This is a genomic window from Janthinobacterium psychrotolerans (assembly GCF_001677885.1).
Classification (GTDB): domain Bacteria; phylum Pseudomonadota; class Gammaproteobacteria; order Burkholderiales; family Burkholderiaceae_D; genus Janthinobacterium; species Janthinobacterium psychrotolerans.
This window is the reverse complement of sequence record NZ_LOCQ01000058.1, coordinates 281184-370559: the sequence shown is the minus strand read 5'-3', so window position 1 is coordinate 370559 and position 89376 is coordinate 281184. Positions and strand designations below refer to the sequence as shown.

Here is an 89376-nt window from a genome sequence, read left to right as displayed (position 1 = left end):
GCATCGAGCGCTTGAGCTGCCTGGCGAAGCGGCGGTAGTTTTCGCAGAACTGCGTGTAGCCGTAGGTCTGGCGATCGGCATAGTCGGCGCGGTGCTCCTCCCACAGCAGCATCAACGTCATGCCCTTACGGCGCAGTTCCTGGTGCAGGCGGCCATAATCGGGCTGCACATAGTCACTCGCCTTTTGGGCGCCGACCAGCAGGCGCCGCTCCAGTGCCGCCTCGTCCATGCTTTGTACAGTGAGCCAGTCCAGGCCAGCTGCCGCAGCCAGGCCGGCGTACTTCGTGACCACACCTTTAGACAGGCCAAGTGCATTGGCAATCTGCTGGTGCGACAATTTGGCGTCAAGTTTGAGTCGTAGTACGTCCTTAATTTTACGCATATTGATCCTCGGTGCGGGCACGCCATCTCCAGTCAAAAGCTGGGAGCCTACCCGTTCGGTTGCAAAATGCGTAACGTCATCACTGCGCTGTACAACACCATTCCGGCATCGTGACCAGCGATTCCGGTATCGTGACCGCTGATTCCGGACAATGCCCGAAATCGGTCACGTTCGCCCGGAATGGGCGGTCACGTTCAAACGGAATGGCTGGTCACGATGCCGGAATCACTGGTCACGTTCGTCCGGAATACCCACCTCGAAGGCCGTATTGGCTGTGCGCTGGCCTACCTGGACGTGCAGACGCCGGGGCTGTGGGACATGCCGTTTTTACTGGTTTGACCGAAAACCGTTAATAAGGAGAGGAGGAACAATGAGCTAGTGACAAGAGGGAAACAACGCTGTATCGAATCATTTGCCTATTTACATCAATAAGGAGCAAACATGGAACAACTGATCAAGCGTAAAAAACTGGGCCTGACCAAATCGAGCCTGCGTGAACTGACCGCCGCCGAAATGACCTATGTCGCCGGCGGCGAAGAAGAAGTAGATACAGGTGACGGCGGTGGCAGCGGCGGCAGTGGCAGCGACGGCGGCGGCGACGGCGGCGGCGACATGGGCGGCGGCGCTGGCATCTTCGAGAGCGCCGTTTGCACCACCAGTTGCAACAGCTGCTTTGGCTGCGGCGCGCCAGCACCGACCAACACCTGCCCAGCGCCGGCAAGTAACACTTGTCCGAACCCGGGTTCCTATACTTGCCCTGGCAGGTAAGCACTGGGTATTGTGAGGCACTAGAAGAGCGGATGGCGCCGTCCGCTTTTTTGGCAACTGTCATCTGCACTTATATCAGTAATGCAAGGATATCTCCATGAAAGACAAGAACCAACTCACGCATCAAGGTTTCTTCCATTTGCGCACCCCGTTGCTGGGCATGGAGGTGATCAAGCGCTGGGCGCAGGCCGACGACCGCACCACTTATGTATTTGCTGCCTTTAAATCGCCGTTGTTGAGGGAGGCGTTGTATCTGGCATCGCGCTCGCTTTACGACCGCTTGGAAGAGTATGAAGCAGCGCCCGCATCCAGTGCTGAACCGATGCGGCCGGCGCTGACGCTGGGAGGCAAGACCTTTCTGGCGCCGGGCCTGAAAAAAGACAGCAGTACCGATAAGCTAGTGACCGCGCTGTCGCGCTATCTGGCCCGCGCATCCTTCCGCTGCACGCCCTACGGCATGTTTTCCACCGTATCGACCGGCCGGGTGGCGGGCGCCACCGACCTTTCAGGCATCGCTAGCGCGCCGGTCGTACGCCATATCCACTACGACTTCGGCTTTGAATCCCGATTGCTAGAGCAAGCCAATGCCGATCCCGTCACGCGCGACAAGGTCAGCTACCGTCCGAACCCGAACCTGAACCGCTACGCGCAAAAATATTATTGCGCCGAAGCAAAAATGACCAATGATCGCAAGACCTATGTGCTGTCGGCGGTCGAGCAAAGCGAAGAGCTGGAGCTGGCATTGTCGGCAGCCGAACAAGGAGTCTCCCTTGGGGAACTTACCGAACTGCTGGCCCGGCGCTTTGATGTCAGCAGAGAGGAAGCGCACGCTTATGCGAGCGAGCTGATCGACAGCCAATTGCTGGTATCGCCGCTTGGTGTGCCGATCAGCGGAGGCCGTCGGTTGCTCAGCCTGCACCAGCAACTGCAACAGTTCGGCCAGCAGGGCCACACGCAAAGCGCAGTAAGTGCTTTGCAGTCGCTGCGTGCGCAGGCAGCGGCCATGCCGCTTGACAGCCTGGTGTCCGGCTACCGGCAAACCCAGCAGACGCTATTCCCCCAAGGCGGGCGGAAAGATGTCCCAAGAGTGCTGTTCCAGGTGGATTGCCAGCGTCGTTTTGTGCCTACACTGTCGGAAGCCCAGGTGGCCGAGCTGACCGCGTCGGCACAGGCCTTGACACGCCTGCTGTCGGAACCATCGGAAGTATTTTCCGACCACAAACGTCTGTTCCAAGAACGCTTTTCCGACCAGGAAGTACCACTCGACCTGGCGCTGCATTCCGAGCACGGCATTCCCTTCCCGACCCAGACCAGGGCAATGTCGCCGCTGCTCGATGGCATCCATATGCCGACTTACGTCAGTGGCAATACCTATCGCAGCAGCATGGTGGACAAACTGCTCATCAACAAACTGGAGCTGTGCCAGCGCGCCGGACTGAACACCATTGATATCACCGAGCAAGATTTGAACGTGGTACGGCGCCACAGTCCGCGCGTGCCGCCGATTCCCGAGGGCCTGTTCATACAAGCCATGCTGTTGCACCAGGATGTCGACAATGCACCGAAATACGTTATCCAGATGCTGGCGGGCCGCTCCGGTGTGGAAATGCTGGGCCGCTTCACTTCCTTCGACGACGAGTTACTGGCGTGCGTGCGTACCATGCTGAAAAAGCAGCAGCAACAGGAACCGCATGGGGTGTACGCGGAAATCATTCACGATGCTCAGATCCGCCTCAACAACATCGTCTCGCGTCCCGCTCTGCGCGACTACGAAATCGTCATTAGCGGCGCCAGCGAAGCGCCCGCCGAGCGCCAGATCCGCCTGTCCGATTTGACGGTGCGGCTGGAAAACGGTCAGTACAAACTGCGCTCACGCCGCCTCAACCAGGATATTCTGCCGCGCATGTCGACTGCGCACTGGTATGGCCGGGGCAATCTGGATGTCTACCAGTTCCTGTGCCAGTTGCAAAACCAGGACCGTCCGGCCTTGGGCCCATTCCGGTGGAGCGACGTGTTTGACGCGCTGCGCCGCACGCCGCGCGTGGTATATGCCAACACCGTGTGGGCCAGCGCCAAGTGGCGTTTCGACGGGCGGGACCGCGAACTGCTGATGGTGGCGGCCGGCGATGAGGAATCCATGCGCGATTGGATCGCCCGGCATGAACTTCCGCGCTTCGTCACACTGGATGCCGGCGATAATTCACTGCCCATCGATTTGTATAATCCGGTGCTGGTGGCCATGCTGCTGGAAGAAATCGGCAAGAGCGCGCGCTGGGAACTGTCCGAGTGCATAGCACTGAATCAGGCCGGTGAAGATGCCATCTTCAACAGTGAGGTGGTGCTCCCGTTCGTGATGGCGCCCGCCACCCCGCACGCTGTCGAACCCGCCCAGATCTCTTCGCTACCGGCGCGCGCGCAGACCCGAAATGCGGTTTACCCACCAGGCAGTGCCTGGACCTACTTCAAGCTGTACTGCGGTCCGCTGGAAGCGGACGATCTGCTGCTGGGTGTGGTTGCACCGGTGCTGGAAGCGGCCGAACGCGAAGGCCTGATCGATCGCTGGTTCTACATTCGCTACGCTGATCCGAAAACCCATCTGCGCGTGCGCTTCCACGCCGCAGTGGCGGCCAACCGCGCGCAGGTGATGCAGCGCATGAGTGCTGCGCTGCAGCCGGCGATCGATAACCAGTCGTGCAACAAAGTGGTGATCGATACCTATGAACAGGAAACGCTGCGCTATGGCGGTAGGCAGGCCGCGCCGCTGGCGGAGCAGCTGTTTGCTCTCGACACGGCATTGGTCACCCGCGCCTTGGCCCAGGCGCAGCGGGAGCTGGCGCCGCATGAGCGTTGGCTGATCGCGCTGCTGGGTATCGAAGCGTGGTTGCAGGCGTTCGCGCTGGAGCCGGCCGAGGCGCTGTCGCTGATGGAGCACATGAGCGTATCGTTCAAGAGCGAGTTCTCGATCAGGGCGCCGCAGAAGATCCAGCTGGGTGCGAAGTACCGCAGCTACCGCAAGCAGATCGAAGCCTATTTCTTCGGCGGCGCGCAGCACCAGTTTGCATCGCTAGCGCAGCAACTGGTGCAGCAGGCGCGCACCAGCGCCGCCCAGCTGCGTGCCTGGTCGGAGCAGGGCGAGTTGACGGCAACGCTGCAGGACATCATCGGCAGCCTGATTCATATGCATTGCAATCGCGTGATCGCCACGGATCAGCGCCGCCATGAAGTGGTGCTGTACGACTTCATGGTGCGCATCCTGGAAAGCCGGCGTTCGCGCCAGCGCAAGCTGGCCAGCGCTGCGTAGAGGGCGGACCATGGAACCGGAAACCCTGTTTCGACCGGAAATCTTCAAGGCCCGCCAAGTCAGCTGGATGGGCGATATCATCATCGCCCGCTCGAATTCGGCCGTGCTACTGACCAGCTTGGCAGCGCTGGTTGGCATCACTATTCTGACATTCCTGTTTTGCGCCGGCTACACCAAGCGTGTCACCGTGTCGGGGCAGTTGTTGCCTGACACGGGGTTGGTCAAGATTTACGCGACCCAGCATGGCGTGGTGCTGGAAAAACGGGTGGCAGAGGGCCAGGCGGTCAAGCGTGGCGATGTGCTGTATGTCCTGTCCAGTGATCGCCAGGACGCCAGTACCCGAGGCGTGCAGGAATCGATCAGTCGCCAGGTTGGCCTGCGCCAGCAATTGTTGCGCGAAGAAGCCAGCAAGACCCGTCAATTGCAAAGCGAGGACCGCAGCGCATTGTCGCGCAAGGTGGCCAGCTTGGCTGACGAAGTGGCTAAGCTCGATAGCCTGATCGGTGGCCAGCGCAGCCGCGTTTCTCTGGCCAACCAGACGGTTACCCGCTACCAAGGGCTGGTGGCGCAGGGCTTCGTGGCGCAGGAACAACTGCAGCAGAAACAGGGAGAGTTGCTGGATCAGCAAACCCGGCTGCAAAGCCTGGAGCGCGACAAGATCAGCACAGTGCGCGAATGGACGACGCAAAATACGGAACTGTCGTCGATCGCGCTGCGCCAGCAAAATGCCTTGCTGCAAATCGAGCGCAACATTGCCAGCACTGAGGAAGAGTACACCGAGAGCGAAGGCAAGCGTTCCATCATGATCGCGGCGCTACAGGATGGCATTGCTTCCGGCGTCAACGTGGATGTGGGCCAGACGGTCGAGGTAAACAAGCCGCTGGTCAGCATAATTCCGGCCGGCGCGAAACTGCAGGCAGTCCTGTATGCCCCCAGCAGCGCCATTGGTTTCGTCAAGCCGGGCGATACGGCATCGATCCGCTATGAAGCCTATCCATATCAGAAATTCGGTCACGCCAAGGGCTTGGTGCAATCGATCTCCAAAGCGGCGATACCAGTGTCTGAAATCGTCGAGTCCGGCAACCTGCCTGGATTGAGTTCGGCAAAGTCCACCGACTCGCTCTACAAAATCACGGTGGCGATCGATGCGCAAACCATCATGGCATACGGCCAGCCGCAGCAGCTCCAGGCTGGCATGGCGTTCGATGCCGACATCTTGCAGCAGACCAGAACCCTGTTTGAATGGGCGATGGAACCTTTGTATAGCCTAACCGGCAAACTTTGAGCGAGCACAGTGCCATGTCTATTCTTGATGGAATTTCGTTCGGCTTCAGACGGCAACTGCCGGCGATTCTGCAGATCGAAGCGGCCGAGTGCGGGCTGGCTTGCGTTGCCATGATCGCCGCGTACCACGGCAACCAGGTTGATCCCCGCGCATTGCGCCAGCGCTTTTCCGTGTCGCTGAAAGGCATCAGCCTGACCAGCCTGGTCCAGATCGCCAAGGAAGTGGGGCTGGCCAGCCGTCCCGTAAAGCTCGACCTGGAAGACTTGCAGCAATTGCGGCTGCCGTGCATTCTCCACTGGAATCTGAACCACTTCGTGGTACTCAAGCGGGTTGACCGCAATGCGGTGGTGATCCACGACCCGGCCCGCGGTGTGCGCAAGCTGTCCTTTGCCGATGTGTCGCGTGCCTTTTCCGGTGTGGCGCTGGAGCTATGGCCAGATGCGGGATTCGAGCAGCAGCAGCAAAAGCCGACCATCCGGCTGCGTGCGCTGATGGGTAATGTCAGCGGCTTGTATGCGGCGTTTGCGCAGATCATTGTGTTGGCGCTGGTGCTGGAAGTGTTTGCCATCGTCAGTCCACTGTTCATGCAGTGGCTGATCGACGATGTCGTGGTCAGTAACAATGGCGATTTGCTGACCACGCTGGTAATTGGCTTCGCGCTGCTGATGCTGCTGCAGCAGGCAGTGGGGGCCGTGCGCACCTGGTGTGTTATCTACATGGGCACGTCGCTGAATATCCAGTGGCGCGCGAATGTATTTTCGCACCTGGTCAACCTGCCGGTGGAATATTTCGAAAAACGCCACATTGGCGACATCGTGTCGCGCTTCGGATCGGTGGACCAGATCCAGCGTACCCTGACCACGTCCTTCATTGAAGCCGTTCTGGACGGCTTGATGACACTGATTACCCTGCTGATGATGTTCCGTTACAGCACCACGCTCGGCATGGTGGCGGTAACTGTGATGTGCTTGTACGCGCTGAGCCGCTGGATGTGGTATTCACCGCTGCGTAACGCCACCAGCGAGCAAATCATCTTTGCAGCCAAACAGCAAAGCCATTTTCTGGAAACGGTGCGCGGGATCAAGACCATCAAGCTGTTCGGCCGGCAGGACATCCGCCGTGCTTCTTGGCTCAGCCTGGTGGTGGACCAGACCAACGCGGACCTGCGTACGCAGAAGCTGCAGATGCTGTACCGCCAGCTCAACGGTCTGCTGTTTGGTGCCGAGAATCTGATCACGATGTGGCTGGGCACGCGCTATGTGCTGGACGGTGCATTCAGTGTCGGCGCGCTGATGGCGTTCAATTCATACAAGGGCCAGTTCGACAGCCGGGTCGGTTCGCTGATCGACAAGTATTTCGAGGTGAAGATGCTGCAGTTACACGGCGAGCGCTTAACCGACATCGTCTGGACCGAACCGGAGCTGACCAAGGACAGCCTGCTGGGCGAACCGGAAGAGGGTGCGCCGCCGCTGGTCGAAGTGCTTGGTCTGACCTATCGCTATGCCGAGCACGAGCCTATGGTGCTAAAGGGCATTAACCTGCGTATCGAACCAGGCGAATCGGTGGCCATCACAGGTCCTTCAGGTTGCGGCAAAACCACCTTGCTAAATTTGTTGCTGGGCGTCTTGGCGCCAACCGAAGGAGAAGTGCTGGTCGATGGCGTCAGCATCACCAACACGGGCGTGGCCGCACTGCGCAATATGGTGGGTACGGTGCTGCAAGACGATGTGCTGTTTGCCGGTTCGATCGCTGACAACATCTGTTTTTTCGATCCCCGTCCCGATCAGAAGTGGATACATCGCTGCGCCGAGATGGCCAGCATCAGCCAAGAGATTGCTGCCATGCCAATGGGCTATAACACCCTGGTCGGCGATATGGGAACGGTGTTGTCGGGCGGACAGAAACAACGTGTGCTGCTAGCACGCGCTCTGTACAAGCGGCCGCGAATCCTGCTACTGGACGAGGCTACCAGCCACTTGGACGTCGGCCGCGAACAGATGGTGAATCAACTAGTGGAATCGCTGAACATTACCCGCATCATCATCGCGCACCGTCAGGAAACCATTGCGACCGCCAAGCGAGTGATCACCATCGGCGATGGCCGCATTGTTCGCGATACCGGTACGCCCAGCATGGCGATGGTGGGCGGTGGCGCGAACCATTCGCAGGAACAGATTCAGATCGCAGCGAGCTGACGCTTGTTTTTTGAAAGCCGAAAACAACGCGAAAGTATGTTATACGAAAGGACGTGTTTGCTGTAGGCGAACAAGTGGGAGCGACGATCCCCCGTGCAGAACTGGCACCGGCCTGGGTGCATCGCGTCCAGAAAATGCACCATAATGGTGCGCCTGCCACGCGGCGGTGCATCATTGTCACTGTCTCCCACCCACTGCCAGTTCAGGCATTGGCACGTATCGTGCTTTGACCATGCTTATTTGCTTGTGCACTGACCATCGCCATGCCCGACTGCACTAACGCCACCCTTTCGACAGTTGCCGAGCCCTCCCACGGGCCGTGGCAGGCGCAGCTGACGCTGGGCTTTGCCCTGCATGGCGACGTCAGCCGCCTGGTCGAACGCCGCCACAGCGGGCCGCTGCGGGTGCAAAAGCCGCTGTATCCGGAAGGCGGCGCGGTTTGCCACGCCATCATCGTGCACCCGCCAGGTGGCGTGGTCGGCGGCGACCAGCTGGCGGTCGACGCCAGCGTCGGCGATGGCGCGCACGCCTTGCTCACTTCTCCCGGCGCGGCCAAGTGGTACCGCGCCAACGGCCATGTCTCGGGCCAGCATATCGTGCTGCGCGCGGGCGCCGGCGCGGCCATCGAATGGCTGCCGCAGGAGAGCATTTTCTTTGACCAGGCTTGCGTGCGCCTGCGCCATGAAGTCGAGCTGGCGCAAGACGCCAGTTACCTCGGCCTCGACATCGTCTGCCTGGGCCGCAGTGCCTCGGGCGAATCGTTCAATACGGGCAGCATCAGCCAGCATACGCAGATCCGCCGCGGCGGCAAGCTGCTGTGGTGGGAGCAGGGCGCGCTAGCCGCCGGCGGGCCCTTGATGCAAGGCGCGCTGGGCATGGCCGGCCACAGCGTATGCGCCACCTTGCTGGCGGTTGGTGCGCAGTTGCCGGCACAAGTGCTGGCGGCCCTGCGCGCACTGGCCGTGCCCGAGGGCGCGCAGTTTGGCGCGACGCAAATGAAATCGGTGCTGGTGGTGCGCCTGCTGTGCGACGACAGCGAGGCGGCGCGCCGCGTGATGCTGGCCGCATGGCAGTTGCTGCGCCCGGCCCTGCTGGGGCGCGCGGCGGCGGTGCCCCGCATCTGGAATACCTGAACCTACAAAGGACAACCATGGATCTGACACCTCGCGAAAAAGACAAGCTGCTCATTTTTACGGCCTCGCTGCTGGCCGAGCGGCGCCTGGCGCGCGGCCTGAAACTCAATTATCCGGAAGCGGTGGCGCTGATCAGCGCGGCCATCATGGAAGGCGCGCGCGACGGCAAGCCGGTGGCGCAACTGATGTCGGACGGCGCGCGTATCCTCACGCGCGACGACGTGATGGACGGCATCGCCGAAATGATCCCCGATATCCAGGTCGAGGCGACGTTCCCCGATGGCAGCAAGCTCGTGACCGTGCACAACCCGATACCGTAAGCCACCCCAGCATTTTTACAGGAGCCGGACATGATCCCAGGCGAATACAGATTGGAAGAAGGCGAAATCAGCATCAACACGGGCCGTACCACGGCCACCGTGGTGGTGGCCAATCGCGGCGACCGGCCGATACAGGTCGGCTCGCATTTTCATTTTTTCGAAGTCAACCCGGCGCTGTCGTTCGAGCGCTGGCGCGCCTATGGCATGCGCCTCAATATCGCCGCCGGCACCGCCGTGCGCTTCGAACCGGGCCAGCAGCGCACGGTGGAACTGGTGGCGCTGGCCGGCGAGCGCAAGGTGTTCGGCTTCAACGGCGAAGTCATGGGCGAATTGAAAGATACTCCACCCGGAAAGGATTGAGATGGCCAGTATTCCCCGCAGCGCCTATGCCGAAATGTACGGTCCGACCAAGGGCGACCGCATCCGCCTGGCCGACACGGAATTGTTCATCGAAGTCGAACACGATTACGCCATCTATGGCGAAGAGGTGAAATTCGGCGGCGGCAAGGTGATCCGCGACGGCATGGGCCAGTCGCAGCGCAATGCGGCCGAGGTGATGGACACCGTGATTACCAACGCCGTCATCGTCGACCACTGGGGCATCGTCAAGGCCGATATCGGCCTGAAAAACGGTTTGATTTTTGGCATCGGCAAGGCGGGCAATCCCGACATCCAGCCTGGCGTGACCCTGGCGATTGGCGGCGCCACCGAGATCATCGCCGGCGAAGGCATGATCGTCACGGCCGGCGGGGTTGACACCCACATCCACTTCATCTGCCCGCAGCAGATCGAGGAAGCGCTGATGAGCGGCGTGACCACCATGCTGGGTGGCGGCACCGGGCCGGCCGTCGGCACCGCCGCCACCACCTGCACGCCGGGGCCGTGGCATTTGCATTCGATGCTGGCGGCGGCCGACGCCTTCCCGATGAACCTGGGCTTCATGGGCAAAGGCAATGTGAGCCTGCCCACGCCTTTGGAAGAACAGGTGCGCGCCGGTGCCATCGGCCTCAAATTGCATGAAGACTGGGGCAGTACCCCGGCCGCCATCGACAACTGCCTGTCCGTGGCCGAGCGCATGGATATCCAGGTGGCGCTGCACAGCGACACCCTCAACGAAGGCGGCTTCCTGGAGCATACCCTGGCCGCTTTCAAGGACCGCACCATCCACACCTTCCATACGGAAGGGGCGGGCGGCGGCCACGCGCCGGACATTATCGCCGCCGTCGGGCAAGCCAACGTGCTGCCGTCGTCGACCAATCCGACCCGCCCGTTTACCGTCAACACGCTCGACGAACACCTCGACATGCTGATGGTGTGCCACCACCTCGATCCGGCGATTGCCGAAGACGTGGCCTTTGCCGAGTCGCGCATCCGCCGCGAGACGATCGCCGCCGAAGATATCCTGCACGACCTGGGCGCCATTTCCATGATGTCGTCCGATTCGCAGGCGATGGGCAGGGTCGGCGAGGTGATCATGCGCACCTGGCAGACGGCGCACAAGATGAAGGTGCAGCGCGGCGCGCTGGCGCCCGATGGCAACCGCAACGACAATTTCCGCGTCAAGCGCTATATCGCCAAGTACACCATCAACCCGGCCATCACGCACGGCATCTCGCATGTGGTGGGCTCGCTCGAGCCGGGCAAGATCGCCGACATCGTGCTGTGGAAGCCGGCCTTTTTCGGCGTCAAGCCGTCGATGATCTTAAAGGGCGGCATGATCGCGGCGGCGCAGATGGGCGACCCGAACGCGTCGATTCCGACGCCGCAGCCGGTGCACTACCGCATGATGTTCGGCGCCTTTGGCGGCGGCCTGAAAAAGTCGTTTACGTTTGTGTCGCAGGCGGCCTACGACCTCGATATCGGCCATCAGCTGAAACTGAACAAATCCGTGATTGCGGTGAAAAACATGCGCGGCCTGCGCAAGCGCGACATGATCCATAACAGCGCCACGCCGCACATGGAAGTCGACCCCGAGACCTACGCCGTGCGCGCCGACGGCCAGCTGCTGGTGTGCGAAGCGGCTGTCAGCCTGCCGATGGCGCAGCGCTATTTTCTATTTTAAGCAGGAGACACATGCTTACCTTGCATACCAAACTGGCGGCGGACGATGGCCGTCCCGTGATCGCCCAACTAGTGCTGCCGTATGACCAGCGCGAAAAATGCCGGCTGCGCGCCACCTTGTCGACCGGCGAGGAAGCGGCAGTCTTTACCGTGCGCGGCACGGTGCTGCGCGACGGCGAACTGATGACGGGGCCGGACGGCCGCGTGGTGCAGATCGTCGCCGCGCGCGAGCCGACCTATCTGGTGCGCTGCGCGGACGCGCATACCTTGCTGCGCTGCGCTTTCCACCTTGGCAATCGCCACACGCAGGCGCAGGTGGGCGACGGCTTCCTGCGCATCCGCAAGGACCCGGTCTTGAAGGAAATGCTCGAAGGCCTGCAGGCGAGCGTGACGGAAGAAAGCGCACCGTTCGAACCGGAGGCGGGCGCCTACGGCGGCGGCCATGGCCACCATGAGCATGGCCAGCATCTGCTCGCGCCGGTGCCGTTGCGCCAGAAGATCCACCGTCCCGGCGACGCCGCCTGATGCAGGCGTCCGCGCTGCTGCACCTGCTGCAGTTCGCCAGCCCGGCCCTGCCGATCGGCGCCTACAGCTATTCACAGGGGCTCGAAGCGGCGCTCGAGAGCGGTGCCGTGCGCGATGCGGCCAGCGCCCGCCACTGGATCGCCGAGCACCTGGCTGGCGTGGTGGCGCGCTGGGAAGCGCCTTTGTGCTGGCGCTTGATGCAAGCCTTCGAACAGCAGGACTTTGACAGCGTGCGGCGCTGGAGCGAGCGTTTTATCGCTTCGCGCGATACGGCGGAGTTTCGCGCCGAGACCATCCAGATGGGCTATTCGCTAACCAAACTCCTGGGCGAACTGGGGGTGGCCGACGGCGCGCTGATGACCATGTTGCAAAGCGAGCCGGAAGTGGCGCTGCCGACCGCGTATGCCTGCGCGGTGGCGGCGCTGCGGATACCGCGCGAGCAAGCCTTGCTGGCGATGCTGTTTGCCTGGGCCGAAAACCAGGTGCTGGTGTGCGTCAAATCGGTGCCGCTGGGGCAGGTGGCGGGGCAGCGTTTGCTGCTGTCGCTGCGGGCCGAACTGGAAGCGGCGGCCGTCACGGCGCAAACCTTGCAAGACGACGAAATGGGCAACTGGACGCCTGGCCTGTCGCTGCTGTCGATGCGGCATGAAGTGCAGTACAGCCGGCTGTACCGATCATGAACACTACCACGAGAGACTTACCATGACATCTGTTACCTCCAATCCGCTGCGCGTCGGCATCGGCGGGCCGGTCGGCTCGGGCAAGACGGCCCTGTGCGAAATGCTGTGCAAGGGCATGCGCGAACGCTACGACATGGCTGTCATCACGAATGACATCTATACCAAGGAGGACATGGAAATTTTGCTGCGCGCCGACGCCTTGCCGGCCGAGCGCCTGATGGGCGTGGAGACGGGCGGCTGCCCGCACACGGCGATCCGCGAGGACGCCTCGATCAACCTGGAAGCGATCGCGCGCATGCAGGCCGATTTTCCCAACCTCGACCTGATCCTGGTCGAATCGGGCGGCGACAACCTGGCCGCCACCTTCAGCCCGGAACTGTCGGACCTGACGATCTATGTGATCGACGTGGCCGGCGGCGAAAAGATTCCGCGCAAGGGCGGCCCCGGCATCACGCGTTCGGACTTGCTCATCATCAACAAGACCGACCTGGCGCCCCATGTGGGCGCGGACCTGGACGTGATGGCGCGCGACGCCAGACAGCAGCGCGGCAGCCGGCCGTTTGTAATGACCAACCTGCGCAGCGGCGACGGCGTGCAGGCCGTGATCGATTTTATCCGCGAGCAAGGTTTGCTCGATCAACAAGGCAAGGAGATGCAATGACTGTCCGTTCCCTGAAGCATATCGCCGTGCTGGCCAGCTTGTCCGTGCTGGCGCTGCCGGCCATGGCCCATCCTGGCCACGCTGAAACGGCCGGCTTCCTGGCCGGCCTGGCCCATCCGTTTACCGGGCTCGACCATCTGCTGGCGATGCTGGGCGTGGGCATCTGGGGCGGCCAGCAGCGGCGCAGCCTGGCGCAGCCGGCCACGTTTCTCGGCATGATGCTGCTCGGTGCGCTGGCCGGCATGGCCGGGCTCGGTATTCCGGGCCTGGAGATGGGCATCGCCGCCACCGTCGCGCTGACCGGCATGGCCATCGCGCTGGCGCTGGCGTTGCCGAACTGGCTGGGCGTGAGCCTGGTGGGGATTTTTGCTGTCGCGCATGGCAATGCGCATGGCCATGAGTTGCCGGCGGCGTCGGCCGCCTTCGGCTTCATGCTGGCCTCCGCCATCCTGCTGATGACGGGGCGCTTTGCCGGCCAGGTGATGGCCGAGCGCGTCGTGCGTGTGTCGGGCGCGGCCATGACGGCGGCTGGCCTGGTGCTGATGGGAATGAACTAACGGTTCAACCCGGACGTTTTTCCGACAGGACCACAGGCGCGGCATTTTCAGGGTGCAGTCCCTGGTGCCCGGCATACACGGCGGCAATCGCCGCCATGTCGGCCTCCTTGTCGCCCGTCAGGTATAAATGGTCGACCACGCCGAGCACCTTGCTCGGGTAGTCGATATACACCAGCACCAGCGGCACCTTGGCCGCCAGCGCCAGGTGATAAAAGCCGCTGCGCCAGTTCGGGCGGTAGCTGCGCGTCGCTTCGGGCGTAATGGCCAGCCAGTACCAGTCGGCGGCCAGCATGCGTTCGGCCTGGCGCTCTATGGTGCCGCTGGTGGTGCTGCGGTCGACCGGCTCGCCACCCAGGTAGCGCATGAGTTTGCCGGTCGGGCCACGGAACAGCGAGTCTTTCGCCAGCCAGCGAAACGGCAGGTCCAGCGCCCATTTGCCGAACAGACCGATCGGGAAATCCCAGTTCGACGTATGCGGATAGACCACCACGATGCCGCGCGGGCCGGGCAGGGGGCGAAAGCGCAGGCGCCAGCCGAACAGGTTCAACACGCGCAAGGCGCTGCGGCGGCGCCAGGTGGGCAAATCGTGCGGCTGTACAAAGTGGTCTTCCATCGCTGTCCTTGTCTGGGTGGTCTGTGTGTTTGCCTGAAATCCTTGCGTGCGCATAGTTTCTTCACAGCAAAAAACCGCGCAGGCATTCTATCCGCACGGGCCGCGCCCGACAAGCAAAGCGGACTGTGCATCTGACTCGGGAGAGGCCGGGTTGCCTTGCTTGCCCCATGCCTGTTGTTTTTTTGTGCATCGATGCGGACGCCGCCGCACCAAATGCGCTGGCCGCTGTCTTACCGGAATGACAGGTAAAACGGAGGCGGAATGTCGACAAAACAACTGCTGTGCATCGATCTGGGAGGCAATGGTTTTTTGCGCGAGGCTGGCGCGCGCGGGCTGGACGCGGCCTGGCACGGCTGGCAGGTGCATCCGGTCAAGACGCTGGCGGCCGCGGCGCGCGCCCTGCGCAGCCAGGCGTTTACGGTGGGCCTGCTGATGTCCTCGCTCGATGGGCTGGACGACATCGACTGTTTCCTGCAGCAGCACTGGGCGACGCACTGGATCGCCGTGTTTCCGCCGCGTATATTGCAGAGCGCCGCCTGCCGCCGCCTGGTGCGCGATCATTGCTACGACTATCACACCTTGCCGCTCGACATGGTGCGCTTGCGCCATACGCTGGGCCACGCCCATGGCTGGGCGGCGCTGCGCGAGCTGGCCGAGCCCGGACCTGACGCGGCGCAAGCGGACATGGGCCTGAAAGGGCAGGGTGCGGCCGTCGAGCGCTTGCGGCGCCAGATTCGCAAGGTGGCCGGCGCCAGCGCGCCGGTGCTGATCTGGGGCGAGTCCGGCAGCGGCAAGGAACTGGCTGCGCAAGCCATCCATGCGCACTCGCCGCGCGCGGCCGGGCCCTTCGTGCCGATCAATTGCGGCGCGATTCCGGCCGGCCTGGCGCAGTCGGAACTGTTCGGCCATGAGCGCGGCGCCTTTACAGGCGCGGCGCGCGACAAGCGCGGCCTGATCGAGTCGGCCGCCGGCGGCACCGTGTTTCTCGACGAGATAGGCGATTTGCCGCTGGCCTTGCAAACCAATCTGCTGCGCTTCTTGCAGGAAAAAACCATCCACCGCGTGGGCGCCGCGCACAGCATCACCGTCGACGCGCGCGTGATTGCCGCCTCACATGTGAATCTGCTGCACGCGGTACAGCAAGGCAACTTCCGTGAAGACCTGTATTACCGCCTCAATGTGCTGGCGCTCGATGTGCCGCCGCTGCGCGAGCGCAAGGAAGACCTGCTGCTGCTGGCCAACCATTTTTTTTCTACCTACCTGACGGAACGCTCGCCGCTGGTGAAGGGCTTCAGCAGCGCCGCCGCGCAGGCCATGCTGGACCACGGCTGGCCGGGCAATGTGCGCGAGCTGATCAACCGGGTGCGGCGCGCCATGGTGATGGCCGAAGGCCGCCTGATCGTGCCGCAGGACCTGGGCCTGGCCGCCGGTGGCCAGGGCGAGGGCGGCCAGCCGGCGCTGGGCGGCATGCGCCTGCGCGCCGACCGCGACGCCGTGCAGGCCAGCCTGCTGCGCTCAGGGCGCAATATCAGCCAGGCCGCGCGCGAGCTGGGCGTGTCGCGCATGACCTTGTACCGGCTGATCAAGAAACTCAATATCAAGTGCTGATGCGATGTCACATCCGGGCGCCAACGTCACATGATTGAGTCAACAGTGGTGAGCCGTGATATGACTGCAAGCCATTGATTTTAAAGTAAATTATCTCAAATTGATACCGCCGCCCGCTTGCCTGCTGTCTCATAGGCGTGACAGTTGCGCTGCGAGCGGGGCGCATAAAGGCCGCGCCGGCCCGCAGTGCGCCGCTATGACCAAAAAATATCATTGCAAATCAAAGGCTTGTCATTAAGTCATGACCTTGGCACCAAGCTTGCATTAGCACCCTGAGCCTGACCGTGATAGTCCGGCGCCGGCATTCTGATCAACTTCTAGACAGGGAACTGCAATGAAAAAAACTCTCCTCGCGGCAGCGATAGCGCTCGCTTTCGGCTTCAACGCCCATGCACAAGAAAAAGGCTCGACCGTTGCCAACGATACCTTTGGCTATAACACGCAGACGGCGAACAGTTCGTCGAGCCAGTCGGGCGCAGGGCCTGCGGCTTACGACAATTCGTCGGCAACGCAAGACAACTCGGCCCAGAACAACAGCACCGGCGAGGCGGCGGCCAACGCCATGGGCGCTTCGGCGGCCAACAATGGCGCGACCAGCAGCGCCAGTTTCATGAACGCCTTCAACACCTCGACCGCTACCGCGTCCAGCACGCTGGACGGCTCCGTGTCGGGCAACACTGTCAGCGCCATTGGCAACTACGCCACCAATAATGGCTCGGTCAATGGCGGCACCGGCAACGGCGGTCTCGGCGCCACCGGACAGGGCGGCACGGCATACGGCACCGGTGGCGCGGGCGGCATGGCGAGGGGTGCCGCAGGGGCCTCGGGCGCCATCGGCGGCACGGCCACCAATGGCAGCGCCAGCGTGGGCGACGCATCGGTAGGCGCCAGCAACGGTGGCGCCGGCGGCGCTGGCGGCTATGCCCGGGGCGCCAGCAGTGGCCCTGCCGGGGCCGGTGGCGCTGGCGGCGCCGGTGGCGCCGGTGCGGCTGGCGGTATGGTCGGTGGCGGCGCGGGCGGCCTGGGCGGTGCGGTCGGCGCTGCCACTGGCGGACGCGGCGGCGATAGCGGTTATGTCTCCGGCGGCAATGGCGGCAATAGCGGCCAGGGCTATGGCGCCAGCGGCGGCAACGGCGGCGCCAGTTCCGGTGCCGCGGGCGGTGGCGGTGGCACGGGCGGCGCCGGTGGCAGTGCCAGCAATGGCGCCACCAATGGCGGCCAGGCCAATGCGAATGGCGGCGGCGGAACCTCGTCCGGCGGCGCCGGCTCCAATGGCGGCACCGCCACGGCCGCTGCCGGCGGCGCCGGCACGGCAGGCGCGGGCGGCACCGATACCGCCGGCGCTGGCGCCGCTGGCGGCGCGGGCACCTCAGGCACGGCGGGTGCCGGTGCGGCATTGACCAGCTCGGGTGGCGCAGGCGCGGCCGCGACCGGCGGCACGGCCGGCGCGGGTGGTGCGGGCGCGGCTGGCACCAGTACCGGTGGCAACGGCGCGGCCGGCGAGGCCGGTGGCGCCGGTGGTGGCACGGGTTCGTCGCAAAACACGGCTGGCGCCGGCGCCGCTGGCGGTACGGCCACTGGCGGCAGCGCCACCAGCGGCTCGGCCACCAATGGCAGTGCGACGGCCGGTGATGGCGGCGCCGGCGGCGCTGGCGGCACCAACACGGCTGGCATGGGCGGCGATGGCGGCACCAATACGGCGGGCGCGGGCACTGGTGGCGCCGGTGCGGGCGGTACCGGTGGCGCCGGCGGCATGGCCAATGTCGATGCGGGCACCTTCGACATGTCCAACACCATGAGCGGTACCGCGCAATCGGCGGCCGGCCTGCTGGTGATCAGCCAGAACAGCGGTATTTCCTCGCTGATCCAGCAAAGCGTGACGGTGCAGGCCAACCTGGCCGTGGGTCAATAAGCCGCCAGCAAGCGCCGTCGCGGCCTGGCTGCGGCGGCGTTTTACGCCTAACCATACAGGGGATCAGCATGCGATTTTTCTTCAATTCAGTCTGTTGTGCCGGCCTGGCCTGCCTGTCGGCCAGTGCGCTGGCCGCGCCCGGCCGCGCCGCCGTGGCCGATGTCGGGGAGCCGGCGGCGGATATCGCCTTTGCACCGGCGGCCTCGCTGGCATTGCTGCCGGTGCTGGTCGTCGAACTGGGCGGAGCCATTGCCCTGGGGGCCGGCACGGACGAGGCGGTGCTGGAAGAGGCGCGCGGCGGCGCCGCCGCCGTCAATAACGAGGCCAACCTGAACGGCTATGTCACGGGAAATTCGGCCACCTATGTCAATACGGGCGCCAACAGCATTGACGGCGGCGCATTTGCGAATGCATCGGGCATTCCGATCGTGATCCAGAACTCCGGCGCGAATGTGCTGATACAGAACGCCACCATCATCAATCTGCAGATGCGCTAGCCATGGCCATCTTTCCATTTTGCCGGTGTCGCTTGCGGTGGCTGGCCGTGCCGGGCCTGCTTGCCTGCGCCACTGCCGGCGGCGCCGATATCGGGCTGCTCGGTGGTGCGCGTTTCGAGGTGCCGTTGGCCAGCATCCGCGAAGCGCGCTTCGCACGTACCTTGCACCAGCAATACGATTTCAGCTGTGGTTCGGCCGCTGTCGCCACCTTGCTGACCCACCATTACGACGACCGTGTCACGGAACGTTTTGTTTTCGAGCAAATGTACCTGCATGGCGATCAGCAGAAGATCCGCCGCGAAGGCTTTTCTTTGCTCGACATCAAACGCTTTCTTGCGGCACGCGGCTTCCTGGCCAATGGATTTCAACTACCGTTGGAGAAGCTGGCTGAAGCACGCTTTCCCGCCATCGTGCTGGTGGCCGAAAAAGGCTACCGGCATTTCGTGGTGGTCAAGGGACTCAGTGCCAGCCGGGTCCTGATCGGTGATCCGGCCGGCGGCACGCGCGCCATGCCGCGCGCCAGTTTCGACGCAATCTGGCAGGGCCGGCTGCTGTTCGTCATCCATGGGCGCGTCGCCGGTCCCGGCCAGGCACTGGCGGCAGCGGCGGTGTTGCGGCCTGCCCGTTTCAACGATGCCGAGGACTGGCGCGTGGCGCCGGCGGCGCCGCTGGAGCAGGCGATCAGCCGCGGTGGCCTCGATCTGCTCACCATGCCCAAGCATGAGGCAGGAAATTTCTAGCGGTGCAGCCAGCACTGGCGTCACCGCATTGGAGGATGTATGCACAAGCACTATCGGATGGCTGTTGCGGCAGCGCTCTGCTGTCTGGCCTTCGGCCCGGCCATGGCGTCGGCCTTGCCCGGTGACGGCTGGCAGGCGGTCGATGACGCGACCCTGGAGCAGGCGCGTGGCGGCTTCGAGATCGCGGGCGGCCTGAACCTGTCGCTCGGCATCGAACGCATGGTGAGCATCAATGGCGAAGTCATGGCCAGCACCTCGTTTACGATCGCCGATGTTGCGCGCCTGGGCGTCGACGAGGCACGGCAGGCGCGCGCGGCCCTGACGGCGATGAGTGTGGTGCAGAACGGCGCCGGCAATTTGTTTGCGCCCGGGGCACTGGACCAGGCCATGGCCGGCACCGTGATCCAGAACAGCCTGAACGACCAGGTCTTGCGCAGCCAGACCGTCATCAACACCAGCGTCAACAGCCTTGAACTGTTGAAGATCGCCAATTTTCAAGAGACCTTGCAAACGGCGCTCGGTACCGTCGCCGGACCACGCTGAGGAATTCACGTCGAAACGCTGCAGCAACCACCCACGCCGGGCTTTCCGTCCGGCTCACCTACAGGAGTAACGATGCGGTATCTTCATTTATTGCGTTTGGGCGCGGCCGGCGCATCTGCCTTGCTGCTGAGCGCCGCGGCGCACGGGCAGGACGCCACAGTCCCTGTCCCCAGCCAGGAGGCGCTGGCGGCACGGCTGGCAGACATGAAAGCGCAACTGGCCGAGCAGCGCCGCCTGCTCGACATGCTGCGCGGCACCTTGCAGGCGCAGCAGCGCCGCATCGATGTCTTGCAAGGAGGTGCGCCCATGAGCAACGACTGGCTGGGCGAACAGCGCGGCCTGGGCTTGCAGGAAGGGCCACTCCAGCAAGCTGCGCCCGACAGTGGCGCGCCAGTGGCGGCACCTGCAGCGGCCAGCGCGCCAACCGTGCCGCCGTCGACACCGGGGCCGGTGGTGGTGGGCCGTCCACCGGGTCGCGACAGCCGTCCGCCGGAGGTCGCGCCGATTTTCGAGCAGCCCGGCGTGCTTACGCCGAGGGGCAAATTCGTGCTCGAACCGTCCGCGCAGTTCGGCTATTCATCGAGCAACCGCGTGGCCCTGGTCGGCTACACCATCATTCCGGCCCTGCTGATCGGCTTGATCGACGTGCGCGAAGTCAAGCGCAATACCTTTACGGCGGCGCTGACCGGCCGCACCGGCATCACCAACCGCTTCGAGGTCGAGGCGCGCATCCCGTATGTCTATCGTTCGGACGCCACCGTCAGCCGAGAGTTGTTCACAGGAACCGCCGTCGAGCGCGTGTTCGACACCAGCGGCAAGCGCCTGGGCGACGTGGAACTGGCGGCGCGCTACCAGCTCAACGACGGCGGCGCCGACAAATCGTATTACGTGGCGGGCCTGCGCTTCAAGTCGCGCACCGGCCGCGATCCGTTCAGCGTGGTGACCGATTGCGTGCGCCGCTGCGTGGGCGAAAACGCCACCGGCACCGGGCTGCCGCTGGACTTGCCGACGGGCTCAGGGTTTTACTCCTTGCAGCCCAGCCTGACCTGGCTGTTCCCGTCCGACCCGGCCGTGTTCTTCGGCAGTATCAGCTATCTGCACAGCTTCAAGCGCCACGATGTGAGCCGGCTGCTGCGCGATGGCCTGCGCGAGCCGCTGGGCACTGTCGAACCGGGAAAGATTTTTGGCGTAAATTTCGGCATTGGCCTGGCGCTCAATGAAAAAGGTTCGCTGAGCCTGGGCTATGACCACAGCACCATCGGCCGCACGCGCCAGAACGGCACGGTCGTGCCCGGCGCCGTGCGCACGCAACTCGGTACCTTGCTGATGGGCTATTCGTACCGTCTGGCCAGGGACCGGACCCTGAATATTTCGGTCGGCGCCGGCCTGACGCGTGATACGCCCGACGTATCGCTGTCGGTCAGGCTGCCGATGACATTTTAAGCATGGGAGGCATGATGCATAGCACATCAAGCAAGGACGATGTCGTTGAAGGCAACAGCCGCAACGATACGGCGACGGCGCAACTGGTGGAGCAGGGCGTGGAATTTCACAAGGTGCTGGGCAGGACGGTTGCCACGGCCTACCTGAAAGAGCACCATGTGCCGACGGAAGTCATTTACCGCATCCTCAGCAGCTCGGCGGCGCGGCGGCAATCGCCGCCGTCGCGTACGCCGCCACGCTGCTGAAACAGTGACGGCGGCGTCTTTACATCGTGGCAGCTATCAGGCCAGGGCCGGATAGTCGGTATAGCCGGTGTTGCCTGGTGCATAGATGGTGGCCGGATTGAGCTCGTTCAGCGCTGCATCGGTGCGCAGGCGGATCGGCAGGTCCGGATTGGCGATGAACCACAGGCCGAAGGCCACCGCGTCGGCCTCGCCCTTGTCCAGCAGCGCCTGGGCGGCCGCCTTGTCCATTTTTTCGTTGGCGATGTACACGCCGCCGAACTGTTCTTTCAGGTAAGGACCGAGGCGGTCGTCACCGAGGGCTTCGCGCGCGCAGATAAAGGCGATGCCGCGCTTGCCCAGTTCGCGCGCCACGTAGCCGAAGGTCTCGCGCGGCGTGGAGTCGCCCACGTCGTGCGAATCGCGGCGTGGCGCCAGGTGCATGCCGACCTTGTCGGCGCCCCACACGTCGATGCAGGCGTCGGTCACTTCCAGCATCAGGCGGGCGCGGTTTTCGATCGATCCGCCATAGTTGTCGCTGCGCTGGTTGGTGCTGTCTTGCAGGAACTGGTCGAGCAGGTAGCCGTTGGCGCCGTGCACTTCCACGCCGTCAAAGCCGGCTTGCTTGGCGTTTTCGGCGCCTTTGCGGTAGGCGGCAACGATGCCGGGGATTTCTTCGGTATCCAGCGCGCGTGGCGTTACGTATTCCTGCACCGGGCGCACCAGGCTGACATGGCCTGCCGGCTTGATGGCGCTCGGCGCCACGGGCAGGTCGCCGTCCAGGAACAGCGGAGCGGAGATGCGGCCCACATGCCACAGTTGCAGCACGATCTTGCCGCCGGCCGCGTGCACGTCATCGGTGATTTTTTTCCAGCCTGCCACCTGCTCATCGGACCAGATGCCCGGCGTGTCGGCGTAGCCCACGCCCTGTGGCGTGACGGCGGTCGCTTCGGAAATGATCAGGCCGGCAGAGGCGCGCTGCACATAGTATTCGGCCATCAGTTCGTTGGGCACGCGGCCTGGGTTGTTGGCGCGCGAACGCGTCAGCGGCGCCATGATGACGCGGTTTTTCAGTTGCAGGCTGCCAATGGTGATGGGATCAAACAAGGTGCTCATATCGTATGCTTTCTGTAGGATCGCCGCAGGGCGGCTGTTATCGTGTGATGGATCGTGCTTACAAACCTTGCTGCATATACGCAAGAAACGCCTGGATGGTCGCTTCATCGCGCTTGAAAAAACTCCATTGTCCGACCTTGGTGGTCGATACCAGGCCGGCCTTGTGCAAGGTGGCCAGGTGCGCCGACACCGTCGATTGCGACAGGCCAAGCTGGCGGTCGATCAGGCCGGCGCAAACACCGAGCTCCAGCGGCAGCGATTGCTCGGCGAAATGCTGTTCCGGCTGCTTCAGCCATTGCAGTATCTGCCGCCGCACGGGGTTGGCCAGCGCCTTGTGGATGGCGTCTATATCCATGGTGTCTATCGGATTGTCCGGATTTCAATATCGCCATATTACGATATAAGTGAAAGTCGTGCTTGCCATCGTCTTGCGCATGCCCGCCCGGCGTCGGCTTAGCCCCGGCGAGCCATGCGCTGCAGCACGGCCGGGCCGGTCAGCACGATGCGTACCAGGTCCACCTGTCGCTGGGCGCCTGCCTTGGCGGTGGCGGTCTTGATCTGCGTGCGTGCCGTATGGATGGAGATCTCCTGGCGCGTGGCATATTCCTGCAGCGAGTAGCCGTTGACCAGCGCCTCCGTCAGGCGTGCTTCGGCCACGGTCATGCCATAGAAGTGGCGCAAGGTATCGAGCAGTGAGGTGGTCAGGTTGTTGCCGTCATTTATGAACACGGCAATCGCGCTGGCCGAGCCAAACGGCGCGTGCCACGATGGCATGGGCGTCACCCGCAGGCGCAACCGTTCACCTGTCAGTCCCTGCAAGGTCAGTACGCCGCCCGGTCCGCCATCTGCCGCGGTGCCGGTCTGTGCGGCCTGGTGCAAGGTGCGGCGCAGCGCACCATTGTCCGCTTCACGCGGACAGTACAGGGGAGCGCCTTCACGCAACTGCAGCAGGCGTGTCGCAGACGCCATCGCCAGCGCCCGTTCGTTGGCATACAGCAGCAATGAGGAAGCGTCGAGCAGCAGCACGCCAAAAGGCAGCATCTCCAGGACCTCGGTGGAGCTTTGCGACAGCACTTCCAGGCGGCGAAGCTTGCGTTGCAGGGCAAACGCCGTTTGCAGGTGCGGCATCAAGGTCCTGGCCAGCGCCAATTCGCCGGCGCTGTAGTTGCCCGCTTTTTCGGCGCGCACCACGGTAATGTTGGTCGAACGCTCGGCGCGCAGTTCGACAATCGCCGCCGCCGTATAGAAGATATTTTGCGGGCGCAGCCAGTCAGTCCAGTATTCGGTCTTTTTCAGGTGGTAGTCAGGAAACAGCATGGAGCCCGTGACAATCGCCCCTTCACGGTGCAGGGCCGGATTTTCCAGCCACACATTGCGCGTGCCGTAATAGCTGGCAAAGCTTGCCATGGCTTGCGGTGTGAAGCCCCAGGTGGCCGCCAGGCCCGAACCGGGCAGATGGATATCGACGGATTGATTGTTGAAGTCATGCGCCCAGATCATGCCTGCATGCGAGCCCATGTGAACGGAAAATGCTGTCAGGAAATCTTGCCAGCCAGTGTAGCGCGTAGCCGCTTCATAGATCAGTGTCGTCAGCGTCTGGCTGGCCTGGTGCAGCGATGGTGTCATGGTATATCCGTTCAGGCAAGCCGCTGGCGTCTTGCCCACGACTGGTTCAGCTTTGTTTCAGCCAGTCTGTTCGACTGGTCTTGCTTCCCCTGTCGTCATTTGTCGCCACCATGGCATGGGCATGGTGGTCTCGGTGCTACGGGGCTAGTGTATCGGACATGTTCTTTTGAGACATCACCCAAATGCGGTATGCGCGTGCCCGATTGCGTCAGGCGAAGTGGAACAGCAGCAGGGCGGCCACGGCCGGTACGGTCTGCAGGTAGAGGATGCTCTTCTTGACGGTGGCCGCGCCCCATATGCCGGCGACCGCGATGCAGGCCAGGCCATAGATGGTAAACGCGTGGGCAATCGCGGTGTCGGGGTGCAGGAAGCCGACGGCCAGCGCGGCGACCAGAAAGCCGTTGTAGCAGCCCTGGTTGGACATGCCGGCGCGCACGATCTCGGCTTTTTCCTTGCTGAGGCCAAACACCTTGCGCCCGCGGCGGTCGAACAGCACGGTTTCGAGCAGCACGATATACACGTGCAGCAGCAGGATCAGGGCGGTAAGGATCTGGGCCAGCATCAACATGATTACTCCGGAGTCTGTATGAAAGAATTGATTATCGGGCAAGTAGCGGCAAAGGGGAATATTTTTACTTGGAACAACACTACCAACTGGGTGCGGCGTTGGGGAATTTCTCGCACCGATGCTATACTTCCGGCACTTTTTTTGCTCCGGTGGGGACGACCCCGCGTGATGATGGGGCTGATGGCGGGGACGACCCCGCCGCCTTCAGGAGTACACTATGTCCTGGTTTATCCTGGTACTGGCCGGCTTGCTGGAAGTGGCCTGGGCCATCGGCTTGAAATACAGCGCCGGCTTTACCCGCTGGCTGCCGTCCGCGCTGACCCTGGCCGCCATGCTGGGCAGCATACTGATGCTGGGCCTGGCCTTGCGCACCTTGCCGCTGGGCACGGCATATGCAGTCTGGACCGGCATCGGCACCGTTGGCACCGCCATCTTCGGCATGATGGTGCTGGGCGAGCCGGCCGGTGCGGCGCGCATCGCCTGCATCGCGCTGATCGTCTGCGGCATCCTCGGCCTGAAACTGCTCAGCTCCCATTAAGCCCTGCCAGAACGCCTGTATCGATCTCCGCCTACGGCTGGTTCTGGTTCAAGCAAAACCTGCTGGTGATCAATCTGTTTTCAACGTCCGTCGGGCATTGAGCCTGCATTAATACCTGGAGATGAATCTCATGGTGCCTGATTTTATCGGCGTGGCCGGCTTGCCGCGCGCCGGCTCCACCCTGGTCTGCCAGTTGCTGGCGCAACATCCCGATCTGTATTGCGAAGGAAGCAGTTCCCCGTTGTGCAACACCTTGCACGGCATGCGGCGCATGGTCAGCGATGACCAGTTTTTCCTGTCGCAGCTGGACCAGTCATTCGCCTCGAGTTACGGTCACCTGGAATCGGCGATGCGCGGCTATTTGCGCGGCTGGTACCAGGACTGCGGCAAGCAGGCCGTGGTTGACAAGAACCGTGGCTGGCTGCAGGCGGTCGAACTGCTGCTCACACTGGCGCCGGAAGCCAGGCTGGTGGTCTGCGTGCGCGAGCTGGGACAGATCTACGGTTCGATCGAGGCGCAGCACCAGCGTACCATCCTGCTCGATTTTATCGACCACCTGGCCGATTTCGACCGCCTGGGCCGCGCCGACATGCTGTTTGCCAAGGACCGCACCATCGGCGCGCCGCTGACGTCCATCCATGCCGTGATCGACCTGCCGCTGGCAGTGCAGCAGCGGCTGTATTTCGTGCGCTTCGAAGACCTGCTCGAGCAGCCGGTGGCGTGCATGTCGCACCTGTATGCCTGGCTGGGGCTGGCACCGTTCGAGATCGATCCCGCCAACCTGGCGGTGGGGGTGCGCGAAAGCGACAGCCATTACCGGATGAAATACACGCACGTGCAGGCGCGCAGCATCGTCAAGCCGAAACGCCATGTCATCCCGCCCCGCATCCAGCAGCAGATCGAACAATCGTATGCCTGGTACTACGAGCTGTATTATCCGAAGCAGGCTCCTGCCTGAGGAGCCTGCAGTGCCTTGCGTGTCGTATCAGAAGCTCGGGCTGACGCGCGCCAGGTAGTACCACTCGGCATTGGCTGCCGCGTTGACATCCGGGAACAGGATGTAGGCATCGAACTCGGCCGTTACCGGCGTACCGTCCGCGCGCACGCCGATCTGTTCGCCTTGCTTGACGGTGTCAAAGCTGGACCAGGTCCTGATGAAGCGGTCGTTGGCGTCGAGCTTGTCGTGCACCACCACCATGTTCAGCGCTTCCATGTCGGCGTCGTCTATCGGCGCCGGCTGCGGCGCGTCGATAAAGCCGAGGAACGCCAAAGTATTGATGATGGCGCGGTAGGCGACATCGGGCGCGCCCGGGTCGGCATGCTGGCCGCATTCCAGGGTCAGCGCATAGCCGCCTGTCGAGCGCATGTATTCGGTGGTGCCCACACCGTAGCGCAACACCAGGCCGACCTGGTCGCTGCCGGCCAGGCGGCGCTGCACGCCGGCGCCATAGGTTTGCAGCCAGCCATCGACAAAGCGGCGCACGCCCAGGCGGCGCGCCAGCGCGCGTTCCTTCTCTTCATGTTGGAACGGCTGCAGCGGCCCGTCGTTGTTGCGCGGACCGACCATCACGAAGGGCTGGCTGTCGGCATTAAATGAATGCAGGTCCAGCAGCACGTCGTGCTGGCCCAGCAGCGGGCACAGCCAATTGGCGATGCGGTCTTCGAAGTCTTGCGGCTTGTCGTTGGGGAACAGGTTGCGGTTCAGGTTGCGGTCGCCGCTGCGCACGCCCTTGGCGTAGGCCAGCGGATTGGTGATCGGCACAAAAGTCACGCTGCCGGCCAGGATGGCCAGCGCTCCGCTGTCGATTTCCGCCATCACGCGCTGTATGCCCTTGGTGCCGCAGGTTTCATTGCCGTGCACGGCGCCGGTCACGATCAGGCGCGGGCCGCTGCCCTGGCCCGTATAGTTGATGGATCTGAAGTGGAGTGCGCTGCTCATGGTCATCCTATGGTGAAAAAACGGGTCGCCATATTCTAGCGGCATTCGCCGCGCAAGCCCGTAAAAATCTGGCCAGGCCGGCACGCTGCGTGGCATGATCGGCGCCATTGTTTCTTTTTATCCCCTCGCTTATGTCACGTTCAGGTTTTGCTCCCCGTTTATATGGTCTCGACACCTTGCGCGCGCTGGCCATCGTGCTGGTCTTTGCCAATCATTACGAGCTGTTCGTCAGCACCGGGGTGTTCGGTTTCTGGGGGCAGGTAGGCTGGACCGGCGTCGACCTGTTTTTTGCCTTGAGCGGCTACCTGATCGGCAACCAGATCTTTTCAGCGCTGCGCAGCAGCCAGGGCTTTTCGCTGCCGCATTTCTATGCGCGACGCTTTCTGCGTACCTTGCCTAACTTCTACTTTGTGCTGGCGCTGTATTATTTGTGGCCGGCCTTCCAGGGCGACTATGCGCTACTGCCTTTGTGGAAATTTCTTACCTTTACGCAGAATATCAACCTGACGCCGGGCACGGCCTTCTCGCATGCCTGGTCGCTGTGCGTGGAAGAGCAATTCTATGTGCTGCTGCCGGCCGTGGCGCTGGTGATCGCCGCCTGCCGCAAATCCCTGCTGTGGGCGTGGATCGCGGTGGCCGCCAGCTTCGCGGCCGGCATGCTGGTGCGTGCCTATATATGGGATGAATATGTGCAAGTGCCGCGCGGTGGCATGGGCTACTACAAATATATCTATTATGCGTCGTGGTGCCGCTTCGACGAGCTGGTGGCGGGCGTGGCGCTGGCGCTATTGAAAAACTATCATCCGGCCACCTGGCGCCGCATCACCTCCTGCGGCAACCGCACGCTGGCGGCCGGCCTGGCGGGTGCGGCCGTGATGCTGACGCTGTTTTTTCATCATCACTATGATTACTGGGTGACCGTGCTCGGCTACCCGGCGCTGGCGGCGAGCTTCAGCCTGCTGCTGCTGGCGGCCATGAGTCCGGGTAGTGCGCTATATCAATGGCGCGTGCCGGGCGCGGCCAGCCTCGCCTTGTGGTCGTATGCGATTTACTTGCTGCACAAGCAGCTGTGCATCTTGCTCAGTCCCATCTTGCAGCGCCAGGGCTATGCGCCGGACAGCTTGCCGGCGGTGGCGGTGATGATCTTGGCCAGCATCGGCGCCGGCTGGCTGCTATATCAACTGGTGGAAACGCCGTTCATGCGCTTGCGTGCGCGCTACGTTGCCAGCAACCACGCTTAAGCAGGCATATCGATCACATCGATGCCGCGCGGCGTGCCGAGCAGCAGTTCCAGGATCGCGTGCACCCTCGGATTGGTCGCTTCGTCGCGCGTTGCATGGATCAGCGCGCGCAGGCCCGGTACCGCTTCCATGATATGCGGGCTGTCGTAGGCGTGAATCAGCAGCAGCACCAGGTCGGTGGCGCCCGCGCCGGGCTGGCGGCGCAGCCGGTCGTGGATCATGTTGAGCAGCGCGCGCTGCATGCGCGGCGTCGGATTGGTAATGTAGGCAAACACGCTCGGCGTGTTGCTGATCGCCGCGCACAGGCGCCGTTCGATCTCGTCGGGCTTGACGTCCGATGCGATATCGAAATAGGCCGCATCCCAGTGCGTGCGCGCGTACGGGTGGCCGGGCGGAAAGGAGTCGGCCGTTTCAAAACCGCAAATGCGGCTCAGGGTTTTGAGCCAGGTTAACAAGGTCGATGATAAGGTGGAGTTCATGCGGCGATTTTAACGGTATTGGCGCGTGATCGGCATGGCGCTGGTCAAAACGGCTGACGCCCGGGAAATGTTAAAGTTTCCTGTAAAACAGCCCTTGTCATTCTCGAAAAGCCTCTCTATAATGCTGGTCTTCGGGGCGGTTAGTTCAGCTGGTTAGAATACTTGGTCGACATCCAAGGGGTCGGGGATTCGAATTCCTCACCGCCCACCAGAATTTGCAGTAAATAGTTTCAAAGACGGTTGCTGATGCAGTAATCGATAAAAAAGTTTTACGGGCGGTTAGTTCAGCTGGTTAGAATACTTGGTCGACATCCAAGGGGTCGGGGATTCGAATTCCTCACCGCCCACCAGAATGCAGTAATCAAGAAAGGGTCAACCGGTTATGACACCGCGAACTACTACCAAGCTTTGGGAGTGACGCTAGTCGATCGGATTTGCTTTGTCTTGAAAAAGTGAAAAACGCGGCTAGTCCGCGTTTTTTTGCGTCTGCGTTTTCCTTTCAGTATTTTTAATCACTTACCGCAGTTTTACCTGGCGCCAGCGCCGACATGGAGATCAATATGCTTACAATCCGACTTCCCGATGGTTCCGCCCGTCAATTTGACGGCCCGGTCACCGTGGCCCAGGTTGCGGCCAATATTGGTACGGGTCTGGCCAAGGCTGCGTTGGCCGGCAAGGTCGACGGCAAGCTGGTCGATACTTCCTTCCTGATCGAGCAGGACGCCGAGCTGGCCATCATCACCGACAAGGATGCCGATGGCCTGGATGTGATCCGCCATTCGACGGCCCACTTGCTGGCGCACGCCGTCAAGGAATTGTTCCCGGACGCGCAAGTCACCATCGGTCCGGTGATCGACAACGGCTTTTACTATGACTTCGCCTACAAGCGTCCGTTCACGCCGGAAGACCTGGTGGCGATCGAAAAGAAAATGGCCGAGCTGGCCAAGAAGGACGAGCGCGTCACGCGCAAGGTCGTCACGCGCGATGAGGCGATCGCCTACTTTGCCAGCATTGGCGAAGCCTACAAGGCCGAACTGATCGCCGCGATTCCCGCCGACCAGGAAGTGTCGCTGTATTCGGAAGGCGCGTTCACCGATCTGTGCCGCGGCCCGCACGTGCCGTCGACGGGCAAGCTGAAAGTGTTCAAGCTGATGAAGCTGGCCGGCGCCTACTGGCGCGGCGACTCGAAAAACGAGATGCTGCAGCGCGTGTACGGCACGGCCTGGGCGAAAAAGGAAGACCAGGAGCTGTATCTGCACAACCTGGAAGAGGCGGAAAAGCGCGATCACCGCAAGCTGGGCAAGCAGCTCGATTTCTTCCACTTCCAGGAAGAAGCGCCGGGCCTGATCTTCTGGCATCCGAAAGGCTGGTCGATCTGGCAGCAGGTCGAGCAATACATGCGCAATGTCTACCAGGTCAACGGCTATCAGGAAGTCAAGGCGCCGCAGATTCTCGACCGTGGCCTGTGGGAGAAAACCGGCCACTGGGACAACTACCGCGAAAACATGTTCATCACCGAGTCGGAAAACCGCTCGTATGCGCTGAAACCGATGAACTGCCCAGGTCATGTGCAGATCTACAACAACAGCATGCGCAGCTACCGCGACCTGCCACTGCGCTACGGCGAGTTCGGCCAGTGCCACCGCAATGAGCCGTCGGGCGCCTTGCATGGCATGATGCGCGTGCGCGGCTTTACCCAGGATGATGGCCATATCTTCTGTACCGAAGAGCAGATCGCCGGCGAAGTGACGGCCTTCCACCAGCAGGCGATGGATGTCTACACGGCGTTCGGCTTTACCAATATCGACGTCAAGCTGGCCTTGCGTCCGGACAGCCGCATCGGCACCGAGGAATCGTGGGACAAGGCGGAAGAATCGCTGCGTTCGGCCCTGCGCGCCTGTGGCGTGGAATGGACCGAGTTGCCGGGCGAGGGTGCGTTTTACGGTCCGAAGATCGAATACCATCTGAAGGACAGTCTGGGTCGCGCATGGCAGGTCGGCACGGTGCAGATCGACCCGTCGATGCCGGGCCGCCTGGGCGCCGAATATGTGGCGATCGACAATACGCGCCAGGTGCCGATCATGCTGCACCGCGCGATCGTCGGCTCGCTGGAACGTTTCATCGGCATCCTGATCGAACACTATGCCGGTGCGATGCCATTGTGGCTGGCGCCGATGCAGGTGTCGGTGCTGAACATCTCCGATGCACAGGCCGATTATGTGCAGGAAGTGGCCACAAAACTACGCAAGGCCGGCATCCGCGTACAGGCTGATTTGCGTAACGAGAAGATTACCTATAAAATACGTGAACATTCCGTACAAAAATTGCCTTACATCCTCGTGGTGGGCGACAAAGAGCGGGATGCCAATACAGTGGCCGTGCGGGCGCGGGGTAATGTCGATCTGGGCGTAATGTCTGTCGATGCCCTGATAGAGCGACTCAAACATGAAGTCGACACCAAGGCCTGACGAGGAAACTCGCTGCACGACCGTCTTATCAGATTTTTAAAGGAAATTACAATAGCTACTGACAAGTCACATCGCATCAATGGCGAAATCACTGCCCCTGAAATGCGTTTAAGCGGGGTCGATAACGAGCCACTCGGTATCGTAAGTTTGGCTGAAGCCTTCCGCCTGGCGGAAGAGGCAAACGTCGACCTGGTGGAAATTGCGCCTACCGCGCAGCCACCGGTGTGCCGTTTGATGGACTACGGCAAATTTAAGTATTCGGAGCAGAAAAAGGCTCACGAAGCGAAATTGAAGCAAAAGATCATCCTCGTGAAGGAAGTCAAATTCCGTCCGGGGACCGATGATGGTGACTACAATATCAAGTTGCGTAATCTCATCAAGTTCCTTGAAGACGGCGACAAGACCAAGATCACCTTGCGTTTTCGTGGCCGCGAGATGGCGCACCAGGATATTGGCTTCCGCATGCTGGAGCGTCTGAAGGCCGATCTGGAGCCGTTCGGCCAGGTTGAGCAGTTTCCGAAGATGGAAGGGCGCCAGATGATCATGGTCCTTTCGCCGAAGAAGAAAAAGTAAGATACAATAGCGTTTTTCTGTGGTTCGATGCCGATGCGCCAGGCTTGGCGCCAGACCCGAACCCAGGCAGTATGTTGAGCGGCCCGGCCAGCGATGTCCGGGCCGCTCAAACTGTAGTGGACTCGCATCCGCTGCACAACATGTGAAAGCAGGCATCTAAGCGCAGCGTCGTGTTGCCACCTGCAATCCTGTTATAAATGGAGCTGTCCGTAAGAGGACAGATTGCTATGCCTAAAATGAAGACCAAAAGCTCCGCGAAAAAACGTTTTCGCGTGCGTCCAGGTGGAACAGTCAAGTCGGGTCACGCGTTCAAACGCCACATCCTGACCAAGAAAACCACCAAAAACAAACGTCAGTTGCGCGGTACCCGTAACATCAACGCATCGGATGTCACGTCCGTCATGCGCATGATGCCGACTGCTTAATCTCACACTCAATTTAAGGAGTTACTATGCCTAGAGTAAAACGTGGGGTTACAGCTCGTGCCCGTCATAAGAAGATTCTTGTTCAAGCTAAAGGCTACCGTGGTCGCCGCAGCCGTGTATACCGTGTTGCCAAGCAAGCAGTCATGCGCGCTGGCCAATACGCTTACCGCGATCGCCGCAACAAGAAGCGCGTTTTCCGCCGCCTGTGGATCGCCCGTATCAACGCCGCTTCCCGTGAGCATGGCGTGACGTACAGCGTATTCATGAACGGTCTGAAAAAAGCAAATATCGAACTGGACCGTAAAGTCCTGGCCGATATGGCTGTGATGGACAAGCCAGCATTCGCTGCGATTGTCAACGCAGTCAAAGCAAAAATCGCTGCGTAAGCACGGTCATTGCACAACGTCATCCGCAGGGTGGCGTTATAAAGAGCGGGGCAGGGGTGAAAACTCTATGCCCCGTTTCCGTTTTTGATTGTTGGGTTCTGAATTACCAAATCCAGGATAGATTTCCAAAACAGGAAAAGCCGCATGAACTCCCTAGAAGAACTCGTCGTCTCGGCCCAGGCTGACTTTATCGCCGCCGCAGACGCTGCCGCACTTGAAAACGCCAAGGCCCGCTACCTGGGCAAGACTGGCCAGATTACCGAAATGATGAAGGGTCTGGGCAAGCTGGACCCGGACGCGCGCAAGGCGCAAGGCGCCCTGATCAATGCTGTGAAGGTGCGGATCGAAGACGCGCTGACGGCGCGCCGTGACGCACTGGCCGATGCGCAGATGCAAGGCCGCCTGAACGCCGAAGCGATCGACGTCACCATGCCAGGCCGTGGCCGCATGCCGGGCGGCATCCATCCCGTGATGCGCAGCTGGGAGCGGGTCGAGGAAATCTTCCGCTCGATCGGTTTCGACGTGGCCGACGGCCCCGAAATCGAAAATGACTGGACCAATTTCACGGCGCTCAACAGCCCGGAAAACCACCCAGCCCGTTCCATGCAGGACACGTTTTATATCGACGGCAACGATACCGACGGCAAGCCGCTGCTGCTGCGCACGCACACCAGCCCGATGCAGGTGCGCTATGCGCGCACGCATACGCCGCCGATCAAGGTCATCGCGCCGGGCCGCACCTACCGCGTCGACAGCGACGCCACCCATTCGCCGATGTTCCACCAGGTCGAAGGCCTGTGGATCGCCGAAGACATCAGCTTTGCCGACTTGAAGGGCGTGTACCTGAATTTCGTCAAGGCCTTCTTCGAGACCGACGACCTGCAAGTGCGTTTCCGTCCCTCGTATTTCCCGTTTACGGAACCGTCGGCCGAGATCGACATCGCTTTCGGTTCGGGCCCCTTGAAAGGCCGCTGGCTGGAAGTGTCGGGCGCCGGCCAGGTGCATCCGAGCGTGGTGAAAAACTTCGGCCTGGACCCTGAAAAATTCATCGGCTTTGCTTTCGGCTCCGGCCTGGAACGCCTGACGATGCTGCGTTATGGCATCAATGACCTGCGCCTGTTCTATGAAGGCGACCTGCGTTTCCTGAAGCAATTCAATTAAGCGTTGTTCCGTATGATTCATGGCGCTTGAGCGCCGCTTGCGCTCGCGCCGTGAGCTTTGACCCTTTGAAGGCTTGATTATGCAATTTTCCGAAAACTGGCTCCGTACCATGGTCGATCCGAAGATGACTTCGGACGAACTGGCCCATCTGTTGACCATGTCCGGTCTGGAAGTCGAGGACGTCGATCCTGTCGCGCCTCCGTTCTCGAACGTGGTGGTGGGCCTGGTCCTGGAGATGGAGAAACATCCGAACGCCGACCGCCTCAATGTGTGCAAGGTCGACGTCGGCACCGGCACCATGCTGACCATCGTCTGCGGCGCGCCCAATGTGCGCCCGGGCCTGCGCGTGGTGTGCGCCAAGGCTGGCGCCGTGCTGCCGCCTGGCACCGACGGCAAGCCGTTTGAAATCAAGATCGGCCAGCTGCGCGGGGTCGAGTCGCAAGGCATGCTGTGCTCGGCACGCGAACTGAAATTGTCCGAAGAAAATGCCGGCCTGATGGAACTGCCGGACGACGCGCCGGTCGGCCAGAATTTCCGCGATTACTACGCCCTCAACGACCTGAAATTCACCATCAAGCTGACGCCGAACAAGGCCGACTGCCTGTCGGTGCTGGGCGTGGCGCGTGAAGTGTCGGCGCTGACGGGCGTGCCCCTGAATGCGCCGCAATTTTCGGCCGTGCCAGTCACCAGCGACGAAGTCTTGCCCGTGAAAATCAGCGCGCCGGATCTGTGCGGCCGTTTCACGGGCCGCGTCATCCGCGGCCTGAACGCCAAAGCCGCCACGCCGGACTGGATGAAGCAGCGCCTCGAGCGCAGCGGCCAGCGTCCGCTGTCGGCCCTGGTCGACATTTCGAATTACGTCATGCTGGAACTGGGCCGTCCGAGCCACGTGTTTGACCTGGCCAAGATCCACGGCAGTCTCGATATTCGCTGGGGCAAGGCTGGCGAATCGGTCAAGCTGTTGAACGGCAACACGGTGGCCGTCGACGACTGGATCGGCGTGATTGCCGACGAGCAGGAAATCGAGTCGCTGGCCGGCATTATGGGCGGCGACGCCAGTTCGGTGTCGGACGATACCGACAGCATCTACCTGGAAGCGGCCTTCTGGTGGCCGAACGCGATTCAAGGCCGCGCGCGGCGCCTGAATTTCTCGACCGATGCGGCGCACCGCTTCGAGCGCGGCGTCGATTTCGCCACCACGGTCGAGCATGTCGAACGCATCACGGCCCTGATCGTGGAAATCTGCGGCACGCCCGCCACCACCGTCGGCCCGGTCGACGACCATGTGGTCAACCTGCCGCAGCGCAGCCCGGTGACCATGCGCACGGCGCGCGCGCAAAAAGTCATCGGCGTGCCCTTGAACGACGACGTCATCGCCGATATCTTCACGCGCCTGGCGCTGCCATTCACGCTGCTCGATGGCGTGTTCTCCGTTACCGCGCCCAGCTATCGTTTCGATATCGAGATCGAGGAAGACCTGATCGAGGAAGTGGCGCGCGTGTACGGCTTTGAAAACATCCCGGCCTTGCCGCCGGTGGCCGCCAACGTGATGCAGATCGCACCGGAAAACACGCGTTCGCTGTTTGCCGTGCGCCATGAACTGGCCGACCTGGGTTTCCAGGAAGTGGTCAACATGAGCTTTGTCGACAGTGCCTGGGAGCGCGATTTCTCGGGCAATACCAATCCGATCAAACTGCAGAACCCGATCGCCAGCCAGATGAGCGTGATGCGCTCGTCCCTGATCGGCAGCCTGATTGCCAATGTGCGCTACAACCTGAACCGCAAGACGGGCCGCGTGCGCATCTTTGAAGTGGGCGCCATCTACCAGCGCGACGACGCGGTTGCCAATGGCCCGCTGTCGGTGGCCGGCTACGCCCAGCCGAAACGCGTGGCGGCGATGGCCTACGGCCCTGTTGCCGACGAGCAGTGGGGCCAGCCGGCGCGCACGGTCGACTTCTTCGACGTGAAAGCCGACCTGGAAGCGCTGTTCGCACCGCAGGTGCTGCGTTTCACCAAGGCGGAACATCCGGCGCTGCATCCTGGCCGTTCGGCCAATGTCGAGCTCGACGGCAAGGTGATCGGCTTTATCGGTGAATTGCACCCGCGCTGGATGCAGAAGTATGATCTGCCGCAAGCGCCGGTGTTGTTCGAAGTTGACGCCGGGGCCCTGACGCAGCGCGTGGTGCCGGTGTACGCGGAAATTTCGAAATTCCCGGGCGCCAGCCGCGACCTCGCGGTGCTGGTCAAGCAGACGGTGGCGGCGCAGGATCTGCTCGATACCTTGCACGCTGCCGCGCAGGCCAGCGCTGCGGCGCGTATCGTGCAAGCCATTGTTTTATTTGACGAATATCGTGGAAAAGGGCTGGAGGCGGATGAAAAAAGCCTTGCTTTCCGGATTAGCTTGCAAGATACTCAAAACACCCTGCAAGACGATGTGGTCGACGGCCTGATGACCGTGCTGATCGAGGCGGCAACGCAGGGCCACGACGCGAAACTGCGTTCGTAACAGCTGTAAACACAGCGGCAAACTCGGGCCGGCGCACTGCGCTGGCCTGTTTGTCGTCCGGATATATTGTCCCATTCGTGCCATGCGGCACGCGGGCGCACAGAAAAGGCAGGGCAGGAAAATTAATAACAGCGACGTTGATTCCGCCGTACTGCAGTCCGCATTGGCCGCCGATTTGCACCGTGCCATGCTGGTTGCCAAAGTGCGCCAGGAAGCGGAAAAAGATCTACCCACCTTGACCAAGGCGGAACTGGCCGAACTGCTGTTCGAACAGGTCGGCCTGAACAAGCGCGAAGCGAAAGACATGGTCGAGACCTTCTTTGACGAGATTCGCAATGCGCTCGAGCGCGGCGAAGCCGTCAAGCTGTCGGGCTTCGGCAATTTTCAGTTGCGCGACAAGCCGCAGCGCCCGGGCCGCAATCCGAAGACCGGCGAAGAAATTCCCATCACGGCACGCCGCGTGGTGACCTTCCATGCCAGCCAGAAGCTGAAAAGCATGGTCGAAGAGACCAGCCCGCTGGCCCGTGCTGCCTGAGTGAGTGGCGATGAACGAGCGCATCAGTAAAACCGAGTTGATCGCCTTGCCGCCGATACCGGCCAAGCGTTATTTCACGATCGGCGAGGTGAGCGAGCTGTGCGGCGTCAAGCCGCACGTGCTGCGTTACTGGGAACAGGAGTTCTCCCAGCTCAAGCCCGTGAAACGGCGCGGCAACCGCCGCTATTACCAGCACCACGAGGTGCTGCTGATACGACGCATCCGTGAACTGCTGTACGAGCAGGGCTTTACCATCAGCGGTGCACGCAACAAGCTCGACATTCGTGGCGGCCTGCATGCGGCGCCCGTAACCGATGGTGAAGTGGACGGTGCGGAACTGGCGGTCGCTGCGCCAGCGCCGCAGGAAGCGCCGCTGGACCGGGACTGGATACGCGGCGAATTATTTGCAATTCTCGCCTTGCTAAAACAAGAATAAACCCAATATGAGTCGGGTTGTTTGATAACGCTGTTTTTTTGACTAAAATGGTGTTGCGCACGCCTTGTAAGGTGCGCTGTCGGCATTTTACATATAATGCTCTAGTTGCGTTTTTGTTAGTGACGCTGAACCGGTACCTGTTGAAGGACCGGTAGTCTTTCCCAAGCCAGGAAAATTTAAGGGGAAACAATGATACGCGTTGCCATTTGTGATGACCACCAAATAGTACGAGCCGGATTCAAGCAGATTTTTTCATCGTCTGACGATTTTAATGTGGTGGCGGAAGCCGGTACCGGGCGCGAAGCGCTCGATATCGCCCGCCGCGAAATATGTGATGTCCTGCTGCTCGATATCGCCATGCCCGACCAGAGTGGCATCGATACCCTGCGCACGATCCGCCAGGGCCAGCCTGAATTGCCGGTGCTGATACTGAGCGGCTATCCGGCCCAGCAATATGCGCTGAACCTGTTCAAGATGGGCGCCAATGGCTATCTGAACAAGGAATGCGAAGCCGATGAACTGATGACGGCGGTGCGCACGGTGTACCAGGGCCGCCGCTATGTCAGCTCGACCGTGGGCGAGTTGCTGGCGCAGTCGTTTGACCGCGACACCAACGCGGCCTTGCATACGGAACTGTCGGACCGCGAGTTCCAGGTCTTCCTGCGCCTGGCGCGCGGCGCCACCGTGTCCGATATCGGCGTGGCGTTGTCCCTGAGCATCAAGACCGTGAGCACCTATCGTACGCGCATCATGGAAAAGATGGGCTTGCAGTCGAATAGCGACCTGACGTATTACGCCATGAAAAACAATCTGCTTGACTGATGCAAGCCGGAAGATTCACGCCGACGTGATCGTTTGGTTTGCCAGTCGGCCAGAGGGCGTGCGGTGCGGCACTTTGTAGCGGGGTTATAATTGGCCGGCGTTGGCGTTCTCTGCCGCGCTGAACCTTGCTAAGGATGCACACCAGGATGTATTTCTCCGTCGAACCGGCGCCGTCTCATCGCCTGCCTCTGTACAAGACTATCCTTTGTGTCACCTGCGCCTTGTTGCTGGTGCTCAATGGCTTCAGCCTGTCCCACAACCTCGATACGCTCAAGAGTACCAACGCCTTGCTGACGCAAAGCGCCAAGGTGGCAGATCGCCTGCAATACCTGAATGTGCTGGTGCTCGATGCGGAAAGCAGCTTGCGCGGCTATTTCATTTCCGATGCCGAAACCTACCTGGGGCCGTCGCGTACCGCCACCGCTGAAATCGACAATGAACTGCGGGGCCTCGAAGCGCTGCTGCAGGGCAGCCCCAGCCAGCTGAAAAACCTGGCCCAGCTGAAAACCCTGATACGCCGCAAGATGACCACGCTGGACGAATCCATCAATGTCTACAAGCAGGGCGGACTGGCCGATATCGTCAATATCGCCAGGGTCAGCGACGAGCGCGCCACCATGGATGAAATCCGCCTGCAGGTGGTGATCATGGTGCGCGAGCAGAATGAAGCGCTGGACGCCGGGAGCACCGCGTTCTATCGCGAATACCGGAAAGCGGTGTTTCTCGGCATCGGCATTAACGGCCTGGCCATCCTGGTGCTGATCATGTTTTATCAGCTGGTGCGGCGCAGTTTCCAGAACCGCGCGGCAGTCGAATTCGCGCTGAAAAACGCCAATGACAACCTGGAGTCGACGGTGGTCAAGCGCACTGAGCAGCTATCCGTCCTGTCGCGTCATTTGATCAGCGTCAATGAAGTGGAGAAAGCGCGGCTGGCGCGCGAGCTGCATGACGAGCTGGGCGCCAACCTGACCTCGATCAGCATGGACCTGGGCGCCGTCACCCAGCAACTGGCGCATAGCCATCCCGAACTGGCCGCGCAACTGCGCCACGCCAAGGCCACCTTGCTTGAAACGGTGGAGCTGAAACGCCGCATCGTCGAAGACCTGCGCCCCAGCCTGCTGGACAACCTGGGCCTGTGCGCCGCCATCGAGAGCTATTGCGAGGACTTTGCGCGCATGAGCTCGGTACGCTGCGATACCGACGTCGCCATCCACATCGACAGCCGCGAAGCGACCTTGACGATCGCCCTGTTCCGCATCGTGCAGGAATCCTTGACCAATATCCTGAAATACGCCAAGGCCGGCATGGTCACGGTCAGCCTGAAACGCAACGAAACCGGGCTGGTGCTGCGCGTGACCGATGACGGCGTCGGCATCACGGAAGACGCCTTGCAAAAACCGATGTCGCATGGCCTGCTGGGCATGCGCGAGCGCGCTCTGCTGCTCGGTGGCAGCCTGACCGTCAAGCCTGGGCCGCAAGGCAAGGGCACCTGCGTCGAGGCGCTGATTCCCTTGCCCCTGACGCCGGAACCGGACGAGCTCGAAGCCTGATTCAAGCGGCGACCTGTACATCCATTCTGAAAAAGAAAATGGCCGGGCATGCAAGCATGTCCGGCCATTTTTGTAAGGGGTCGTGCCGTGATCAGCAGCGCGCGACGTCGCGCAGCAGGCGGTCGTATTCGGTCTTGGCCACCTTGTAGCATTCGCCGGCATAGTCTTCCAGGCCGGCGCGGTCCAGCACCGTGATGTTGCCGCGGCGATAGTGGATCAGGCCTTCATCCTGCAGCTTGCCGGCAGCGGCGGTAATGCTTTCGCGGCGCACGCCCAGCATGATCGAGATCAGCTCCTGGGTCACTTTCAATTCGTTCGATGGCGAGCGGTCCAGACGGTCCAGCAACCAGCGGCACAGCTTTTGTTCGATCGAGCTGTGACGGCCGCCAACGGCGTTCTGCGCCATCTGGGCGAACAGGGCATTGGTGTAGCGCATCAGCAGCTGGGGCAGGGCGCCGCCCTGGTTGAAGGCTTCCCGCAGGCTCTGCGTTTTCAGGCGGTAGCCGTAGCCGGCGCTTTGCACGACCGCCGTGCACATGGCGCGCTCACCGGCGACCAGCGACACGCCGACCACGCCTTCATGGCCGACGACGGCGATCTCGGTGGTGGCACCGTCTTCCATCACGTACAGCAGCGAGACGATGGCGGTGGTCGGGAAGTAGGTGTATTCCAGGCAATTACCGTAGGCGTACAGCTCTTTGCCGAAAGGCAGTTCGACCAGTTCCAGGTGCTCGAACAGCGATTCGAGGGCGGCACGTGGCAGGGCGCCCAGCAGTTCATTCTGTTGCGCGCTGCTCAGGCTGATCCGCGACCCAAGCTTGATCTCGCGTCCGGCCGCAGGCATGGCGTGTGGCAGCATCTGGTTTTTCTGGACCGGGGCGTTCAGTTGAGTGTGGTTCATTTTATTCCTCGCAGGCTTTTTACATCGGAGTGCGTCTGCTACAACGGGGCGGGCTTCTTTTTGCCACCGCGCAGTGCAGATCGCGATGTAGCTACTTTAAGGGCGTATGTAATTGGCGAACATAAGATTAGCAGTCGCCACTTTGTAGTCTCAATTGAGGTCGCTTTGTAGTCCTACTCCTACGGCCGTTCTGTTGACATCCATTCTTGCGCCGTCTCGCATGATTTTGTGATAGCCGGGTGCCATATTGAGCACGTGCAATATTGAAGCGAACCCGGCGGAATCGACGAAGCCGTCGTCGCTGGCCTTGTCCAGAGTGGAACAGTTCACACGAAAGAGCGTTCCTTCTGTAAAATCGAGGGTTTTTTGCGAGGGCCATATCATGGTCACCAATATGGCCAACGAGAACGACAGCATTACCCCCGATTCCACCGACATCCAGGATGGCGCGGACACTTCCGCAGCCACCACCACCGGCAGCAAGGCGCCGGCCGTGATCGCGCGCGAAGTGCAGCGCCGCCGCACCTTCGGCATCATTTCCCACCCCGATGCGGGTAAAACCACCTTGACCGAAAAACTGCTGCTGTTCTCGGGCGCGATCCAGATGGCCGGTACCGTGAAAGCCCGTAAATCGGGCCGCCATGCGACGTCGGACTGGATGGAAATCGAAAAGCAGCGCGGCATCTCCGTGGCGTCTTCCGTGATGCAGTTCGAATTTCGCGACCACGTCGTCAACCTGCTCGACACCCCCGGCCACCAGGACTTTTCGGAAGACACCTATCGCGTGCTGACGGCGGTCGACTCGGCGCTGATGGTGATCGATGCGGCCAAGGGCGTGGAAGCGCAGACGATCAAGCTGCTGGCCGTGTGCCGCATGCGCAATACGCCGATTGTCACCTTCATGAACAAGATGGACCGCGAGACGCGCGATCCGCTGGACCTGCTCGACGAACTCGAATCGGTGCTGAAGATCCAGTGCGCGCCCGTCACCTGGCCGATCGGCATGGGCAAGAACTTCCGCGGTGTGTATCACCTGCTGAACGACGAGATCATGCTGTTCAAGGCCGGCGAGGAAAAAGCCGACGGCGCCTTCGAGATCATCAAGGGCATCGACAATCCGCGCCTGCAGGAGATGTTCCCGCTCGAAATGGACCAGCTGCGCATGGAAGTCGAACTGGTGCATGGCGCCTCGAATCCGTTCAACCTGGAAGAGTTCCTGTCCGGCGTGCAGACACCGGTGTTCTTCGGTTCGGCGATCAACAACTTCGGCGTGCGTGAAATTTTGTCGGCGCTGGTCGACTGGGCGCCGGCGCCGCGCGAGCGCGATGCCACCGTGCGTTCGGTGGCGCCGGCCGAGCAGCCGTTTACCGGTTTCGTCTTCAAGATCCAGGCCAATATGGACCCGGCCCACCGTGACCGCATCGCGTTCCTGCGCGTGTGCTCGGGGCGCTTCGAGCGCGGCATGAAGGTCAAGCACTTGCGCCTGGGGCGCGAGATCAAGGTGTCGAACGTGGTGACCTTCATGGCCTCCTCGCGCGAACAGGTGGAAGAAGCCTACGCGGGCGATATCATCGGCCTGCCCAACCACGGCAACATGCAGATCGGCGACAGCTTTTCGGAAGGCGAACTGCTGACCTTTACCGGCATCCCGTACTTCGCGCCGGACTTCTTCCGCTCGGTGCGCATCCGCAATCCGCTGAAGATCAAGCAGCTGCACAAGGGGCTGCAGCAGCTGGGCGAAGAGGGCGCGGTGCAGGTCTTCAAGCCGGTGCAGGGCGGCGAGCTGGTGCTGGGCGCGGTCGGCGTGCTGCAGTTCGAGGTGGTCGCCAGCCGCCTGCTCAACGAGTATGGCGTCGACGCCGTGTTCGAAGGCACCAGCATCAGCAGCGCGCGCTGGGTCAGCTGCGATGACAAGCGCATCTTGCAGGATTTCGAAAATGCGCTGGGCCACAACGTGGCTTACGACGCGGCCGGCAACATGGCCTACCTGGCCACCTCGGGCGTCAACCTGCGTCTGACCGAAGAGCGCTGGCCGAAGCTGACCTTCCACGCCACGCGCGAGCATTCGGCGAAGTTGGCCTGATGTAGCGGTGGTGTCGGGTTACGCGTTTCACGCTAACCCGACCTACGCCGTCAACAGGCAGGTCGGATTAGGTCGAAGGCCTTAATCCGACACCATTGTTGGCTACACCATCAAACCGCCAGGGCCGTCCTGCTGCTCCAGTCCCTGCGCTCGAGCAGCAGCGCCGTCAGCTGCGCCGCCGTCATCGGGCGGGCAAAATAGAATCCCTGCACGTTGTCGCAGCCGGCGCGGCGCAGGAACTCCACTTGCTGCATCGTCTCCACGCCTTCTGCCACCACTTTCAGCTTCAGGCTGTGCGCCATCGCGATGATGGCCGTGACGATCGCTTCGCCTTCGCCGGGCAGGTCGTGCACGAAGCTGCGGTCGATCTTCAACTGGTCGATCGGCAGGCGTTTCAGGTAGGACATCGACGAATAGCCGGTGCCGAAGTCGTCGATCGACAGGTGGATCCCGGTTTCCTGCAGGCGCCGCATCAGTTCCAGGTTGGCCGGCACGTCGTCCATCATCACACCCTCGGTGATTTCCAGTTCCAGCAGGCCGCGCGGCAACTGTGTTTCGTGCAGGATGGCGCGAATATCGTCCATCAGGCCCGGTTCGCGTACCTGGCTGGCCGACAGATTGACGGCCACGTGTTCGAGTGAATCGAGCAGGCCGGCCTTGCACCAGGTGGCCGCCTGGCGGCAGGCCGTGTGCAGCACCCAGCGCCCCAGCTCGACGATCACGCCGCTTTCCTCGGCCACTGGAATGAATTCGGCCGGGCTCATGGCGCCCATTTCGCGGCAGTTCCAGCGCAGCAGCGCTTCGACGCCGACGATGCGCCCGCTGCGCAAATCGATTTGCGGCTGGTAATGCAGATACAGTTCCCCGTCCTGCAAGGCGCGGCGCAGATTGGCTTCCATACGCAGGCGGCGCTGCGCGCGCAGTTCCATGTCGGCCTTGAACACGGCGTAGCGGTTCTTGCCCTGGTGCTTGGCGTGGTACATGGCCGTGTCGGCGTTGCGCGTCAGGGTCGCCACGTCGCGCGCATCGAAGGGATACAGGCTCACGCCGATGCTGGCGCTGACATGGAGCTGGTGGCCGTCGAGCGCGAACGGTTCGGCCAGCACCGCCAGGATCTTGCGCGCCACGCACACCATCTCGGAGGCGTCGTCGGCCGGTTCGACGATGACCACGAATTCATCCCCGCCGATGCGGCAGATCACATCGGTGGTGCGCAGCACCGACACCAGGCGCCGCGCGACCAGCTTGAGCAAATGGTCGCCGCAATGGTGGCCCAGGGTGTCGTTGACGATCTTGAAATTGTCGAGGTCGAGCAGCAGCAGGCCCACGCTGCTGTCCTGGCGGTCGGCGCGCGCCAGCGCATAGGCCATCGCCTCATTGAATTCATGGCGGTTCGGCAGTTCGGTGACGGAATCGACATGGGCCAGGTAATGCAGATGATTTTCCGCCTGCTGCGCCGCGCGGCGCGTGCGGTGCACCATCAGCACGGCGACGCAGAAGGCAAACAGGCTGACCAGCGCTGTCCAGGCCGCGGACTGTATCAGGCTGCCGTACAGTGGCGCCAGGCCAGCGCGCAGCAGCAGGGCGCCGCCGCCGGGCAGCCGTGCCAGCAAGCTGGCGTGGCCGTCGCGCCAGGCGACATGCATGCCGTAGGCTGATGCGGCCTGAACACTGTCGCTGCCGCTCCTGGCAAAGCGGGCAAAAGGCTGGCCGTAAGGGCTGTAGGCCAGCGCCTGGTCGATGGCCGGTGCCGCCGCCAGCGGCGCCAGCAGCTGTTCGACGCCCAGGCGGTCGCCGCGGCGCATGGCCTCGGCCACCGGGCTGGCCAGCATGGCCGCATGGATCTCCAGAGTGCGCTCGAGCGCGCCGCGCAGCGTATAAAGCTGGAACAGCACCAGCAGTACGCTGGTACACATCAGCAGCGCAGTGGCGGCCAGCAGGTTGAACCTGGCCACACGGTCGCCGCGCATTTTTGCCGATGGCAGCGCCGGGCTTGCCATCATATTGTGCCCCGTACCTTGCCGTTTCATGCGTCGCCCCGTGTCATCCTGCCTTGCCCCGCCATGCTTCTGTTCCATTTGCAAAGAATGCCAAATTTTAATCCTTTATCCGCCGGCCTGTGTTTTTTGTTGCCGAGTCCGATTCTGCGCGCCATATTCAAAATCAACGACAACATAAAATTCCAGATGGAAACGCCACATTCTGCCCCCGTGCGTGATTTTTTATTGTTATTTCGTGGTAACCCATTGATTTGAATAAATTTTAACGGGAATCGACAAACGCTCTGGCCTGGCCGGGAAAGTTCGTCCATAATCGCCCTGATAATGGTGGCCTTTGTTGCCGCATCAAGCCGGCCGCCGCCCTTATATTCATCAGCGAGGATATTTTGGAAAAAAAACCTAACATCATTTTGTCGTCCCGGGACCTGGAACGACTCGAATCATTGTTGTACGCCCTGGGCAATAACCTGTCGCCCGACAAGGCCGCCTTGCTCGACGAGTTGGGCCGAGCGGACGTGCTTGAACCGCAGGAAATTCCACCGACCGTGGTGACCATGAATTCCACCGTGCGCTTTACGGTCGAGAACAAGGAAGAATTTCGCCTGACCCTGGTCTATCCGAAGGACGTCGATGGCCAGGCCGACCGCATCTCCGTGCTGGCACCGGTCGGCAGCGCGCTGCTGGGCCTGTCCGTCGGCGACAGCATGGACTGGCCTATGCCCGGCGGCGTGGTCAAGGTGACCATCGAGGAACTGCTGTACCAGCCCGAGCGGGCCGGCGAATACCACCGCTAAGCGGCTAGCTGTTCTTCTGCATCCGCACCACCAGCCATCCCGCCACCACCGTAAAGGTCAGGATAATGGCGACGATGATGGCAAAGCCGTGCGGATGCTGGGCCAGCGGAATGCCGCCCACGTTCATGCCCAGCATGCCGGCGATGATATTGATCGGCAGGGCCAGCACGGTGACGATGGTCAGCACGTACAGGCTGCGGCCATTCTCTTCATTGACGCGCGCGGCGATTTCTTCCTGCAGCAGCTTGATGCGCTCCTGCAGCGAGGACATGTCGCTGAGCACCACCGAAAATTCCTCGGTCGACTGGCGCAGTTCCAGGCTGTCGAGCTCCTGCACCCATGACGGCGGGCGCTGCAGCAGCCGGAACAGGGCGGCCGGCTCCGGCGCCAGCAGGCGCTGCAGCCGCACCAGCACACGCCGCATGGCGCCCAGGTCTTCGCGCTTGGGCACCAGTCGCCCCGCCAGCAGATGGTCTTCGATATCGTCGACCCTGGCCACGGCGTCGCGCACGATATTGACCAGCACATCGGCCTGGTCGCGCAGCAGGTGCACCAGCAACTCCACCGACGAACGTATCGGTTCGTGATTCTTGATCACCGCCTGGCGCAGCCGTTCGATCGACTGCAGCGGCGCGCGGCGCGCCGTGATCACCAGGTCCTGCGCCACGCTGGCCCACATGGTGGAGATATCGGACGCTTCGAAACTGAAATTGTGCACCACATCGTTGACCACCGCGATCAGGGTGTTTTCCGCCTGTTCGATGCGCGTCGAGCGCGAGCCCTGGTGCAGCGTTTCATAGAATTCGTCGGCCAGGCGCGTGTGCGCGTGCAGCCATTTTTCGCTGGCCGCGTGCGACAGATTGAAATGCAGCCAGGCGAATTCGTTCGGCGGGCGTACCGCGCCCGGCGCCAGCCAGGCCAGCGCCGCGGCCGAGTCCATCGCCAGCGGCTGTGCATGGCGGCCAAACAGGAAGCCCCAGACCAGGCCCGAGGTGTCCGAGCCGTAGGTAAAGCCGGCATTTTCCATCGCCATCGTATATATGTCCCGCGCAGGTAAGTTATCGTCGCGCGATTATGCCGCGGTTACATGACCGGCACATGACAAGGCCACCGCAGGCGGTGGCCTTGTCTGCGCAGTTCAGCCGTCAATCATCAATAGCGGCGCGGATCGTTGGGGCGGTGGTCGTCGCGGTTCGGCACGCCGTCATGGTCGTTGTCGCGGCCCGGGCCGCGGCCACGGTCCCGGTCACGGTCATTGTGGCTGTCGTAGCGGTTCGGGATGCCGTCATGGTCACGGTCGCCGTTCGGACCGCGTGGCGACCAGCGCGCTTCGTCCATGCGCCAGCGGCCATCGCGCTGGGTCCAGGCCGGCGCCGCATACACATAGCCGGGGCGTTCGGCGATCCACACGCCGGGGTTCCAGGCATAGCGCTGGGCGCGCCATTCCCAGTGGCCGGGCGCCCACACATAACCGTTGCGCGCACGGGGAATGATTTCGCGGCGTGGTGGCGGCGGGGCGATGCGGATCTCTTCATACACCACCGGCTGCGCCACGGTGACCCAGCCGCCACGGTTCAGACGCCAGCGGTTGTTCTCCTGTATCCATTCGGCGCGGCGATACTGGTTGCCGCTGCGTTCGCGCAGCCATTCGCCGTCGTACCAGACATGGCGCTGGCCGTCCCAGTTCCAGTAGCCGGGCGCCCAGACATAGCCGCGGCGCGGTTGCGGCACGCTCTCGAAGCGTGGCGGGGGCGGGGCGTTGCCGACGACGATGCTCACGCCGAGCTGGTTTTGCGCCATCGCTTGCGCGGGCAAGAAGGCGGCGCTGCTGATGGCGAGCATGGCGGCTGCATAGAAGGTAATGGGTTTCATGTCTGGCTCCATTTCGGTGATTGCGTGAAATGGACTATAGCGACTTGCTGGCGGCGTTTGCGCCTTTGAATTAACTTATTACAACTGACACAATGCTGAGCGGGCGTGTATCAAAAGGGGAACATTTGCTGCGGCCTGGCGCGTGCTGGAAGGCGCCAGGCTCCATCGATGCCATGCGCCGCTCACAGGATGCTGGCGGTACTGTTGTTCAGCTGCGCCTGGCGTTCTTCCAGCAGCGACAACTGCTTTTCCTGTGGCGTCAGGCGCTTGGCGGTGACAGTCACCACGTGCATGGTGGTGGCGCTCTGCGCGGTTTTTTCCGCCGGCGCGGCAGGCGGCTGCAGGAAGCTGACATAGCTGGCCGCGCAGGCGATGGCGACGGCGACGGTGAAGATGGCTTCGAAGTTTTTCAGGGTTTTCATGATGCGTCCTTTCGGGTGGCGGGTGGGATTGGATGCACTTTAGCCAACGCGCCCACGTGCCGCCACGCACTTGCGACCAGCCGCGATTTTTGCGGCATCAACGGCAAAAAAAGGGCGCTGAAATGCGTCACCGGAGCATAAGTGGCGGCACGGCGCGAATTGAGGGGGAAACAGGCCTGTATCCTGCCCTATGATGCTAATTGCCATGTGGCATCATTTACAACTGCACAGGAGCGCGCTTGGCGCGTGGGCGTGGTTCAGCGCCGCTGCTGCTAGAATCGACGTCGCAGCTTGCGCGTATCACCTTCATCAGGAGTCACACATGTTCCAATTGTTTGGTTTTGGCGGCGCCCGGTGCCCCCGTTGCGAACACAAGAATGCCGCAGCGGCAGGCTACTGCGCGCAATGCGGCCTGTCGCTCGGCACGCCCGGCAACGACGCCGTGCTGCATGCCAACCAATGGCGCCTGGCCGATGACCAGCTGGCCCTGTTCTTTGGCGTGCGCGAGCTGTCATCGCTGCTTGGCGCCGCCGGCCGGCGCTTGCAGGTGCCGGAACAGGCGCGCGCCTGGATCGTGCAGTCCGACGCTTTCACCTCGATACCGGCCGGCGACTACGACAGCGCCGCCTTCTTTGCGCGCCTGCCGCAGCTGCTGCCGGCGCGTCCGGCCGAAGTGCTGATCGCGCGCGCCGCGCCGATCTCGCTTACTTTCGACCTGCCGGCGCTGGCCACGACCGAGCAGCTGCAGATCGCCGCCACCTTCCAGGTCGAGATCGCGCTGGGCCAGCCCGATGCGTTCGCGCGCCAGTTCATGCGTGCGCCGGGCGCCGTCACCGTGGCCCATCTGCACGCATTGCTGCTGCCCTCGGTACGCCAGATCGCGCTGGAATTTACCGGCAGCCGCGCATTGCGCGAGATGGATGCCAACGCCGACCTGCGGGCGCAGTTCAACGAGCGCCTGCAGTCGTCGCTGACGCAGCGCCTGGCGCCATCCGGCCTGGCGGTGGCGCGCGTGGACACCTTGGCGCTGCGCCACGACAAGCTGGCCGTCGACGAGACCTGCATCGGTACCCTGTGGCTGGGCGGCCTGCCGGCGCCCGACGCCGCGGATGCGCTTGAGCGCGGCAAGCAGCTGGACCAGCTCTACGATGAAGAGGAACTGCAGCGCATCGCGCGCGAGGCGCTGACACTGCGCCACGCGCAGCGGCGCCTGGAGCTGCAGCAGGATGCCAAGGTGGGGCAGGCCGAACTGGCGCACCAGGAAGCCGAACGCCTGCAGGCGCTGCGCGGGCGCCAGATCGACCTGTACGGCCGCATCCTGGAAGCAAAATCGCAGCGCCAGGCGCTCGACCATGGCGCCGCCGTGGCGCTGCAGGAGCTCAGGCAGGAATTGGCGAAAAAGGGCGCCAGGCACGCCGACGAGGCGGCCGAATGGCAGCACCTGCGCGCGCTGGCGGCGATCAGGATGCGCAGCGAGCTGGAATTGTCGCAGCTGGAAGGGCGCGAACAGCTGCAGCTGGCGCAGCAGCGTTTCACGCACCAGGTGCATCTGCAGGCCATCGCCCAGCAGGTGGAAAGCGCGCTGCTGATCGACGACGAGGCGGGCCGCCGCGCCCAGCTGGCGCGCCTGCACAAGACCGAACAGGATGCGGCCCAGCGCGAGGCGCAGCTGGAAGCGGAACAGCACAAGGCCGCCTGGCAGGGCGCCGTGCTGGCTACCGCCGCGCGCAAGCGAGAAGCGGAGCGGGTGCAGGAATGGGAAGACCAGATGCAGCTGGCGCGCCAGCGTGAACTGCTGCGCGCCGAAGCGCACAAGGATGAGGCGGCGCAGGTGCAGGCGGCCGAAATCGCTGAAAAAGTGGCCGTGCTGCGCCGTGGCGGCGCGCGCGAGGACGCCATCGCCCAGCAGGAAAAACTGCTGCGCACCATCGAGGCCGACGGCGTGCATGCGCGCCAGCTGCAGCAGCAGGCGCATCTGGCGCAGCTCGACGCGCTGGCGATCGAAGAACAGCGCCAGCAGCTGCGCCAGCTGGAGCAGGAGGCGCAATGGCAGCGCGACCTGCTGGCCATGTCGCAGCAGCGCGAACACGATTATGCACGCTGGAAGAACGACTACGAAGCGCTGGTGGCGCAGCAGGCGCATGCGGCCGAACTGGCGCGCATCGATATCGACCGCATCGAAAAAATCGGCACCCTGAGCGACACCGGCAAGGTGGCGATGGCGGCCGGGCCGAATGCGGCCGTGCTGGCGCAAGTGCTGAAAACCCAGTTGCAGGCCGGCATGAGCGCCGAGCAGATCCACGCGCTGGCGGCGCTGGCGGCGGCCGAGAACAGCATCGCGCCGCAGGACGCCATGCGCATGGCGCAGGAAGGCGTGGCGCAGGAGCGCGCCTACCTGGAAGCGCAGGCCGAACGCGAGCGGCGCCAGCAACTGGACCTGATCGGCTTGCAGAACGCGGCGCACAGCCATGGCCTCAATGCGCAGGCCCAGCTGGGCGTGGCGGTGGCGCAGGCCGTTGCCGGCAGCGCGCCGGCGCGCTGCTGCAGCAATGGCCACGCGCTGCGGGCCGGCCATCCGGAAGACAAATTCTGCGCCGCCTGCGGCGTGGCGCTGCAGCCTTGACGGATAGCCAGTACCCCAGATGATGCAAAAAGCACGAGACAAACTGCGAGAGTTGCGCGCCCTGCACGACGACGGGCTGCTCAGCGAGCAGGAATTCGAACGCCGCAAGAACGCCATCCTCGACGCCGAATACGCGCCGCCCGGCGCCGCGCCGGCGCCCATCACGCTGCCGGTGCGCCAGGGCACGGAGCTGGGCTTCATGACGGGCCAGGAAATCGGTCCGCAAAACCGCCGCTATCGCCTGGAACGCCTGATCGGCACCGGCGGCATGGGGCAGGTGTGGCAGGCCACGGACCTGGCCACGCACGCCGAGTTGGGCAGCAGCGAAATGGTGGCGCTCAAAATCCTGCCGCCGCAGCTGACGCAAAGCGCCACCCATGCCCGGCTGCTGATCGAGGAAGCGACGCAGGCGCGCAAACTGGCGCATGAAAACATCGTGCGCGTCTATGAATGGGCGCAGGACCCGGCCACGGCGAGCTACTTCATCATCATGGAGTGCCTCGATGGCGAAGACCTGGAGCACTACCTGGGCCGCCAGGGTCCGCTGGCGCTGGCGGCGGTGCAGGAACTGCTGCAGCCGGTGGCCGATGCGCTGTCGTATGCCTGGGAAAAGCACAAGCTGGTGCACCGCGATATCAAGCCTGGCAACGTTTTTTTGACCGGCAAGGGCGACGTCAAGCTGCTCGACTACGGCATTGCTTCGCGTGTGCGCAACGCCGGCAGCAGCCTGGGGCTGGAAACGCCGAATGCCGGCACGGAAGGCTATCGCGCACCCGAAGCCGGCGCCCACCAGCGCCAGCCCAGCCCGCGCCTGGACGTGTACGCGGTGGCGGTGATGGTCTACCAGATGCTCGAAGGACGCATGCCGTTCGACGGCGTGCGCACGGCCGAGCAACTGCCGTCGGCCCCGCAAGCGCTGAAGGCGGCACAATGGCAGGTGCTGCAGAATGGTTTTTCGATGACGCCCGAATTGCGCCCGCAATCGGTGCAAGCCCTGCTGGAAATGCTGGAGCGGGCCGCCGGGCCGTCGGTCGAGGAGCTGGCCGAACAGGCGCGCCAGGCGCACGCGCGCGCGGCCGAGCAGCAAAAGCAGGCGGCGCTGGCGGCCGAACAGGCGAAGGAAGAAGCGCGCCGGCGCGAAGAGGAACTGGAACAGAAAAGAAAGGCCGAGGCCCATGCGGCGGCGCTGGAAAAGCAGCGGCTCGACAAGCTGCGCCGCGAGCAGGAAGCCCAGCGCCAGTTCGAAGCGGAGGAGTCGCGCAAGCTGCGCAAGGAAGCGCTGCGCGGCCAGCTGCGCGCGCGGCGCGAAGCCGACGCCGCCACCGCCTTGCAGGAACACCAGCAGCTGCAGCGCAAGGCGATCCAGGCCAAAGCCGAGGCAGCCTACCGCGCAGAGCAGGAAAGGGCGCGCAAGGCGGAGGCGAGCCGCGCGGCCACCCCCGCCGTTCCTGCCGCGCCGGTGGCAGCGCCACCTGCCACCGAAACACCGCTTGCCGAGTCTTCCGCGCCCGCACCCACCGGCCTGCTGCGCGACGATTTCCTCGACGGCTCCGGCCAGGGGCCCGAACTGGTGTGCCTGCCCAGCGGACGCTTCCAGATGGGCGCACATGAGGAAGAGCACAAGGCGGCATTGAAAGCGGGCTCGCAGCAGGGCTGGCTGGAGCGCGAAAAGCCACAGCACTGGGTCGGCATCGAGCGCGGTTTTGCGCTGGCGATCCACCCGGTCAGCGTGGGCGAATGGCGCGCCTTCGTCAAGGCCACCGGCTGGCAGCGCGGCATTTCGGAAACCGACTGGGACAATCCCGGTTTCGTGCAGAACGAACAGCATCCGGTGGTGGGCGTCAGCTGGAACGACGCCCAGCTCTACCTGGCGTGGCTGCGCGAAAAAACCGGCCAGCTCTATCGCCTGCCCAGCGAAGCGGAATGGGAATACGCCTGCCGCGCCGGCACCCGCACCGCCTTCAACACGGGCGACACCATCAGCACCGAGCAGGCCAATTACGACGGCCTGTACGTGTACAACGGCGGCGCGCGCGGCCAGTACCGTGGCGGCACCAGCGCGCGCGGCACCTTCCAGCCCAATGCCTGGGGCCTGCACGACATGCACGGCAATGTGTGGGAATGGGTGCAGGACATCGTGCATGACAACTATGAAGGCGCGCCGGCCGACGGCAGCGCCTGGGAAGAGGGCGGCGACACCAGCCGGCGCGTCCTGCGCGGCGGCTCCTGGCTGTACCACCCGCGCTATCTGCGTTCGGCCATCCGCAACGGCTTTTCCATCGTGCTGTCGAACGATATCGTCGGCTTTCGCGTGGCGCGCCAGCTCGGTTGAACCCTTGACGCCCTGCCATCAGGCAAGCTGCGCTGGCGCCGTAAACGGTGTAAATTGTGGCTTTCCAAAACGCCGCAAGGACCGCCATGACCATCAAAGCCATCCGTGACCAGTCGCAACCCATGCGCCATATCGTGCATGTGCGCGACCATATCCTTTCCGCCGACGGCTCGGTGGCCGAAGGCGGCGGCGACTCGGGCCCGTCGCCGCACGACCTGTACGACGCGGCGCTGTCGGCCTGCAAGGCGCTGATGGTGGTCTGGTACGCCAGGCACAAGGGCATCGCGCTTGAAAACGTGGAAGTGACGACCGAGCGCGACGCCAGCGACGAACGCAAGGGCGTGTACCGCCTGGCCGTCAGCCTGCACCTGACCGGCGACCTGTCCGAGGCGCAGCGCGAGGAGCTGCTGGGCGCGGCCGCCAAGTGCCCGATCCACAAGCTGATGACGGCCGTCACCACCGACATCACGACGGTGCTGGCATGAGCGCGGCGATCCTGAAAAGCCACGAAAAAGACCTGGGCGGCGGTTTCGTGGTGCGCCGCCTGCTGCCGTCGAGCGTCAAGCAGACCGTCGGCCCGTTCATCTTTTTCGACCATTTCGGCCCGATCGACGTGGCGCCCGACGCCAACCACGACGTGCGGCCGCACCCGCATATCGGCCTGGCCACCGTCACCTATCTGTTCGAAGGCGCGATGGACCACCGCGACAGCATCGGCTCGTACCAGCGCATCGAGCCGGGGGCCATCAACTGGATGACGGCCGGGCGCGGCATCGTCCATTCCGAGCGCACGCCCGCCGACCTGGCCGGCCGGCCGCACCGCACCCACGGCCTGCAGCTGTGGGCCGCGCTGCCGAAGGCGAACGAAGAAGACGAACCGGGTTTCACGCATACGCCGCAGGCCGATATACCGGTGGTCACGCTCGACGGCGCGGTGGTGAAAGTGCTGATCGGCACCGCCTTTGGCCAGACCTCGCCGGTGCGCACCTATATGCAAACCGTGTACCTGGACGTGGCGCTGCAGGCGGGCCAGACGCTGCGCCTGGACGGCTTGCCGGCCGAGGCGGCGATCTACCCGATCAGCGGTGAAGTGCTGGTGGACGGCGTGGCGCTGGCGCCGCATACCATGGCGCTGCTGGAATCGAACGCCGTACCGGTGGTCACTGCCGGTAACGGCCCGGCGCAGTTCGTGGTGATCGGCGGCGAGCCGCTCGACGGTCCGCGTTTCATTTTCTGGAACTTCGTCTCGTCGAGCAAGGAACGCCTGGCGCAGGCCGGCGAGGACTGGAGCGCCCAGCGCATGGGCCAGGTGCCGGGCGAGACGGAGTTCATCCCGCTGCCCAAGCCGCCGGCCAGGCCGGCGCCGCAGTTCCTGTAGGTCTTAAAAGCGGGCGCGCAGGGTCAACGAAGCCTTGCGCGGCTCGCCATAGAAATTGCCCCAGGCGGGCGCACCGACCGTCTGGTAGTAGCGCTTGTCGAGCACATTCGTCACGCTCAGGGAAGCGCTCCAGTTGCGGTCGATCTGATAGGCGGCGCGCGCGCTCCACAGCGCATAGGCGCCCTGTGCCACCGTGATCCCCTGCGTGACGCGCGAGCTTTCGGTCTGGAAGTTCACGCCACCGCCCACGCTCCACGCCGCCAGGGCGCCGGGCAAACGGTAGTCGCTCCACGCGCGCAGCATATGGCGCGGCGAGTAGGTGCTGGCAAACATCAGGCCGGCGCTCGACGTCTGGTCCAGGTACTTGAAATTGTTCAGCGTGTAGCCGGCGAACAGCTGCCAGCCACGCGCCACTTCGCCGCTGATCTCCGCATCCACGCCTTCGCTGCGCACCTTGCCGGCCGAGATATAGCATTCCGTGCCGCTGGAGCAGGTATGGACCAGGTCCAGTTCCGCGCGGTTGCGCTGTTCGATGCGGAACACCGCCAGCGAGGCGTTGACCTTGCCGTCGAACAGTTCACCCTTGACGCCCGCTTCCAGGTTGCGGCCCTTGAGCGGATCGAGCAGGGCGCCGGCGGCGTCACGCGAGTTTTGCGGCTGGAAGATGTCCGATACGCTGGCGTAGCCGGACCAGCGTGGGTCGAACGCATAGAGTACGCCGCCGTACGGCGTGACGACGCCGTTTTCCTTGTACGGATCGCTTTCCTCCGCCCCCGTGATGCGGTTGATGTTGCTCGATTTGTAGTTCGAGACGCGCGCGCCGGCCACCACCGTGAACGGTTCGCTGACGCTGATGCGGGCCACGCCATATGCGCCCGTTTGCCGCATGCTGGTGACGGTGGGCGCGCCACGGTAGCTGTGTTCGCGCAGCCAGGTGTCGCTCGGTTCTTCCACGCCATGATCCGGCTGCAGCGCATTGATGCCCTGGTTCAGCATCGCGAGGCTGAAATCGCTGTCGCCTTCCAGCCGGTTGGTATTGACGCCGGCGCTGAAGCCGTGGCGGCGGCCGAAGGCATTGAATTTGCCGTCGAGCGACAAGTCAACGCCTTTGTTGGTGGTGCCGTAGTCGAATACGCCGTCATAGCGCATCATGCCGGCCATCGTGACCGGGTTGATCGCGCCCAGGTTGAACATGTATTTCACGTCATGCCGCTCGCGCGTGTAATTGGCGCTGGCTTTCAGTGACCAGTCGGCGTCGGGGCGGTGCTCGAATTCGGCGAAGGCGGCCGTCTGTTTGCTGTTCCAGCGGTTCCAGTCGGCACCGATAAAGCTCGAGCGGGGCAGCTTCGAGTCGCGGCCGTTGCTATACAGGGGCAGGCCGGAAAAGAATGGCGTCGAGCGCAGTTTCTCGACGCTCGCGCCGGTGGTCAGCTTGCTGCCGGGCGCCAGGTCGAATTCCAGCACACCGTACAGCACGTCGGTGCGGCTGTCGGCGACGTCATAAAAAAAGTCGCGCTGGTCATGCGCGGCCACCACGCGGCCACGGATGCTGCCCGATTCGTTCAGCGGACCGGTGGCGTCGACTTCGCCGCGCAGCGCGTTCCAGCGCCCGCCCGTCACCGCCAGTTGCAGCTGCTTGTCGGCCAGCGGGCGCTTGCGCACCATATTGATGGCCGCGCCGGGCGAGCCGGTGCCCTGCAGCAGGCCGGTGGCGCCGCGCACCACTTCCACCCGGTCCAGCACCGCCGTGTTGCTGGTAAAGCTGTTCGCCTGCGGGTAGTACATGGCGCGGTTGACGCCATCGAACTGGTACGTGTCGACCATGAAGCCGCGCGAATACACGTAGCGTCCGCCCATCGGGCTGTCATACATGGTGATGCCGGTGGTATTGGCCAGCACGGCGTCGATGGTGGTCAGGTTCTGGTCGTCCATCTTCTGGCGCGTGATGACGCTGACCGACTGCGCGATCTCGCGCAGGGTCTGCACGCCCTTGCCGACGGTGACGGCGCGCGCCGCGTAGGAATTGTCATGTTCGCTGACGGGATCGCGTTCCTGGCTGGCGCTGATGGTCACCGGCGCCATGGTTTTCTCGGCGCCCGCCTGTGGCGCGATGGCTGCCTGGCGCAGCACATAACCGCCATTGGCCAGCTGCACCGCTTCCAGGCCGCTGCCGGCCAGCAGCAGCGCAAAGCCTTGCGCCACGCTGTAGAGGCCGCGCACGCCGGGCGAGCGCAGGCCGCGCGTTTGCGCCGGATCGGTCGACAGGCTGATATTGGCGGCCACGGCAAAGTCGTTCAGGGCGGTCGACAGCGGGCCGGCGGCGATCGCGTAGCTGGCGCTGGCCGGCTGGCTTTGCGCCAGGGCCGGCAGGGTGGTCAGGGCGGCGGAGACGGCGCAGCTGATGGCGAGCAGGGCGGGAGGGTTCAGCTTCAGGTTCATGGGTGAGCTTTCTATTTTTCTGTGCAATGGGGATGGTGGTGGCGTACATCGGCTGCTTGTCTGATAAGCCGAAGCAGCAGCACGAAACACCAACCCCAACGCAGAAAAAAAGTAAATATCAGCCGCGGCGCGTACCGACCGTACCCCAGAAGCGCGTCAGATACGTCACCTGCAAGCCGTGCGAAACGCACAGGCTTTCCAGCGCCGCGTCGATATCGGCCAGGCGGTAGGTGCCAGTGACTGGTTTGTCCGCCACGCCGGCCTCGCAAGCGAGGTGACCGCGCCGGTAGCGCGCCAGTTCGGCCACCAGGCGCGACAAGGGCCAATCCACGGCGACCAGCATGCCGCGCGTCCAGCTGTCCTGGTAGCGCGGCGCTGTCTGCACGCCGCTGTCGCCCAGGCGGCTGAAACGCAGCTGCTGGCCCGCTTCCACGCGGCTGCCGCCGCCGGGCGCGGCGTGATTGCGCACTTCCACTGCGTGTTCGAACACGGTGACGCTGCTGGCCTGCGCATCGCAGCGCACGCCAAAGCGCGTGCCCAGCGCGCGGATCACGCCATGCGCGGTCTCGACCAGGAAGGGGCGCGCATCGGGCGCCGTGGTCACCATGATTTCGCCGCGATGCAAGCGCAGCCGCCGGTGCGTGCCGCTGTAGTCGACATCGGCGGCGCTGTCGGTGTTCAGTTGCAGGCTGCCGCCATCGGCCAGGGTGACGCGCCGGCGCTCGCCGGGCGCCGTGCGCAGCGCCGCCGTCCAGGATTGCCAGGCGCTGGACTCCAGGCCCATCTGCCCCAGGGCAATGCCGCCGGCGCTTGCCACCAGCATGGCCAGCAGCCTGGCGGCCGCGCGGCGCTGCTGCTGCGCCGCCTGCAGCGCCGGCAGGGACAGCGTGGAGGGAATGGTTTTCAGCTGCTCATCCACCTGCCCCAGCAGGGCCCAGGCCCGCGCGTGATCCCCGCTTTCAGCCAGCCATGCGGCGTGCGCCTGCGGGTCGGCGCTGCCGCAGCACAGTTCCACATGCCAGTGGGCGGCCCGGGCCAGCACGCAACGGGGTAGGGCGCCAGTCGTCATGTGGCCGCCAGCACCAGACATTCCGTGTAGGCGCGCACCAGGTGTTTTTTTACCGTGGGCAAGGACACCCCCAGGCGCGCGCTGATCTCCACATAGCTCAGTTCTTCGATCTGCGCCAGCAGGAAGACGGCGCGCGTGCGCGTGCCCAGGCGCTCCAACAGGCGATCGACCGCCAGCAGGGTTTCGATAATGATGGCCTGGGTTTCGGCCGAGATGGTGTGCGGCTCGGGCTGCCGCGCCAGCGCTTCCAGATAGGCTTGCTCCAGCGCCTGGCGCCGGTAGCGGTCGATCAGCAGGCCGCGCGCGATGGTGGCCAGGTAGCCGCGCGGTTCGCGCAGCGGCGCCGCTTCGCGTTTGCCCATCAGGCGCACAAAGGTATCCTGCGCCAGGTCGGCCGCATCGCCGGCGTTGCCCAGCTTGCCCCGCAGCCAGCCGTACAGCCAGCCGTGGTGCTGGCTGTAAAGGGTGCTCAGGTGCGGTGCATGGGAAATGCTGACGGTGCTCACGGCGGACTCCAGGCTGGACTGAATTGAGAATGATACTCATTCATTATCCCATCGCCATGGCTGCCGCGTCAATTCCCGGGACCGAGCCGCCACGCGCGCAACCGTTGCCAAAAAGTATCAAGCGCGTCGACCATCCAGCCGGTCGACCAGAGCGGCCAGCCCTGCACGAAGGCCATGGCGCGCCGCCCATGGATGCCATCGAAAAACACATGGTCGGCAACAATAGTGGCGGCCAGCCAGGCGGCGCCGATCACGATCAGGTCGTGGCGGCCGCTCTTCCACCAGCGCAGCGAGTGGCGGCGGATAATCCACGGCACACCCAGCGGATTGGGCCAGTCGGCCAGCAAATGCATGATGCCGCCGGCGGCAAAGCCGAACAGCGGCGGCGCCCACAGATGATGCGGCAATTGCAGATAGGTGTACACCAGCAGGGCGATCCAGGCCAGGCCCCAGTGGGTCCAGGTGCGGTGCGTGATCCACAGCCGGCGCGTCGGCGCCCACCAGGCCACTTCCAGCCAGTCCGGCGCGGTGCCGCCCAGCGCGCCCATCACAAAGGCGAGCATGCTCAGCACTTGATAGGGGCCGCCGGCGTCCGCGTGCGCGACCAGCGCCGCGGCGATCACGCCAGCGGCCCAGCCAGTCGCATGGTGCGCTTTAGTTGAAGCCATAGGAAATGTAAAACACGCTGCGCGCGCTGTGTAAAACGTCGGGGAAATTTGCTGGATGAATATACAGTACGCCAGGGGGCCGCGCGAGGCAATTTGCACAATAACGGTGAATTATTTGTTAAATCGCGGCTTCTTCAGCTTGCCTTAAGCCGCTGCTGCGAGCGTGCTCGACAAGAAACAGTGTTGTGCGGCTGATAATGCATTTCGCGGCGCACGCGCTATGCTGGAATCCTGACCATACGCTGGGAGGCAAGGCCATGAAAATTCCGCGCGAAATACAGATTCCCGCCGTGGTGCTGACCCTGGAAGCGATCTTCCTGGTTGGCCTGTCGCTGATCTTCTTTGTGCTGGTGCCGAGCTAGACTTCAAGCACCGCGCTGTCGCACAGGCTGGCGCCTTCGGTGCGGATGATCCAGCATTCGGGATACGGTTCGCTGGCAAAACGGTTGTGGCGGGCAAAGCCGGCCAGCTTGTCGAGCGTGCTGGCGGGCGCCAGCGCGGTTTCCTTGCCGCTGGCGCAATCGAGGTGCCAGAAGCCGCCGTTGCGGTGGAACAGCAGCGGCAGCGCCGCCGCCTGCGGCGCAAGACTGTGCGGCGCCGGCACGATGACCGGGCGCGCTTCGGGCAGCAGCAGGTAGAAGCATTCTGCCTGCGCACCCTGGTCGAGGCGGTGCAGGATCACGCCGTGCTGCAAAATGGCCGACACGCCCAGCACCACGATGCCCTTGATGCTGGCCGTCAGCTCGATGCGCATGCCCACGCGCAGGGCCACGGGCTTGTGCTTGCCTGGCCAGACGCCGTCAAGCAGCACCCCGTAGCGCGACACGTCTTCGATGTCGAAGCCTTGCGCGCTGCGGCGTATCACCGCATGGCGGCCTGACAGGCGGCGCGTCAGGCCATTGTGGTCCTGGCCGTCGATGCTGAAATGACTGAGCAGCACATCGGCTTCCGGGTCGACCAGCTCGAAGCGGCCCAGCATGCATTCTTCCAGCGCGAACAGGCGGATCTGGCGCTGTTCGCCCGCTTCCGGCGCCGCATTGACGATGCAGGCCGCCACGCTGGGGTGCGGGTGGCTGTCGCTGGCCGTGGGCACGTCGACTTCGATCAGTTCCTCGTCCCAGGCGATGGTGGTAAAGCCCATGTCGATCTTGCCTTGCGGCGCCGACAGGTCCACGTGGGCGATGCCGGCGTTGCGCGCCGTGACGTCGAGATTGCAGCCGTCGCCACCGGTCACGCGCGCGATCGAGGCGTCATCGGCCATCACGCGCACGTTTTTATGGGTGCTGAGAAAAATCTGGTGGATTTCGGTCAGGGTGGCGTCGCGGCGCGGCACCAGGATGACAAAGGTGCATACCCACTTCCGCGCCACGGCGCCGTCCACGTGGCTCAGTACCTCCACTTCGATCTGGTATTGGCCGTGCTCCTTGTTACGCGAGGAAAACTCGACAAACACAGGCCGCCAGTCGCCGCGCGTGGTGCGTACCACGTCGTGCCGCACCTGGCCGCGCGCAATCAGGTCCGAGCGCAGCCGTAGCCCCAGTTGCGGCGCGCTGTGGCCATCCATGCCGCGCAATTCCATTTTCAGGGTTTGCCGCCCGCCGGCTGCGCGCGGATCGAAGCCGCTGATATGCAGATGAGGCGCGGCCGGCGCGGCGGCAGACGAGGCAGGCGCCACGGCGGGGCGCATCAGCGGCATGCTGACCGAATTGACCGGTGGCGACACCGCCAAAGGCAGGGAAACCGCGCACGCAGGCACGCCCACCGTTGCCGATTGCTCGGAACGGGCGCTGCGCATGGCGCTCAGCAGGTCATAGCTGGTAGGGGCAAGGACTGGCTGCGGGTGGTTGCCCGCGCAGACCTGCTCACCAGGCAAGACCCAGAACGTACAGTGCGGGTGCTCCGGGTTGCTGCATTTTTTCATGTGGTGGAAACTCGACCGGGTTGGGCGGTGGCGCCCTCTGTCATTCATGAGAGCTTACGCCCTTTTGACCTTGCTTGGCAACAAGCATGATGGCGCTGCCGCCGGTTTTTTCGGCAGATGTGCGCGTGTTGCCACGTGCCCGGCGAAATCCACGGAAACCATTGCCTAAAATAACATTTTATGGATTTTAAGATATATGTAAATGGCAATCATGGCGCCTGCCCGGACTTGCCGATGACCACTTCCAGATATTCGGCCGGCACCACCAGCGAAGAAGGCCCGGCGATATTGAGGCGGTCGAGCAAGCTGGCCAGGTCCTGTTCCAGCGCCTGCGCGCCATCGGGCGGTAGCGCCGCGAACGCCTTGTGCGCCGGGCCATAGTAGTCGCGAAACACCTGTATCCAGTGCTGCGCGCTGGCGTAGCGGAAATTGAACAGCTTGCGCTGCGCCTGCATCTGCCCGGGCGCCACGGCGAACAGTTGCTGCAGATAGTCGGGCGTGCCCCATAGCGCAGGCGATTTGAGCCCGGCCGGGGGCGGCACGTGTTTGCCGATGATCTTGAACAACTGGCCGACCAGGCCTTCCGGCGTCCAGTTGGCCATGGCGATGCGCCCGCCGTCGCGTACCACGCGCAGCATTTCGCGCGCCGCGCGCGGCGGGTCCGGCGCGAACATCACGCCGAAGGTCGAGATCGCCACATCAAAGCTGGCGTCCGGAAACGGCAGCGCGTCGGCGTCGGCCACGCGGAAGGTCACTTGCAGGCCTTCGGCATCGGCCCGCTCGCGTCCTTTTTGCAGCAGGGCCGGCACATAATCGGTGGAAGTGACGCGCGCAAAGCGGCGCGCGGCGGCCAGGCTCGCATTGCCATTGCCGGCGGCAATATCGATGACTTCTTCGCGCGCGCGGATATCGGCCGCCTCGGCCAGCGATTCGCCGACGATTTGCAGGGTGACGCCGATGATGGCGAAGTCGCCGCTGGCCCAGGTGGCCTGCTGGCGCTGGCGGATGGCGGCCATGTCGGGTGCGCCTTCATTGCCGGCGGGCGGTGGCGCAGATGTGGTGGGAGTGCTCATGCTGGTCTCCTTGTGGGGCGGTTGCAGTCTTGGTCAGACCACAAGGCGCGACCATGGTTCGCCGCCGGGCAGCGTGCTATCTTTCGGCTGACGCCTTGATGCGCAGCACCAGCAAGGTCAGGTTGTCGCTGTGCAAACCTTCCGGCGGGTGGCGCAGGAAGTCGTCGAACAAGGCGGTAGCCGCTTGCGCCGCCGTGCGCCCCTCGCACAGGGCCGGCCAACGGGCCAGCACGCTGGCAGGGTCGGGGCAGGACCAGAAACCGTCGCTGGCCAGCACGTAGCTGGCCTCGCGGCGCAGGCGCAGCGCGCGGCGGTCGCCCAGGTGGGCGAGGAAGGGCGGCAGGTTGCTTTCCCCCAACGCGTGCAGTTCGCTGCCCAGCACTTGCGGATCGACAATGACATTGCCTAATATAAAAGCTTGTGCAATCTGCGGCTGGTGCGCGCCATACACCCGGCTGCGCCATTGCGGCTCGTCGATCACCCCATGCATGGCGTAGACGGTGGCCGGCACATGGTCGAGCGTCAACGGCGTGACGGCAGCGTCGGCCACTTCATACAGGCGCGAGTCGCCCACGTGGTACAGCAGCGGCGCCTGCCGCGGCGGTATTTCCAGCAGGGTCAAGGTGGTGCCGGGCGGACGCGCCTGGGCGTCGCCCGTGTCGAAGGCGACTTGCAATCGCGCATGCAACTGATCGAGCTCGCGCGCCAGGCTGGCCACATCAAGGCAGGCGGGTATCGCCAGCAGGCCCTGCACGGTCGCTTCGGCCGCCTCGCGGCCATGACCATGGCCACCCATGCCGTCAAGCACGGCCAGGCGCACATGGCCGGCCGGCCAGCCGGCCACCTGGCCGCGCCACGGTGTCTGCCCGACCAGGCAGGCGGCATGGCCGTGGGCGTCGATCAGCAGGAAATTGTCCTGGTTTTCACGCCGCGCCAGCGGGCCGGCGCCCACGCTGCTGCCGGCGGCGGCGTCCAGTCCGGGGCCGAAATCGAGTTCGTCTTTGATGAAGTGCATCGTTGATGGCGGCCCTGGCAATCTGCATGTTGATTATTGATACAGCTTAGCTGATCTTTCCCAACGGCGATACCTTGCGTCAGCACAAAAAAACCTGCGGCAGCAGGACTGGCGCAGGTTTTGGTTCGGGAACGAAGCTCCTTAGCGGCGATGTCCCCAGCCACGGTCGTCGCGGTAGCCACGGCGGTCATCCCAGCGCCCATGGTCGCGGTAGTAGCCCCGGCCCGGTTGCACATACACGACCGGCGGCGGGCCGTAGTAGCGTGGTGGCGGCGCATAGTAGACGGGGCGCGGCGCAGGTTCGTAGTACACAGGGCGCGGCGCAGGCTGGTAATACACAGGCGGCGGGCTCTGGTAATACGTGCCGCGGTAGCCACGGTCGTAACCGCGGTTGTAGCCACGATCATAGCCGCGGTCGCCCGTGCGCAGGCTGTTGCCGACTGCGGCGCCGATCACGCCGCCAACAATCGCGCCATTGGTGCCGCCAGTGTTGTTGCCGATCGCCGCTCCGACGACGGCGCCGGCAACGGTATTGAAGTCGCGGTCACCGGCGGCCGAGGCTGCCGATGAGACAGCTGCCGCCGCTACCAATACCGCACCCAGGAGTTTCTTGTTCAACATGGCATTTCCTTCCAATCCGGCGAGATCACAATGATCTGCATGAATGAACTATAGCGGCGGCTCACGACTTGCTCCATGTCTAATACAACTTATTACAATCCGTCCATGTACGTAACAAGTCAGTCCGCACCGCGCGGCATGGCGCGCCGGGCCTGCCACTCGGGCCGCAGCAGGCTGTACATCTTGACGTCGCGCATCACGCCGTTGATGAAGAACGCCTGGCGCAGCAGGCCTTCCTGGGTAAAGCCGCATTTCTGCGCAATGCGCTCGGAGCCGATATTGAGCGGATCCATCAGCAATTCCAGCCGGTGATAGGGATAGGCCTGGAACAGATAGTCGACCAGCAGCCGGGTCGCCTCGCTGGTATAGCCGCGGCCGTTGCGCTGCGGATCGAACAGGCGGTAGCCGATCTCGCGGCTGGTCGGCGTGCGGCTCTTGAAGTGGGTGATGGTGCCGATAATGGCCTCATGCTGGTCTTCAATGATGAACAGCTCGCTGTCTTCGGTGACGAAACCGGTTTGCATGAAGTCGCGCCGGATCGCCTCGGGCGACTTGAGCTGTGGCGAGAAAAACGCGCCGCGCGAGGGCAGGTCGTTGACCAGCGCGATATATGTCGCCAGGTCGGCCGCCTGCAGATGGCGCAAGCTGCACAGTGTTCCTTTGATCATGATGTTTCCGGTAGCAAGGCAAGCCCCATGGTAAGCGATGGCGACGGCGCCGCGCAATCACGCGACGGCAAAGTTTCTGCAAACACAGATCAAATACGTTATCGTGCCGGGCTGCGCCGTGCATGGTTCATGCGTGGCGCACCGGCCCCATCCACTTTCACAGGACTCGCATGCCTTCCGTCATTCTTCGCCATACCCTTGTTTCCGTGCTGCTGGGCAGCGTCGTCAGCACCAGCGCCCTGGCCGCCGCGCCCGGCAATGATACGGCCGCGCTGGCGCAGGTGCGCGACACCGCGCTGCAAAGCGACTGGGCCTATGCGCGCCTGACCGACTTGACCGACCTGATCGGCCCGCGCCTGTCCGGTTCCGCCGGCGCCGCCGCCGCCGTCGAGCAAGTGGCCGCCACCATGCGCGGCCTGGGCGCGAAGGTCACCTTGCAGCCCGTGAAAGTGCCGCACTGGGTGCGCGGCGTGGAAACGGCGGCAATTGTCGATTACGCGGGCCGTCCGCACGGTGTGTCGCAGCGCGTGGTGCTGACCGCCCTGGGCGGCTCGGGCGCCACGCCAGCCGCCGGTTTGACGGCACCGTTGATCATCGTCAGGAGCTTTGAAGAGCTGACCGCGCGCGCCGCCGAAGTGAAGGGCGCCATCGTGCTGATCGACACCGCGTTCGACCAGGAAATGGCCGAACGCGGCCTGGCCGGCGCCACTTACGGCCAGGGTTCGCGCTTCCGTTTCAATGGCCCAAGGGCGGCCGCCGAACTGGGCGCCGCCGCCGCGCTGGTGCGCTCGATCGGCGGCGCCGATTTCCGCATTCCGCACGCCGGCGCCACCGGCCTCGAAGACGGCCAGCGCATCCCGGCCGCCGCCGTCACGGTCGAAGACGCCTTGCTGATCGGCCGCCTGGCCGCGCGCGGGCCGATGAAAATGCATTTGACCCTGACCCCGCAAAACCTGCCCGAGGCCGACAGCTACAACGTCATCGCCGACTGGCCCGGCACCGACAAGGCCGATGAAGTGGTGATCGTTTCCGGCCATCTGGACTCCTGGGACCTGGCCACCGGCGCGCATGACGACGGCGCCGGCGTGGTGGCGGCGATGGGCGTGATCGAGACCCTGAAAAAGCTCGACTACCGTCCGCGCCGCACCATCCGCGTGATTGCCTGGATGAACGAGGAGAATGGCGGCCGCGGCGGCCAGGCCTATTTCGAGGCGAACAAGCAGGCGCTGGGTAAACAATATGCCGCCATCGAAATGGACATGGGCGCCGGCCGCCCGTTCGGCATCCTGGCCAGCGTGGGTTCGAAATCGGAAAAGCTGTTCGCTCCTCTTCGCGCCGCCCTGCAGCCGATCGGCGCGCACGCCTTTACCCGCCGCGACGTGCTCGGTTCAGGCGACCTGCACCGCCTGGAAAAGGGCGGCGTGCCCAGCTTCGAGCCGCTGGTCGACAGCCATAATTATTTTCACTATCACCATACGCCGGCCGATACGCTCGACAAGGTCGACCCCGCCAACCTGCAGCGCAATGTGGCGCTGATGTCGTCGCTGGCGTGGTATTTGGCCAACCTCGATGGCGAGATCGGCAGGGCGCCAGAGCAGGAGTAAGCGCGGTGGGCGCGGTTACTGCGGCCAGTCCTGGCTGAGACCGGTGGTCTGGACCGCTGTTTCACCGCCCAGTTTGCTCCAGGTCGAGGAAGTCGTCTTTTTCGGAATAGTGATTGAGGCAAGTGACAAATTCGTCGATGCTGGCGTCCTTTTTTTGCGAGTAGGCCAGATCGATGACGTCCTGAAAATTCTGGCAGGAATAATGAAATTCCAGATGATTTTTCAGGACCTCTTCCGGATAGATCGTGTTGTCGTTGACATCGATTTCCACGCATTGCCCGACATATAAAACCGAGTCTGCGGTCAGTTCCGCATGTTCAGCGATATACACGTCATACAGATTCGCCGGTATATAGCGTTCTTTGCCATCCTGGTCGAAGTCGCGGTCGCCCTTGTTCTTGACGATGTCGACCAGTTCCTTGACGCCATATGAGCGGCCGACCTCCAATTTCATTCGTTCCCTTTGTTGATTTGTCTGCTCTTCAGCATGTTTGTCGCAGCAGCGGCGGTTACAGCGCGTTCAGCGGTATCTTCAGATAACGCACGCCGTTCTCTTCCGGCTCGGGCAGCTTGCCCGCATTGATGTTGACCTGGATCGCCGGCAGTATCAGGGTTGGCATGTCCAGGGTGGCGTCGCGGCCCGTGCGCAGGGCCACGAATTGCTCTTCCGTCACGCCGTCGTGCAAATGGATATTGCTGGCGCGCTGTTCGGCCACCGTGGTTTCCCAGCGCGCCTCGCGGCCTGCCGGCGGGTAGTCGTGGCACATGAACAAGCGGGTGGACGGCGGCAGCGACAGCAGGCGCTGGGCCGAGCGGTAGAGCAGGGCGGCCGAGCCGCCGGGAAAGTCGCAGCGGGCCGAACCGACGTCGGGCATGAACAGGGTGTCGCCGACAAACACGGCGTCGCCGATCTGGTAGGCCAGGTCGGCCGGCGTGTGGCCCGGCACGTGCAGGGCGCGTACCTGCAGCGCGCCGATATGAAACACCTGGTCCGGCGCGAACAGCTGGTCGAATTGCGAGCCGTCGGCGGCCGCACCGTCACGGTGGTAGACCTCGGCAAACGCCCGCTGTACCGCCTGGATCGCCGCGCCGATCGCCACATTGCCGCCCAGTTGCTGCTGCAGGTAAGGTGCGGCCGACAGGTGGTCGGCGTGGGCGTGGGTTTCCAGCAGCCAGCGGCATTGCAAGCCGTGCTCGCGCACAAAGGCGATCACCTTGTCGGCCGAGGTGGTGGCCGTGCGGCCGGACTTCGGATCGTAGTCGAGCACCGAATCGATGATGGCGCAGGCGCCGCCTTCGCCCTCGTGCACGACATAGGTGACGGTGGCGGTGGCGGTATCGAAAAAGGCTTGGATGCTGGGCGTCATCATGGCGGGTGCGGGGCGGACAGGGATGCTTATTATATCGCCGCGATCGTCTGAAAAATATCCCGGATCTCAATTTGATATGTAAAAACCGCATATCGATGACCGCGCCCGGCTTCAGCGTGTGCGCGTCTGTCCGGGCTTCGTGCTAATCTCGTTGCCACAAGGAGGAAGTCCATGAACGATACTACTGCACGCAGTGAACAATACCGCGGTTTCACGATCTCCGTGACGCCCCAGAAGGACAACGACGACCTGTGGGATTTTACTTACCACCTGCAGCGCGCAGCCGGCGCCGAGGGCGAGGCCAAGGATATCGAGCGCAGCCGCACCCTGGGCGGCTATGCCACCCCCGAGACCGCCTGCGTGGCCGGCCTGGAAGTGGCCAAGACCGAAGTGGACAATCTGCTGCGTCCCTGACCCAGGTTTGATCCAACGTAAATCGTTTCGCGTGCAAGCGCGTCGCCGCTGAATCTGATCGCGGCGCACGGCGCTTCATGCTACGATTTCCTTTATTGCGCAAGGAGGTAGCCCATGAACAGCAGTTCCAAGATCCACTACAAAGGCTGGGAAATCGTTCCCCTGGCCGTGCCGACCAGCGACGGCAAATGGTCGGCCAGCTGCGATATCGAACGCGCCACGGCAGAAGGCCTGGAAGTGTTCGAAGGTTCGACCATGCAATTCGTGCGCGACGACGAAGACGGCGCGATTGCCGCCGCCTGCGAAGAAGCCGTACGCCAGATCGACAATATCATCGCCAACCCGCTGGTGCGCCTCGCCTGAGGCCGGCCACGCACTGCTTTCGCAGCCGGTATCCGCCGGCTGCCGCTTCCATTGTTTCATCAATGTTTCACAGCGCGTTTCATTTTGAAATTTTTTGAAACGGGAATGAAACATCATGTTGAACACTGTGACATGCGCTGTTCCATCATACCCATCGCCATATCTTCCGCAAACCGCCGCCACACCGTCTTTTCTCCTATGCCGAGCGCTGTCTGGCGCGCTCAAATCGTCACCTGGCACGGCATTTGCAATAGCCATGTGCATAGCAGCTCCATGAAACATTCGAACCCATAAGGTGAACACATGAGTCTTTACTCCGCAGGTGCCGCGTTCCGCAAGGCCGTCCAGGAAGAATCCCCGTTGCAAGTGGTCGGCGCCATCAATGCCAACCATGCCTTGCTGGCCAAGCGCGCCGGCTTCAAGGCCATCTACCTGTCCGGTGGCGGCGTCGCCGCCGGCTCGCTGGGCCTGCCCGACCTCGGCATCTCGAACCTCGACGATGTGCTGACCGATATCCGCCGCATTACCGATGTGTGCGACCTGCCGCTGCTGGTCGACGCCGACACCGGTTTCGGCTCTTCCGCCTTCAATGTCGCGCGCACGGTGAAATCGATGATCAAAGCTGGCGCCGGCGCCCTGCATATCGAAGACCAGGTCGGCGCCAAGCGCTGCGGCCATCGCCCGGGCAAGGAAATCGTCAGCAAGGAAGAAATGGTCGACCGCATCAAGGCGGCTGTCGATGCGCGCACCGATCCGGATTTTGTCATCATGGCGCGCACCGATGCGCTGGCCGTCGACGGGCTGGACGCCGCGCTGGAGCGCGCCGTGGCCTGCGTCGAAGCGGGCGCCGACATGATCTTCCCCGAAGCGATTACCGACCTGGCGATGTACACCACCTTTGCCAACGCCGTCAAAGTGCCGGTGCTGGCCAATATCACCGAGTTCGGCGCCACACCATTGTTCACGGTGGACGAGCTGCGCGCCGCCGAGGTTGGCCTGGTGCTGTACCCATTGTCGGCTTTCCGCGCCATGAACAAGGCGGCCGAAAACGTCTATACGGCGCTGCGCCGCGACGGCACGCAGCAAAATGTGCTCGACACCATGCAGACGCGCATGGAACTGTATGAGTCAATCAACTATCACGAATTCGAACAGAAACTCGACGCGCTGTTTGCGGCGCAGAAGAAATAATCACCTACCCATATTCGGAGAACACGATGACCGCACCACAAGCTGCCACCTTCAAGCCCAAGAAATCCGTCGCCTTGTCTGGCGTTACCGCCGGCAATACCGCCCTGTGCTCGGTCGGCAAGACCGGCAATGACCTGCATTACCGCGGCTACGACATCCTGGACGTGGCCGACAGCTGCGAGTTCGAGGAAATCGCCTACCTGCTGGTGCACGGCAAGCTGCCGAACACGGGCGAGCTGAAAGGCTACAAGGCCAAATTGAAATCCCTGCGCGGCCTGCCGGCCAACGTCAAAGCGGCGCTCGAAGCGCTGCCGGCCGGCGCCCATCCGATGGACGTGATGCGCACCGGCGTATCGGTACTGGGCTGCACCCTGCCTGAAAAAGACGACCATAACGTGCCGGGCGCGCGCGATATCGCCGACCGACTGATGGCCTCGTTTGGTTCCATGCTGCTGTACTGGTACCACTACAGCCATAACGGCAAGCGCATCGAGGTGGAAACCGACGACGACTCGATCGGCGGCCACTTCCTGCACCTGCTGCACGGCAAAAAGCCGTCGGCCTCGTGGGAAAAAGCCATGCACACCTCGTTGATTCTGTATGCGGAACACGAATTCAACGCCTCGACCTTTACCAGCCGCGTGATCGCCGGCACGGGTTCCGATATCCACTCGGCCATTACCGGCGCCATCGGCGCGCTGCGCGGCCCGAAACACGGCGGCGCCAATGAGGTGGCGCTCGATATTCAGAAGCGCTACGACACCCCCGACGAAGCCGAAGCCGATATCCGCGAGCGCGTCGCCAACAAGGAAGTGGTGATCGGCTTCGGCCACCCGGTCTACACGATTTCGGACCCGCGCAACGTGGTTATCAAGGAGGTGGCGCGCACCCTGTCGCAGGAAGCCGGTTCGACCAAGATGTTCGATATCGCCGAGCGCCTGGAATCGGTGATGTGGGACATCAAGAACATGTTCCCGAACCTGGACTGGTTTTCGGCGGTCTCCTACCACATGATGGGCGTGCCGACGGCGATGTTCACGCCGCTGTTTGTTATCTCGCGCACCTCGGGCTGGGCCGCCCACATCATCGAACAGCGCATCGACAACAAGATTATCCGTCCGAGCGCCAACTACGTGGGTCCGGAAGACCTGCAGTTCGTGCCGATCAACGAACGCACCTGATGAGTCACGCCATGATGAACACCTTGCACCGCAAACCCCTGGCCGGAACCGCTCTGGACTACTTCGACACGCGCGCCGCGGTCGATGCGATCGCACCGGGGGCCTACGCCGGCTTGCCCTACACCTCGCGCGTGCTGGCCGAAAACCTGGTGCGCCGCTGCGATCCCGGCACGCTCGACGCTTCGCTGCGCCAGTTTATCGAACGCCGCCGCGACCTCGACTTTCCCTGGTTCCCGGCGCGCGTGGTCTGCCACGACATCCTGGGCCAGACGGCGCTGGTCGACCTGGCAGGCCTGCGCGACGCCATCGCCGCCCAGGGCGGCGATCCGGCCCTGGTCAACCCTGTCGTGCCGACCCAGCTGGTGGTCGACCATTCGCTGGCCGTCGAATGCGGCGGTTTCGATCCCGACGCCTTTGCCAAGAACCGCGCGATTGAAGACCGCCGCAACGAAGACCGGTTCGACTTTATCGACTGGACCAAGAAGGCGTTCAAAAACGTCGACGTGATCCCGCCCGGGAACGGCATCCTGCACCAGATCAACCTCGAGCGCATGTCGCCCGTGATCCAGGTGCAGGACGGCGTGGCCTACCCGGACACCCTGGTCGGCACCGATTCGCACACCCCCATGGTCGACGCCCTGGGCGTGATCGCCATCGGCGTTGGCGGCCTGGAAGCGGAAAGCGTCATGCTGGGCCGCGCTTCCTGGATGCGCCTGCCCGACATTATCGGCGTCGAGCTGAGCGGCAAGCCGCAGCCGGGCATTACCGCCACCGACACCGTGCTGGCGCTGACCGAGTTCCTGCGCAAGCAGAAGGTGGTCTCGTCCTACCTGGAGTTCTACGGCGAGGGCGCCGCGCACCTGACCCTGGGCGACCGCGCCACGATCTCCAATATGGCGCCCGAATTTGGCGCCACCGCCGCCATGTTCTATATCGACGAACAAACCATCAAATACCTGAAGCTGACGGGCAGGGAAGACGCCCAGGTGGCGCTGGTGGAAACCTATGCGAAAGCGACGGGCCTGTGGGCCGACAGCCTGGCCGGCGCGCAGTATGAGCGCGTGTTGCGCTTCGACCTGTCGTCGGTGGTGCGCAATATCGCCGGGCCGTCGAACCCGCACAACCGCGTACCGACCTCGGAACTGGCCGCGCGCGGCATTTCGGGCCTGGTGGAAAACGAGCCGGGCAAGATGCCGGACGGCGCCGTGATTATCGCCGCCATCACCAGCTGCACCAACACCAACAACCCGCGCAACATGATCGCGGCCGGCCTGATCGCCCGCAACGCCAACCGCCTGGGCCTCACGCGCAAACCGTGGGTCAAGTCCTCGCTGGCGCCGGGCTCGAAAACGGTGGAACTGTACCTGCAGGAAGCAGGGCTGATGGACGAACTCGAACAACTGGGCTTTGGCGTGGTGGCCTTTGCCTGCACCTCGTGCAACGGCATGTCGGGCGCGCTCGACCCGGTCATCCAGGACGAAGTGGTGGCGCGCGACCTGTACGCCACGGCTGTGTTGTCCGGCAACCGCAATTTCGACGGCCGCATCCACCCATATGCGAAACAGGCTTTCCTGGCCTCGCCGCCGCTGGTGGTGGCCTATGCCATCGCCGGCACCATCCGCTTCGATATCGAAAAAGATGTGCTGGGATTTGGCCCGGACGGGCAGCCGGTTCTGCTGAAAGATATCTGGCCATCGGACGAGGAGATCGACGCCATCGTCGCCGCCAGCGTCAAGCCCGAGCAGTTCCGCAAGGTGTATATCCCGATGTTCGCCAGGCAGGCGGACGATGGCATCAAGGTCAGCCCGCTGTACGACTGGCGCCCGCAAACGACGTATATCCGGCGTCCGCCCTACTGGGAGGGCGCGCTGGCCGGCGCGCGGCCCCTGAAAGGCATGCGTCCGCTGGCTGTGTTGGGCGACAATATCACCACCGACCACCTGTCGCCGTCGAACGCCATCATGCTCGATAGCGCGGCCGGCGAATACCTGGCGAAAATGGGCCTGCCCGAGGAAGATTTCAACTCCTACGCCACCCACCGCGGCGACCACCTGACGGCGCAGCGCGCCACCTTTGCCAATCCGACCCTGAAAAACGAGATGGTGATCGAAGACGGCAAGGTCAAAGCGGGTTCGCTCACGCGCATCGAGCCGGACGGCACGATTTCGCGCATGTGGGAAGCGATCGAGATCTATATGGAGCGCAAGCAGCCCTTGATCATTATCGCCGGCGCCGATTATGGCCAGGGTTCTTCGCGCGACTGGGCCGCCAAAGGCGTGCGCCTGGCCGGCGTGGAAGCGATCGTCGCCGAAGGCTTCGAGCGCATCCACCGCACCAACCTGGTCGGCATGGGCGTGCTGCCGCTGGAGTTTTTGACCTGCGTTACGCGCAAGACCCTGGGCCTGGACGGCAGCGAAACCTACGACGTGGTGGGCGAACGCACGCCGCGTTCGATCCTGACCCTGTTGATCCACCGCGCCAATGGCGACACCGAGGAAGTGCCGGTCACCTGCCGCCTCGATACGGCCGAAGAGGTGTCGATCTACGAGGCCGGCGGTGTCTTGCAGCGCTTTGCGCAGGATTTCCTGGAATCGTCCAAGGCTGCGTAGGTCGGATTAGCGGCGAAGCCGCGTAATCCGACAACACCGGCAGCGTCAACAATGTTGTCGGATTACGCGCGGCGTTGCCGCGCTAATCCGACCTACTTGGAAATAATATGGCTCACAAACCCCAAATCAAAATCCCCGCCACCTATATGCGTGGCGGCACCAGCAAGGGCGTGTTCTTCCGCCTGCAGGACCTGCCAGCGTTCGCCCAGGTGCCCGGCCCCGCGCGCGACGCCTTGCTGCTGCGCGTGATCGGCAGCCCGGACCCGTATGGCAAGCAGATCGACGGCATGGGCGGCGCCACCTCGAGCACCAGCAAGACGGTGATCCTGTCGAAAAGCGAGCGGCCCGGCCACGACGTCGATTATCTGTTCGGCCAGGTCGCCATCGACAAGCCGTTTGTCGACTGGAGCGGCAACTGCGGCAATCTGTCGGCGGCCGTCGGCGCGTTCGCGATCGCCAATGGCCTGGTCGATGTGGCGCGCATTGCGCGCGATGGCGTGGCGGTCGTGCGCGTGTGGCAGGCCAATATCGGCAAGACCATCATCGCCCACGTGCCCGTGACGAACGGCCAAGTGCAGGAAACGGGCAACTTCGAACTCGATGGCGTGACCTTTCCGGCGGCCGAAGTCAAACTCGAGTTTCTCGATCCGGCGGCGGAAGAGGAGGGCGCAGGCGGCTCCATGTTCCCCACCGGCCAGCTGGTTGACGATCTTGACGTGCCCGGCATCGGCGTATTGAAGGCCACCATGATCAACGCCGGCATCCCGACCATCTTTGTCGACGCCGACGCCATCGGTTATACCGGCACCGAGCTGCAGGACGCCATCAATGGCGACCCGGTGGCGCTGGCCCGCTTTGAAACCATCCGCGCCTATGGCGCCCTGCGCATGGGCCTGATCAGCCATCTGGACCAGGCGGCGCAGCGCCAGCATACGCCCAAGGTGGCCTTTGTCGCCAGGCCGGCCAGCTATGTGTCGTCGAGCGGCAAGCAGGTCAAGGCCGAAGAGATCGACTTGCTGGTGCGCGCCCTGTCGATGGGCAAGCTGCATCACGCCATGATGGGCACGGCGGCGGTGGCCATCGGCACGGCGGCGGCGATTCCTGGCACCCTGGTCAACCTGGCGGCCGGCGGTGGTGAAAAAACCAGCGTGCGCTTCGGCCACCCGTCCGGCACCCTGATGGTGGGCGCCGAGGCGGCGCAGGTCGACGGCGAGTGGAGCGTCACCAAGGCCATCATGAGCCGCAGTGCGCGCGTGCTGATGGAAGGATACGTGCGCGTGCCAGGGCAGGCGTGAGCGACAGATAGCCGGCAGGCTTGATTTTTTGCAGGATCGCAAGCTCGGCAGCAAAGGAAAATGGCATGGACGTACCCTTGAAGTCCGTGTTTTACCATCCATCCTGGAGCCGCCATGCTGTTTAATTCCTGGATTTTCCTGCTGGCCTTTTTGCCCGTCACGCTAGCCGGCTTCTTTCTGCTGGGCCGGCGCAGCCATTTTCTGGCGGCGGCCTGGCTGGCCGCCGCCTCGCTGTTTTTCTATGGCTGGTGGGACCTGCGCTATGTGCCGCTGCTGCTCGCTTCCATCTGCTTCAACTACGGCTGTTCGACCTTGCTCGCCAGTGGCCCGGCCGCACGCCGCAAAGCTTTGCTCATTGCCGCCATCGGCGCCAACCTGGCGCTGCTCGGCTACTACAAGTACGCGGGTTTCTTTGTGTCCAGCCTGGCCGCGCTGCTGGCCCAGCCGGTTCCCGCGCTGCAGGTGATGCTGCCGGTCGGTATCTCGTTTTTTACCTTTACCCAGATCGCCTTCCTGGTCGATACATACCGGGGGCAGGTGCGCGAACGGCGTTTTGTCCACTATCTGCTGTTCGTCACCTATTTCCCGCACCTGATCGCCGGGCCGGTGCTGCATCACAAGGAGATGATGCCGCAGTTTGCCGATCGCAAGGTGTTTCGGCTGTCGCAGGAAAATATCGCCGTCGGCGCCAGCATCTTTTTTATCGGCCTGGCCAAGAAGGTGCTGCTTGCCGACAATCTCGCTCCCCATGCCGGCGCCTTGTTCAACCAGCCGGGCGAGCCGTCGCTATTGATCGCCTGGAGCGGCGTGCTGGCCTATGCCTTCCAGCTGTATTTCGATTTTTCCGGCTATTCCGACATGGCCATCGGCCTGTCGCGCCTGTTCGGCGTCAAGCTGCCGCTGAACTTCGATTCGCCCTACAAGGCGGCCAATATCGCCGAGTTCTGGCGGCGCTGGCACATGACACTGTCGCGTTTCCTGCGCGATTATCTGTATATTCCGCTGGGCGGCAACCGCCATGGCGGCGCGCGCCGTTACCTGAACCTGATGGTCACCATGGTGCTGGGCGGACTATGGCATGGCGCCGGCTGGAATTTCCTGATCTGGGGCGCCTTGCACGGCGCATTCCTCGGCATCCATGGTGCGTGGCGCAGCCTCGGTTTTTGCGGGCAATCGGCGGCGTGGCGCATCGCCGCCACCGCGCTCACCTTTATGGCCGTCTGCACCGCGTGGGTGTTCTTTCGCGCGACGGATCTTCCCAGCGCGCTGGCCATCCTTGGCGGCCTGTATGGCGGCAATGGCATCGCCTTGCCCGATGCGCTGGCCCGGGCTCTGACGCCGGTACAGCCGCTGCTGGCGGCGATCAATGTGTCGTACTACCTCGGCGGCGGCGCGGCCTTTGTCGACAGCTGGACGTGGATAGCGATCGCCGCGCTGCTGGCCTTTGCCTGCCCGAACACGCAGCAGATCATGTGCCTGGCCGAACCGGCGCTCGATGCAAAACCTGTCATTAATGGCCTGGCATGGCGGCCGACACGGCGCTGGGCGGCGGCGCTGGCGGGCCTGGCGCTGGCCAGCATGCTGTCCTTGAACCGGCCCGCCGAATTTTTGTATTTTCAGTTCTAGGGGGCGGCGATGACTATTTTTGAGTACCGCCGCTTTCTGCTTGCCCTGTGCGCCTGCATGGCTTGCGGCGTGCTGGCCACCGTCGCCCTGGTGGTGATTGTCGATCCCTACGGCCTGTACCGGGTGGTCGATCGGCCTGGCTTCAACGCCGTCAAGCCGGGCCTGAGCCGCTACCAGGTGCAGATCAAGCAGGCGCACGCGCTGCGCCTGCGTCCGCGCGTCATCATCCTCGGCAATTCGCGCGCGGAGATCGGTTTTGACCCGGCCGCGCCGGCCTTTGCCGCAGCCCATGGCACCGTGTACAACCTGGCCATCCCCGGTACGGGCCTGGGTACCTCACACCATCAGCTCGTGCAATTGCTGGCCGCCGGCGTCAAGCCCGCCACCGTCATCCTGGGCGTGGAATTCATGGATTTCCTGGCGTTGACATCACCGTCCACCGCCAGCGCAAAACCGGCCGGCGCGCCGGACTGGCAAGCACCCTGGCAGTTCGACGCACTGTTTTCGCTCGCCTCCGTCAGGGATGCGATCCATACCCTGCGCATCCAGCACGATGCTGAAGCGGCCACCCTATCGCCCGCAGGCTTCAATCCCTTGCGCGACTATGGCGCGCATGTGCGCATTGATGGTTACCACAAGATGTTCGAGCAGCGCGCGCGCGAAAACGCCGCCACCCTGAAAAGAAAATCCGTCACCGCGCTGACCCAGGAAGATTTCCAGCTATTGCGTGCCTTGCTGGTGCAAGCGTCCGCCAGCGATGCTGCTGTCAAACTGGTGATTTATCCGTATCACGCGCAGTGGCTGGCGATGCTGGAAGCGGCCGGTTTGTGGCCGCTGTTCGAACAATGGAAGGCACAGCTGGTGCGCGAGATTGCCGGTGTCGAGGCCAGCCATCCGGGCGCCGCCATCACCTTGCATGACTTCAGCGGCTTTGGCACGTACAACTGCGAACGCATCCCCGCCGCCGGCGAGCGGAATGCCGCCACGCGCTGGTACTGGGAAGCGGGGCATTTCAAGAAGGCTTTGGGCGACGTGGTGCTGGCGCGGCTGTTGTCGCAGCCTGGCCTTGGCCTCGATTCAAGCTCGCTGGTGGCCAATACCCGGCGTATCGCGGCCGAAAGGCTGGAATGCATGGCGACCCAGCCCGGCGTATTTTCAAGCGCCACAAAAATGTTTGACCCGCGTGACAGACCGCGCGGCGAAAAACCGCTGTAACGACTTTATAAAAAACCACGGAGGAGACATGAGTTTTGCCCAGTTTTACCAGCACTCGATCGACCACCCCGACGCGTTCTGGCGCGAGGAAGCCAAAAAAATCGACTGGCATACGCCGTTTGACCAGGTGCTGGACGACAGCCGCCCGCCGTTCGCGAAATGGTTTGTCGGCGGCACCACCAATCTGTGCCACAACGCCGTCGACCGCTGGGTCGGCAGCCGTGGCGACGCAGCGGCGCTGATCGCCATTTCCACCGAAACCAATACCGAACGCAGCTACAGTTACCGCGAGCTGCAGCGCGAAGTGGAACGCTGCGCGGCGATCCTGCTGTCGCTGGGCGTTGCCAGGGGCGACCGCGTGCTGATCTATATGCCGATGATCGCCGAAGCGGCGTTCGCCATGCTGGCCTGCGCACGCATCGGCGCCATCCACTCGGTGGTGTTCGGCGGCTTTGCCTCGAACAGCCTGGCCAGCCGCATCGACGACGCGCAGCCGAAACTGGTGTTTTCCAGCGATGCCGGTTCGCGCAACGGCAAGGCGATTGCCTACAAGCCGCTGCTGGACGAAGCGATCCGCATCGCCGCGCACCAGCCCGAGCATGTGCTGCTGGTCGACCGCCACCTGGTGACTATGGAGCGCGTAGAAGGGCGCGATGTCGACTACGCCACCCTGCGCGAACAGCATCTCGAGGCGCAAGTGCCGATCACCTGGCTCGAATCGAACCAGGTGTCCTACGTGCTGTACACCTCGGGCACCACCGGCAAACCCAAGGGCGTGCAGCGCGACGTGGGCGGCTATGCGGTGGCGCTGGCTTCGTCGATGCAGTACACCTTCTGCGGCAAGCCTGGCGAGACCTTTTTCGCCACTTCCGATATCGGCTGGGTGGTCGGCCACTCGTATATCGTCTATGGCCCCCTGATCGCCGGCATGGCCACCATCCTGTACGAGGGCTTGCCGGTCTGTCCCGATGCGGGCATCTGGTGGAGCATCGTTGAAAAGTACCGGGTCACGCGCATGTTCTCGGCGCCGACCGCGATCCGCGTGCTGCGCAAGCACCCGGTGGAACTGATGCGCAAATACGATCTGTCGTCCCTGAAGGCGCTGTACCTGGCCGGCGAACCGCTCGATGAAACCACCTCGCAGTGGATCGCCGGCGAGCTGAAGGTCGACATCATCGACAACTACTGGCAGACCGAAACGGGCTGGCCGATATTGTCGGTGGCCAGGGGCGTGGCCGATACGCCCACGCGCCTGGGCAGCCCCGGCCTGGCCATGTACGGCTACAAGGTGAAATTGCTCAATGAATCGACCGGCGAGGAATGCGGTGCGAATGAAAAGGGCGTGCTGGTGCTGGAAGGCCCGCTGCCGCCAGGCTGTCTGCAAACCGTGTATGGCGACGACCAGCGTTTTGTCGACACCTACTGGTCGACCTTCGCCGACAAGCAGGTGTATTCCACCTTCGACTGGGGCCTGCGTGACGCCGACGGTTATTACTTCATCCTGGGCCGCACCGACGACGTGATCAATGTGGCCGGCCATCGCCTGGGCACGCGCGAAATCGAAGAGAGCATTTCCAGCCACCCGAATGTGTCCGAAGTGGCGGTGGTCGGCATGGAAGACAAACTCAAGGGCCAGGTGGCGATGGCCTTCGTGATCCTGAAAGACGCGCGGCCGGCGGAAAGCACCGAGGGCAGGGCGCTGCTCGAGCGCGAGGTGATGGCCGTGGTCGACCGCCAGCTGGGCGCCGTGGCCAGGCCAGCGCGCGTGCTGTTCGTACCGCAATTGCCGAAGACGCGCTCGGGCAAGCTGCTGCGCCGCTCGATCCAGGCCATTTGCGAAGGACGCAGTCCGGGCGACCTGACCTCGATCGAAGATCCGGCGTCGCTTCAATATATCAAGGCAGCGCTGGCTTGAGCAATCTGGACCAAGGTTTATCATTCGATAAACCTTGGTTCAAATGCGCTCGCTTTCCTTGCGCACCACGCGTCCGACGATAATGCATTCCTTGCCGCGGCACATCTTGCGATGGTATTTGCGCTGGTCGGGATTGTCCGACGTCAGCCACCATTCGCCGATATCGCGCGCCAGCCGCTTGACCACCGGCTCGCCCTCGTAATTGATGGCGTACACCACGCCGTCGATGGGGCGGATATCGGCCGTGTTGATGATCACCACGTCGTCTTCATACAGGGCCGGTTCCATGCTCTCGCCCTTGACCTTGATCGCCACCAGTTTTTCAGGGTGGTAGCCGTTGCGGTCGACCCAGCCGCGCGGCACGCTGATGGTGCTGCCGTCATGCGTTTCCGGCTCCACCGCAAAGCCGGTGATGCCGGCCGACAAGCGCAATTTCACCTTGCGGATATCGTAGAAACGCTCGTCATCGCCATCATTGACGAACACCGCCTTGACCCCGGCCAGCGCGCGCGCCGCCATGGCCGCCTGGTCGGGCGCGCCACCCTGGTCGAAATACATGCTGTCGAGCTGCAAATCGGCTTCCAGCTTGCGCGCGATTTTTTCGCTGAAGGCGCGCCCGTCGCGGTAGGTGGGCGAGAGGATCTGCGAGATGCGCGCCTCGCTCCAGCCGCTGGCATCGGAAATTTTCTTGCGCGTGTGTTCATAGCGCTCGCTGATCAGTGCCAGCAATCGGTCGCGTCTGTATTGATACATATTCATCTCCGCATTAAACCCGAAATTTACCGTTTGATAAATTACCAAATGCTTGACTTTAACATTAGCGATTGATAAAGTCCACCTGTTGCTTGTCGCAAATTTGCACACAGCATTGCCCGGCAGGCCGGTACAGGAGGATGGAGATGTGGAACAGCAGTCACGTGGTGAGCAGCAGCGCGCCGCCGCAAACAGGGCGCAGGATCCTGGGGCGCAGCAAGAAGTCGCAGCTGCATATTGCCCATATCGCGCAGCATATCGCCGCGCATGGCCAGGCCAGCGCCGCGCAGTTGTCGGCCCTGCTGGGCCTGGACGCCGGCACCATGAGCCGCTACCTGCGCCATATGTGCGGCGCCGGCCTGATCCACCTGGCGCAGCGCCATTGCACCGAGCCGGGGCGCCAGCGGCCGGCCCTGTACGCCCCGGGCGAGGCCGACGGCGAAGACGAAGCCTGGGCCGAGCTGCCGCCGCAGGTGCGGCGCATGGCCAGCTGGCCGGGCGGCACGGCCAGCCGCGATCCGCTGGTGGCGGCCCTGTTCGGGCCGGCAAACAATCACCACGGCGCTTAAGGCGCCTCACGACGAGAAACGCGCATCATGAATTTCGACATCAGCGCCGCCGGCGCCACCTGGATCAAGCTGCTGGGTCTGCCTCTTCTGGCCGCCTTGCTGGCCACCTTGCTCAGCTTTATGGTCATGTGGCCACGTTCGATGAAGGAGGCCATCATCCGTATCTGCTCCAGCATCATTATCGCCACCTTTGCCGGGCCGGTGCTGGTGGCGGCCGTGTTGTCCTGGTGGCCCGGCCTGTTCGACAGCGCCAATGCGGTGGCCGTACTGTATGGCTGCGATCCGGCCACCGGCTTCCTGTTCATCGCCGCGCCACTGATGGCGGCCATCGGTTTGCCAGCCTGGTGGGTGCTGGGGGCGTGTGTGCGCTGGTTCGACCGCCGCCGCGACAAGGACATCGGCGAACTGGCGGCCGATGTGGCGGCCGCTGTCAAGGAGGTGCGCTCGGGACGATAGAACGACAGCGCCTGCTGTGGCGCCGCCGTGGTGCGCCAGTTGGCGCGCACGCCTGAAAAGAGTGCATGGCTGACGCGTTTTCCTGCTCTGCACGCTGCCCAGCGCAATCGCGAGCAGGCCGCTGCTGGCACGATGCATGCATGGAGACAAGCGATGTTCTCACTTGTCTCATGCTTGCCGACCTGGCGCGGCAGGCTTACCGGAAATGGAGCGTACCGTGGCAAAACCTCACTTGACAGCGATCCCCCGCAGCATCACGCCGCCGGTAGCCGGCACGCCGTCAGCCGTCGATGAGCTACTGCCAGCCGGCAAATTGTTTACCCTCGGCCTGCAGCATGTGCTGGTGATGTACGCGGGCGCCATTGCCGTGCCGCTGATCGTCGGCCGCGCGCTCAAGCTGCCGCCCGGGCAGGTGGCCGCCCTGATCAGCGCCGACCTGTTCTGCTGCGGCCTGGTCACCCTGATCCAGTCGCTGGGAATCGGCAAGTATTTCGGCATCCGCCTGCCGGTGATGATGGGCGTCACCTTTGCCGCCGTCAGCCCGATGCTGGCGATGGCGAACAATCCGGAGCTGGGCATCACCGGCATCTTTGGCGCGGTGATCGGCGCCGGCCTTGTCTCCATGCTGATCGCGCCCTTTGTCGGCCGCATGCTGGGCCTGTTTCCGCCGGTGGTCACCGGCAGCATCATCGCCGTGATCGGCGTATCGCTGATGCGCGTAGGCGTGAACTGGGCCATGGGCGGCCCGCCATCGATGGCGAAGATTCCCGATCCCGCTTTTGTAGCGGCGGCGGGCGGTGGCGCCGCGCCGATGATCGCCAATCCGGCCTATGGCGCGTTGGACAATATGGGCATCGCGCTGTTCGTGCTGGTGGTGATTTTGCTGGTAGCCAAATATGGTCGGGGTTTCCTTGCCAATATCGCCGTGCTGACCGGCATAGCCGCCGGCACCGCGCTCGCTTTTGCACTGGGCAAGACGGACTTTGCCAAGGTGGCCAGCGCCAAGGCGTTCGCCGTCGTCACGCCATTCCAGTTTGGCATGCCGACCTTTGATGTGGTGGCAATTCTTACCATGAGTCTGGTGATGATCGTTGTCATGATCGAGTCGCTGGGCATGTTTTTGGCGCTGGGCGAGATGACCGGCAAGCGCATCGATCAGGCAGACATCAGCCGCGGCCTGCGCGTCGACGGCCTGGGCACTCTGATCGGCGGCATCTTCAATACCTTTCCCTATACGTCGTTCTCGCAGAACGTCGGCCTGGTCGGCGTGACGGGCGTGCGCAGCCGCTGGGTCTGCGTGGCCGCCGGCATGATTCTGCTGGTGATGGGGGTAATCCCGAAAATCGCCCAGGCCGCCGAGGCCGTGCCGGCTTTTGTCTTGGGCGGGGCAGGGCTGGTAATGTTCGGCATGGTGGCCGCCACCGGCATCCGCATCCTGGCCAGCGTCGACTACCAGGGCAATCGCAACAACCTGTTCATCGTCGCGCTGGCGATCGGTTTCGGCATGCTGCCCTTGGTGGCCGAGCAGTATGCCCAGCATCTGCCCAAGGCCCTGTCACCGCTGCTGCACAGCGGCATTTTGCTGGCGGCGATCGCGGCTGTGTTGCTGAACCTGTTCTTCAATGGTGTGGGATCGCAGGAACAAGCCCGCACCAGGGCGCGCGACAGCAGCCACGGCAGTGAGTAGGCAACAGGAGGGTCAGGCGTCGCGCCAGGCCGCTTCGAGTTCATCGCGGCGCGGCGCATCGGCGATATGCAATATCAATGTCGCGCGCAACTCGCCAGCGTGCACGGCGCGATGCTTTGCAAACCAGAACACCTCGCTCAATTCCTCGTCTTCGTGCAAGCTGGTCGTCAAGGCCTTTTCGGGCGCGACGTCTTCATAATTGCTCGCTTCCAGATACGCATCGCCGATGGCCTCATGCCAGGCGTCGCACTGCGTGCCCCATGTCGACGCATACAGGCAACCGGCGGCGACCAGTGCGCGGCAGGTTTCCCACATCACCATTTCTTCCGCCACGGCTTCGACAATCACGATGGCTTTGAACGCAGGTAAGTCTTCCAGTATGGGAAAATCGCTGTCGGGCGTGAGGTGGAGATAGCGCAGGAGGGTTTTTTGCATGGTGGGAAGTTGGAGGCAGAAGAGGGTGCGCCAGCGTTGCAACCAGCACGAGCGCTGGTCCGGAGCCGGAATCGAAAGCGCTATGATAACTCAGCCAATATCCCAAAATACCATCAAAAATACCATCATTGGAGAAAAAGTTCTTCGTTACCATTCCACCTGGAGCGGTTGCTGGTGACTTCAGACAAGTAGTCTAGTACAAAAAACGGCAAATGCTAGGATCCCGATGAAGTCTTTTTGACTTTGTACTTTCCTCCTGCCAAGAATCGGCGGGGAGGGAGTACTTTCTTGAAAAGCATGGCCGAAGACCGCTGCGAGTCTTTTAGCGGGCGGTCTCCTTATTGTGGTGTCCGCTTACGCCCCAAAGCGAACCATGTAAGCTACCAAAGCGGGCTGCCTCATCTGTCTTCATTCGCAGAGAGCTTCATATAGCACTTTGTAAACGCAAGGTTTAAACGAGCCCGTGTTGCAAACAAGGCAATCGGACGCTTGCGCGGTAAATCCGTTTTGTTGACGGCGCCTCCGATTAAACGTTTCTCCTCTTCGGCATGCCATTTCTCCAAAGCTTCGTTTAATTCTCTGTCTACCGCCTCTTTGGCCTTGTCTAGCAGTGTAATGGCCCGCAAATTCCCTGCCGCCTCCGACGCCTCTATCGCGCGAATCAAATCCTGCGCATTTCGCCTTACATTAACAACATAATCGGGCTCATTCGCATCGTTTGCCGGTGGAAGTAACTTCTCGCAGCAGGCTGATACCCTGGCGTAAATCGCAAGGCAAATGTGTTCACGAATCGAACGAAGAAACATAAGGTCTCTCTTCATAAAAGTTTGAACATCGTACATTCCAGCTTAACGACATTGCGCGAACACAACGGGCCGAATTCGTCTCAAAGTGGACGCAGAAACGGACTAGTTCGCACAAATTTGAGTGTTGTTCGGTTTTTTTACTCGGAATCCTCATCGTCTACATCCATCGCGTCGGCATGGGCGTTCCATGTATCAATCATCCAAGGGGGCAATTGGTCATGGCGCTTAACGGAAACTCTGGAGTTGGCGTAAGGCATATGCGGCTCCAATACAGTTCGAACCAACAACATTTCATTTGCAATTTGTATTGGCGCAACTAAGTCTGGGGCGTTAGTGATATTCTCCCTGTCTTTTAGGTACAACGGAACAAGGTAATTCATGCTGCCATAATACCAATATGGAAGATGTAATCCACGATTCAGTGACCATTGGATGGCTCCCGAAATAGCGCACATCTGCGCTACCGGTGGCGCATCCTTTAAAAAACTCACTCTTTCCTCGTTATCTTTGAGCATATGGTCATGCTGCATAACAATTTCTACTCCTTTTGGAATTTCCGGACCCTTGGGTATTTCTGGTGGCGCCGGTAATGCGGGAGCGTTGATTTGGGAGCCTGCCTTAATTAGTTTCCAAGGGGCTTTTGTAACATCAGTGCCTTTAATAAAAATTAAGTATAAGGGTGTTCCGTAACGAGTCTGGAGATTGCCCGCAGAAACATAAAATTGGTCGTCAGAAAATGTTACTTTCCCTTGTTCAATGCTCCAAGCTACGTGAACTGCGAGGTATTTCTCGAGTACATGCAAATCTTTAGCCCATTTTTCACTCAGTGCCTGTGTTGCTAGTTCCTGAAGTACCTTTGGTGGAATATAAGCAAATTTATGGAGCCTTTTGATGAGTTTATTTGTGTAACTAGTACCAATATCCGCTTGTAGTTGTTCCAATTTCAACATGAGTTCAATTTCCCTTAAATTAAAGAATATGATTATTAATTATATTTATAATAACACTTTTTTTAAAAACCCTACATAAACTATCGTCCGATACTATTCTTCTGCGAAGTCTTAGACGAGGATTATTACTAAAATATTCCATACGTAAATCGCACTTTATTACTGATTAGTGGCCGACCGCTTTTGGCCGCTTGCTGCCGTTACCCATTGAATCCGCAGCTGACAAACGTCCCCGAGAATAGCAAATTGCCAAACAGAAAACTACACGCATTGTCACTCCCGGGAAAATAGCTTTCTCATGCGCCAAGCGTTCGCCGCCATGCCGAAATGCAATCGTAACGCGGCTGCTTGGGCCGCCAGCACCGGCATGCCGATCATCTTGCGCGCCCGCTTGAGCGCTTCCGCACCGCACCCTGCGGCACGGCCACCCTGGGCGGTAGCGGCGGGTCCGGCAGGTGCGGCAGGCGCTCCAGCCAGGGCGCTGCGGCGGTTGCCACTGTTCCGCTCGACGCCTGCAGCAGCGCGTAGCGTGCCGCTTGCCCTTCGGCCATGCCAGGCGCGTGGCAGGTCAATCCGGCCAGCGCGCCAAATTCGGCGACCGTGATGGCCATGGCGCTGCCGCTGTGGCCAAGCTCGGCCGCCAGGCGGGATGCGGCCTGGCTGCGCAAGGTGTCGGCGAGTCGCTGCCCGGACAGTTTGATCCAGGCCTGGAAGCGGCCGCGCTGCACCTCCACCACGGCGGCGCTCTGCCAGCCGCGCGTCTCCAGGCGCTGCAAGTCGGCCGGTTGCAAGCCGTCGAGCAGCACCAGGCCATGCTGGCCTGCCGGGCGCAGGGTGACGTCGTAGCCGCGCGCATTCATGCGCTTGAGCCAGGCCAGGCTGCGCAGCAGTTCCAGCCCGCTCCACTGCCGCGTCTCTTGCTTGCCGTTTTTCGCCTCTGCCAGCCTGACGACGAACTGCGCGCAGCCCATTGCCGTCATTTGCCTTCGCACGGCTTCCAGGCTGCGGTCGCGGGCCGGATCAGCGCGACCAGCTGCTGCGCGTCCAGCACGTTCTGCAGCCTGGGGGCAGGTGCCAGCCAGAGCCACAATGCGCTGGCGAGCAGCCCCGTCATCATGCCCACCAGCGTGGCCAGCAGGTACTGGCGCTGCGACAGCATACGGCTGCCGCACTCGATTGCCTGGGCGCTCTCGCGCGCCGCTTGCTCCGCGCAGCGCCAGGCGCTCGTCGCCGTCTCGATCTGGCGCCGGAACTGCTCGCCCTGGCGCGTGCCGTCGAGGCCCAGCTGCTGCATCGTTTGGCGCGTCTCGTCCGTCAGGGCCGCCATCGCCTGCGCCAGCGGTTCCAGGGTCGCCGCCAGCTCCTCGGCGCTGGCCAGTTTGGCCTGGTGCAGCTGCGCCATCCTGCACGCCAGCGCGTCCAGCTGCGCCGTATTCTCGGCAGTGGCCAACCGCCGCAAGGTCTCGCTCTTTGTCATAGTGGACTCCTCGTTTCGCCAATCCCATGGGACTGTATCCGCGTCCCAGATCGCTGCCCTTCATCAGCACGCCATCAAGGCGGTAGGACAGGCCCGCCAGGGTGCTGTCATTGCGCTGCGTTACCGGCACCAGCGCCACGCCCGCCGCCGCCAGGCGCTGCATGAAAGCGGTGAAACTGGCGCAGCCGGTGATGGCGGCGTCGCACAGCTGCTGCAGGCGCTGCCGCGTCGAGGCGACGCCGGTGCGCAGGCCTGCCTCGATCTCGCCCCGGCTCGCCGCGCGGCGCGGCGCCTCGCTGGAGGGGCGCAGCTGCTGCAGGCCGAAGTCGCGTTCGACCGCGCGCATGATGACTTCCTGGCGCCGGTAGTCGTGGCTGTCGCTGGCCACGCCGCCATCGCAGCGGACGCGGTTGACCAGCAGGTGCACGTGTTCATGCAGGGTGTCGGCATGGCGCGTGAGCAGGTACTGGTTGTCGTCCAGGCCCATGCCCGCCAGATAGCGGCCCGCGATCTGCGTCCATTGGGCGTCGCACAGCTGCTCGCCCGGCGCGGCCGACAGCGACACGTGCAGCACCGCCTTGCCCAGGCCCGGGCGCAGCTTGCGCACGGCGCCAAATTCCTGCGCCAGTTCGCGCGGCGTGCGGCCGGTCATGTTGGTGTCGATCACGCGCGCCTGCTCCTTGCCCAGGTCATACGCCAGCACGCCGCGAAAGCCGCGTCCCTTGATGGCCTTAGCGATCATCGTTCTGCTCCTGCTGTTGCTCCTGCACGCCCAGCAGTGCCAGCCGCAGGCGGCGCGTTTCGGCGATCAGCCGCTGCAGCAGGGCGTCGGCCACGGCGACGCGGCCACCCTCGTTGGCGAGGTGGGTCAATTGATTCAGGTTGGACGCCAGGCGGGCCAGTTCCACATACTGTTCGCGGTTGATGGCGGCGACGGGCGGCGCGGGCAGGGCGCGCGCCAGCGCGGCGGCGCGCAGCCATTGCGCGGGACGCATCTGCATGCGGGCGGCGCGTTCCAGCAGCGCCGCATGTTCGGCGGCCGACACGCGCACGCCGATGGTGGCGCCGCGCACGGCGGCCGGGTCGCCCTTCGGGCGGCCGCCTTGTCGCTTGCGTGGCGTGGTCTCGGCGTGCATCGATGCTCCTGGCGTGGTGGGCGAGCGCAGCGAGGAGGGCCCCGCAGGGCAAGCCGGTTTGAGCGAAGCGAAAACATGGCTTGCTCCTCGCCAGCCCACGCACCCGCGGCTCCCCGGCCTTTAATGTAGGCGCGGGCCAGCCGCTTTTCTTACGCGATATCAAACAGCGCGGGCGCTGTCGTGAAACAGGACGACGGCGGATGCGGGTGGACGCACGCCTTGTCGCCCATCGTGACGCGCAGGCGACAGGCATGCGTATCGCCGCACCTGTTCCTGCCAGCGGCGCCGCTGGTTTTCTTTCCCGGGGTGGGCCTTGCCGTCAGGCTGGCGGCGGGGCGACGTCGTCGCGCAGGGCGTCGAGGTAGTCGGCCCAGCGCTGCATCATGGCGCGGCGGGCAGGCAGGTGCGCCGTGCGGTTGTAGGCGCGCCCGTTCGGGTCGATGACGCTGTGCGCCAGCTGGTGCTCGATCAGGTCCACCCGCTCTTGCAGCACTTCGTCGAGGATGGTGCGGGCCATGGCGCGGAAACCGTGGCCGGTCATCACTTCCTTGGCATAGCCCAAGGAACGCAGCGCCGCATTGATGGTGTTTTCGCTCATGCAGCGCTGGCCGCCGCGCAGGCAGGGAAACACGTAGCGGCCTTCGCCGGTGACGGGCTGCAGCGCGCGCAGGATCGCCACGGCCTGTGTCGGCAGCGGCACCAGGTGTTCGAGCTGCATTTTCATTTTTTTGGCCGGGATGCGCCACTCGGCGGCATCGAGATGGATTTCGCTCCATTCGGCGGCGCGCAATTCGCCGGGACGCACGAACAGCATGGGCGCCAGTTTCAGCGCCGCCACCGCCGTGACGTGGCCATGGTAGCCGTGGATGGCGCGCAGCAGCGGCGCCACATCGCCCGGTTCCGTCAGTGCCGGATAGTGCGTTCTTGGTACCGGTGCCAATGCGCCTTTCAGGTCCGCCGTGACGTCGCGCTCGACCAGGTCCATCGCCACGCCGAAGCGCAGCACCTGGCCGCACAGCTGCTTGATGCGGTGCGCCGAATCGATCGCGCCGCGCGCCTCGACGCGCTGCACCACGCGCAGCACGTCGCGCGGGCGGATGGTGTTGAGCGGCATCTTGCCCAGGTAGGGGATGACGTCGCCTTCGAGCCAGTTGCGGACTTTCTTTTGCGTGCTGGCGCTGCCGTTGCGCTGCATGGTCAGCAGCCACTGGCGCGCCAGCTTGTCGAAGGTGTTCAGGGCGGCGCTGCGCTGCTCAGCCTTCTGCGCGCGCTTGACGCCGTTCGGATCGATGCCTTCGGCCAGCGCCTTGCGCGCGTCCTCGGCCTTGCGCCGCGCCTGGGCCAGGCTGACATGGGGGTAGATGCCCAGGGCCAGCGTTTTTTGCTTGCCTGCATGGCGGTAATTCATGCGCCAGTATTTGCCGGTACGGGTGACCAGCAGGTACATGCCGTACAGGTCGGGATACTTGTCGCCGCTGGGCGTACCCTTGTAGACGGCATGGCGGAGAAACAGATCGGACAGTGGCATGGCGCACTCCCTGATGGTATTTTTTTAGAGAAAATTCTAAATCCAGCAAAAAGTACCAACAAAATTCATCGCTTTGAATGTACGCCGATGGACAAACATGGACAACAAAAAACCCGCTCTCCTATGACGAAGGCGGGTTTTTGGACGTTCTTGGATTTTTACGGCTGAGTTCTGAGTGCCCGGAGCCGGAATCGAACCGGCACGCCCTTACAGGCGGGAGATTTTAAGTCTCCAGTGTCTACCAGTTTCACCATCCGGGCAGCGCGGCGAGATTCTAGCATGAATAATGCCTGATACACCATGAGGCATGGCAGCGTCTGTCTGCAATCGTGCACACATGATGCGCTATTTTGTTGCCGGTTCTGCACTTAATGTTTCATATTGGAACGATCGTGCTACACTGCGCGCACGAGTTCCAGGCTCGGTTCCAGCCATCGCCGCGCCGTTTGCCGGCAGTTACGCGGTGGTTTTTTCCTGTCATATCGATTGGGAAACGTTTTTTACATCTCATCGCTATCATGCAGGAATCAAGGTCATGCCCATCATGAAGAAATCGCCGCTGTCTTTGCGCGCGCACCAAGGCGCCAGCCTGCTGTT

At 63.0% G+C, this 89376-nt stretch carries 84 protein-coding genes, 3 tRNA genes and 1 pseudogene (1 of these 88 cut by a window edge); 54 read left to right on the top strand and 34 right to left on the bottom strand.

Annotated elements, in window-relative coordinates:
• On the bottom strand, positions 1-382 hold a 382-nt coding region (locus ASR47_RS18555; RefSeq protein WP_483790118.1), incomplete at its 3' end, for an IS21 family transposase.
• 441 nt (positions 383-823) lie between these two features.
• On the opposite strand from ASR47_RS18555, the gene ASR47_RS27640 reads away from it, so the two are divergent.
• The 12 genes from ASR47_RS27640 to ASR47_RS18495 all read left to right on the top strand — a co-directional run bounded on the left by ASR47_RS27640 (position 824) and on the right by ASR47_RS18495 (position 13868).
• Positions 824-1150: a hypothetical protein gene (locus ASR47_RS27640; protein ID WP_065309247.1), complete on the top strand. Its 327-nt coding sequence runs from the start codon at positions 824-826 to the stop codon at positions 1148-1150.
• A gap of 97 nt (positions 1151-1247) precedes the next feature.
• Positions 1248-4451 (top strand): lantibiotic dehydratase, encoded by a 3204-nt coding sequence (locus ASR47_RS18545; RefSeq protein WP_065309246.1) that lies wholly within the window; start codon positions 1248-1250, stop codon positions 4449-4451.
• A gap of 10 nt (positions 4452-4461) precedes the next feature.
• Positions 4462-5736 (top strand): HlyD family secretion protein, encoded by a 1275-nt coding sequence (locus ASR47_RS18540; protein WP_065309245.1) that lies wholly within the window; start codon positions 4462-4464, stop codon positions 5734-5736.
• A gap of 14 nt (positions 5737-5750) precedes the next feature.
• Complete coding sequence (locus ASR47_RS18535; RefSeq protein WP_065309289.1) at positions 5751-7931, top strand: peptidase domain-containing ABC transporter; 2181 nt, start codon at positions 5751-5753, stop codon at positions 7929-7931.
• Positions 7932-8194: 263 nt separating this feature from the next.
• Entirely contained in the window at positions 8195-9064 is an 870-nt protein-coding gene (locus tag ASR47_RS18530; protein ID WP_065309244.1) for an urease accessory protein UreD, read from the top strand.
• Positions 9065-9081: 17 nt separating this feature from the next.
• The gene (locus tag ASR47_RS18525; protein ID WP_065309243.1) at positions 9082-9384 is read left to right on the top strand and encodes an urease subunit gamma; all 303 of its coding nucleotides are present in this window, start codon (positions 9082-9084) and stop codon (positions 9382-9384) included.
• 30 nt (positions 9385-9414) lie between these two features.
• A complete protein-coding gene (locus ASR47_RS18520) occupies positions 9415-9744 on the top strand; it encodes an urease subunit beta (RefSeq protein WP_065309242.1) in 330 nt (109 codons plus the stop codon).
• 1 nt (position 9745) lies between these two features.
• A complete protein-coding gene (ureC, locus tag ASR47_RS18515; RefSeq protein ID WP_065309241.1) occupies positions 9746-11446 on the top strand; it encodes an urease subunit alpha in 1701 nt (566 codons plus the stop codon).
• 11 nt (positions 11447-11457) lie between these two features.
• Entirely contained in the window at positions 11458-11970 is a 513-nt protein-coding gene (ureE, locus tag ASR47_RS18510) for an urease accessory protein UreE (RefSeq protein WP_065309240.1), read from the top strand.
• A complete protein-coding gene (locus ASR47_RS18505) occupies positions 11970-12650 on the top strand; it encodes an urease accessory protein UreF (protein WP_065309239.1) in 681 nt (226 codons plus the stop codon). Before ureE ends, ASR47_RS18505 begins: the two co-directional genes overlap by 1 nt.
• 22 nt (positions 12651-12672) lie before the next feature.
• Positions 12673-13311 carry an urease accessory protein UreG gene (gene ureG, locus ASR47_RS18500; RefSeq protein WP_065309238.1) on the top strand — a complete coding sequence of 213 codons (639 nt, stop codon included), beginning with the start codon at positions 12673-12675 and terminating at the stop codon, positions 13309-13311.
• Complete coding sequence (locus ASR47_RS18495; protein WP_065309237.1) at positions 13308-13868, top strand: HupE/UreJ family protein; 561 nt, start codon at positions 13308-13310, stop codon at positions 13866-13868. The genes ureG and ASR47_RS18495 overlap by 4 nt, the downstream gene beginning before the upstream one ends.
• Before the next feature lie 4 nt (positions 13869-13872).
• Here ASR47_RS18495 and ASR47_RS18490 read toward each other — a convergent pair whose 3' ends face one another.
• Complete coding sequence (locus ASR47_RS18490; protein ID WP_065309236.1) at positions 13873-14481, bottom strand: 1-acyl-sn-glycerol-3-phosphate acyltransferase; 609 nt, start codon at positions 14479-14481, stop codon at positions 13873-13875.
• 261 nt (positions 14482-14742) lie between these two features.
• On the opposite strand from ASR47_RS18490, the gene ASR47_RS18485 reads away from it, so the two are divergent.
• The 7 genes from ASR47_RS18485 (at position 14743) to ASR47_RS18455 (ending at position 21469) form a co-directional block, all read left to right on the top strand.
• The gene (locus tag ASR47_RS18485; protein ID WP_065309235.1) at positions 14743-16089 is read left to right on the top strand and encodes a sigma-54 dependent transcriptional regulator; all 1347 of its coding nucleotides are present in this window, start codon (positions 14743-14745) and stop codon (positions 16087-16089) included.
• A 334-nt stretch (positions 16090-16423) separates the two neighbouring features.
• A complete protein-coding gene (locus ASR47_RS27995; RefSeq protein ID WP_065309234.1) occupies positions 16424-18001 on the top strand; it encodes a hypothetical protein in 1578 nt (525 codons plus the stop codon).
• Between the two features lie 68 nt (positions 18002-18069).
• A complete protein-coding gene (locus ASR47_RS18475; protein ID WP_065309233.1) occupies positions 18070-18498 on the top strand; it encodes a hypothetical protein in 429 nt (142 codons plus the stop codon).
• Positions 18499-18500: 2 nt separating this feature from the next.
• Positions 18501-19238, top strand: coding sequence for a C39 family peptidase (locus tag ASR47_RS18470; protein WP_065309232.1), 738 nt, complete (start codon positions 18501-18503; stop codon positions 19236-19238).
• A gap of 39 nt (positions 19239-19277) precedes the next feature.
• Positions 19278-19781 (top strand): hypothetical protein, encoded by a 504-nt coding sequence (locus ASR47_RS18465; protein WP_245714400.1) that lies wholly within the window; start codon positions 19278-19280, stop codon positions 19779-19781.
• A gap of 72 nt (positions 19782-19853) precedes the next feature.
• Positions 19854-21224, top strand: coding sequence for an acetate kinase (locus tag ASR47_RS18460; RefSeq protein WP_065309230.1), 1371 nt, complete (start codon positions 19854-19856; stop codon positions 21222-21224).
• Positions 21225-21235: 11 nt separating this feature from the next.
• Positions 21236-21469, top strand: coding sequence for a hypothetical protein (locus tag ASR47_RS18455; RefSeq protein WP_150127868.1), 234 nt, complete (start codon positions 21236-21238; stop codon positions 21467-21469).
• A gap of 36 nt (positions 21470-21505) precedes the next feature.
• Here ASR47_RS18455 and ASR47_RS18450 read toward each other — a convergent pair whose 3' ends face one another.
• The 4 genes from ASR47_RS18450 to ASR47_RS18435 form a co-directional block, all read right to left on the bottom strand.
• Positions 21506-22561 carry an alkene reductase gene (locus ASR47_RS18450; protein WP_065309228.1) on the bottom strand — a complete coding sequence of 352 codons (1056 nt, stop codon included), beginning with the start codon at positions 22559-22561 and terminating at the stop codon, positions 21506-21508.
• 58 nt (positions 22562-22619) lie between these two features.
• Positions 22620-22916, bottom strand: coding sequence for an ArsR/SmtB family transcription factor (locus ASR47_RS18445; protein ID WP_065309227.1), 297 nt, complete (start codon positions 22914-22916; stop codon positions 22620-22622).
• A 98-nt stretch (positions 22917-23014) separates the two neighbouring features.
• Entirely contained in the window at positions 23015-24187 is a 1173-nt protein-coding gene (locus ASR47_RS18440) for a helix-turn-helix transcriptional regulator (protein ID WP_065309226.1), read from the bottom strand.
• Between the two features lie 208 nt (positions 24188-24395).
• On the bottom strand, positions 24396-24755 hold the full coding sequence (locus tag ASR47_RS18435; RefSeq protein WP_065309225.1) for a DUF1304 domain-containing protein: 360 nt from the start codon (positions 24753-24755) through the stop codon (positions 24396-24398).
• 217 nt (positions 24756-24972) lie between these two features.
• Between ASR47_RS18435 and sugE the strand changes: the two genes are divergently transcribed.
• Positions 24973-25293, top strand: a complete 321-nt coding sequence (sugE, locus tag ASR47_RS18430) for a quaternary ammonium compound efflux SMR transporter SugE (RefSeq protein WP_065309224.1) — start codon at positions 24973-24975, stop codon at positions 25291-25293.
• A gap of 130 nt (positions 25294-25423) precedes the next feature.
• Positions 25424-26251 (top strand): sulfotransferase family protein, encoded by an 828-nt coding sequence (locus ASR47_RS18425; RefSeq protein WP_082989024.1) that lies wholly within the window; start codon positions 25424-25426, stop codon positions 26249-26251.
• Positions 26252-26278: 27 nt separating this feature from the next.
• Here the strand turns inward: ASR47_RS18425 and ASR47_RS18420 are convergent, their stop codons facing one another.
• On the bottom strand, positions 26279-27238 hold the full coding sequence (locus ASR47_RS18420; protein ID WP_065309222.1) for a M14 family metallopeptidase: 960 nt from the start codon (positions 27236-27238) through the stop codon (positions 26279-26281).
• 125 nt (positions 27239-27363) lie between these two features.
• Here ASR47_RS18420 and ASR47_RS18415 point away from each other — a divergent pair, with 125 nt between their 5' ends.
• A complete protein-coding gene (locus ASR47_RS18415; RefSeq protein ID WP_065309221.1) occupies positions 27364-28473 on the top strand; it encodes an acyltransferase family protein in 1110 nt (369 codons plus the stop codon).
• On the opposite strand, the gene ASR47_RS18410 is transcribed toward ASR47_RS18415, so the two are convergent.
• Positions 28470-28952, bottom strand: a complete 483-nt coding sequence (locus ASR47_RS18410) for a hypothetical protein (protein ID WP_065309220.1) — start codon at positions 28950-28952, stop codon at positions 28470-28472. The two genes, ASR47_RS18415 and ASR47_RS18410, sit on opposite strands and share 4 nt — an antisense overlap.
• Positions 28953-29086: 134 nt before the next feature.
• On the opposite strand from ASR47_RS18410, the gene ASR47_RS18405 reads away from it, so the two are divergent.
• The 12 genes from ASR47_RS18405 to ASR47_RS18355 all read left to right on the top strand — a co-directional run bounded on the left by ASR47_RS18405 (position 29087) and on the right by ASR47_RS18355 (position 39814).
• Positions 29087-29163: transfer RNA gene (locus ASR47_RS18405), tRNA-Val, on the top strand.
• A gap of 62 nt (positions 29164-29225) precedes the next feature.
• A tRNA-Val gene (locus tag ASR47_RS18400) sits at positions 29226-29302 on the top strand.
• Positions 29303-29512: 210 nt separating this feature from the next.
• Positions 29513-31420: a threonine--tRNA ligase gene (gene thrS, locus ASR47_RS18395; protein ID WP_065309288.1), complete on the top strand. Its 1908-nt coding sequence runs from the start codon at positions 29513-29515 to the stop codon at positions 31418-31420.
• A 27-nt stretch (positions 31421-31447) separates the two neighbouring features.
• Positions 31448-31993 carry a translation initiation factor IF-3 gene (gene infC / locus ASR47_RS18390; protein WP_254926743.1) on the top strand — a complete coding sequence of 182 codons (546 nt, stop codon included), beginning with the start codon at positions 31448-31450 and terminating at the stop codon, positions 31991-31993.
• Between the two features lie 227 nt (positions 31994-32220).
• Complete coding sequence (gene rpmI, locus ASR47_RS26605; protein WP_038493025.1) at positions 32221-32418, top strand: 50S ribosomal protein L35; 198 nt, start codon at positions 32221-32223, stop codon at positions 32416-32418.
• Between the two features lie 26 nt (positions 32419-32444).
• Complete coding sequence (gene rplT, locus ASR47_RS18385) at positions 32445-32804, top strand: 50S ribosomal protein L20 (protein ID WP_010399214.1); 360 nt, start codon at positions 32445-32447, stop codon at positions 32802-32804.
• A gap of 144 nt (positions 32805-32948) precedes the next feature.
• The gene (gene pheS, locus ASR47_RS18380; protein ID WP_065309218.1) at positions 32949-33965 is read left to right on the top strand and encodes a phenylalanine--tRNA ligase subunit alpha; all 1017 of its coding nucleotides are present in this window, start codon (positions 32949-32951) and stop codon (positions 33963-33965) included.
• Positions 33966-34044: 79 nt separating this feature from the next.
• A complete protein-coding gene (gene pheT / locus ASR47_RS18375) occupies positions 34045-36471 on the top strand; it encodes a phenylalanine--tRNA ligase subunit beta (RefSeq protein ID WP_065309217.1) in 2427 nt (808 codons plus the stop codon).
• Between the two features lie 187 nt (positions 36472-36658).
• Entirely contained in the window at positions 36659-37006 is a 348-nt protein-coding gene (locus tag ASR47_RS18370; protein WP_010399205.1) for an integration host factor subunit alpha, read from the top strand.
• A gap of 10 nt (positions 37007-37016) precedes the next feature.
• Positions 37017-37442 (top strand): MerR family transcriptional regulator, encoded by a 426-nt coding sequence (locus ASR47_RS18365; protein WP_065309216.1) that lies wholly within the window; start codon positions 37017-37019, stop codon positions 37440-37442.
• Positions 37443-37631: 189 nt separating this feature from the next.
• On the top strand, positions 37632-38264 hold the full coding sequence (locus ASR47_RS18360) for a response regulator (RefSeq protein WP_065309215.1): 633 nt from the start codon (positions 37632-37634) through the stop codon (positions 38262-38264).
• A gap of 146 nt (positions 38265-38410) precedes the next feature.
• Positions 38411-39814, top strand: coding sequence for a sensor histidine kinase (locus ASR47_RS18355; RefSeq protein WP_065309214.1), 1404 nt, complete (start codon positions 38411-38413; stop codon positions 39812-39814).
• A 91-nt stretch (positions 39815-39905) separates the two neighbouring features.
• On the opposite strand, the gene ASR47_RS18350 is transcribed toward ASR47_RS18355, so the two are convergent.
• Positions 39906-40715 carry a Crp/Fnr family transcriptional regulator gene (locus tag ASR47_RS18350; RefSeq protein WP_065309213.1) on the bottom strand — a complete coding sequence of 270 codons (810 nt, stop codon included), beginning with the start codon at positions 40713-40715 and terminating at the stop codon, positions 39906-39908.
• A 382-nt stretch (positions 40716-41097) separates the two neighbouring features.
• On the opposite strand from ASR47_RS18350, the gene ASR47_RS18340 reads away from it, so the two are divergent.
• Positions 41098-42798, top strand: coding sequence for a peptide chain release factor 3 (locus ASR47_RS18340; RefSeq protein ID WP_425402742.1), 1701 nt, complete (start codon positions 41098-41100; stop codon positions 42796-42798).
• A 110-nt stretch (positions 42799-42908) separates the two neighbouring features.
• On the opposite strand, the gene ASR47_RS18335 is transcribed toward ASR47_RS18340, so the two are convergent.
• Positions 42909-44801, bottom strand: a complete 1893-nt coding sequence (locus ASR47_RS18335; RefSeq protein ID WP_065309211.1) for a putative bifunctional diguanylate cyclase/phosphodiesterase — start codon at positions 44799-44801, stop codon at positions 42909-42911.
• Positions 44802-44824: 23 nt separating this feature from the next.
• Complete coding sequence (locus tag ASR47_RS27125) at positions 44825-45109, bottom strand: hypothetical protein (RefSeq protein WP_150127867.1); 285 nt, start codon at positions 45107-45109, stop codon at positions 44825-44827.
• A 75-nt stretch (positions 45110-45184) separates the two neighbouring features.
• On the opposite strand from ASR47_RS27125, the gene rnk reads away from it, so the two are divergent.
• Positions 45185-45592 carry a nucleoside diphosphate kinase regulator gene (rnk, locus tag ASR47_RS18330; RefSeq protein WP_065309210.1) on the top strand — a complete coding sequence of 136 codons (408 nt, stop codon included), beginning with the start codon at positions 45185-45187 and terminating at the stop codon, positions 45590-45592.
• A 4-nt stretch (positions 45593-45596) separates the two neighbouring features.
• On the opposite strand, the gene ASR47_RS18325 is transcribed toward rnk, so the two are convergent.
• The 3 genes from ASR47_RS18325 to ASR47_RS18315 form a co-directional block, all read right to left on the bottom strand.
• A complete protein-coding gene (locus ASR47_RS18325; RefSeq protein WP_065309209.1) occupies positions 45597-46619 on the bottom strand; it encodes a transporter in 1023 nt (340 codons plus the stop codon).
• 125 nt (positions 46620-46744) lie between these two features.
• The gene (locus ASR47_RS27990) at positions 46745-47464 is read right to left on the bottom strand and encodes a YXWGXW repeat-containing protein (RefSeq protein WP_245714399.1); all 720 of its coding nucleotides are present in this window, start codon (positions 47462-47464) and stop codon (positions 46745-46747) included.
• 182 nt (positions 47465-47646) lie between these two features.
• Positions 47647-47886 (bottom strand): hypothetical protein, encoded by a 240-nt coding sequence (locus ASR47_RS18315; protein WP_065309208.1) that lies wholly within the window; start codon positions 47884-47886, stop codon positions 47647-47649.
• Positions 47887-48208: 322 nt separating this feature from the next.
• Here ASR47_RS18315 and ASR47_RS18310 point away from each other — a divergent pair, with 322 nt between their 5' ends.
• The 4 genes from ASR47_RS18310 (at position 48209) to ASR47_RS18295 (ending at position 54219) form a co-directional block, all read left to right on the top strand.
• Positions 48209-50509: a coiled-coil domain-containing protein gene (locus tag ASR47_RS18310; protein ID WP_065309207.1), complete on the top strand. Its 2301-nt coding sequence runs from the start codon at positions 48209-48211 to the stop codon at positions 50507-50509.
• Between the two features lie 19 nt (positions 50510-50528).
• On the top strand, positions 50529-52841 hold the full coding sequence (locus ASR47_RS18305) for an SUMF1/EgtB/PvdO family nonheme iron enzyme (RefSeq protein ID WP_065309206.1): 2313 nt from the start codon (positions 50529-50531) through the stop codon (positions 52839-52841).
• An 86-nt stretch (positions 52842-52927) separates the two neighbouring features.
• A complete protein-coding gene (locus tag ASR47_RS18300; protein ID WP_065309205.1) occupies positions 52928-53326 on the top strand; it encodes an OsmC family protein in 399 nt (132 codons plus the stop codon).
• Positions 53323-54219: a pirin family protein gene (locus ASR47_RS18295; RefSeq protein WP_065309204.1), complete on the top strand. Its 897-nt coding sequence runs from the start codon at positions 53323-53325 to the stop codon at positions 54217-54219. Before ASR47_RS18300 ends, ASR47_RS18295 begins: the two co-directional genes overlap by 4 nt.
• 3 nt (positions 54220-54222) lie before the next feature.
• Here the strand turns inward: ASR47_RS18295 and ASR47_RS18290 are convergent, their stop codons facing one another.
• From ASR47_RS18290 to ASR47_RS18250, 9 genes are all read right to left on the bottom strand, one after another.
• On the bottom strand, positions 54223-56658 hold the full coding sequence (locus ASR47_RS18290) for a TonB-dependent siderophore receptor (protein ID WP_065309203.1): 2436 nt from the start codon (positions 56656-56658) through the stop codon (positions 54223-54225).
• A gap of 118 nt (positions 56659-56776) precedes the next feature.
• Positions 56777-57727, bottom strand: coding sequence for a FecR domain-containing protein (locus tag ASR47_RS18285; protein ID WP_065309202.1), 951 nt, complete (start codon positions 57725-57727; stop codon positions 56777-56779).
• Entirely contained in the window at positions 57724-58233 is a 510-nt protein-coding gene (locus ASR47_RS18280) for a sigma-70 family RNA polymerase sigma factor (RefSeq protein ID WP_217270586.1), read from the bottom strand. The genes ASR47_RS18285 and ASR47_RS18280 overlap by 4 nt, the downstream gene beginning before the upstream one ends.
• 68 nt (positions 58234-58301) lie before the next feature.
• Complete coding sequence (locus ASR47_RS18275) at positions 58302-58901, bottom strand: metal-dependent hydrolase (protein WP_065309201.1); 600 nt, start codon at positions 58899-58901, stop codon at positions 58302-58304.
• Between the two features lie 358 nt (positions 58902-59259).
• Complete coding sequence (locus ASR47_RS18270) at positions 59260-60822, bottom strand: FHA domain-containing protein (protein WP_245714398.1); 1563 nt, start codon at positions 60820-60822, stop codon at positions 59260-59262.
• A 209-nt stretch (positions 60823-61031) separates the two neighbouring features.
• The gene (locus ASR47_RS18265; protein ID WP_065309199.1) at positions 61032-61895 is read right to left on the bottom strand and encodes a class I SAM-dependent methyltransferase; all 864 of its coding nucleotides are present in this window, start codon (positions 61893-61895) and stop codon (positions 61032-61034) included.
• A 76-nt stretch (positions 61896-61971) separates the two neighbouring features.
• Positions 61972-62910 carry a PP2C family protein-serine/threonine phosphatase gene (locus ASR47_RS18260; protein WP_065309198.1) on the bottom strand — a complete coding sequence of 313 codons (939 nt, stop codon included), beginning with the start codon at positions 62908-62910 and terminating at the stop codon, positions 61972-61974.
• A 141-nt stretch (positions 62911-63051) separates the two neighbouring features.
• On the bottom strand, positions 63052-63531 hold the full coding sequence (locus tag ASR47_RS18255; RefSeq protein ID WP_065309197.1) for a glycine zipper 2TM domain-containing protein: 480 nt from the start codon (positions 63529-63531) through the stop codon (positions 63052-63054).
• A gap of 119 nt (positions 63532-63650) precedes the next feature.
• A complete protein-coding gene (locus ASR47_RS18250) occupies positions 63651-64199 on the bottom strand; it encodes a GNAT family N-acetyltransferase (RefSeq protein ID WP_065309196.1) in 549 nt (182 codons plus the stop codon).
• Between the two features lie 170 nt (positions 64200-64369).
• Here ASR47_RS18250 and ASR47_RS18245 point away from each other — a divergent pair, with 170 nt between their 5' ends.
• Positions 64370-65803, top strand: coding sequence for a M20/M25/M40 family metallo-hydrolase (locus ASR47_RS18245; RefSeq protein ID WP_065309195.1), 1434 nt, complete (start codon positions 64370-64372; stop codon positions 65801-65803).
• A 61-nt stretch (positions 65804-65864) separates the two neighbouring features.
• Here ASR47_RS18245 and ASR47_RS18240 read toward each other — a convergent pair whose 3' ends face one another.
• Both ASR47_RS18240 and ASR47_RS18235 read right to left on the bottom strand, forming a co-directional pair.
• Entirely contained in the window at positions 65865-66257 is a 393-nt protein-coding gene (locus ASR47_RS18240; RefSeq protein ID WP_065309194.1) for a DUF7716 domain-containing protein, read from the bottom strand.
• Positions 66258-66312: 55 nt separating this feature from the next.
• Positions 66313-67170 (bottom strand): MBL fold metallo-hydrolase, encoded by an 858-nt coding sequence (locus ASR47_RS18235; RefSeq protein ID WP_065309285.1) that lies wholly within the window; start codon positions 67168-67170, stop codon positions 66313-66315.
• Between the two features lie 174 nt (positions 67171-67344).
• On the opposite strand from ASR47_RS18235, the gene ASR47_RS18230 reads away from it, so the two are divergent.
• From ASR47_RS18230 to ASR47_RS18190, 9 genes are all read left to right on the top strand, one after another.
• A complete protein-coding gene (locus tag ASR47_RS18230; protein ID WP_065309193.1) occupies positions 67345-67587 on the top strand; it encodes a hypothetical protein in 243 nt (80 codons plus the stop codon).
• 114 nt (positions 67588-67701) lie between these two features.
• Positions 67702-67950 (top strand): hypothetical protein, encoded by a 249-nt coding sequence (locus ASR47_RS18225; RefSeq protein ID WP_065309192.1) that lies wholly within the window; start codon positions 67702-67704, stop codon positions 67948-67950.
• A 303-nt stretch (positions 67951-68253) separates the two neighbouring features.
• Positions 68254-69141 (top strand): methylisocitrate lyase, encoded by an 888-nt coding sequence (gene prpB, locus ASR47_RS18220; protein WP_065309191.1) that lies wholly within the window; start codon positions 68254-68256, stop codon positions 69139-69141.
• Between the two features lie 26 nt (positions 69142-69167).
• On the top strand, positions 69168-70322 hold the full coding sequence (prpC, locus tag ASR47_RS18215) for a bifunctional 2-methylcitrate synthase/citrate synthase (protein WP_065309190.1): 1155 nt from the start codon (positions 69168-69170) through the stop codon (positions 70320-70322).
• A 14-nt stretch (positions 70323-70336) separates the two neighbouring features.
• On the top strand, positions 70337-72931 hold the full coding sequence (gene acnD / locus ASR47_RS18210) for a Fe/S-dependent 2-methylisocitrate dehydratase AcnD (protein WP_065309284.1): 2595 nt from the start codon (positions 70337-70339) through the stop codon (positions 72929-72931).
• Positions 72932-73038: 107 nt separating this feature from the next.
• Positions 73039-74226, top strand: coding sequence for a 2-methylaconitate cis-trans isomerase PrpF (prpF, locus tag ASR47_RS18205; RefSeq protein WP_065309189.1), 1188 nt, complete (start codon positions 73039-73041; stop codon positions 74224-74226).
• A 114-nt stretch (positions 74227-74340) separates the two neighbouring features.
• Entirely contained in the window at positions 74341-75852 is a 1512-nt protein-coding gene (locus ASR47_RS18200) for an MBOAT family O-acyltransferase (protein ID WP_065309188.1), read from the top strand.
• 9 nt (positions 75853-75861) lie between these two features.
• Positions 75862-77067: a hypothetical protein gene (locus ASR47_RS18195; protein WP_150127866.1), complete on the top strand. Its 1206-nt coding sequence runs from the start codon at positions 75862-75864 to the stop codon at positions 77065-77067.
• 28 nt (positions 77068-77095) lie between these two features.
• On the top strand, positions 77096-78982 hold the full coding sequence (locus ASR47_RS18190; protein ID WP_065309186.1) for a propionate--CoA ligase: 1887 nt from the start codon (positions 77096-77098) through the stop codon (positions 78980-78982).
• A 39-nt stretch (positions 78983-79021) separates the two neighbouring features.
• Here ASR47_RS18190 and ASR47_RS18185 read toward each other — a convergent pair whose 3' ends face one another.
• The gene (locus ASR47_RS18185; RefSeq protein ID WP_082989021.1) at positions 79022-79735 is read right to left on the bottom strand and encodes a S24 family peptidase; all 714 of its coding nucleotides are present in this window, start codon (positions 79733-79735) and stop codon (positions 79022-79024) included.
• 146 nt (positions 79736-79881) lie between these two features.
• Here ASR47_RS18185 and ASR47_RS18180 point away from each other — a divergent pair, with 146 nt between their 5' ends.
• The 3 genes from ASR47_RS18180 to ASR47_RS18170 all read left to right on the top strand — a co-directional run bounded on the left by ASR47_RS18180 (position 79882) and on the right by ASR47_RS18170 (position 82447).
• Positions 79882-80304, top strand: coding sequence for a helix-turn-helix domain-containing protein (locus ASR47_RS18180; RefSeq protein ID WP_065309184.1), 423 nt, complete (start codon positions 79882-79884; stop codon positions 80302-80304).
• A gap of 27 nt (positions 80305-80331) precedes the next feature.
• Positions 80332-80760, top strand: coding sequence for a hypothetical protein (locus ASR47_RS18175; protein WP_065309183.1), 429 nt, complete (start codon positions 80332-80334; stop codon positions 80758-80760).
• Positions 80761-81013: 253 nt separating this feature from the next.
• On the top strand, positions 81014-82447 hold the full coding sequence (locus ASR47_RS18170) for a nucleobase:cation symporter-2 family protein (protein ID WP_245714403.1): 1434 nt from the start codon (positions 81014-81016) through the stop codon (positions 82445-82447).
• 12 nt (positions 82448-82459) lie between these two features.
• Here the strand turns inward: ASR47_RS18170 and ASR47_RS18165 are convergent, their stop codons facing one another.
• The 8 genes and pseudogenes from ASR47_RS18165 to ASR47_RS18125 all read right to left on the bottom strand — a co-directional run bounded on the left by ASR47_RS18165 (position 82460) and on the right by ASR47_RS18125 (position 89039).
• Complete coding sequence (locus ASR47_RS18165) at positions 82460-82882, bottom strand: DUF7684 family protein (RefSeq protein WP_065309182.1); 423 nt, start codon at positions 82880-82882, stop codon at positions 82460-82462.
• 398 nt (positions 82883-83280) lie between these two features.
• Entirely contained in the window at positions 83281-83688 is a 408-nt protein-coding gene (locus ASR47_RS18160; protein ID WP_150127865.1) for a hypothetical protein, read from the bottom strand.
• A gap of 137 nt (positions 83689-83825) precedes the next feature.
• A complete protein-coding gene (locus ASR47_RS26595) occupies positions 83826-84638 on the bottom strand; it encodes a DUF3825 domain-containing protein (RefSeq protein ID WP_082989007.1) in 813 nt (270 codons plus the stop codon).
• Between the two features lie 976 nt (positions 84639-85614).
• The gene (locus ASR47_RS28390; protein WP_425402745.1) at positions 85615-85965 is read right to left on the bottom strand and encodes a hypothetical protein; all 351 of its coding nucleotides are present in this window, start codon (positions 85963-85965) and stop codon (positions 85615-85617) included.
• 478 nt (positions 85966-86443) lie between these two features.
• Positions 86444-86857: pseudogene (locus tag ASR47_RS28385) on the bottom strand (relaxase/mobilization nuclease domain-containing protein); the annotation flags it as partial.
• Complete coding sequence (locus ASR47_RS18135) at positions 86847-87251, bottom strand: plasmid mobilization protein (protein ID WP_065309176.1); 405 nt, start codon at positions 87249-87251, stop codon at positions 86847-86849. The pseudogene ASR47_RS28385 and the gene ASR47_RS18135, both read right to left, overlap by 11 nt.
• A gap of 319 nt (positions 87252-87570) precedes the next feature.
• Positions 87571-88779, bottom strand: coding sequence for a tyrosine-type recombinase/integrase (locus ASR47_RS18130; protein WP_065309175.1), 1209 nt, complete (start codon positions 88777-88779; stop codon positions 87571-87573).
• A gap of 176 nt (positions 88780-88955) precedes the next feature.
• Positions 88956-89039: transfer RNA gene (locus tag ASR47_RS18125), tRNA-Leu, on the bottom strand.
• Positions 89040-89314: 275 nt separating this feature from the next.
• Between ASR47_RS18125 and ASR47_RS18120 the strand changes: the two genes are divergently transcribed.
• Positions 89315-89376, top strand: the 5' portion of a protein-coding gene (locus tag ASR47_RS18120) for a porin family protein (protein ID WP_245714397.1). Its footprint extends 1180 nt past the window's final position; 62 of the gene's 1242 nt are visible here — the first part of the coding sequence; it begins with the start codon at positions 89315-89317; its stop codon lies off the right edge, out of view.

Bases quoted from the DNA above. Each gene is read 5' to 3' on its own strand.
- ASR47_RS18290 (WP_065309203.1), bottom strand. From the start codon at position 56,658: ATGAACCTGAAGCTGAACCCTCCCGCCCTGCTCGCCATCAGCTGCGCC.
- ASR47_RS18190 (WP_065309186.1), top strand. From the start codon at position 77,096: ATGAGTTTTGCCCAGTTTTACCAGCACTCGATCGACCACCCCGACGCG.
- ASR47_RS27125 (WP_150127867.1), bottom strand. From the start codon at position 45,109: ATGGACGAACTTTCCCGGCCAGGCCAGAGCGTTTGTCGATTCCCGTTA.
- ASR47_RS18195 (WP_150127866.1), top strand. From the start codon at position 75,862: ATGACTATTTTTGAGTACCGCCGCTTTCTGCTTGCCCTGTGCGCCTGC.
- ASR47_RS18455 (WP_150127868.1), top strand. From the start codon at position 21,236: ATGATGCATAGCACATCAAGCAAGGACGATGTCGTTGAAGGCAACAGC.
- ASR47_RS18355 (WP_065309214.1), top strand. From the start codon at position 38,411: ATGTATTTCTCCGTCGAACCGGCGCCGTCTCATCGCCTGCCTCTGTAC.
- ASR47_RS18245 (WP_065309195.1), top strand. From the start codon at position 64,370: ATGCCTTCCGTCATTCTTCGCCATACCCTTGTTTCCGTGCTGCTGGGC.
- ASR47_RS18135 (WP_065309176.1), bottom strand. From the start codon at position 87,251: ATGCACGCCGAGACCACGCCACGCAAGCGACAAGGCGGCCGCCCGAAG.
- ASR47_RS18270 (WP_245714398.1), bottom strand. From the start codon at position 60,822: ATGAAAAAATGCAGCAACCCGGAGCACCCGCACTGTACGTTCTGGGTC.
- ASR47_RS18460 (WP_065309230.1), top strand. From the start codon at position 19,854: ATGCGGTATCTTCATTTATTGCGTTTGGGCGCGGCCGGCGCATCTGCC.
- ASR47_RS18440 (WP_065309226.1), bottom strand. From the start codon at position 24,187: ATGACACCATCGCTGCACCAGGCCAGCCAGACGCTGACGACACTGATC.
- ASR47_RS18335 (WP_065309211.1), bottom strand. From the start codon at position 44,801: ATGATGGCAAGCCCGGCGCTGCCATCGGCAAAAATGCGCGGCGACCGT.
- prpB (WP_065309191.1), top strand. From the start codon at position 68,254: ATGAGTCTTTACTCCGCAGGTGCCGCGTTCCGCAAGGCCGTCCAGGAA.
- ASR47_RS18295 (WP_065309204.1), top strand. From the start codon at position 53,323: ATGAGCGCGGCGATCCTGAAAAGCCACGAAAAAGACCTGGGCGGCGGT.
- pheT (WP_065309217.1), top strand. From the start codon at position 34,045: ATGCAATTTTCCGAAAACTGGCTCCGTACCATGGTCGATCCGAAGATG.
- prpF (WP_065309189.1), top strand. From the start codon at position 73,039: ATGGCTCACAAACCCCAAATCAAAATCCCCGCCACCTATATGCGTGGC.
- rpmI (WP_038493025.1), top strand. From the start codon at position 32,221: ATGCCTAAAATGAAGACCAAAAGCTCCGCGAAAAAACGTTTTCGCGTG.
- ASR47_RS18185 (WP_082989021.1), bottom strand. From the start codon at position 79,735: ATGTATCAATACAGACGCGACCGATTGCTGGCACTGATCAGCGAGCGC.
- ASR47_RS18160 (WP_150127865.1), bottom strand. From the start codon at position 83,688: ATGTTTCTTCGTTCGATTCGTGAACACATTTGCCTTGCGATTTACGCC.
- ASR47_RS18520 (WP_065309242.1), top strand. From the start codon at position 9,415: ATGATCCCAGGCGAATACAGATTGGAAGAAGGCGAAATCAGCATCAAC.
- ASR47_RS18415 (WP_065309221.1), top strand. From the start codon at position 27,364: ATGTCACGTTCAGGTTTTGCTCCCCGTTTATATGGTCTCGACACCTTG.
- ASR47_RS18180 (WP_065309184.1), top strand. From the start codon at position 79,882: ATGTGGAACAGCAGTCACGTGGTGAGCAGCAGCGCGCCGCCGCAAACA.
- ASR47_RS18365 (WP_065309216.1), top strand. From the start codon at position 37,017: ATGAACGAGCGCATCAGTAAAACCGAGTTGATCGCCTTGCCGCCGATA.
- ASR47_RS18325 (WP_065309209.1), bottom strand. From the start codon at position 46,619: ATGGAAAATGCCGGCTTTACCTACGGCTCGGACACCTCGGGCCTGGTC.
- ASR47_RS18315 (WP_065309208.1), bottom strand. From the start codon at position 47,886: ATGAAAACCCTGAAAAACTTCGAAGCCATCTTCACCGTCGCCGTCGCC.
- ASR47_RS18350 (WP_065309213.1), bottom strand. From the start codon at position 40,715: ATGAACCACACTCAACTGAACGCCCCGGTCCAGAAAAACCAGATGCTG.
- pheS (WP_065309218.1), top strand. From the start codon at position 32,949: ATGAACTCCCTAGAAGAACTCGTCGTCTCGGCCCAGGCTGACTTTATC.
- ASR47_RS18260 (WP_065309198.1), bottom strand. From the start codon at position 62,910: ATGCACTTCATCAAAGACGAACTCGATTTCGGCCCCGGACTGGACGCC.
- ASR47_RS18435 (WP_065309225.1), bottom strand. From the start codon at position 24,755: ATGTTGATGCTGGCCCAGATCCTTACCGCCCTGATCCTGCTGCTGCAC.
- ASR47_RS28390 (WP_425402745.1), bottom strand. From the start codon at position 85,965: ATGGCGGCCCTGACGGACGAGACGCGCCAAACGATGCAGCAGCTGGGC.
- ASR47_RS27995 (WP_065309234.1), top strand. From the start codon at position 16,424: ATGAAAAAAACTCTCCTCGCGGCAGCGATAGCGCTCGCTTTCGGCTTC.
- ASR47_RS18275 (WP_065309201.1), bottom strand. From the start codon at position 58,901: ATGGCTTCAACTAAAGCGCACCATGCGACTGGCTGGGCCGCTGGCGTG.
- ASR47_RS18165 (WP_065309182.1), bottom strand. From the start codon at position 82,882: ATGCAAAAAACCCTCCTGCGCTATCTCCACCTCACGCCCGACAGCGAT.
- ASR47_RS18495 (WP_065309237.1), top strand. From the start codon at position 13,308: ATGACTGTCCGTTCCCTGAAGCATATCGCCGTGCTGGCCAGCTTGTCC.
- ASR47_RS18505 (WP_065309239.1), top strand. From the start codon at position 11,970: ATGCAGGCGTCCGCGCTGCTGCACCTGCTGCAGTTCGCCAGCCCGGCC.
- ASR47_RS18370 (WP_010399205.1), top strand. From the start codon at position 36,659: ATGCTGGTTGCCAAAGTGCGCCAGGAAGCGGAAAAAGATCTACCCACC.
- ASR47_RS18250 (WP_065309196.1), bottom strand. From the start codon at position 64,199: ATGATCAAAGGAACACTGTGCAGCTTGCGCCATCTGCAGGCGGCCGAC.
- ASR47_RS27990 (WP_245714399.1), bottom strand. From the start codon at position 47,464: ATGAAACCCATTACCTTCTATGCAGCCGCCATGCTCGCCATCAGCAGC.
- ASR47_RS26595 (WP_082989007.1), bottom strand. From the start codon at position 84,638: ATGTTGAAATTGGAACAACTACAAGCGGATATTGGTACTAGTTACACA.
- ASR47_RS18240 (WP_065309194.1), bottom strand. From the start codon at position 66,257: ATGAAATTGGAGGTCGGCCGCTCATATGGCGTCAAGGAACTGGTCGAC.
- ASR47_RS18545 (WP_065309246.1), top strand. From the start codon at position 1,248: ATGAAAGACAAGAACCAACTCACGCATCAAGGTTTCTTCCATTTGCGC.
- ureG (WP_065309238.1), top strand. From the start codon at position 12,673: ATGACATCTGTTACCTCCAATCCGCTGCGCGTCGGCATCGGCGGGCCG.
- ASR47_RS18285 (WP_065309202.1), bottom strand. From the start codon at position 57,727: ATGACGACTGGCGCCCTACCCCGTTGCGTGCTGGCCCGGGCCGCCCAC.
- ASR47_RS18360 (WP_065309215.1), top strand. From the start codon at position 37,632: ATGATACGCGTTGCCATTTGTGATGACCACCAAATAGTACGAGCCGGA.
- ASR47_RS18475 (WP_065309233.1), top strand. From the start codon at position 18,070: ATGCGATTTTTCTTCAATTCAGTCTGTTGTGCCGGCCTGGCCTGCCTG.
- ASR47_RS18230 (WP_065309193.1), top strand. From the start codon at position 67,345: ATGAACGATACTACTGCACGCAGTGAACAATACCGCGGTTTCACGATC.
- ASR47_RS18235 (WP_065309285.1), bottom strand. From the start codon at position 67,170: ATGACGCCCAGCATCCAAGCCTTTTTCGATACCGCCACCGCCACCGTC.
- ASR47_RS18265 (WP_065309199.1), bottom strand. From the start codon at position 61,895: ATGAGCACTCCCACCACATCTGCGCCACCGCCCGCCGGCAATGAAGGC.
- ASR47_RS18540 (WP_065309245.1), top strand. From the start codon at position 4,462: ATGGAACCGGAAACCCTGTTTCGACCGGAAATCTTCAAGGCCCGCCAA.
- ASR47_RS18535 (WP_065309289.1), top strand. From the start codon at position 5,751: ATGTCTATTCTTGATGGAATTTCGTTCGGCTTCAGACGGCAACTGCCG.
- sugE (WP_065309224.1), top strand. From the start codon at position 24,973: ATGTCCTGGTTTATCCTGGTACTGGCCGGCTTGCTGGAAGTGGCCTGG.
- ureE (WP_065309240.1), top strand. From the start codon at position 11,458: ATGCTTACCTTGCATACCAAACTGGCGGCGGACGATGGCCGTCCCGTG.
- ASR47_RS18490 (WP_065309236.1), bottom strand. From the start codon at position 14,481: ATGGAAGACCACTTTGTACAGCCGCACGATTTGCCCACCTGGCGCCGC.
- ASR47_RS18130 (WP_065309175.1), bottom strand. From the start codon at position 88,779: ATGCCACTGTCCGATCTGTTTCTCCGCCATGCCGTCTACAAGGGTACG.
- ASR47_RS18445 (WP_065309227.1), bottom strand. From the start codon at position 22,916: ATGGATATAGACGCCATCCACAAGGCGCTGGCCAACCCCGTGCGGCGG.
- ASR47_RS18255 (WP_065309197.1), bottom strand. From the start codon at position 63,531: ATGTTGAACAAGAAACTCCTGGGTGCGGTATTGGTAGCGGCGGCAGCT.
- ASR47_RS18470 (WP_065309232.1), top strand. From the start codon at position 18,501: ATGGCCATCTTTCCATTTTGCCGGTGTCGCTTGCGGTGGCTGGCCGTG.
- ASR47_RS18200 (WP_065309188.1), top strand. From the start codon at position 74,341: ATGCTGTTTAATTCCTGGATTTTCCTGCTGGCCTTTTTGCCCGTCACG.
- rplT (WP_010399214.1), top strand. From the start codon at position 32,445: ATGCCTAGAGTAAAACGTGGGGTTACAGCTCGTGCCCGTCATAAGAAG.
- ASR47_RS18300 (WP_065309205.1), top strand. From the start codon at position 52,928: ATGACCATCAAAGCCATCCGTGACCAGTCGCAACCCATGCGCCATATC.
- ASR47_RS18310 (WP_065309207.1), top strand. From the start codon at position 48,209: ATGTTCCAATTGTTTGGTTTTGGCGGCGCCCGGTGCCCCCGTTGCGAA.
- ASR47_RS18525 (WP_065309243.1), top strand. From the start codon at position 9,082: ATGGATCTGACACCTCGCGAAAAAGACAAGCTGCTCATTTTTACGGCC.
- ASR47_RS18420 (WP_065309222.1), bottom strand. From the start codon at position 27,238: ATGACCATGAGCAGCGCACTCCACTTCAGATCCATCAACTATACGGGC.
- acnD (WP_065309284.1), top strand. From the start codon at position 70,337: ATGAACACCTTGCACCGCAAACCCCTGGCCGGAACCGCTCTGGACTAC.
- ASR47_RS18340 (WP_425402742.1), top strand. From the start codon at position 41,098: ATGGTCACCAATATGGCCAACGAGAACGACAGCATTACCCCCGATTCC.
- ureC (WP_065309241.1), top strand. From the start codon at position 9,746: ATGGCCAGTATTCCCCGCAGCGCCTATGCCGAAATGTACGGTCCGACC.
- ASR47_RS27640 (WP_065309247.1), top strand. From the start codon at position 824: ATGGAACAACTGATCAAGCGTAAAAAACTGGGCCTGACCAAATCGAGC.
- ASR47_RS18465 (WP_245714400.1), top strand. From the start codon at position 19,278: ATGCACAAGCACTATCGGATGGCTGTTGCGGCAGCGCTCTGCTGTCTG.
- ASR47_RS18485 (WP_065309235.1), top strand. From the start codon at position 14,743: ATGTCGACAAAACAACTGCTGTGCATCGATCTGGGAGGCAATGGTTTT.
- ASR47_RS18175 (WP_065309183.1), top strand. From the start codon at position 80,332: ATGAATTTCGACATCAGCGCCGCCGGCGCCACCTGGATCAAGCTGCTG.
- prpC (WP_065309190.1), top strand. From the start codon at position 69,168: ATGACCGCACCACAAGCTGCCACCTTCAAGCCCAAGAAATCCGTCGCC.
- ASR47_RS18410 (WP_065309220.1), bottom strand. From the start codon at position 28,952: ATGAACTCCACCTTATCATCGACCTTGTTAACCTGGCTCAAAACCCTG.
- thrS (WP_065309288.1), top strand. From the start codon at position 29,513: ATGCTTACAATCCGACTTCCCGATGGTTCCGCCCGTCAATTTGACGGC.
- ASR47_RS18530 (WP_065309244.1), top strand. From the start codon at position 8,195: ATGCCCGACTGCACTAACGCCACCCTTTCGACAGTTGCCGAGCCCTCC.
- ASR47_RS18425 (WP_082989024.1), top strand. From the start codon at position 25,424: ATGGTGCCTGATTTTATCGGCGTGGCCGGCTTGCCGCGCGCCGGCTCC.
- ASR47_RS18225 (WP_065309192.1), top strand. From the start codon at position 67,702: ATGAACAGCAGTTCCAAGATCCACTACAAAGGCTGGGAAATCGTTCCC.
- ASR47_RS18450 (WP_065309228.1), bottom strand. From the start codon at position 22,561: ATGAGCACCTTGTTTGATCCCATCACCATTGGCAGCCTGCAACTGAAA.
- ASR47_RS18305 (WP_065309206.1), top strand. From the start codon at position 50,529: ATGATGCAAAAAGCACGAGACAAACTGCGAGAGTTGCGCGCCCTGCAC.